This is a genomic window from Pedobacter nototheniae, assembly GCF_004335085.1.
Taxonomy (GTDB): Bacteria; Bacteroidota; Bacteroidia; order Sphingobacteriales; family Sphingobacteriaceae; genus Pedobacter; species Pedobacter nototheniae.
Genome location: NZ_RQRS01000019.1, coordinates 1 through 115,343, shown reverse-complemented (window position 1 = coordinate 115,343; position 115,343 = coordinate 1). Strand labels below are relative to the sequence as shown.

Genomic DNA, 115,343 nt, shown 5'->3' with positions numbered 1-115,343 from the left:
TATTTAAAGAGTAAATTCTTCCTGTTACAGTGTGCAGGATTATTTACAAAACAATATGTGCTTTTATTAATTATTGGTATGCTCGCCCAAAAGACGATTGCCCAGGAAGTATATGAAAATAATACAGGCGAATATAATAAAAACACAACGGTGTACAGTATGTATACCTTAGAGAAGATGGTTGCTCCTGATTATAAACACAAAGGTGATAATAGCTATAACCTTGATATGTCTAAAACGGTTGGAACTGCTCCAGATAGATTTGCTAGCCCGGAGCAGGCTTTGCTGTTTACATCTGATGCAGATTATGCAACAATACCATCAAAAGTTTTAAATGATGTTATAGATGCCAATAAAGGGATTTCTTTGTCCTTTTGGATGAGATCGGATGACTATAGCGTAGCGCGCCAGATTTTTAATATTAAGGATAATACCGGGACAGTTGTAGCCGCTCTTAGACTGACTAAGGATGGTTATTTCCAAATTCTGAGATATTCGACTTTTGCAAACAAAATGGTCATTTGGGCACAAGCAAGATACAAAATAAGTTTTAATGATATATTTCCAAGTGAAAATGAACATGGTTTTGGGTATATTTTTGTATCCATAACTTCTGATCAATATGCTACAAGGATCTTTTACAGCCGGCCTGGCGGGAAGCTTTATGCAAATTACTTTTGGTTTGGTTTAATGGACGTAATAAAAAAAGACAGTAAAATTACTTTTGGAAGGGAAGCTGTTGGAGGTAAGGCCATTAACAGGCTTGATGATATCATGATATACAAAGAAACGCTTTCTCCTGAAATGGTAAGTAATCATTTTTTATTGCAATCTCCTTTGTACCCAAGCCGTTCATACCTGGTAAAGAGTTATGAGGATAAATCTCTGACTGTGGATCGTACAGACTACAAAACAGGATATAATGATGGTTATATAAAAACTGTAGCCGAGGAGGAATGGAACAAACAGATATACGGCTTTAATCGATGGTTTATTCCCAGTACATCAATATCAGCAACTGGAAATATCGCAAGATTTTTTAATGCAAAGACTATGAAGAGAATCTCGCGATGGAACGCTAACACAGGGAATTTTTATTATCAGGCTTCTGCTGATGGTATGGGCGAAAGAGACCAGTTCTATAAGGGGCACATATTAGGTAACTTTGATAATTTACTCGATCCATCAATTGCCAGTTTTAATTTCCTTTCATATGAATATAGGGCAAAAGGGTATCAATTGGGGGTCAGTGATAATAACTTGTATCTCCAAAACGCAAATAAATTAGATGATAATTGGAAAATAACAGGATCATTTAATTCTGCCGTAAGAGAAAATTTCAGTAACGTTTCATCCAATCAACAAGTTAGTATAGCCAATTATGGATCTAAATTGTTTATGACTATATCTGTTAGTGGCGCCCAGAACTATTTTCTTGTGCTAGGCCCAGGTAGGGAATACTTTTATCTCCAAAAATCTCCGGCTCTTTTTGATGAAAAATCTGCTACTTACAATTTATCTGATTACACGATCTCAAATACGGCAGCCACGCCAGCTTACTTAGGTGCAAAAGATGGAATAGGTGATTTGGTTGACAATGGTTATGTTGTCTTATCAACAACAGTAAAATTTAATTGGCAGTTGGTTTATGTAAAAGACGATCCCAATGGAAAACCCTTATATTTAATACGGGCGAATAATGGTTATGGCGCCAGAATTCTTGTTCCCAATTATACTACGGAAGGAATTACCTATATCACCCAAAATATGATTTCAGAAACCGGTAATCTTCCTGATAAACCCGGTAATTTTCCTGATAATTATTTATGGTCAATTAATGTAGTATCTCCGGTTAACTGAAAGTAAAGACCTGAGTTGTGATTAAGATTTACGCTTTTTTAGAGTTAAAAGTTTAAAAACTACAGTTTTATCTTGAGGTATAGTACAATATTCTGATCTCTAAGATAGCTTAGTGAAACTAATGCTGGTGCCAGGGAAGACATCAGCATTAGTTTTAGATAAAGTTTTAATCATGGTTTCTCAAAACGATGATTCAATCAATATTTTTTTCTTAAAAAAGATATGGTCAATAAATTAATATAAAAATAACATCATTACAATTTAAGTTACTACTTAGGTATTGTATTAGCTAAAATCTTAATAGCTTGAAATACGTTGCTGGTGTTTTTAATTGTAGTATCGATTACCGAACGGATGATTGCGAACCGGGTTGCTCCTTGATGGGATCTAAATCTTCCTGATACTTTGGTTTTAATTTTAACATTTCTAACGGCTCTTTCTGATGCGTTATTATCTGGAGGTACCTTAAGGTGGTGCAGGAAAGTAAATATACTATTTCTATTTTTTAACAACCGTTTGAGGAAAGCCTGTTTGAATCTGGATCTTGGATAACAACAAATCAAACTGTCTAAATCGAGCCATTTCTTATAATAGTAGTAAACCAGTTGCCACCTGGGCAAAGTTTTGCCACTTATATCCTATTTAACCAGATAAAGGATAGTATTCCAAATACATCGTAAATTATGGTTTCGCTTATGGCCCTCTAACTGTAAGGTTTTTTTTATAAATTACCCCTGGTTATTACTTAAATCGGTTCGATAATCTTTCGTACTAACTGTGGTTGTTGTTATTCACAATTAGTAGGTATTGAGCCGATTGGCAACGCCTTTTTATAAACTTTTCAACACATAACATTTTATTTATCCATTTTTAATCAGGCCCTAAAGTTTAATTTCAAATTTTATTTAATGACCGAAGACGAACACGTAAATCCAGATTTTAATTTAATTAGAGGCTTTAAGGGAGGGCAAAAAGGAACTGTTCTTATTTTATACGACCGTTATTATTCTAAAGTATATAATTCCATTAAAACTTTCAATCTCTCACCAGATGAGATTGAAGACATCGTACAGGAAACTTTTATTCAAATTTGGTCACAGCGTGAACGCCTGGATGAAAACCAACAAATTATAGGTTTATTAAAAACAATTGCTAAAAGGCTTACATGGAAAAAAATCTATTTGAAGCAAAAACGCAATGAAGAGAATATCGACAATTGCCTTGAGCCTCTAAGTTCTTCAAAATCTGATGATGGTATCATACTTAAGCAAACTCAAGAAAATATTGAAAATGCAATCCTAAAATTACCAACATCGCAACAACGTATATTTAATCTCTATTATAAATTTGATTTTAGCGCCGCAGAAATTGCTAAGGATTTAAACATATCTCAACGAACAGTAGAAAATCAAATATATAAAGCACGGAAAAAATTACAGGCATTACTAATAGTCACCATGTTGCTAGTTACCACCATCAATTTTTTATAAGTGAATTTGATGTAAGTAAATTTTGTTAAAAATGCAATATAAATAAAAATGACACTTTGCTTTTATTGATATGAACGAATTGGAAAAATATAAAGATTTTGAGAGAGAATTTGAAGCTGCCTGGGAAAACAGTAGCTCAGAGCCACTAAATTTATTAAACAATGAAAAAATAAAGGCTAATATTTTATCAGGTATAAATAACGAAGACGGCACCATAAAATTTGCGAAAAGTGTAATTTTCAAAAGAAAAGTTATTGCTTACACTTCAATTGCGGCAACGATATTATTATGCTTTTTAGCAGGTTTATATTTCGCATCAGTACCCAAAATAGTCCCCACAAATGCCACTGTCAGCTATAATGAGTTTAAAACTGGTAATAAAAGCAAACAATTTACGCTTCCAGACCAAACAATTGTAGCGCTAAAACCAAACAGCACATTAAAATTCAGCAACAATTATTTGAAAAACCGGTTTGTATCACTTATCGGAAATGCCTTTTTTATGGTGACCAAAAATACTTTAAATCCTTTCGTTGTTGATACAAAAAATGCGCAGGTTAAGGTACTGGGAACTTCATTTAATGTAAACACGATAACGGATGATCCTAATGTACTTTTGAATGTTGAAGTGATAAGTGGGATTGTCAAAGTAACCAACAAAGACAATTTAAATGATGCCGTTATCTTAAAAAAATCTGATAGGGCTATTTTGTACAATCATACCTTAAAATTGGAAAAGGTATTGAAAAAAGTTGCCGAAGAACATCCTGAAAAGGAAAATGTCGTGTTCAAAGAAATCTCGTTTACAACTATAGTGCAGGAATTAAAAAGAATTTACCATGTAGATTTTCACATTGAAGGAGAAGCAAGCAACGTAAAATATTCTGGATATTTTAATCAATTAAACCTTAATCAAGCATTAATTAAATTAGGTAAAACCTATCATTTTCATTTCATAATTAAATCGAACCAAGTTTATATAACCTTTTACTAGTTTTATATTCCAACATAGATTAATTAATCAATAATTATTTAACAATTATTTAATTTTTAAACATGAGTATAACATCTTCATATATGCAATAGTATCATAAACAAATAATATTCATTATGAAGGGAAAAATACTAATTGCAACAGTTCTAATCCTATTTTCAATACAGGGGCTATATGCCCAAGGTGTTACAACAGGCAACATTACAGGTATTGTTAGTGATGGTAAAAATTCTCCCATACCTGGCGTTACCATTACAGCTATTCACACTTCATCTGGTAGTAGATACAGAGTTGGAACAGCTGCCGATGGCAGGTTTAATATTTTAAACGTTAAAGTTGGTGGGCCGTATCAAATAATTGCATCTTATTTAGGTTACTTACCCGATACCATTAACAATGTAGAGGTAACGCTAGGTGCAGATTTAAATGTAGCTATTACACTTTCTGAAGCTACGGCAAATTTGAAAGAAATAACCGTCAGATCTACTTTGGCAGGCAGGATAGTAAAATCGGGTGCCTCTTTGAGCATAGGCAAAGAGCAACTCGCAGCGCTACCATCAATTTCCAGAAGTTTAAGTGATTTTACGCGTTTGGTTCCCCAAGCAGGAAGTGCAGGTATGATTGGTAAGGGAGGTAAGAGCAATAACCTTTCTATTGATGGGGCCGCTTTTAATAATTCATTTGGCCTGGGGGGCGATGGCAATGCAATTCCTGGCGCTTTTACTGGTGCGCAACCCATCAGCTTAGATGCTATTGAGCAAATTTCTGTAGAACTATCTCCTTATGATGTAAAGCAGAGTGGTTTTACCGGAGCTGGAATTAATGTTGTAACTAAAAGCGGAGATAATGAGCTTAAAGGGTCTGTCTATACATTTTATAGAGATGAGAATTTAATAGGACAGAAAACACGGGATACCAAAATACCTCGCACAGATTTTAGCGAAACCACTTATGGCTTTAGGCTTGGTGGTCCGATTATAAAAAATAAGCTGTTTTTCTTTGTTAACTACGAAAATGTAAAAAATACTACGCCGGCCACAAGTATTATTCCGGCTAGAACTGGATTAAGTGGCGATAATATTGCTAACATTAAGGCTGATGATTTGGATGCTTTAAGTTCCTTTTTAAAAACCAATTATAATTATGAAGCCGGCCAGTACGAAAATTACAAAAACGAAGCAAAAAGCAATAAGTTTTTAATAAAATTGGATTGGAACATTAACGATAAACATAAAGCAAGTTTACGCTATAATCAACTTAACTCTGATGCAAGTTTGGGTGGTACAAATTCAAAAAACACAATTAATTTTGGCAATAGCCGTTACAAACGCAACAATAACATCTATTCTATAACAGGGGAACTAAATAGCAGACTAAGTGATAGGTCTAGTAACCGTATTTTTGCTTCATTTACTTCCTTGCCGGATTATAGGACATACTTAGGTACACCTTTTCCTTTTGTGAGTATTAACGATAATAACAATGTTTATAATTTTGGAACCGATAGAGCAACAAAAGATAATCGAGTGGCGCAACAAAACCTACAGGTACAAAACGATTATACCTTAATTTTATCTGGGCATAAAATTACTACAGGCCTAAGTGTGCAATACCTGAATGTAAGCAATAGTTTTACCTATACTCCGCTAGGGGCATTTGGTTTTAACAGTGTAAGCTCATTTTATAATTCTGCACCCGCAGGTACGGTAACTCCCATTGGTGCTAGTACGGGCTTAGGTTTGCCATCATCTTATAATTTAAGCTATACCCTGCAAGAAAATAGATCGGTAACATTTAGTAACCCGAAAATTTTGCAAGGTGGGTTCTACTTGCAGGATGAGATTTCGAAAATAAAAAATCTAAGTATAACTCCTGGTATTCGCGTGGATTTGGTCTCATTTTTAAACAAGTCGACTAATAATTCTGATGTAGAAACAATGTCGTTTCAAAATGCCATGGGTGGTGAAGAAAAATACAGAACGGCTAACAATCCAGGTACAAAAATTTTATTTTCACCCCGTATAGGTTTCAACTGGAACGTTTTGGGTAATAGACTATTACAGGTGAGAGGTGGTACCGGTATTTTTACAGGTCTAATCCCTTTTGTATATATTGAGAAAACTTATGGATTGAATGGTTTAAACGAAGGAAACATTAATGCTACCGCACCTGCGGATGTGGCACACTATCCATTTAGCCCAGACCCGAACCACTACATTCCTACTGATAAAAAAGCACCGGCCCAATATGAACTGGATTTGGTTTCGCCACAATTTAAAATGCCACAAACCTGGCGCAGTACTTTGGCTATTGATGTTGCCTTATCAAGCAAGACCATGTTTTCAATCGAAGCATTATATAGTAAAGATATTAATGCAGCCTATTACAGAAATGCAAACCTTAACTATAATACAGCAACAACTGATGCAAATGGTAGGCTAGTTTATGCACAGCCCCGTATAAATAATAGTATAACAGGTGCTTATGTTTTAAATAATACCCATTTAGGCAAACAGTTGTTTTTAACGGCATCTGTAACGCAGAAGTTTAATAACCATCTATCCGCTTCGTTAGCATACACACATGGTATTGCCAAAGATGCCTATAGTTTTAGATCTACCACACCATCGAGTGCTTTTAATGCTATTCCTATTGTTGGGAATGCCAATATTCCGGTGTTATCTTATAGCGATTTCGATTTAAGACATCGTTTTATTGGCAATCTGTCTTACCAAATAAATTATGCAAAAGATAAATTAACTACACGTATTGGTTTGTTTTTTGAAGGTGTGCAACAGGGACGCGGTTCTTATGTATATGGTGGCACTGGTAACGTAAATAACGATCAGGTTGCAGCTAACGATTTAATATTTATTCCAGCCAAACAATCAGACATTAATTTAATTGATAAAACCATTTCAGGAACTTTATTTACAGCTGATCAGCAGTGGCAAGCCTTAGATAATTACATTAACAATTCATCTTACTTAAAAAAATATAGAGGCCAATATGCACAAAGAAATGGCGTAATTAATCCATGGTATTTTAGATTGGATTTTAAACTTGCTCAAGATTTTTCAGCTCTAATAGGCAAAAAGAAGAATACAATTGAGCTAACGGTCGATATATTAAACTTTACCAATCTGTTGAACAAAAACTGGGGTTATGCTAAAAACTTTAACAATTCCCAATTAATTACGGCCGAAAGCAGAAACACTTTTTCTGTTAATCCCAATAATTTAGGGCAGGGAGAATTTTTATACGATACGAGTTTAGACTCCAGGTATCGTATTCAATTTGGCGTTCGATATAATTTTAATTAAACTCCAAGCAATCATTCACCAGTTAGTATCTATTATACCATTATGAAATATTTTTTTTATTCATCAATTATTGCTTTAATATATTGTTCTTTTGTTTATACACCTATCTATAAAATGAGATGCCTAAATATGCATGAAAGTTTACAAGATCAGTTAAGGTGGAAAAACGAGAAAAATAGCTTTTTTGTAATGGCACACCGCAATAGCCCGATTGCAGGTTTTGCAGAAAATGACATTGCTACATTACAGCAAACAAAGGCTATTTTACCCTGTGCTGTACAAGAAATAGATGTACGAATGACTAAAGATAGTGTTCTGGTTTTGTTGCACGATAGTACGCTGGACAGGACTACAACTGGTTCTGGAAATTTAAATTTGTTAAACTACAACGAGGTAAAAAAACTGTTTTTGAAAGATGATTATGGAAAAATTTTAAAAAATAGCATACCTACATTACTTGATTTTTTAAGGGTTGCGAAGAAAAATAGCGTTAATCTTTTTTTGGATATGAAACCAGGAACCGATTCAAACAAAATGATGGATGTTGTTCGGCAAACCAATATGCAAAGCAACGTTATTGTAATTTGCTACACTATTAAAAGTGCCCAAAAGCTACATAAAGAATATCCAACATTAATGCTTTCCCTAGGTTTTAACAGTTGGGAGGATATTTCAAAAATTGAAAAATCTGGCATTAATTTTAAAAACTTGGTAGCCTTAACCCCTCAAAAACTTCAGGAAAAGTCATTTTACAAGAAAATTCACGAAATGGGAATTATTACATCTTTTGGTACAAATGGTGGAATAGATACACTTAAAAATGAGCTTGCCATAATAAGATATAAGGACTTGATTGAGGCAGGCATAGATATGATTTGTACTGATAGTGCAAAAAAAGTGTTAAATATTTTAAATTGAGCAATTGAGTTTTCAATTTAATTTGTTGGTGAGATTAAAAGAAAACTTGCAACTCACATTGACATCGTTTTGCTACTGTCTAAATTTTCATCTTCTTGTGAACTGATCAGAATATGAACATGACAAAAACTATTTTATAATTGAGTTCCCAAAGTTCGAGGCAATTCAGGCTCTCAATCTAAGGTTATTAAAATATGTACTTAAACAGTGGTTAAACGAAACCAATTATTTAAAGTATTAAACTTAAATAATACCACAAATAAAATAATATTTAATGGATAATTTCCTTTGGGAGGAAAAATTATGCGCAAGGTTTTATGCTTAAATAGACGGAATTATAAATGATTATAAAACCAGGCGCAGCAGATAATTCTGCAATAATTTGAAAGTTTTAAGGCTTTACCTTAAAACTGGAGCGTAAAACTTAAAGATTAAATTTTAGCAACCTTAACGGCCGTTGGTCCTTTCTGACCCATTTCTACTTCGAAACTCACTTTATCGCCCTCTTTAATTTGCATGGTTAAACCATTAGCGTGTACAAAAATACTGTCTTGTGTTTCAGTGTTTTTAATAAAGCCATAACCTTTGCTATCATTAAAGAACGTAACTGTTCCTTTTTTAACAGGGTTTTCATCAATAATATCTTCTTGTCTTGAAATGCCAATCTGGATATCTTCAGTATTAATGATTTTCTTTTTCTTCGGATCTGGTGGTGTAGATGAAATGTTTCCGTTTTCATCAACATAAGCCATCATGTCTTCTAAGCTTAAGCCGTTTTTCTTGTTAGCCTGGCGCTCTTCTTTTTTTTCCTGTTTGTCGTTTTTCTTTTTTAATCTTTTCTTTTCGTTCTCTTTTTTACTGTACGTTGCCTGAGATTTAGCCATATTTTATTTAATTGTTTTGTGATCTGGGAATGAAATATCCCTGATTTGTACAAATATAACAATACTAAATTACAATCACGATTTTATTCCTGAACGTGTAAAGTGCTGTAAACTAAAGCTGATGCAATCTTAATTTTAAACAGAAAGCTAAAGTGTAGAGTATGACGGCTTAAGGCTGAAAACAGCTTATGTTGTAAAATTGATAATGAAAATTATCGGCCTTGCCAGTCTTCCTTTTTTATTTCATAAAGGAAATTCCATTTCGTTGGTTCGCCATAATAAGCAATTTCTTGTTCGGCAACTTTAACGGCACCTAATTTCTCTGTAGCCTTTTGCGAACGGAAGTTTTCTGCTCCAATGTGTAAAACAACTTTGTTTGCAAAATTAAAGGCATGATCTAGCATTAATTTTTTCATACCCTTGTTATGTTCCTTGCCCCAATAATCGCGGCCTATAAAAGTATAGCCAACCGCAACAGATTTATTTTCCTCATCGAGTTCGTAATATCTGGAACTCCCCACCACATTGCCTGATGCTTTTTCAATAACCAAAAATGCCCCTTGTGATTCCATAGCTCCTTTAAAGAAATTTTCAAAAACCTCTCTCTGATAGCGATTTTTATTAGGATGTTGTTCCCAAACTAAAGGATCAGAAGCGACAGCATAGAGTGCCTCAAAATCGGTTTCCTTTAGCGGAATCATTTTTAATAAGTCATTTTCTAGTGTGGGTTGTAGTTCGAAATTCATGCAGGTAAATTAAGTGAGTGAATTTTGAATGATAGAATTTTGAATGAGTGAATGTATATTTCATTCTGTCATTCAAAATTCTATCATTATTTTATTTATCCAACTAATCCTTCAATTTCTACCATTTCATTTGCTTCTTTTTGATAATCAACTTTATCAATTTCGAAACCGAATAAACTTAAGAAATCAGATTTGTAGCCTGGTAAATCGCCAATAGTTGGTAAAGTTTCTGTTGTAGCTTCTTCCCAAAGTTTGGCAACTTTAGCCTGTACATCTTCACGCATTTCCCAATCATCGATTCTAATTCTTCCTTTTTCATCTGTTGGTACAGGTTTTCCTGTGTATAAACGCTCGGCATATAAACGCTGAATTTGCTCAATAGTGCCCTCGTGTATACCTTCAGCTTTCATTACTTTGTATAATAACGAAATGTATAAAGGAATAACTGGAATTGCAGAACTTGCTTGCGTAACCAATGCTTTATTTACTGATACGTAAGCTTTTCCATTAATATCTTTTAAAGTATCACCAATTTTAAATGCTGTAGCCTCTAAATCATCTTTAGCACGGCCGATAGTTCCTTTACGGTAAACTGCCTCAGTTAAAGATGGGCCTATGTAAGAATATGCAACTGTTGTAGCGCCATCAGCCAATAAATTTTCTGCTTTTAAAGCATCAATCCACATTGCCCAATCTTCGCCACCCATAACAGCAATAGTATTGGTAATATCTTCTTCGTTTGCTGGCTCAATAGTAACGTTAGATACTATTCCGGTATGAAAATCTACTGTTTTATTGCTAAAAGGAGCGCCAATAGGCTTTAAAACTGAGCGGTGTAAAACTTCTGTATCAGGGTGTTTCCTAACTGGAGAAGCTAAGCTATAAATTACTAAATCAATCTGGCCTAAATCGGCTTTAATCAATTCTAAAGTTTTCTCTTTAATTTCTTTTGAGAAAGCATCACCATTAATGCTTTTCGCATATAAACCTGCAGCGTGTGCTTCTTTTTCAAAAGCAGCGCTGTTGTACCATCCTGGTGATGCAGTTTTGCCTTCAGAAGGCGCTTTTTCGAAGAAAACACCAATTGTTGCAGCATCAGAACCAAAAGCAGCGGCTATTCTTGATGCCAAACCGAAACCGGTTGATGCACCAATTACCAATACTTTTTTAGGGCCGTTAATTGCACCTTTAGATTTTACATAATCAATTTGGTTCTTTACGTTTTGTGCGCAACCATCTGGGTGCGAAGTTAAACAGATAAAGCCCCTCATTCTTGGTTCAATAATCATCTTATTCTTTGATTTTACGTTTGTAATTTTTAAAAATTTAAGGCAAATCCTACGAATTTATATTCCTTAAAATAGCCAAATCTTTAACGAAGATAAATTTTTAATTGTTTATGGCTAAATGAAATTTAAATAATGCTGCTTTTGCCGCCTTTAAATTTTCTCCATTTGTAAAGGTTTAACATATTTATTGGCTGCTTATTCAATTTATATTATTTTAGCGGCACACAGATTTACCGGAATTAATCTAATGATGAGAAAAGTACTTTTAAGTGCTCTAATGCTATTTTTAGCATGGAGCAAACTATCTGCGCAAACGCAATATCAAAACACTGGCTGGTTTTTCTTCCTTAATAATACCAGATTTAATAAACATTGGGGTTTGCAGTTTGATTTACAATTACGTTCTGCCGATGGTTGGGATTATATGCGTAATACGTTGGTAAGACCAGGGCTAACTTATTTTATTAACGAAAAGCATAATGTTACGTTAGGCTATTTGTGGCAAACTACACAGAATAGGGTAGATGGGCTTGAAAATTTTACCCTAAATGAGCACCGCATTTTTGAGCAATATATTTATACACATAAACTCAATTCAATATTTGCCAGCCATAGGGTTAGGGTAGAGCAACGTTTTATTGGTAGAACGGGTGAGGATGTTTTTGCACAACGTTTTCGTTATTTCTTCAGGTTAATACAGCCTTTGCAAAAAATAGAATCGGGTTTTAAAAAGGGTCCTTTTGTTGCTTTACAGAATGAGGTTTTCTTAAATATCCAAAATAAGAAGCAAATTAATAATAGCTTTTTCGATCAAAATAGAATGTATCTGGCGGCAGGTTATCGTTTCTCCAAAGCGGTTGATGTTGAAGCGGGCTATATGAATCAGGCATCGCATGGGGCAAATAATAATACAATAAATAACATTGTTCAGCTGGCGCTTTATACGAGGTTTTAATGTTTTAAAGTCATTTTTTATAAAGCAGAATATACCAATTGTTAAATAAGTTGTAAATGAGTTTGCTTTTTGCTCAATTTGCGGCGATGAAACGAATTTCTATTTTATTTATTGCACTTTTATTTGGCAGGCGGATGCAGGCCCAAGAGATAAAAACCTCTGCAACAGAGAATTCTCCAGCTTCAAAAAGCTTATTTAATCCTGAGCATAAAAGGAATTTTTCCCGAAAGGGCGATTTCTTTTTTCACTGGGGGTATAACCATTCCTGGTATGATAAAAGTGATATTAGATTTACCGGGCCAAACTACGATTTTACTTTAAAAGATGTTGTTGCGCATGATAGACAATCAAAATTAGATTGGAATTATTTAAACCCTGCATTAATTTCCGTGCCTCAATATAATATTCGTGTAGGTTATTTTATAAAAGATAATTATAGCGTATCAATTGGTTGGGATCATATGAAATATGTAATGGATATCCCGCAAACGGTGGCAATTACAGGCTATATCGGTCCAAATATCACTGTAGAAAATGTTCCAACCGGGGCTTTGGCTGGCACATACAACGGCGAAAAAATTAATGTAACGGATAAAATGCTTACTTATGAACATACCGATGGTTTCAATTATGCCAATATTGAAGTTGCTCGTTATGATGATATTTGGGTTGCGCCTTCAGGAAATACTTCTTTAACTTTAGAAACTGGTGTTGGCTTTGGAATGATTGTGCCACGCTCTGATGTACGTTTATTTCAATTGGGAAGAAACAATCACTGGAATGTTGCAGGTTATGGTGTTTCTGTTGAGGCAGGACTGAAATTTTATCCATGGAAACATGTTTATTTCCAAAATACCACTAAACTCGGTACTACTAATTTGAAAACAGTACACACAACAGGTTATGATGAGTATGATAAAGCAAGTCAGAAAATTAACTATATAGAAAACTTCTTCGCTATTGGCGTTCAGTTTTAAAATTATAATTCACCTGAAACGATATTATACACTCGTTTCAGGTGAATTCTTCCAAGTGCTGCCTTTCCTATAAATCCAACAAACGCCTGTGGTAGTTTATTTGTCCTAAATGATACGTTAAATGGGTAGTTAAATGAACGAGAAAAAATTCTGTAGTCATTTTATCTTCAAAAACCACAAGCGGATATTCAGCGTTTAGGTCGTTTTCTGTTAAAACTTCAAGGGTTTTATTTAAAACCAAAATGGTATCCTCAATTTTTTTCACCAGTTCTTGCTGAGGAATATTTTTCAAAGAAAATTCCAATTCTCGGTTGCGCACATACCCTGATTGGCCAAGCGTTGCACCGATATAAGTATTGAGATTTCCAATTAGATGCAAGCAAAGATTTCCAGCAGAATTTAAAATACCCTTGTCTATAACCCAAAGATTGGATTCTGTTTTATATGATTCTATTTCAAATTTGAGTTTGTTTAAATCTCTATTAAAAAGCCAAATTAATGTTTGTGTTAGCATAGCTGCAAATTAATAGTTTTAACATTAACGTTTATCTGGAATTGAAAAAATATGGACAAAAAAAAGCGCTTGCAAAAAGCAAGCGCCCATCATTTATGTGTTTAAATGAGATTATATTTTACGTATTCTTCCTGATCCAACTACCGTTTTATCAATTTCAGGATTGCCACTATAATTTACGCTACCCGAACCGCTTATAAGTACATTAAGCTTACGATCTGCATGAATATTAACTGAACCCGAACCGCTAATGCGTGTAGAGAAATCTTGAGTAGTTAAACTTTTGCCATTAAAAGCGCCAGAACCACTGATGGTTACACTCGCTTCTTCGGTTTTGCCAGAGATATTTAAATTACCAGAACCACTAATTACACTGGTTACCTTTCTGGCATTTGTATTTACATTTACTTTACCAGAACCGCTAATTGTTGTAGCTAAATCTGAAGTGTTAACCGTACCCTCAACTGAAATGCTTCCATCACCACTCATTGTTAAGCTGCTAATTTGTTTTGCCGTTACATAAGCAATAATTTTTTTGCCTTCATATTTTCTCGACCAACTTTTCCAGCTTGTTTCCGGGCGGATAATTAAAATAGAACCTTTTACTTCAGCTACCAAAGTAGAAATAGCATCAGCATCGCCTTCAAATTTTAAACTTTCTGTATTGCCTAATTTTACAATAACCGTAATTGGACCACCAGCAGCAATACCATTAAAGTTTTTTACCTCACGCTCATCGCCAGTAATTTTAGTGATATTACTTTTAACAGAAGCAGCCATTACAGTATTAAAACCTGCCGTAAATATTAATGCTGCACATAGAATAGAGAATATTTTTTTCATTGTTTTATAGGTTTAGCGCCCCAGGGAATTTCCTTTAGGCTGATTATTAATTTTAAATATAAGACGACTGAGCTAAGCAAAAGTTGCACCAACAATAAAATTTTTCTTGCGTGTATGTAAAGGCTTGTCGAACAGAACATTTTAGATGATTTGGAAATGAACACTTCGGTAAACATGGCAATTGAAGCCCCGCTTTACACTCTATCCCGACAGAAAAATGTCGGGATGCCGTTTCAATCAGGTTTAAATTCAACCTTTTGTGCCTGGGAGCCATGATTTTGATGCGAAATGATTTAAAATCCTAATTTATTTTTTATTCGGGATGCGTTGCACTAACATCCCGAATAGCTTAAATATTTTAGATCATTTGGAAATGAAACTTTGGTAAAAATGGTTTACATACAAAGTTTGTGCTTGGAGTAAAAAATAAAAAAGGTGGAAGAAATTTAAATTTCTTCCACCTTTTAACACTGTATTTCTTTGAGTTTTTTTATTCTACACTTTTGGATTTAATATAAAACTGAGGATCGGTTTTAAAGTTTGCTGCTGTAACATCCGCATCAATCTTTGTGGTTTTCCAATCGTTGGTTGGTTTAATTAAACTATAGGAACCATTTTTTAAGGTTACTCTTATTGGCATATCAAAACCAGTTACATCTGTTACCCAACGATAAGATAAAATACCTGCATTAACTTTATATTCAAGCGTTGGAATTTGAGTATGGCGTAAATACTGGTCGAAAACCTTATCCAATTTTAAACCACTTTGTTTAATAATATAATTCTCAATTTCTGCTGTAGTTACGGTTTTATGGTAAAAAGTTTTGTTCAAACCTCTAAGTAATTGTCTAAACTTTTCATCATTATTCATTAACTGACGGATGGTGTGTACCAAGTTTGCACCTTTTGGATACATATCTCCAGATCCTTCTTTATTTACACCATAAGGACCAATAATTGGAATATCGTTTGAGATAATTTTCTGTAGGCCAACTGCGTATTCATTACCAGCGTCCTTATTTTCGGTACACTCCGTAAATAAAACTTCAGAGTAGTTGGTAAAACCTTCATGAATCCACATATCCGCAATATCTTTCGAGGTAATATTGTTGCCAAACCACTCATGTCCGCTTTCATGGATAGTAATAAAATCCCATTTTAAACCGTGGCCTGTACCACTTAAATCGCGGCCTAAATAACCTTTTTTAAATTGATTTCCATAAGCAACGGCACTTTGATGTTCCATACCTAAATGCGGAGCTTGTACAAGTTTGTAGCCATCCTTATAAAATGGATATGGACCAAACCAGTATTCAAAGCATTTTAACATCGGCTTTACATCTGCATCCCAGTGTGGGCGGGCTTTAGCACTATCGGCTTTTAACGACCAATAATCGATGCTTAAGTTTCCATTTTCACCAGCGAAGGTATCTTGCCAGTGCGCATATTTACCAATGTAAAAAGTTACACTATAATTGTTAATCGGATTGCTTACAAACCAATTATATTGAGTGTATCCACCAGGTTTTTCGACAGTATTTCTTAATTTTCCGTTAGAAATTTCCTGCAAACCTTTGGGTACGCTAATGCTAATTAAAACACTATCCACCTCATCACTTTGGTGATCTTTATTAGGCCACCAGCAGCTGGCACCAAAACCCTGGCAGGCTACAGAAACCCATGGATTTCCATCCGAATCTTTCTTAAAAATAAAACCGCCATCCCAAGGTGGTCTTTTTGCAATAACCGGGTTGCCCGAATAAAAAACAGTAAACTTTTCTTTGCTACCTTTTTTTATAGTTTTATTAAAAGTAACAAATACAGCATTATACTCTCTTGTAAAAGGTAATTCTGTGCCTTGATAAACTACTTTCTCTACTTTAAGATTTGCAAAAAGATCAAATTGTAATTTAGTGAAATCCTGTGTAGCAGTAAAAGCAAACTCATTACTTCCACTAATAAACTTCTGATCGATATCTATTTTAACATCCAGGTGGTAATAATTAATATCGTAACAAGTACGAAGTGGAGTTAAAGTTCCACGCAAACTATCCGCACGAGAATTTGGCTGATCTTTGCCCAATAACTGCGCATTAGCGGAAGAAATGCCCAAGCTTAGGGCAATTAAAACTAAAAGCTTCTTCATTTTTATTTAATAATATCTACTTCTACAAAACTATCATTAAAAACGGTTTGTGTAGCCTTTATATAATCCGCTTCTGTTGCTTTATAAGGATTATCAACAAACTTTTGTGGGTTGCGTGCAAATAAAGGAAAGGCTGTACTTTGTACCTGAATCATAATTCTGTGCCCTTTTTTAAAGGTATGCAACACATCCTGCAAGCGGAAATTTACATCAGTTTTTTGATTAGCTATCAAAGCCTCTGGCTTCTCGAAACTGTTTCTAAAACGTGCAGGCATAATTTCTGAGCGTACCATTTGCCAGTAATTACTTAACGTAATGTTTTTGTTTGGCATGTATGGGTTATTTGGCTCATCTCCAGGATATACATCAATCAGCTTTACAAAAAAATCAGCGTCTGTTCCTGTTGTAGCAATTTTTAAGTGCGACATAATTTCACCTCCCAACGTAACATCTTCTGTTAAAACATCGGTTTGATAAACCAATACATCTGGTCTGCGACCAGCAAAACGCTGATCTTCACTCATGTAATTGTGCGGTGTAAAGCCTAAAGTTGTTGTAATATCTTCGGTATAAGGAACTGGTTTAGCAGGATCACTGATGTAATTAACTGAAGCAGTTGCGCCTGGAGCCACCATACTTAATTTTCCATCTGCAGAAAGATATAACTTTTGTTTAGTAGCTTTTTCTGTAGGCCATTTGGTAAACGTTTCCCATTGTTTTTTGCCCGTATCAAACATGTAGGCTTCTGGTAAGCCAGAATTTTTATCACCACTGCCTTTTAAAAAGTGGTTAAAAAACTTCGATTCGATATTTTTTTGATAAAAAGTAGCAATACTATCGCCAAAATACACATTGCTATGCATGGTATGGCCAGTTTCACGGCTCCATCTTCCATGTCCGAATGGGCCCATAACAATAGTATTATACGCATTTGGGTTTTTCTTTTCTATGGTTTTATAAATATTTAAAGGGCCCGATAAATCTTCCGCATCATACCAACCACCAACTAACATTACTGCTGGTTTAATGGTGCCGTAGTGTTTCAATAATCCACGCTTTTGCCAAAATTCATCGTAATTTGGATGGTTAACCGTTTCCTGCCAGTAAAAATTATCTTTATAATATTTATCAGCGTTGCTTAATGAACCAAGATCTAATGCAAATTGATAACCATCTTTAGTGTTTGGCTTAATCATTTGGTTATTGTACCATGCTTTTGAAGTGGTATCAGTTTTTTGAACACCAAATACAGGAAAAGTCATGAAGTAACTTTGAAGGAAAGAGCCATTGTGGTGAAAATCATCAAAGAAAAAGTCGGAAATTGGTGCTTGTGGCGATGAAGCTTTTAAAGCAGGATGATTACTTAAAATGCCTGCTGCGGTATAAAAACCAGGGTAAGAAATACCCCACTGACCAACCTTGCCATTGTTGTTGCTTACATTTTTAACCAACCAATCAATAGTGTCATAAGTATCAGAACCTTCATCCACATCCGTTTTAGATTTTTTATTGTCTATTACCGGTGTCATGTTTGTCCAGGTGCCCTCACTTTTCCAACGGCCACGTACATCCTGCATCACAACAATATAGCCCTCTTTCATCATTAAATCAGAAGGACCTAAACGCGAAGGGAATTTATTTTCCCCATATGGAGCAATGCTATAACAGGTGCGTTGCATAATCATAGGGTATTTTTTCTGCGCTGATGCATCTTTGGGTGTATAAATAGCTGTAAAAAGTTTTACGCCATCACGCATGGTGATGTAAACTTCTTTCTTAGTATAATTTTCTTTTGCATAATTGGCGTCACTTTGTGCAAATGCTGCCGATGAAGAGAAAATAATAACGGAAACAATTAGTTTGAGGTATTTCATTTGGTTTTATTTTAAAACAGATACGGTAATATAAGAACTGTTAAATGTATCGTGGTAAATTTTTTGAGTAGCTTTTTGGAAATCTCCCTTTTCTGCCTGATAAATATCCATAAATTTCTGAGGATTTCTATCTGCCAGTGGGAACCAAGAGTTCTGAATTTGAATCATAATTTTATGTCCTTTTTTAAAAGTATGAGCAACATCAGGCAAGGGATAATTTACCTTTGTTATTGCGCCAGGTACAAATGGCTCAGGCTTTTCGAAGCTATTGCGGTATTTTCCTCGCATAATTTCACCTCTTACCAACATTTGGTAACCACCCATAATAATGTTTTTTGGGTTAGGTGTAGGGTTTGGTGCATCCTCCGGATAAACATCTATTAATTTAACCAAGTAATCAGCATCTGTTCCGGTGGTAGATACAACCAAGTTGGCTAAAACTGGTCCAGTTAACGTAATATCCTCTGTTAAAGCATCTGTTTCAAAACTTTTAACATCCGGTCGGCGAGCAGCAAAACGTTGGTCGTCAATCATATATTCGCGGGTTCTTCTTGCTTGAATGCCATCTTGATAAGGTACCGGATTATTTGGATCGCTCACATATTCATCCCAGCTATCGGTTCTACCAACTTTTTCGAAACCAAGCTTACCATTAGGTTGCAGGTATAAATTTTTAGTCTCGGTTTCTTGTGGTGGCCAGGTTGTAAATTTTTTCCATTCATTACTTCCCGTTACAAAAATATTAGCTTCGGCGGCGTTAAAATTACCTTCACCTTTTAAATAATGCTTAAAGAAGGGTAGTTCAAAGTTTTCCTGATATTGTGTACCTGTTGGTTGTCCAAATTGAATATCGCCAAAACTGTTGCCAACACTTCTAACCCAACCACCATGAAACCATGGCCCGGCAACTAAAATATTATTTGCTCCAGGGTTTTGTTTCTCAATGGCTTTATAAGTTGCAAAAGTTCCATAAGCATCTTCGGCATCAAAAAAACCACCCACAACCATAACTGCAGGCTTAACATTGGTTAGGTGGGGTAAAATTAAACGTGATTTCCAAAACGTATCTAAGTTTGAATGTTTAAATAAATCATTCCAGAATTTAATGCTATCTGCAAAATATTTTTCTTTCAGGTTTTTAAGTGATCCAGCCTCTAAGTAAAAACGATAGTTATCCTGAATAGGGAATTGGAAACCTTTAGGGCCTTTATCTGGTGTAATTGGTTTTGGTCTCGGTACGCCAAAAGTACTCATAAAGCTAAAGGCATCCATCAAAAACAAAGTTCCACGGTGATGAAAGTCATCGCCCATAAACCAATCTGTAACGGGCGCCTGTGGCGAAACAGCTTTTAAAGCTGGGTGTGCATTAGGTAAGGACGTTGTAGAGTAAAAACCAGGATATGAAATACCATAAATACCTGCGTTGCCATTATTGTTCTTAATGTTTTTAACCAACCAATCAATTGTATCGTAAGTATCTGTACTTTCATCAATATCTTTTTTGCCCTTTTTGGTCGCCTGCGGGCGAATATCCTCAAAAGTACCCTCACTCATCCACTTTCCTCTAACATCTTGATAAACAAAAATAAATCCCTCGCGCATCATTGCCGGAAAATTACCTAAACTGGTTTTATACTTATCTTCTCCATAAGGCGACACTGTATATGGTGTTCTGTTAATTAGGAAAGGGTATTTCTTTGATTGATTTTTAGGAATATAAATAGATGTAAAAAGTTTTACACCATCACGCATTGCAATCTGGCGTTCTATTTTAGTATAATTCTCTCTTACATAGGCCGAATCTGTTTGCTGGGCAAGTAATTGATTGGAAAAGATTAAGAAAAATACAAGGCTGCAAAGTTTAGTAAAGTTCATTTAAAATAGTTTTGAGGAATAAAATTTAAAGATAGATATAAGGATTGATTGGATAAAAAACATCAGGTAAAAGGTTTGTTAGCAAATGGAATAGATTTTATTTGCCTAATTCGTCATTTCTGTATCAGAATTTAGTTAAATTTAAGTGTTGCGATAATCTTTTAAACAGTTTTATCGTCTTACTCATAAATCATTTAAACATATAGAAATGAAGAGTTTAATTAATAAAGGATTAGCTGTTGTTGCTGTAGCAGCAATGATTGCTACATTAAATATAGATTCTGCATCTGCACAACGTGCAAGCAGGAGCGGAGGTGGCGGTGGCGGAAGAACAAGTTCTGTTGGAGCATCAAGAGGTGGTTCTTTTTCAAGGCAGCCCTCAATGCAGGCTTCATCAGGTGGAAGAATTTCACGCGCCCCAGGTGTTAGCAGTTATCGCCCGGGTCGTCCTGGCTATGCCCCCGGCCGTCCAGGTTATCGCCCAGGATACAGACCAGGCTATGGCTATAGGCCACATTTTGGCTATAGACCATATTATAGCTATTATAATTATTACAGGCCATTTTTAGGTTTCCGTATTAATGTATTGCCATTTGGTTATTATCCTTTCTGGTTTGGGCCAAGTCAATATTATTATTCAGGTGGTTTATTTTATCAACAAAATAATGATAATTACGAAGTGGTTGTACCGCCAGTAGGTGCAGAAGTGCCAAGTTTACCATCAGATGCACAGCAAGTAACCATTAATGGGCAGAATTATTACGAATATAAAGGTGTTTACTACACCCAAAGTACCAATGCCGATGGCAAAGCAGTTTATGTGGTAGCAGGTAAGGATGGAGTTTTAAATACAGGCGATAATCCTGCTTCAAACTATCAAATTGGCGATATTATAGATCAATTGCCCGAAGGATGTAGAGAAGTAACCATTAAAAATGAGAAATATTTCGTTTCTCCAGATGATGTTTACTACGAAGAAGTGATAGATGGAAACAAAACAAGTTATCGCGTTATTGGTAAGTTGTTTTAATAGCCAGTAGTTTTTGCCGCCACAGAAGTTTAGCATACAGGTAGATTTATAATTTCTCTGTAGTGTTTAAAGTTCTGTGGCTTTTTTATGCCCTCTTTTATACAACATTATATACTTTTACAATCAATATATTTTGGCATAGAATGAAACTAATTACAATATCCGTACGCTCGTTTTTACTTCTAAGTTTTACTTTGCTATGCGCCTGCAGCAATCAGCGGTTAGTATCTAAAAAGCAAGAGAAAGAAACCACCATCTCCGCAATTAAGTTTTTAAGCGAGTATACGCTTCCTTATCACCTGGATTATAATAATACCATAGTTGGAGGTTTATCAGGAATAGATTATGATGCGCAGAATAACCAATATTTTATCATAAGTGATGATCCTTCGCAGTTTAGCCCAGCAAGAATTTATACCGCAAAAATTGACATTAAAGACAACAAAATAGATACCGTAAAATTTACTGGCGTTACGTTTATGTTGCAGGAAAACGGACAGCAGTTTCCAAAATTTGGAACCACAAAAAAGGTAAAGGCCGATGGCGAATCTGTACGTTATAATCCATTAACCAAGCAATTACTTTGGAGCAGTGAAGGCGAACGTTTGTTTAAAAATGGTGATACTATGATTGTGCAACCTACGCTAACTAATATTAATTTGAATGGAAGTTTTGTAGATACCATTCCTTTGCCCGCTGGCTTTCAGTTTACAAAAACTGAAAATGGTGTTAGAAAAAATGCCCTTTTTGAAGGAACAACCTATGCTGATAATTATAATACCATTTACACTAGTTTAGAAGAACCAAGATATGAAGATGGACCGAAAGCTAGTTTTGGGTACGATAAGGCACTAACCAGAATTTTGAAATTTGATGCAAAAACGAAAAAAAACACCGCTCAATATGCATACAACCTAGGCGAATTACCGGTTAAGCCTTCAGTTGATATGGATTGGAATATAAATGGAATATCAGAAATTTTGGCTGTAAACAATCATACTTTATTGGTTATGGAGCGTGCTTGGGCTAAAGGACATGATGACCATACTTTTATTAAAATTTTCTTAGTTGATTTAAATGATGCAGAGAATGAAATTAATAATCCTTCTTTTGTTAAAAACCCTCCTAAACCACTTAAAAAGAAACTACTGTTTGATTTTGATACCTTAAACAGGTATATTGATAATTTTGAAGGGGTAACATTTGGTCCGAAATTACCCAACGGGCACAATACCTTAATTTTTATTGTTGATGATAACTTTGCCAAGAATGAAAAGGGACAAATCTTTTTATTTGAAGTAATTCCTTAAAAGAAATTAATACAAACTGTGGTTGTCGTTTAGACAACTTTTTGTTATGTTTGTATAGCCTTCTATTTTTAAGTAAGAAATAATGTTTTTCTTTTATACACTTTCTCTTTTATTTACAATTAAAGTTTCTCCAAATGAGAATAGTTTATTTAAAGAAGCTGATGGACTTCAGCAAAAAACATGCAGACGCAACTAAGAGCCTATCAGTTTGGAAGATAATTGTTGGAAAAGTAATATGGAAAACCCCATTAGACATAGCAAAGAGTTTTCCTAATTCAAAAATTATAAATGGTCGGCGAGCTAGATTCAAAATAGTTGGCAATAAATATCGTATTATAATTGAAGTAGATTTTGAGGATGATATTGTTGAAATAAGGTTTGTTGGTACACATGCCGAATATGATAAAATTGATGCAATTAAAATATAAATAGTCTAAAATTAGAAAGTTATGAGTACAGCAACTCAATGGTTTTTATTAGAGAATGAGGAAGATTATAACCTTGCAACCTCTCGTTACGAAGAAATAAAATATGCATCAAAAAGCTCTGCTGAGTACAGAGAGAAAATGTTACTGGTACATCTTATTTCAGATTATGAAAACAAAGAGTGGGATTTGCCAACTGTAGATCCTATTGAAACAATAAAGATAAGAATGGAAGAGTTTGGCTTAAAACCAGCAGATTTAACCAAGAAATACGGTGACAAGGGCAACATTAGTAAGGTGCTAAATTACCAACGGTTTTTATCTTTAAGCATGATTAGGAAGTTTAGCACAGCTTTACACATCCCCGCAGATATGCTAATTCAAGAGTATTCTTTAAAAGGTTAACATCTATAACTATAAAACTGATTTACCTTATTATTCCATCATACAGGAATGTTTTAGGCTAAAAATTATTAAACACCTCCTTATGAAATTTAAAGCATTATTATTCGATTTAGACGGTACGCTTATCGATTCTGAATTTTTTCACTATGAATGTTGGAACGAAATTCTCGAAGAATATAATGTTTCCTTAACCTACCAGGATTGGCTTGCAACTTATGCTGGTGTTCCATTACCAGTAAATGCTAAAAACCTACTCGAAAAGTATAATATCAACGCCGTATTGGAAGATGTTGTAATTAGGAGGGAAAACCTAACGCTAGAAAGGTTAAAAACTAAAGATGTTAACCTGATGCCACATGTAACTGAATTTCTTGATTATTTTTACAATAAAGGATTAACAATGGCATTAGTCACTTCGAGTCCACGTAAAGATGTTGAAGCTGTATTTGAAAGAAATGGACTTGATAAATATTTTAGCTTAGTTATTACCCGAACTGAAGTTACAAAAAGCAAGCCCGATCCGGAAAGCTATAACATTTGCTGCCAAAAGCTAAATATACCTAAAGCGTATTGCTTGGTGTTTGAAGATACCATAAATGGCGTAAAATCGGCCGTTGCCGCAGAAATAACTTGTTTTGCTATTCAAAATAATATTAACGATCACGAAAAATTAAGTATTGCAGATAAGTTATTTCCTGATTTTTGTGAAGCTAAGAATTACATTCTTCAGCATGAATTAATTTAATGCACAGAGCGGAAAAAAATCAATCCCAAATAAAAATTAAGAATACACTTTCATTGTAAAATTGTTCCTTTTAGGGTGAGTCTTTAAACTTTTGACTTTCAGCTTTTCGCCTTTTTTCTCTACATTTGGGTCATCAAAAAAAATCCATAAATTATGCAATACGATGTCGTTGTTATCGGTTCAGGTCCTGGTGGTTATGTTGGAGCAATCCGTTGTGCCCAGTTAGGCTTAAAAACTGCCGTAGTAGAAAAATATAAAACTTTTGGAGGTACTTGCTTAAACGTAGGTTGTATTCCATCAAAAGCACTGTTAGATTCTTCTGAACATTTCCATAACGCAGCCCACACCTTTACCACTCATGGTATTAACCTTAAAGATTTAAAGGTTGATATGAAACAAATGATTGCCCGTAAAGATGATGTAGTAGCTCAAAACACTGCTGGTATTACATATTTATTCAAAAAAAATAAAATAGATTCTTTCGAAGGCGTTGGCTCTTTTGTTGATAAAAATACAATTCTAGTTACCAAAGCAGATGGTACTACAGAAACCTTATCGGCTAAAAATGTAATCATTGCTACAGGTTCTAAGCCAACAGCATTGCCATTTTTACCAATAGATAAAAAACGCATCATTACCTCTACTGAAGCTTTAAATATTAAAGAAGTGCCAAAAACCATGGTTGTTATTGGTGGCGGTGTTATCGGGTTAGAGTTAGGCTCTGTTTATGCACGTTTAGGTACAAAAGTTTCGGTTATCGAATTTTTACCTTCAATTATTGCTACAATGGATGCTGGCTTAGGTAAAGAACTTCAACGTGTGTTAAAGAAATCTTTAGGCATGGAGTTTTTTATGGGGCATAAAGTTACCGGAGCATCTGTAAAAGGAAAAACCGTTACCGTTACTGCAGATAATGCCAAAGGCGAAGCCGTTAGTTTTGATGCAGATTATTGCATCGTAGCCGTTGGTCGTACCGCTTACAGCGAAGGTTTAGGTTTAGATAAAATCGGAATTACCGTTGAAGAAAGAGGTAAAAAAATCCCTGTAAATGAGCATTTAGAAACTTCAGTTAAAGGTGTTTATGCAATTGGTGATGTTATTACCGGCGCTATGTTGGCACACAAGGCAGAAGATGAAGGAACTTATGTTGCAGAAACTATTGCAGGCCAAAAACCACATATTAACTACAATCTAATCCCTGGAGTTGTTTATACCTGGCCAGAGGTTGCTTCTGTTGGCCAAACAGAGGAGCAATTAAAAGAAAAGGGTAAAAAATATAAAGCAGGTTCTTTTCCTTTTAAAGCAAGCGGACGTGCAAAGGCGAGTATGGATACCGATGGTTTCATTAAAGTTTTAGCTGATGCAGAAACGGATGAAGTTTTAGGGGTACACATGATTGGACCTCGTGCTGCCGATATGATTGCAGAAGCTGTTATTGCTATGGAATTCCGTGCATCTGCAGAGGATATTGCACGCACCTGCCATGCGCACCCAACTTATACAGAAGCTTTAAAAGAAGCTGCTTTAGCTGCTACTGATAATAGAGCAATTCACATTTAATTAAGGCATTTCTAATTTAAGAAAATGCTAATAATAGGCACGAAGAGCATGAGGTAGTTAAAAACCTGATGATCTTTGTGCCTTTCTCGTTTAATTTTTAGCTTAATAAATTAGCATCAATCTATGAAATACTTTAATGTGCTTACCATAGCAGGTTCTGATAGCGGTGGCGGAGCTGGAATACAGGCTGATTTAAAAACGTTTTCTGCTTTAGGTTGCTACGGTACATCTGTTATTACTGCTGTAACAGCGCAAAATACGCTCGGTGTTAAATCAATTCACAGCATTCCTGTTCATGTTATTATCGATCAACTTCAAGCTGTTTTAACGGATATAAAACCAGTTGCCATTAAAATTGGAATGATTAACCGTGCCGAAGTGGTGGATGCAATTTATGAAGAGCTGATTAAATATGATAAAGTTCCAATAATTTTGGATCCGGTAATGGTAGCAACCAGCGGTCATAAATTAATTGAATCCAATACAATTACACACCTTAAAGAAAAATTATTTGCTGCAGCTACATTAATTACCCCCAATATTGATGAAGCAATTATCCTATCGGGACAAAAAATAAACAGCGTTGAACAAATGATTACCGCTGGTAAAAATATCGTTAATCAAGGTGTAAATGCAGTGCTTATAAAAGGCGGGCATCTTCCGGGGCTTATTATGTATGATGTATTGATTGAGAGAGATCATGAACCCGTAATTTTCGAAAGTCCTTTTATACCTTCCAAAAATTTACATGGTACAGGTTGCACACTTTCTTCAGCTATTGCTGCCGAGATGGCGAAGTACAATAATCTTTCTGTTGCAATAAAAAAGGCTAAGAAATACCTCAGTAATGCAATTTTAGCTGGCAGTGCAGTAAAAACAGGAACAGGTAATGGCCCGTTGAATCATTTTTTTGATCCTTTAAAACTAATAATACATTAAAACAGTACGGTTTTATAACTGATAACTGTAAATTTTTATGTTGCTTTTAAAGATAAATGTTAAAAATTGTGACTATTAGCAATAGATTTAAGACCTTTGTGTCTACTTATATTTATTTATTATTACAGCTAAATTTTGGAAGAAACACACGCAAAACAGGATACCATCCAATCACCACAAGTAAAAAATGTACCTGTAGCGCAAAGTACCCCAAATAGAATTCGCCTTGCTGTATCTTTATTTTATTTCGGACAGGGAATTGCCTTTGCTTCATGGGCAAGCCGCATTCCAGATATTAAACACAGCTTAAATTTATCAGATGGTGCTTTAGGTAGTATTTTACTTGCCTTGCCACTTGGCCAATTAGTTACCATGCCAATTTCAGGTAGTTTAGTTACAAAATTTGGAAGCAAAAGAATTTTAACAATTACCGCACCTTTATATGTTTTAGCTTTAAGTAATTTAGGTTTGGCAACAGCTCCATGGCATTTGGCTGCATTTTTATTTATATTCGGCGTAGTAGGTAATATGTGTAATATAGCCGTTAATACACAGGGTGCCGAAGCTGAAAAATTATTTGGAAGGCCTATTATGACTTCCTTTCATGGTGCATGGAGCATTGCTGGTTTTTCTGGTGCCTTACTAGGTTTATTAATGGTTAACCTACACATTATTCCATATTATCATTTTTGGGTTATTGCAGTTTTAATATGGGTAAATGTTTTCTTAAATTATAAGCATCTCGTACCCGGAAAAGGTGCAACAAGCGAAAGAAAACCTAAGTTATTTGTAATGCCTCAAGGAGATTTGCTGCAATTGGGTATTATTGGCTTTTGCAGTATGGCAACAGAAGGGGCAATGTTTGATTGGAGCGGTGTGTATTTTAAAGAAATTGTTAAAGCCCCAACTTCCCTCGTTATATTAGGTTATGCATCCTTTATGATTATGATGGCTACCGGCCGCTTTGTTGGCGATAAGATTATTGCTAAAATGGGTCGTAAAAAAACCATTCAAATCAGTGGCTTAATTATTTCTACAGGCATGTTTATTTCTGTTCTTTTTCCTTTTGTTGTTACCGCTACCTTAGGTTTTATGTTAGTAGGTATTGGGGTTTCCAGTATTGTACCCACAGTTTACAGTGTTGCAGGTAAAAATGGAAAAATTGCACCGGGCATGGCAATCGCTGTTGTATCAAGTGTTAGCTATTTTGGCTTTTTAATGGGCCCACCTCTAATTGGGTATATTTCACAGCTATCAAGCCTCCAATATTCTTATGCTGTAATTGGCTGCTTTGGTTTGCTGGTTAGTTTTATCGTAACAAAAATTAAAGCAATAGAATAATTTCTACTCTTTCTGTATTAAATTGTGCTCCTTTAAAATAGCTACTGATAACTCTATTAGTCTAAAGTTTTCATCTAAGTGCCCGTGCTGTACCTCCACATTTATATATGGAATATTATTTTGCATAGCATAAACAGATAGAGAGCCATCGTTACTAGCAAATTTAGATTGGAGAATTACATTAACATTTGCTTTTTTAAAGCTGCTAAATAATCTCGGCTCAGTTACATAAATTAAGTCATCTCCATCCATTTCGAAATTGATAAATACAGAATCTGCCGTACTAGATAAATCATATCCCGGCAGGTAAGATGAAATGCCAAAACCACCATCGCCATTGTTGTGCAACGTTAAAATATAACCTGTTGATTTTGGATCGTAAAAATCTATAATCTGTTTCCCTGCTTTAAGTAAGGCTTCTTCAACCTCAGTTGTACTGTATTGGCTTTTTTTAAGGCGGGTATGTACACCTGTTTTGGTATATATCGCGTTAGGATCAATCCGGTATGGATCATCCATATAAGTAAAATTATAATCTCTTACACTGCCATATTGACTATCAATGATTTCACCTCCATACCACTTTATATAATCAAAACCAGCTTTTACACCAGTATCTTCATCATCATGTACAACTAAAAATTTTACACCATTAGCATTATAACTATATTTTACCAATTGCACATCTAAATCATATAATTTAATAACAGATGTATCGGTAGTCATAGCATCAAAAATAGGCGGGTGTTGTGCTTTAACCAACATTGCTACATGAACCAGAATAATACTAAGGATAACTTTAAACATATCTGTAATATACAATGATGGGGATAAGTTTGTTTGGTAATGGAGGTTTTAGCAAAGCGATAAATGAATTGGAAACACTGTAGTTTCTTAAAGAGGTTGCAATTGGCATTCTTAGTTTCAGGATTCCAATTATTTGCAAACATAACATTGAACCTAATTTGAATATTGTTGAGATTAGCTAATTGCAGAATGTCAATCAATTTGATTCATATAATGTAAAGCTTGATTTCAAAATCTAGCTTTACCATTATGTCTTTGCTTATTCACGGGTTCTGAGAACCCTTTTTATCGTTTGTTCGGGATGCCCTGCGGAACATCTCGAACAGCTGATTATTGCAAAACCATTGTTAGCAGATAGCCTTCTCTGTTTGTCCAGCTGTTCGAGATGTTAGCTTTTTCAGCGCATCTCGTACTATTGATAAAGCTGGATTTTCAATCTAGAAACCCTTTTATGCCTAAAGCATATTCACTATTCTTTAGTTCGGGATGCCCTGCTGAACATCTCGAACAGCTGGAATTCAACCTGTATTAACATCAACTGTTGGAATATTTGAAAAATATAATCTACTCAGTTCTTTTAAAAACTCTTCAAAGTAAACCCAATGTACTTTTAAAACACAAATTTTAAAATTATAAGCAACAAAAAATGCAACCAAACTATAATCTCTAAAGCTGCGCAATAAATAAAAACGACTAGGCATTTGTTTAGCAGCAACAAAAAAGCCAACTATAAAATTATTGGGTAGGGTATAGCTCCGGGTGCCAATTTTAAACTTCAATTGCAGTTCTATATATTCACCTCTTTGTTTTAAAATAAAACAAAGCACAGGTACATCGGACGCAAAATAGCAAGGTATTAAAAGCTGCTTTTGCGGTTTGCCCTTTACATTACGCATACCATGTGTGCAATAATAAAAACTAAAAAGTTGCCTGCTTAGCAAGGGCAAGGCCTGTTGATATAAAACAAATAAATTACGCTGTTTTAAAACATTTGCACGGTTAATGGCATCAATATTTAAGCTATTGGCTGTAAAAGCATGTTGCTGTATTAAGGCCAGGGTTTGCATTTGTTTACAAATATCCATCAGCAAACTTTGTGTTTGGCTTAAAACAAAGGCAGGTGCTGTGCTACCTGTACCAACAAAGCCATTAAAATATTTAATAGCAGTTTTGTTTTGCGTTAATTTAGCCCAATAAGGTATTAAAAAAGGATAATGTTGCGTGTGCCAACGCTTTAAATCTGTATAGGCAAGGCAAAAGCCAACTGTGTAAGGTTGTGTAACATTAGGTTTTTCATCAATAAACCATAAAGGCGATAGGGTAGCAGGTTCGGCAAGGTTAAGCTTTGGTAAAACGGTACTTGGTTTTAAAAAGCTATAACCAGCCTTTTGGCTTATGCACAAACCTTGTTTAGCTTTAGTTATTTTTAAATAATCGCTTTTGCCGTTCTCCTTAAAAAAATTAGGCCAGTAATAAATTTCAAAACTATATTGTTCGGCAACGCCAATTAAATCTCTTAAAGCAAAATAAGTGTATCGGCTTAAATAAATATCAGTAGTATTTACACTGCAACTTACCAATAGGGCGGTAGGTGTAACATTTAAATAAACCTTTTCTACAGGCTCCTTATTTAATTGTACGGCTAACTCCAAAATACCATGTGTAAAATTTAGCCCTTGCAGGTTTACCAAAGTGTAGGGGTTGCTGATTTTGCGGTAGGCCGATAAACCATTTAAAGTATTTAAGCTAAGGGTAAAACTATTAGCCGTAAATGGTAAGCTAAACCACTTGTTTAATGCCAAAGGCTTTGTAAATTGGTTGCGCATAAGGTTAGGTATTTATGTGCTTTAAATTTGTAACTATAAAGCTGGGTACTCAACCACAGGTAAATGTTTTTAACAACCTTTGTATTGTTTTTTACACTACAAATAATTTAGATATATTTGGAATATGGAAACCGCACATAAAACCAACAAACCACATTTAGGTCGCAAAATTACTCGCATACGCGAATTAAGAGGCATGAAACAAGATGCCCTTGCAACCGAATTAGGCATTAGCCAGCAAGCGGTAAGTAAGTTGGAACAAAGCGAAACCATTGAAGATGAAGTTTTAGAAAAGATTGCTAAGGTTTTGGGGGTTACAGCAGAAGGAATTAAAAACTTTACTGAAGAAGCGGTTTTTAATATCATATCAAATACCTACCACAATTCTAGCAGTGATAATTCAACTTTAATTGCAAGTTCATTAAACTACCAACCAACCTTTAATACTATTGAAAAAATAGTAGAGCTATACGAACGTTTGTTGCAAAGCGAACGAGAGAAAGTAGAGATTTTGAAGAATAAATAATTTAACAATTATTCATTAGTACTCTATAGACTAATTGCTAAAATTAAATGGCAATCGGGTTCGAATTCCTTCCAAGGTATGCATTCGAAGTAATATTCTACAGTACATCATCACTCCCGTATGAAATCTATATTTTAAACTAACTTATTCCTAAAATTATCTCAGAATATTTATTTATCATGCAAATTATGTCTCTTAAAGAAAAACTTCTAACTGAAATAGCTTTAGCCATAAATTATCATTAATAAATTCAGCAAAAGAGCATTCGCTATAGTCAAATTTATAATCAGCAGGTTTTTAGCTGAACAAATATTCGTACAGACGATTCTCAATTGCTATTTTTCTCGGATCATTGCTTTTGCTAATTCCATTTCCACATCTTGTTTATTTAAGTATTCTTGAATAGTAGGCCGAATTTCATAATCCGGACTTAAACCATGACCAAATGGGATAGAATTGTTTTGTGTTTCGAGCACAAACTTACATAGTGGAATTCTACCAGGTAATGCTGTATTCGGTAGGGTGAATTTTAAAAAGCTTCCGCTGGTATTGCCATAGTATCCCCCTCCTGTTTCTTCTCCTATAAAAACTGCGTTTGAATGGTTTTTCGCAAGTGAAGCAAATTCAGAACCTCCAGAAAAAGTCAACCCGCTTATCAAAATGTAAACATTCCCATAGAAATGAATGGAACTTGGTGGAAGGCCATCATAATATCCTTTTTTGTTCAGATACCTTCCATCAACTGCCTTATAAAATTCTTCCGATAATTCCTTTTTAAGGATGTCTGCTTCGTCTTTGTAATCGGTGTACTTTAGAAAAGAATAACTAAATGATGGAATTTCAACATACTTATACTTCTGATAACTTTTAGTGCTGAAATAGGAAAGCAAAATATCTTCCATTCCCTGCGAACCACCTTCGTTTTTTCTAATATCGATGATTAGATTTTTTATGTGTTTGCTGTTAATTGTAGTAAAGATCTCATCTAAATACTTTTGAAAGCCCTTTTTACCACCCTTATAGTTTCTCGATCCAAGATCGTTTACCGTTAATTTGGCAAGATTTTTTAAAGTATCAAGTGAAAATTCTGATGGTTTTGAAAATTTATAATCTGTATTTTCCTTAATAAATTTTTGATAAAATATTGCATATTCTTTTGATGTTAAAGCTGGAATATTGTAAGTAATGTTATCTGCTGTTGCAGACACAAATTCGATCTTAAAAGATTTTGTTTTTTCAAAAAATCGCCGGTAGTATTTAGCAAATGAATTTTCTATCCAATGCTCTTTACTGGTGATATTATAACCATCAGCCGGCTCAATACTTTCGAATTTAGACAATATAGTACCTGCATCAAGCCCATTAATTTTTGAAATCATTAACCCTTTCGTTTTAAGATCTTCATGATCATTTAGTACATATATTTTTCTGTTGATGATTTTAACAAGAAAGGGGAAATAACCGCCACTTTGTTTAAAATAATCATTGATTCCATCGGAAGTGGAAATATAACAATGACCTTCCTTTGTAAAAGCGGTGATTGGGGCAACAATTTTATAGAAATCCAAAGCAGTCATTTGGTCGCGAAGTTTAGCATTTTGGACATTGCAAAGGCTGTCAAATTGTGTATAACTGTTATACCACAACCCAACATGCGTTTCCAGATACGCATTTTTTAAGAAATCAAAATCTTGCTGGAGTTCCTTAATGCTATACTTTTTTAAATTTTCAGAAAGGGTAGAGGTGCAAATCGTATAGTCTCCTTTATCAGAGTTTTCTGCTTCTTCAAGTGGTTTCACCGCAATAATATATTTTCCTGACACATTAGGTGAAAACACTATTTTTTCTATGCCTTTTTGACCTGTAGGGCTATCTTTTTGTTCTAAAATTTTATTCTTTTCATCCTTTAAATAAACTACTACATCTATTCCGAGCTGCTCTACCGAAATATTATAATATACATCTTTAGTTAACCGAACTTCGAATTCGGCTTGTTGCTTACGCTCAATAGAATGCCTTTCAGATTTAGAATTAACTTTAATCTTGGTTATATTTTGTGCTATGCAGATGTTACTTGTTAGTATACTTAGGATGATGATTAATCTATACATTTCAATTTTTTGATTTAACAAATCTATCTTGTTTTCATTAAAGTCTATTGTATAATATTGCAACAGTCGGTATCAGGCATTTTTGTAAGCTGTTGGTGTTACGCCAGTATATTTTTTGAAGTCTCTGCAAAAATGTGCCGTGTCATAGAAGCCGGATGATATAGCAATTTCTAGTAAATCGCTACCATTTTCTGAGATTAGTTTTTTAGCATTTTCAATCCGTTTATTGATGATAAAGCTATTGGGCGTAAGTCCTGTTTCTTGTTTAAATAACCTTAGAAATTTATATTTGTCTAACCCAAAACCTTTAGCTGTTTTTTCCAGTGAAAATTTTAAAAATGTTTCTTCTTCCAAAAACGTATGAAATAACTGAGTTTTACAATTTTTAAATTTGAGTTCGGTAGAATATTCCTCAACTAAAACAGTAAGGCACCGAAGTAAATACTTTTCGAAATCTATAAGTGGGTTATTTACATTCTGAGAAAGGTAATAGAAGGAATTAAAAAGGGCTTGATTATAAATAACTTTGTCATTGAAGAAAACATCCTTGCCGTGATTAATTTCCTTTAGAACATCGGGTGAAATGTAAAAAGTATTAAAGGTGTTTCCTGTTTGTTTATCGCAAGGTGTGGCATGCACCTCATCCGGATTTGTGATGCAAATCGTTCCAATTGGTGCATTTAAAAGTTTAGATCGCAATTTGGCACTAAAGGACTGGTGGAGTATTAAAGCAATATTGAAGGTATTGTGTGTATGATTTGGGAAATCAAGGGTATGGTTTTTAGCATATAATAGTTCTATACCATCAAGAAAGGATAATCTTTTATAATCACTAATATCTTTTTTCGATCTCATCTGTTGTGTATTTTGCTAAATGATAAAATGTTAATTCTCACTCTGGTCACTAATTCAGTTTTAGTGTTAAATTAAAAGTCTAGCTGTTCGAGATGTTAGCTTTTTCAGCGCATCTCGTACTATTGCTAAAGCTGGATTTTCAAATCAAGAAACCCATTTATGCCTTTGCTTATTCACGGGTTCTGAGAACCCTTTTTATCGTTTGTTCGAGATGCCCTGCGGAACATCTCGAACAGCTAATCGAAGCAATACCGTTGAACTTTGCAGTTTCGCTCCACTATTGCAAAACCCATGTTACCTGATGGCATATTTTTCAATTTGTTCTTTTAAGTTATTTTTTACATTTTCTTCCCATTCGTCTTTCAAGATACTCAGTTTTAATGCGTCTATAATTTTTCCGTCAGCATCTTTACTAAATTGTCTTAATATCCCTTCAACTTTACATCCAATACTTTTCATAGCGTTTATACTTCTTTCGTTTTTGCTGTTTGCTCCGAAACCTACTCTTATCATTTGTAGTTTGTCAAAGACAAACTCTAAAAGAAGATATTTACAGTTTTTGTTTAGTCCAGTTCCTTGAAATTTTTTTCCATACCAAGTAAACCCTATGTCAATACGTTTAAATTCGTTAGAGATTTCGTAAAGTCGTGTCATTCCTACATATTCATTATTTCTTTTGTCAAAAACAATAAAAGGATAATGATTTTTCTCTTTAAATAATTTTACTGCTGTGTCAAAGTAGGTGTCAAAATTTTCTTTACCGTTTCCTCCATTAATATTGAACTTCCAAAGTTCAGGTTCATTAATTGCAAAGTTTATTAGTTTTTCTTTGTCTGAAACTTCCAAAGGTCTTAATAAAACATAGTTATTTTCTAAAATATATTTTTCTGTAAAGTCAAAATTCATAATTTTCAATATTAAGCGGTATAGGAATGCTTGCAGGTAACTCCTAAATATACGCAACGACCAATTCACAACATCTTTAATCGTAGTTCATTGGAGCATTTTATCCAAGTTAATAGTTGCGTATTTTGAGTATCCTTTATTCGTATTTAAATTTTTGTAAGCGTTTAAACGCGAATAAATTGAGCTAGAGCATGATGCTAATTTATTTCGGCAAGATATTAATTTTCTTGGAAACTGCATATCCAAAATTTATTCAAGTCCAGCCTAAATTTTAACACTAACAACTGTTGGGATATTTGAAAAATATAATCCACTCATTTTTGCCTTTGCTTATTCACGGGTTCTGAGAACCCTTTTATCGTTTGTTCGAGAATTGTAAATATCGATGGTGTTTGGTCCTTTTGCCGAATTCCTTTTGATTTGATTTTCTGAAAAAAGGTCTTAAAGTGTTTTGAATGCTGTTGGAAACATTTTTGCTCGAAACAATAAAAAATTTCCGCAAAAAATGTTTCTGGATTTGGAAACAATTTTTCTGGAAACAATAAAATGTTTCCAACTTTTTTGTTTCCAAAATGTGTTAAGTTGGATTAAAATTTCAGTGCATGAAAAAACCAGCTGTTCGAGATGTTAGCTTTTTCAGCGCATCTCGTACTATTGATAAAGCTGGATTTTCAAATCCAGAAACCCTTTTATGCCTAAAGCATATTCACTATTCTTTAGTTCGGGATGCCCTGCGGAACATCTCGAACAGCTGATGTTTTTTTAATAAAAACTATCTTGCCAAGTATTCTCGCTTCTGTGGTTAGTATTCTTGCTCCTGCATCAATATTATTGTGTTATAGGCAACAAGATTTGGAGGCAATTTTGGCATTCTCTTGCTTGTAAATTAAACAAAAAAAGACCGCCCTTGGGTTGGGCGGTCTTTAAACTGATTGTTAACTTTTATATATTAATGTTCTAAATCGTATTCCAAAACATCTTTATGATCATAAGGCTCCACTAATAACTCATCAATAGTTTTACCTTTTTTGTTAAACCCAAATTTCTCTAACATAATATCGAAAATCAGGTAAACAACCGGTACTACAATTAATGTTAAGAATAGCGAACTGGTTAAACCACCAACGATAACCCAAGCCAAACCGTTTTTCCATTCTGCACCCGCACCACTTGCTAATGCAATTGGAAGCATACCGAAAATCATCGCAATGGTTGTCATCAAAATTGGACGTAAACGGGCATGGTTGGCTAAAATTAAAGCTTCAACCGTCGATTTTCCTTCAGATTTCATGTGGTTGGTAAAATCGACAAGGATAATCGCATTCTTCGCCACTAAACCCATTAACATAATAAAACCTAAAATGGTAAAAATACCGATAGAGTTGTTTGTTAAAGCCAACGCCAGGAATGCACCAATTAATGCAAGCGGTAGCGAGAACATTACCACAAATGGATACACAAAACTATCATATAAGGCTACCATAATTAAGTAAACCAAAATAATCGAAGCCAATAAAGCAATACCTAAAGTACCAAAACCTTCAGCCTGGTTTTCCTGGTCACCCGCCCATGTATAGCTTACACCAGTGGGCGCCTTTAACTTTCCATTTTTCTGAAGCTCAATTAATTTAGCCTGAAAATCTGCTACAATTGTACCCGTTGGTCTACCGATAGATTGAGCCTGTACAGATACTGAAGTTGATTTGTTTAAACGCTCTAACTGACTTGGGCCTGAGCCTTCAGTAATGTTAGCAAATTGCGATAACTTAACCTGAGCACCTTTATCATTTACAAAAATTAGGTTACGTACATCATCAATATCTTTTCTGTTAAAATCTTGATATTGGATGTTAATATCATATTCGTACTCACCTTTTCTATATTTACCATCCGTGTTACCAGCAAAAGCAGTTTGCATGGTAGAACCTACCGTTGATAAAGTTAAGCCGACAGCCGACATTTTATCACGGTCTACCTGCACGTTAATTTCTGGTGTACCTTTTTCTACTGATAATTTAATCTCTGTAGCACCCGGAATACTTGCAAGTACATTTTTAGCACCTTCAGCATACTTTAAAGCACTATCTAAATCAGATCCCATTACCACTAATGATATTGGTGCATTTTCTGCAATACCCAAAATACTAATTGGCACTGTTTTAACCTTTGCTCCAACTAATTCTTTTGCTAAGGCACGACTCATTTTTGTGGCGAAAATATCGGATGATACACCTTCGCGTTTTTCACGATCAACAAGTTTAACGTTAATCTCAGATTTGTACGCTGTTGCTTGCGTACCTCCAAAATCACCACTTGCCTGTCCAACCGTAGTAATTAACTGTGTAATTTCTGGTTGTTTATGTAAAAATGCTTCAGCTCTTTGCGTAAAGAAGTTTGTTTGCTCTAAAGGCGCATCTTTTGGTAATTCAATTTGAACTAAGAACTCACCTTTATCTGATTTAGGGAAAAACTCAGAACCAATAAAACCAGCCCCAGCCAACCACATCGCGGCAACAAATAATACAACTACAGCAAGAATGGTACGTCTTTTATGGTTTAAAGACCATGTTAAGATGTTTGTAATCCAGTGGGTGAATTTTTTAAGTTGCTTTTCAAACCATAAAATGAAACGGCCGAATATATTTTTACCTTCAATGTGCTCTAGTTTACCAAAACGAGAGAATAATAAAGGAACAATAGTAAATGAAGCAACCAACGAAAGCAATGTTGCAATAATTACAACCACGCAAAACTGACGAAGGATGTTTGATACCAAGCCAGAACTGATGGCGATAGGGAAAAACACCACCACAATTACTAATGTAATGGATACTACCGTAAAACCAATTTCACGAGTTGCATCAGATGCAGCCCTTACTTTATTTTTACCCATTTCCATGTGACGTTGGATATTTTCTAATACCACAATCGCATCATCCACCAAAATACCTACCACGAGGGATAAACCAAGTAAAGACATTAAGTTTAAGGTAAACCCAAATAAGTTGATACCAATAAAGGTTGCAATTAATGAAGCCGGGATTGATACCATTACAATTAATGCATTACGTAAACTGTGTAAAAAGAATAGCATTACAAAAGCTACCAAAACAACAGCAAGCATTAAATCGTGGATTACAGCATCAGCAGATTCTAGAGTGAAAATTGAACTATCGTTCACAATTTTCATATCCAGTTTGTTGGTTTTATATTCCTCTTTAAGTTTATCAATAATAGCGTGTACACCTTTACTTACCTCTACAGCATTGGCATCACTTTGTTTAATAATTTGAATAGCAATTGACTCTTTACGATCAACACGTGCTAATTTTTCTGTTTCTTTTTTAGCATCCTGAACATCGGCAACATCACCCAAACGAATTTGAGCACCATCTTTAGATGTTGTTAAAACTAAGTTTCTTAACTCATCAATACTTCTGTATTTACCAGATAAACGAATTAATACATCTTGGTTTTGAGTTTTAACACTTCCAGTAGGGAAATCAAGGTTTGAGCTTAAAATCATTTGCTGCACTTGAGGTACAGAAAGATTATAACCTTGTAATTTATCAGCATCCAATGCAACCTGAATTTCACGCTCAGAACCACCAATAAGGTTTACTTGCGCAATACCACTTACCCTAGAAATAACCGGAGCAATACGCTTATCAATTAAATCGTAAAAGGTAATATCATCCATATTGGCTGATGCCGTCATGGTGATAACTGGTAAATCATCTAAAGAGAACTTACTTAATGATGGTGTTTTTACATCCTCAGGTAAAGTAGAAAGAATAGCATTTACCTTACGCTGCGCATCATTTAAAGCAATATCAATATTTGCTTTATCAGTTAATGTAATAGTTACCGTTGATAAACTCTCGAATGATACCGAGTTTATCTTTTTAATGTTTTCCATTGAGGATACCGCATCCTCAATTTTCTTGGTTACTGTATTTTCCACCTCATTTGGAGAAGCTCCAGGATAGATGGTTGAAATAGATACAACGTTGTTTGAGAATTTTGGCAATAACTCATAACCCAACGAAAAGTAACTTAGTAAGCCCAGCAAGGTTAGTGCAGTAAAAACTACAATTACCAGCGATGGCCTTTTTATAGATATATCTGTTATCTTCATTTTCTTTTAATATAGCTCACGTTATGCACGTGCCGCGAATTTATATTTGCAAAATTTGCCCTACTTAACGATGCTCACAGGAGAACCTTCGTTTAAGTTAATCTGTCCGCTGGTAATCACAGATTCGCCTTCAGCTAATCCATCAAGAATCTCAACGTTATCGCCTAAAATACGACCAGCAACAACCTTACGTAATTTTGCCGTACTTTTTTCTTTATCCAACACAAACACTTGGTTGCTACTTACACTGCCCACAAATGAAGTACGTGGAATAAGAATGCTTGGTGCCTGTTTAGGGAAATTGAAGATTGCAGTACCGTACATACCAGCTTTTAAGGTGTTTTTAGCGTTGTTTGTAACCTCAATTTCAATTGGGAAATTTAATGTCGCATCAGCCTTAGCAGCAATGAAAGTAATTTGTCCGCTAAATTTATCTGTAGGGAATACCGAAGATTTAATGTCGATTTTATCACCCATTTTCAAATTAGCTACCTGAGATTCGTTTACGTTAACTTTCAATTTTAATTTTGAAACATCAACTATCTCAAATAATTGTGTACCCTGCGCATTTACAAAAGCACCTACCTCAATATATTTTTTATTTACAATACCATTAATTGGCGATTTAATAACCGCATTGCTTAATGTTTTTTGAGCAGCTTGTAAACGCAATTTTGCATTTCTGGTTGCTAATTTAGCCTGATCTAACTGTTGTTGAGTTACCCCGCCAGTTTGATAAGAACTTTGGTATCTAGCCTCATCCTTTAAAGCATTTTGATAAGTTGCCTCAGCAGTTTCTCTATCAGTATTAATAATTTCAGCATCAATACGAGCTAAAGCTTGCCCTTTAGAAACACGATCACCTTCTTTAACATAAATAGCAGAAATACGACCTGCATTTTCATTTAAAAGGTTTAATTCTTGTTTTGGAATGAAGTTTCCGTTTGCAGCAAAATCAAGATCTACAGTTTTCTTTTCAACTGTTGCAACCCTAACGGCTATTGCACCACTACCTTTAGCAATGAATGCAGTTTTTTCTTCATTCTTCTTTTTATTGTTGCTTAATACGTAAGCTATTGCACCAAGCGCAATAACAATTACAACGATTATGGTAATTACTCTTTTCATTTCTATTTTACTAGCGATTTAATATTTCCGTTTGATTTTATTAATTGTATTTCGGCAATTTTATAATTTAATAATGCCTGGGTATAGCTGTTTTGTGCTTCAGTAAGTGAATTTTCCGTTTCCAGTAAATCTGTTAATGTAGCCAAGCCATTGTTGTAATTGTTTTGTGTACTTCTGTAAATCTCATCAGCAAGCTGTGCGTTTTTACGTTGCGAAGTAATGGTGTTCATGTTATTGCGCAATTGAATTTTTGCATTTTCATAAGCCATATTTAAAGAGTTTGTAGATTCTAATCTATCTTCCTTAGCTTTTTTAATGTCTACATCAGCTTGGCGTATTTTTGAACGAGTTAAAAAGCCATTAAAAATGGGCACTTTTAACGTTAAACCTACCGCAGATGATCCGAAACCAATTGCTGTACTATTCGTATTTAAAAAGTCGAAACCATTACTTTGACTAGAGTAGGTGTAATTTCCAGTTAAAGCTAAACTCGGGTAATACTCAGATACGTAAGATTTTCTTTGAAGTAATAATAGTTTGTCCTGATTATCCAAAAGCTTTACCTCAGTTCTATTCGATAAATCAATCGATTCACTAAACTCAGGCAATTGAGTTACCTCAGTTAATTCGGTAAAAGGTAAAGTAATTGGTGTACTTACAGGCATACCCATCGAAAACTTAAGCTGATTTTCCAGCTGGGTAATGTTATTTACAATCTGCTCATGTTGTGTTGTTAAATTAGTCATATTAACCGTAATACGATCAACATCGATCTTTCTAGCCAAACCATTCTTGTACTGATTGGTTACAATTTTCTCCACAACCTTAACATTTTTAATGTTAGTGTCAATTACATTTAATTGTTGTCTGCTTACCAGTACTTGATAATAGTTGTTGGCAACCAACTCAATAATTTGTTCCTCAGTTAACTGAGCCGTAAGGTTATAATATTCTTCGCTTGATTTAGCCGCTTTTAAGCCAGCAAACACCTGCTGATTGAATATTTGTTGAGAAAGCTGAACGCCTGCAGATGAATTCCATTTCTGACCGAACTTTAACGTTTGCAATTGTCCACCAAAATCAACCACCTGTTGACCAATAATTGGATTATAAGTTAAGCCAGCATTACCAGTAATTTGAGGTAAAGCCTGTGCTCTTACTTCTTCAACTTTATACCTTCCTTTTTCTATATCCAATTTGGATTTACGAAACTTGGTGTTGTTTTGAAGAGCATAATTAAGCGCATCTTTAAGTGTAACCTGCTGTTGCGCCGAAACTAATGATGGTAAAGCAATGCCCGCAATAAGGATAAGCATTAAATTTACCGTTTTTATTCTAAGCATAATATATTGATTTTTGTTTTTGGGTTCTTATCTATACTTAACTCTGTATTGGGTTAAGGTTTTCTTTTTATAAAATTATCTTTATTAGCATTTAAGACCTTTAGTAAAGATGTAAGAAAGATCTTTTTGCTTTTTAGTCATCTTCGATAAAGCTTTTTTATCAGGGAAAAGATCCCTGCCGGTTTCCATAATGCACATATTGGTTAAGCCCATTAAACTTTCTAAATAAAGCTCGGCAATATGGTTCATATCTTCGTGTTCAATTTCCTTTTTAGCCTGCGCCTGTCTGAAAATTTCAGCAAAAAAATCTTTTTCAGATTTTTTTAGCGTTGTTAGCTTGGTTTTAATCACATCATCATTTAATAAATCAGGAATACCTTCGGCAATTCTCATCATATAATATTTCTGAAAAAAAGTATTTCTCACATCTATCGTATTGTAAAGAATATCTATCAGTGCCTGATCCGGATTATGTTTCTTCTTTAAAAGCTCAAAGAAATCATTAAAAACACGTTCAATAACACCAACAATTAAGCTTTTCTTATCTGGAAAATAATAATAAAGTGATGGCTTCGAAACGGAAAGATCTTCAGCAATATCATTCATCGTGGTTTTGTTAATTCCAAAATGTGTGAAACGTTTAATAGCACCATCAATAATTAGTTCTCTTTTTTTATCAGCAACAATCATTTTACTTTTCTACTTTCTGACTTTTTTAATGTTTTGGTCAAAAATAGTGCTAAAAACTCATTTGTTAATCAATCGACTCAATTTCTGTCATAACCTTACAATTTTATGACAATATTTGTCTTTCTCGCTGGTTTATATATCTTTACGAATCCCGTTTTTGTATATTATGGCAGTGCTTTTAAATATTTTTATCCTTTTATTGACCATTATTTTCATGGAAAGCTTTTCTTGGTTTATCCATAAATATTTATTTCATGGTCCATTATGGTTCATTCATAAAAGCCATCATGAGCATAAAAAAGGTTTTTTAGAATGGAATGATCTGTTTGCATTGTTGTTTGCTGCGGCATCACTTTATCTCATGTTTATTGATAGAAATAATTTTGGCTATAAATTTTTTATAGGTGCAGGTATTTCAACCTATGGAATAATCTATTTTATAATACACGATTGGTTTATACACCGCAGATTAAAAACTTGTAAAAGCAATAATAAATATCTTTTAGCAGTGCGAAAAGCACATAAAATACATCATAAAAATAGAGGCAAACTCAATGGAAAGGCTTTCGGGTTATTATTCTTTAATAAAAAGCAAATACATTAAGCCTGTGGTGTTGTAGTGGTACATGTCTATTGTGGCGTTAGGTTAGTTATCGTAAAAATATTACATACTTTTTATTTTTTTTCTGATAAAATTAGTAGAATTAAATTTTTTTAATGACATTGGATTTAAAGATTAATGTCTCATGAAATTATTTGGATCAACAAAATCAAATCTAGATTCAGTTCTATTCTCTCTAATCAAAACTTTAAAAGTTAAAGTAACCGAAAAAACGATTGAAACTTGTTTGTCAGATCATCCCGAAACACCGAGTTTATTGGCTTTAAGCGATTGCTTGACAAGTTGGAATATTGAAAATCAGGCTTTTCGTATCGCAAGAGAAGATTATGATGTAGACGATTTACTCTTTCCTTTTATTGCACACTTACCTGAAAAGGGCGGACGTTTTATTTTAATTAAAAATATTAATGCTGGTGTTGTTCAATTTTCCGACGAAGAAAATAAGAGAGCTACCATGCCTGAAGAGGAATTTTTAAAGCGCTGGGATGGTATTGCGCTACACGCAGAATTAACCGCAGAGAGTGGAGAAAAAAATTATAGCGAAAATAAATTTAAATATTTTCTACAAAGTTTAGTTTTGCCATTAGGTGTTGTATTGCTGCTCAGTATAATTGGTTTAGTGTTTTATAATTCATCAATATCTTGGTCTAATGCTTTGTTACTGTTAGCCAAACTTGCAGGTTTAACCATAAGTGTACTGTTGCTGGTTCAAAGTATAAACTCCAACAATCCTTTTATTCAAAATTTGTGTAGTCTGGGCGGGAAGAATAATTGTAATGCCATTTTAAAATCTGATGCAGCTAAAGTTACTTCGTGGTTAAGCTGGAGCGAAGTTGGATTTTTCTATTTCGCAGGTTCTTTTCTGTTGTTGTTATTAAACCCTTCAAGCATCGCCATTTTGGCAAGGTTTAATGTATTGGCACTTCCATACACCATTTATTCAATTTCCTATCAATTTAGAAGTAAAAACTGGTGTGTATTATGCTGCGCTGTTCAAGCTTTACTTTGGATAGAGTTTTTAATAAACATAATCTCTGGGCATTTTACTTTCGGCTTAGGAATTTCACTTTTTAGTATTGGGGTTTTAACTATATGTTTCCTTTTACCAATTGTAATATGGGCATTTTTTAAACCATTCTTCTTAGATGCCGCTCAACTAAAACCAATTCAAAATCAGCTCAAAACCTTTAAATATAATAGTGATTTATTTAAACAGGCATTAACAAATCAGCCTCGTTATGCGGTAAGTGATGAACTTTTACCAGTATTAATGGGTAATGCTGATGCCGAAACAGTAATTACTATGGTTAGTAATCCATTTTGTGGCCCTTGTAGTAAAGCCCACAAAACTATAGAAGAGTGGTTGCAAACGAGAGATGATATTCAGTTAAAAGTTATTTTTAGTACAGCAGATCATGACCATGATTCAGGAACTAAAATGGCAAGACATATTACTGCTTTAAGTTTATTGAAGGATCAAAGTATTACCGAAAAAGCTTTAAATGCTTGGTATGATCAAACCAATAAGAAGTACGAAAACTGGGCAGAACAATTTCCTGTTAGCGTAAATGATGAAGTAGCAAGCGTAACAGAAAAACATAGAGCGTGGTGCAAAATGGCTGAAATTACTTTTACACCAACTATTTTAATTAACGGTTATAAATTACCTGAACCATACAGATTGGAAGATATTAAGTATTTGATCGCCTAATAGCTAGGTTGTTGATGAAAGGTTTTCGAAGAAATTATAATTTATTTCAATAGCTGTTTTCAGTCATTTTAAGCTACCTACTAATTTTTGGATCTCAATTTAGGTTATATTCGGTTTATAAGATGAGCCAATATTTACTATGGTATTATTTGTAAGTAGTAAACTATGTTTATTATATTTCTTTATATGTTTTATAGAGATAATAAACGATTTGCTAATCCTTTGGAAATGATTATAATCTTTTAATTGATTTTCCATAGCCAATAATGTCCCATATTGTAAGTAAGTTTCTTCTTTAGTATAAATTTTAATGTAATTTGAAGCCCCTTGTATAACAACAATTTCATCTATAAGTATTTTTATATTTTCTTTTCTTAAACCAGATTTTATCCAAATAAAAGGCCTTGGGATTGGAGTTTTATAGATTAGAAAATCCACTATTTTATTAAATTTATTAATGCAAAAGGGTTTTAGTAGAAAATGAACGGCTCCAACGTCATACCCGTCAATAGCATATTTTAAATGTGCACTAACCAGTACCAAATGCTTAACCTTATGGCTTACTTCTTTTACAAGTTTTAGCCCATCTACATAAGGCATTTCTATATCAGTAAATAAAAAATCTACTGGTTGTTCCATCTCGCTTATTTCTTTTAATGCCAATAGTGGGTTCGTATAAGCCTTTGTTAAAGTTAAAGAAGGAGTTAAGGCGATGTATTCTGTTAATTGATTTATAGAATATTGTTCGTCGTCTACGATAATGCAAGTATGTGTCATCTTTAATTATATAGCAATTAGTGAGTGTTGCTACTGGGATGACGATAGCGTTAATATTTTAAATTTAATACATTTTATCGGGACTAAAAATATAGTTTAAGCCTTTTTGCATAATATTTTGGTGCTTTCACATAATAGTCAACAATGAATCAAATTTTATATTCAAATTCAGTTTAAACTTCAAACTAAATATGAAATTATATAGAAGTTGAAACATTGGATTAGCTGTAATTAAAAGTATTAAAAAAATTTTTGTGCAAAAAAGAGTAGCTGGTTGCAAACATGTTGCTCTACAATGAAATGTTGACATTCATCAGCATCGCTTAAGTTGTATTGCGTGAAATAGCAACGAAAATTTTAAACGAAATTAAATCTGAAAAAAATGAAAAATGTAAATGTACTCAGCAAGGCTGAAATGAAAATTATTAAAGGTGGCGATTATATTAGATGTTATAATATCTGTATGTCGGGCTATCATGGACACGGCCACGAGTTAACCCAAAAAGTTACCGCTTGTGACGGTTTATGTAGTTGATAATATCAAAATGCAATTGATAGCTATGCTATTAATTGCATTTTTTAAACGATAAAAATGAAATTAAGATTAACCCTAATATTGCTGTTCACCACTTTAACCTCAGTTTTTGCACAGCAAAAAGATTATAAAATAACTGTAAAATTAAAAGACAAGAGTACATTTAAGTACGTTTTTTTATATGACTATAATAATTATCCCGCAGAGAGAAAAGCTGTTACTGATACCATTTTGTTTTTGGGTAATTATTCATTGTTGACTGAAAATGGCGGTTTACAATCAGGATTGGTAGTTTTAAGTAATAATGAATCAATTAGTGAAAATGACTTGATTTACAATCAGAAAAATATGATTTGTCAAAATTTTTTATTTGAACCAAAGGTTGAGGTTTTTTATACAGGAAATGGTTTTTCAATTCGAGGAGACACTCTTAATATCATTAACAATATTTTTGTTCAAAATGAAAACCTTTATAAAAAGAAATTAGATAGCTTATATGGCGAAATTGATAAAAAATATCTTATTGCCGCAACAAACAAAACTGAAAAAGCTGCAGCCAAAAGAAAAAATTATATTCTAAAATCAATGAGCAGTTTAGATATAATTAAGGAAAATAAAAATTCGGAGGTCGCATTGGATAATTTTTTTGTATTTGCAATGGTGCCAATAATACCAACAACTGAAACTAGGACGATATTCAGTTTGTTTTCAGATAGGATACGCAAAAGTAAATATGGTAGGCTAACCGATAGCTTAATAACCGTACAAGAAAACATGTTCAAGAATGAATTAAAAATTGGAACAAAAATGCCTGTTTTTGAACTTAAAAATGCAAAAGACAAGATAGTCAAAGGTAATGATACCTTTGGTAAATATACTCTGATTGATTTCTGGGCCAGTTGGTGTGCACCCTGCAGGGCAGAAAATCCTAATTTGAAGCTGGCCTATCAAAAATATCATAAAAAGGGTTTTAATATTATTTCTATTTCGATTGATGCAGAGAAAGATAAAGCTAAATGGCTGGCCGCAATAGCACAAGATAAAACCCAGGAATTTATCAACCTGTATAATCCTGGTGGTTCATCAGGAATTGCAAAGGAATTAGGTATAAATGCTATCCCAGCAAATTATCTGATAGATGGAAAAGGAATCGTTGTTGGGGTTAACTTAAGGGGTTCTGATTTGCAAAAAAAACTGAATAAATTATTTGTTAAATAGCTTTATATTATAAATTCTCCTTGATACATATTATTAAGTTAATAATCATACATTGGAGTCTCATCGTTATTTTGAGCATCTTTTTCGAATTTAAATATACCCACGTGAGAAGACTCTTCTTTTTAGCATTTATTATATTAAATCCCCACATTATGTTTGCTCAAAGCACTAAAATAATTGTGTTAGATAGAGCAGATAAACAGCCAATTAATGGATTGTCTATACTTACCGAAATAGGAAGCTTAATTGGAAATACAAATGAAAAGGCGAGTTTCTTTTTGATCAGCCTTCCTTAGCAAAACTAGAAGTAAAAAAGATAATGTTATATAGCGTGGATTACCAACCAGTAGAATTATCCTTTGCCACATTGCCTAATATTGTTTATTTAGAAAAAATTAAAGTTAACCAACTAGATGGTGTTGAAATAAAAGGGAAGCGTACTAATAAATATTATATGCTAAGTGCTTATGTACGGAGTTGGAAACTCGAAAATGATAAGCTTGTAAGGTATGGCGATGCAATTATTGATTATGAAATTCCATTTGAACACCTCAAAAACCCTTTTCGTGCACAAAAAAATAAATACATAAGGGCCTCCAGGAATTTTAGAATAGACAGTATAAAAGCAAAATCTAAAATAGTTAGTATTTCCTCTTACGATGGATTTTTTAATAATGACTTACCTAACGGTGATCGAATCTCCAGTAGTTGGAGTTGGTATACTACAAAAAAAGCTAAAGATAGCTTATATAATGTTTATGATGAGGGCAAAAATGTTGGATATGCTATTTATAGTAAAGAAAATCTACCAAAAGAAATAAATCTTACCAATAGCTTTGAGGGTGATGAAGCAATAAAAATAGCATTATGGTGGAAAATATCTGGTAAATCCAAAAATATAGAAAAGTGGACAACGACAGGAAGCATTAGACACCCAACGTATTTACTTTCCAATGAAAAGAGATTGAAAAAGGGCAGCGTAATAGGGCAGATCAATGCCGAAGAAACAGTTACAGAGATATTTATTGATGACAAAATAAATTACACTTGGATTAAGCCAATAAAATACAAGAGCCATATTGACATTGACGGGAGTTTTTATAGTGTAGACTATTGGACCGAGGAAATAAAGAAACACCCTTTGCCTAGCTTTATTTTAGAACAGTTAAATAGCGTGAATGAATTAAAGAACACATATTGATTTGACAAACAACCGAAATGTAACTATTTATATAAATTCATGTAACAAATTTGATTTTTCGAACTAAATATAAGCCAATAAAAATCAAATTATTATTATATTCACCACAGGTTAGTTAAATTAATTATACATATCCGGATCAGAGTAAACGCATATAAATATTTAAAATTTGATTTCATTCCCTTTTTATAAACAACCCGATCAAATGGATTGTGGGCCTACCTGTTTACGTATGATTGCCCGGCATTATGGCAAAAACTTCAGCTTACAACGTTTACGAGAAATTTCTGGTATAAACCGGGAAGGTGTTTCCTTATTAGGAATAAGTGAAGCAGCAGAAAAAATTGGCTTTCGTACTACGGGGATAAAGCTGTCGCTAAGCCAAATTAAAGAAGTAGAGTTTCCGATGATTTTACATTGGGATCAGAACCACTTCGTTGTGCTCTATAAAATTAAGGGAAATAAATTTTTTGTTGCCGATCCTGCCAAAGGACTTATAGAATATACAGAAACCGAGTTTTCAAAGCACTGGTTGAGCACTACATCTGGTGGCGAAAGTGAAGGTGTTTTACTAACGCTATCACCTAGTCCTGATTTTTATACACAGGATGGAGACAAGAACGATGGGTTGGATTTTAGTTATCTATTAAAATATTTATATCGCTACAAGCAATTAGTTATTCAGCTTTTTGTAGGTTTAGGCGTAGGTAGTTTGTTGCAGCTTATTTTGCCATTTCTAACACAATCTGTTGTTGATATTGGTATTAACACACGTAACCTTAACTTTATTTACATCATTCTTATTGCCCAAACCATGCTGTTTATCGGGCGAATGAGCGTCGACTTTATCCGTTCATGGATTTTACTTCACATTAGTACCCGAATTAATATTTCCATATTAACTGATTTTCTAATTAAGTTAATGAAGTTGCCAATGGGTTATTTTGATACCAAAATGACTGGTGATATTTTGCAGAGAATGAACGATCAGAAAAGGATTGAAAGCTTTTTAACAGGCTCTACTTTAAGTGTGATCTTTTCTATGTTCAACCTGGTGATTTTTGCAGTTGTACTTGCTTATTACAATATCAATATCTTCATCATTTTTGTGGTAAGCAGTATTTTATACAGTTTATGGGTAGTGTTTTTCCTTAAAAGAAGACGTGAACTTGATTTCAAACGTTTTGATATTTCCGCAAAAAACCAAAGTTCGGTTGTGCAGCTAATTAGCGGTATGCAAGAAATAAAGCTAAATAACTGTGAGCAACAAAAACGGTGGGAGTGGGAACGTATTCAGGCAGGACTTTTTAGGTTCAATGTAAAAAGCCTGGCGCTTGGGCAGTATCAACAAGCTGGAACATTCTTTATTAATGAAGGAAAAAATATTCTAATTACTTTTTTAGTTGCCAAATCCGTTATTGATGGTCAGTTAACGTTGGGTGCAATGATGGCAGTGCAATACATTATTGGACAGTTAAATAGCCCTATTGAACAAATGCTTGGATTTGTTCAACAGTTGCAAGATGCAAAAATTTCACTGGAACGCTTAAACGAAATCAGGGAAATGGACGATGAAGAACCTTTAGATAAAACCTTTATTAGAGAGTTGCCGGAGGATAAAAGTATTAATATTGAAAATTTATCTTTTACTTATCCAGGTGCTGGTAATGAGCCTGTGTTATCCAAAATAGATTTAAGTATTCCTGCGGGCAAAACTACAGCTATTGTAGGCATGAGTGGAAGTGGAAAAACAACAATTCTTAAACTTTTACTCCGTTTTTATGAACCACAAAAAGGAGATATAAAAATTGGTAATTCTTATTTAAATCAAGTTAGCTTTCGTTATTGGCGAGGATTATGTGGCGTGGTAATGCAGGATGGTTTTATATTTTCTGATAGTATTGCCAAAAATATTGCAGTAGGTGATGAATATCCAAATATGGCTAAGTTAAAACATGCAATTAATGTAGCCAATATAAATGACTTCGTAGAAAGTCTGCCGCTGGGTTTAAATACCAAAATAGGTTCTGAAGGAAATGGAATTAGTCAGGGGCAAAAGCAACGAATTTTAATTGCACGTGCGGTGTATAAAGATCCCGAATATATTTTCTTTGATGAAGCTACAAATGCGCTCGATGCCAACAACGAAAAAGTAATTATGGAAAACCTGGAAAGCTTTTTTAAAGGACGAACGGTTGTTGTAGTTGCGCATAGATTAAGTACGGTTAAAAATGCTGATAATATTATTGTGCTTGATAAAGGTGCAATTATAGAGCAAGGAACCCATGCAGAACTTACACAAAGTAAAGGCGAATATTACCAATTGGTGAAAAACCAGCTGGAGTTGGGTTCGTAAAAAGATGATAATTGATTTTTTATAATCAAAAAAATGAAAAATAAATGCCTCAAGAAATTATATATCAGGAAGTAAACAGCGAAGAAGTGCAGGATATTATTACTGCAGTTCCATCATGGATTTTACGGTGGGGAATAACTTTGATTTTTGCCATTTTGGGCGGTATTATTTTGCTGTCGGCATTAATTGAATACCCTGATGTTGTTAAAACCAATTTAAAGGTAAACAGTTTAAATTCTCCTAAACAGGTTTTAGCAAAGCAAGGCGGAAAACTAACGGCTTTACTGGTAGAGGATGGCCAGATGGTACAAGAAAATCAGGTTCTGGCATTTTTTGAAAGTACGGCAAATCCCAACGATGTTTTGAAGTTGAGTAAAGAACTAAAAAAGTTTCAAAATAACCTTTTAACAAACAGTTTAGCTTCGGTTAATTTACCTACAGGTTTAAATTTGGGAGAGCTTCAAGGCAGTTATCAAAGTTTTTACCAGCAATATTTGCAATATCAATCTACTCAAAAAAATGGTTATTATCTAAATAAAATGGCCTATTTGGAGCGAGATTTAAAAGATATTACAACACTTAAAGCACAATTAGTTAAACAGCAAAAGGTACAGCAACAAGAATATGCCAATAATGAGAAGGAATATAAAGCATATAGGCAGCTTTATGATAAAAAAGTTATATCCAGCAGTGAGTTCACTCAGCAAGAGAATAAATATTTAGCATCAAAGTACCCGTTGCAACAAACAGAAACTTCCATGCTTAATAACGCCAGCAGCTACACAGGCAAGGAAAAAGAATTACTTGATTTAAAACATACCATTGCAGAAGAACAAGCTAAATTTTTACAATCACTCAATCAATGTGTTACCGAAAGTGATGCCTGGATATTGCAGCACATTTTAAAAGCACCTGTGGCTGGTAAATTGAGCTTTGCCGGTATTGTACAACAAAATCAAAATGTTGCAGCCAATCAAGAAATTTTTATTGTGAACCCTGGCAATGCAAATTACTTTGGCGAGGTACAAATTCCGCAGTACAATATGGGTAAAATCCGCAAGGGAGAACGTACGCTGGTTAAATTAAAAAGCTATCCGTTTGAACAGTATGGAATGATTAGAGGGCGCTTAACCTATATTTCTGATGCGGCTTATAAAGATAGCGTGTTTATTGCCAAGGTAAGCTTTGAGCAATTTGAAAATAAAGACCCAAATCGAAAAATTGTACTTAAAAATGGAATGCTGGCTGATGCAGAAATTATTACAGAAGAAAGTTCTTTACTGCAGCGTTTCTTTAGGAATATTACCAAAATGATGCATAGCCAATAATATATTTATACAATTAAAAATACCGCTAAAGCAGGCTTGCGTGAAAGCCCGCAAAAACTTCAAAACAAATCAAATCCCTAAAAAAATGAAAAAGACAAATTTGCTCAGCAAAGCTGAAATGAAAAATGTATTAGGTGGAAAAAAACAGATGATGTGTGGTGTTTGCGATGGTAACTTAGTGCCCTTTGATTGTATGGGCAATATGGGTACAACAGATGCCAATGGCATTTTTGTAGGAGGACAATGGTCGCCAACAAATGGAGGTTGCTCTGGCCCAGTTATGTATACTTGTGCTGGTGAGGTGGTTATGCAGCCATGTGCTTAATTTTTTAACAACATTAAATTAAAGCGATGAGAATAACAAAGCCATTAACTAAAAGAACCATGTTTGTTTTTAAAAAAATAAAGCATGATGGACTTAAAATGCCAACTGTTCCAGTTAAAACCATAACTGTTATTACCATAAGGCCAACAACGCTTTAGTATTAAAGGTTAATCACAATGCGGTATTTGCTGCATTGTGATTAAATTTATTCCTGATTTATAATCATTCAATAAGTCAGACACTATTTTCTTACTTTTGGGCAGAAAATTACAATCAATTATGCTGCAGATTCAGGAAAATATTTCACTTAAACCATACAATTCTTTCGGTATAGATGTTAAAGCAAGTTTTTTTGCTGAAATATTTAATGAAGATGATTTGAGTAAGCTTTTTGAATCTGAGGTTGTGAAAGCAAATCAGATTTTAATTATTGGCGGTGGAAGCAATATGCTTTTCACTAAAAACTTTGAGGGCTTAATTATAAAAATGAGCATCAAAGGAATTTCAAATGAAATTACTGGTGAAACGGTTAAAGTTACCGCTGGCGCAGGTGAAGTTTGGAATGATTTGGTAAATTATTGTGTGCAACATGGTTTTGCCGGAGTAGAAAATCTGAGTTTAATTCCTGGTACGGTTGGTGCATCGCCCATTCAAAATATTGGAGCTTATGGTGTAGAGTTAAAAGATGTGTTTGAAAGCTGTAAAGCCTTTGAAATAGAAACAGGGATTTTTAAGATATTTAATTTTAATCAATGCCATTTTGGTTACCGCGAAAGTGTTTTTAAAGGAGAACTAAAAGGAAAATACATCATTACATCGGTTACTTTTAATCTAAGTACGCAACCCAATATTAATACATCCTACGGCGCAATTGAGGCTGAGCTTAGCAATAGAAACATTCAAAATCCTAATATTGCAGATGTTTCTTCTGTGGTATCGCATATTCGTGTAAGCAAACTGCCAGATCCTTCAACTATTGGTAATGCCGGCAGTTTCTTTAAAAATCCGGTTATAGAAAAATATGAATTTGCTGATGTTGTAGCAAATCACCCCGATGTGGTACATTATCCTACAGCAGATGGAAAAGTTAAATTGGCAGCTGGATGGTTAATAGAGCAGTGCGGATGGAAGGGCAAAATTGTTGGCCAAACAGGTACCTGGAAAAATCAGGCGCTGGTTTTAGTAAATCATGGCAACGCTACAGGTAAAGAAGTGTATCAATTATCCGAACAGATTATAGACAGTGTAAAGTCTACTTTTGGAGTCACTTTAGAACGTGAAGTAAATATTCTGTGACGAAAAGTAGCTTCAAGGAGTTATTTAGGTTTTGGCACACCATAAATATTTTTTGGTATTAAGTTTGTTTAGTTTTTAGCGAAATATTGGACAATTCATTTGTTTATTAAATCTTACCTAAAGCTAAAACATCATGACAAAATTTGAATTCAATCATCTAGTTAACCATCACTCGGTATCTCTTAGATCTTATGCTTTGAACTTTACAAAAGATGCAGAAGACGCAAATGACCTTGTGCAGGATACTATGCTCAAAGCTATTACGTACTATAACAAGTTTAAAGAAGGAACGAATTTAAAAGGATGGTTGTTTACAATAATGAAAAATACTTTCATTAATAATTATCGCCGCTTGGTTAAAACAAATACTTTAATTACGCAAAGCGAAGATATATCATCAGCAAATCTTTCTTTTAGTGCAACAAAGAATGATGCTGAAAGTAAATTTGTATTAGGCGATATTAACAAAGCATTATCTCAGTTACCTGAAGAATATTACGTGCCATTTATCCGTTATTTTGAAGGGTATAAATACCATGAAATTGCAGATATGTTGCAGATTCCAATTGGAACGGTAAAAACTCGTATTCACGTAGCAAGAGGAATTCTTAAAAAATATTTGAAAACATATTCAAAAGAAATTCAAATCGCCGAATTGGTTTCATAAACCTTAAAATAATTAGAAAAGCCCGAATTTATTCGGGCTTTTTATTTTTAGTTTAATTCGTAATAAATTTGAAATCGAATGATCTTAAAAAGCAAAAGGCCTGGAAATTTCCTGGCCTTTTTTGCTTATCATATATTTGGTTAGTTGATTCTTATTTTGTATTTCAACATCCTTCTCTCTAATTCCGAAACACTTGCTGATTTAAATTTTATTGTCTTTTTTAAAGGGCAAGTACAGTATTTTTGTTTTGTGGTTATAAAGATAAGCGAAATTTTAAATTTGTCAAGTCTTTTTTAGTTTTTTTATTATTTCTTTTGCCACCACTTGTCCTGATATGATTGCAGGAGGTACTCCAGGACCTGGAACGGTTAATTGTCCGGTATATAAAAGATTTGTTACCTTGCTTTTCATGCTCGGTTTTAAGAATGCTGTTTGCTTTAAAGTGTTTGCCAAGCCATAAGCATTACCCTTAAAGGCATGATAATCCTCAACAAAATCATTCATGGCATAACTCCGTTTAAACAGAACATTATCTTTAATGTCGTTTCCAGTTAAATTTTTAAAGCGATTTAACAACAATTCGAAATATTTTTCTCTTTCTTCCTCACTATCCGTTAAACCAGGTGCCAATGGAATCAGAAAAAATAAATTTTCACAACCATCAGGCGCTACCGTAGTATCCGTTATAGAAGGGCAGCAAGCATAAAATAAGGGTTTTGATGGCCATTGTGGATTAGCATAAATTTCTTCAGCATGTTGATCAAAATTTTCGTCAAAGAATAAATTGTGGTGTAAAATATTCTTTAGCTTTTTATTTAAGCCTATATAAAATAACAGGCACGATGGCGCCATTGTTCGTTTATCCCAATAATTAGCATCGTAGTTTCTATATTTTTGCTCCAATAATTTTTGGTCTATATGATGATAATCAGCATTGCCAACCACAAAATCTGTTTTGAAACTTCCTTTAGCAGTCTGAATTTCTTCAGCCTTTCCGCTTTTTACATCTATTTTAGTTACTTCCGTATTGAATATAAACTTTACACCATGTTCTTCGGCTATTTGTTGCATGGCATCAACAATTTTCCGCATTCCACCAATTGGGTACCAAGTGCCTAAAACTAAATCAGCATAATTCATTAAGCTATACAGAGCAGGTGTATTTTGTGGGGTAGCACCTAAAAATAATACAGGAAATTCTAAGAGCTTCCTCAGTTTATCATTTTTAAAAAGTTTATGCACATGTTTCCTCATATTGCCCAACAGTTGCAATTTTATGCCACTTATTGCTAAACGGGGATCGAAATATTCCATCACACTATGAGATGGCTTAAATACGTATTCATTCATGCCAACATCGTATTTGTATTTCGCTTGTGCTAAAAACGAATCAAGATTTTTGCTGCTTCCTGGTTCCAACGATTCAAAAAGCTGATAAAGAGCCTCTAATGTTGCGGGTACATCAAGAGTGTCTTCTTTCCCAAAATAAATCCGATAGGAAGGACTTAATCTTTCAAGTTTATAAAAATCAGATGTGGTTTTACGAAACAGATTGTAATAATTTTCAAAAACATCGGGCATCCAGTACCAACTTGGTCCCATATCGAAGGTAAATCCATCTTTTTCCCAGCTACGTGCACGACCACCAGCCATATTATGTTTTTCAATTACGGTAACATCACAGCCATTTTTTGCTAACAAAGCAGCGGCAGCTAGTCCGGCGAAACCCGCACCAATTACAGTAACATGAGGTTTTTTATTCATTGCTATAAATAAAGTAAATAAACCCGAATTTGTTTGTATAATGTTGATAACAGATAATTAAAAGAAACCTCTTTGTAATAACTATAATGCATGTAAAATGCTTTGTTTTACTATTTTTGCCAGATACATGATTAATTTGAGAGCCATAATTTTATTGTTTTGTGTGTTGGCAACGAGCTTTTGCAAGGCGCAATTGAGCAATAAAGAAATAACCGAGCTAAAAACCAATATGGTTAAGGCGGTAGAAAATTCTAAACTAACGGATTCTCTTTTTAAAAAACTGGATCAACTGCCCAACAAAACGGCTTTAATAACCGCCTATACCGGAACATTGGAAGCATTAAAGGCCAAGCACTCGTGGAATCCCTATAACAAAATTAAATATGTTAGCAGATCATTAAAAACAATGAAGAAAGCAATTAACATGGATAAAGAAAACATGGAGATTCGCTTTATGCGTTTTTCAATTGAGCATTTCACACCTTCTTTTTTAGGATTTAGTAAAGATTTGGATGTGGATAGAAAGGAAATTGTAAAGCACTATCAAAATCATAACTTTGGAAATACAGATGAGGACCTGATTAAAAACGTTGCTAAATTTATGATTGATAGTAAGCGTTGTACGGCTCAAGAAATTAAAATACTCCAAAAAAACTTATAAATGAACTATACCTATTTACTCATTAACATTGCTGTAATATTTTTTCCATTGGTTTTGTCGTTTGATAAAAAAGTTCATTTTTTTAGCAAGTGGAAATTTGTATTTCCTGCAATTTTTTTAACAGGAATTATTTTTCTGGTTTGGGATCTTTTATTCGTGAAACTTAACGTATGGTCATTTAACCCAAAATATTTAGTAGGAATAGATTTATTAGGCTTACCACTTGAAGAAATTTTATTTTTTTTAACAGTTCCCTATGCATGCATTTTTATTTACGAATGCTTAAATGCTTATTTTCCTGCAAATAATTTACAAAAATATAGCTTAGCCTTAAGTAATTTATTTTTAGGATTGTGTGTAGCCATTTTATTTTTTGGTTACCACAAATGGTATACATTAATAAATTTTGGGTTTTTGTTTATTGTTTTGATCTATGTAGAGTACTTTAATAAACAATTTAGGTTTATGTATCGCTTTTATCGTGCTTATGTTGTTTCATTAATCCCATTTTACATCGTTAATGGCTTTTTAACCTCCATTCCAGTTGTAATTTACAATAACAAAGAAATTTTAGGCATGCGGGTGGGAACTATTCCTTTTGAAGATCATTTTTACCTGATGGCACTATTGCTGATGAATGTGTATTTATATGAGTTTTTTAAAAGTAAAGCAGCCAAATAATGGATTTGCCAATATATACCAAACAGCAGCTTGCGCTACGTAATGGACAGGATAAGCCTCAAATTTGGGTAGCCTACAAAGGATTTATTTATGAAGTAACCGAAAGCCGTTTATGGCGTAATGGCAAACATTATGAACATTGGGCAGGACAGGATTTAACGGATGAAATGCCCGATGCACCACATACAGAAACAGTTTTCGAGAAATTTACAATAATCGGCGTTTTAAAATAAAGTTTAAAGTTTGGTAAGTGTAGTATGTTTTAAATCTTTAAAATCTGACGGTCTTTTGCCAACCATCTTTGAAAAAGTATTGCTGAAAGAAGAAATACTGTTATAGCCCACAGAATACGCAATCTCACTAATGGTTAAATCGCTTTCCAATAATTTTTCCATTGCCTTGGTCATTCTTACCAGTTTTAAATATTGGAAGAAAGAAATATTTAATGCCGATTGAAAAATTCGGGATAAAGTTCTTTCACTAAAACCATTGGCAGCAGCTACGCTTTCCAAGCTAAGAGAATCATCGCCAGCGTTTAAATTAATGTAGGCTAAAGATGGTCTTAACCGTTCATTAGCGGTTGTTGGTACAGCAATTGGTAACGGGTTTTGACTTACTACTGGTAAAATATTCTTCAAAGTATTTAAAAAATCATATTCCTGTGTTCCAGGAAAGATATTTCCATTCCATCTTTCAGAAAATAAGAACATTTCCAGTAGTAAATTATTTACAGGATAAATGCCTATTTGCTTGTAAAAAGGGTTGCTTTCGTCAGTTTTTGTGTCAAAATAAATATTACGGGTTATGGCTGCATGGTAGCGATGTTGTAAATGATGCTCAACCCCAGCAGGGATCCAAACATAATGCCTTGCCGGAAGAAAATACGACTTTTCGTCTGTGTGTAAAAATATTACACCACCCTCTACGTAAGTTAGTTGTCCTTTTAAATGTGTGTGATCTTGAAAGCGATCTTCAAACCTGCTGTGCCAAACATACATTGTTTCTGGTTTTTCGTCCAATGCAAATAAAAGCTCTTCGTTGCTAAGTTTCATATTTTGGCTGGTTTGAATAAATATAAGGCTGTTTAGATAAAACAAAGAAACAATTCTTGAGCGAAATTTGCATCATTAATTAACGAATATGAATTTTACAAGGTATAAAAGAGTGTTTTGGATGTGCATATCCCTTCTTTTATCATCCATTTTTAGTTATGCACAAAGTGAAGTCAAGGAAATAACAACGCTCAACATTAATCAGGTTTGGCAACTTGCAGATAGCAATAGCAAAAAAATAAAGATGCAACAGCTTGATGTGCAAACCGCAGAAGCAAAGGTAAAAGTAGCTAAAGCAGAACGTTTGCCCGAAGTAGAAGCAGATGCAGTTTTAGCGCATATTTTTGAAATGCCTATTTATGAAAACGGACTTTTCCATACTCCATCGCAATATCCAGTAGAGCCGAAGTATTATAAAATTAGTGCCGATGCTTATTTAAATCTGTACAATGGAGGGAAAACAAATCGTGAAATAGAAGCTTCTAAAACAGAATTACAGATTTCGAAAGAAAAACAAGGCGCTCAAACTCAAGAAATACACTACACTGCAGCAGTTTATTTTTATGATGTATACAGAAATCAATCCTATAAAAAATTATTGGAGCAGGATATTAAAGAGCGGGAAAAACAGTTGCTTGAAATTGGGCATATGTTTAAAAATGGAGCGGTTTTAAAAAGTGATGTTTTGCGTGCCGAACTTCGCTTATCCAAGCAAAAAATGCTATTAACAGAAATTGAAAATAGCATCAGTATAGCAACCCAAAAATTAAATCTTTTAATCGGGAAGGAGGAGCAAACGGTTATTAATCCAGTTATTTCTGATGGTGATGAAAAAGACTTTTTAAAAGGAATGGCAGAATATATGGACCGAGCAAATTCAAATTCTTTTCAGGTCAAAATCTCTGAGAAAGAACAGCAATTAGCAGAATTGAGGTTGAAACAAGTTAAATCAAATATTTTGCCTTCATTGGGTTTATTTGGAGAATACGCCTTTGCTTATCCCCAAATTCAGTTTTACCCTTATTCGCTTTCGCTATACAGTAATGGAATGGCTGGTTTAAAGTTAAAAATTCCGATTTCATCGTTCTACAACAATAAAAATAAGGTGAGAGCGGCAACTTTACAACTTAAAAAACAACAGGTGGAAGATGAGGATGTGAAAGAACGCATTAAGCAAGAAGTGCAAGAATATTACTTGCGGTATACAGAATCTTTAAAAAGGATAGATGTGGCGCAAGAGAATATTAAACAAGCTTCAGAAAGCTATCGTATAGTGCAAAATACCTATTTCAACCATTTATCGCTTTTAACTGATCTTTTGGATGCCGAAACGCAATTATTGCAGTCTCGTTTCGAATTGACAACCGCTCGTGTTAATGCAAAAATTCAATATTATCAATTACAAAAAGTCGTAGGAACGTTATAAAAATGATTACTAAAACACAAAATAAAACCGATAAAATTATTACCAGAATTACCACGGCTATTGCTTGTTTAGTATTGGCTATTTTACTTTTTTGGGGCGGGAAAACCGCGATTCATTATATGCGATATAACGATACTAATGATGCCCAGATTGATGAATATATTAACCCAATTACGGCAAGAGCAAGTGGTTACGTAAAAGAAGTTAGATATGAGGAAAATCAGGAGGTTAAAAAAGGTGATACTCTTTTGATAATTGACGACAGCGATTACGCAGTACAGCAAAATGAGGCTTCCGCATCTTTATTAAATGCAAAAGCACAGGTTGCAGTATTAAAAAGCAACGTTCAAACAGCAGCCACAACGGCGGCGGTAAGTAAATCGAAAATTGATGCAGCTAAAGCTCGTTTGTGGAAGCAACAGGAAGAATACAACCGTTATAAAAAACTGTACGATGTAGAATCTGCAACCCGCCAGCAATTGGAAGCAGTAGAAAGTGCACTGGAAATTGCCAAGGCAGACTTAGCTGCGACTAAGGAAGAATATGCAGCTGCAACTTCTAAAACAAATGATATTAGATTGCAATCCGAAGTGCTTTCTTCTGAAATTAAAAGGAGAGAAGCTGTAGTGGATAGAAGTAGTTTAAACTCTTCATACACGGTAATTGTTGCGCCATATAACGGCAAAATGGGGAGGAGAACAATCCAAATAGGTCAAATGATTCAATCAGGCCAAACTATTGCATATATCGTAGATCGTGATGCAGGCAAGTGGGTTATTGCAAACTTTAAAGAAACTCAGGTTGGAAAAATGTATGTGGGCGAGCCTGTCGAAGTTCAGGTTGATGCTTTTCCAGATCAAACCTTTTCTGGCAAAATCGAATCGCTTGCTGGTGCTACAGGTTCTCGGTTTTCGCTACTTCCACCTGATAATGCTACAGGTAACTTTGTTAAAATTGCCCAGCGCATCCCAGTACGTATTCTTTTGGATGGTGAAGCTAAAAAAATGACTAACCTAAACGCAGGAATGAGCGCAGTAGTAAAGGTTAAAAAAACAGATCATGAATAACCCTGTTTTAATATTTAAAAGCTGGGCGCCTGAATGGCTTATCCGCTTCGGGATTCTTTTTTTGCTTTTAGCCTCGGTACTATTGTTTGCGCTTTCTACGGCTGATGGAACCGCTGCGGCTGGTTATTATGGTATGGAGCCTGCCGATGTTCAATTTTCTTTATTGCTTTTTTATGCTGCCGTTGCCAGCTTTACTGCGCTGGAAAGGCGATTTTATGAACGCATTCAGACAAAAGAATACTTGCTGATTTGTATTGTTTTAGAAATTCTAATTGCTTACGCCTGTTATAATACTCGCGAAATTTGGTTGGTATTTACCTTTAGATTTATGCAAGGAATTGTAAATTGTGGAATTACCAGTATATGCTTAAATCTGCTTTTTAGTCGCCTAAAGTCTGAACATTCAAGAGAGGTAGGTTACACTATTTTTTACGGGATGATTTTATGTGTTTCTCCAATTACAGGGTTATTTGCCGCTCCTTTAGTAGAAAACTACGAGTATAATATTTTGTATAAAGCCATTATATTTTTCTTTTTGCCAAGTGCCGCATTGCTCTATATTATGCTAAATAGGGTTAATGTTTTAAAGCATAAGCCGTTATATCAGTTAGATTGGGCTAGTTTTTTACTTTTCGCAAGCATGCTTATTTTAATTGCTTATGTGCTGGTTTACGGTCAGCAAAAAGATTGGCTTGATGATTCTGGAATCATCTTTTGTATCCTTGCAATTTTAGGTTTGTTTTTGGTTTCTATTTTCAGGCAATTGAGTTTAAAAAGACCAACGGTTGATCTTGCTGTTTTTAAATCGCGAAATTTTAGCATTGGCATTGTCTTTCTTATTATCCTTTATATAATTAGAGGGGCTTTTTCTTTAACAAATACTTATTTTATATCTGTTTTAGGAATGGATTCTTTACATGCTAACGAACTAATGGTATTTAACATCGCTGGTGTAGGTGTTGGTTCTTATATTTCTATAAGATTTTTAACCAGGCAAAAAGGATTAAGAATGTTGTGGATTGCTGGTTTTTCTCTATTACTGATTTTTTTCGGTTTAATGTGCTTTTTATTCGCAAGCGAAGCTGATGCAGAAACATTTATACTACCACTATTTTTGCAAGGATTGGGAGCAGGCATGGTTATGTCGCCAGTTGTAATGTTCATTATTTCATCTGTACCATCCAATTTAAGTCAATCTGCAGCTTCCGTTGGTGTATTTGTAAGGTTTAGTACCTTTAGTTTGAGCCTTGCCTTTATTAATTTTTTTCAACTGTTTTTTAAGGGCACCCACATCAATAGTATGGAGAAAGGGTTAACATTGATAAATCCTGCCATGCAAGATCGTTTAATAGCTTATCAAGCGGCATTGTCTGGAAGAGGAATGTTAAAAGATGAAGCAGTAAAAGCCGCTACAGGCTTGTTGAGTAAAGCGGTTCAAAAGCAATCCTTTTTAAGTTTCTGTGTAAACTATTATGAAATGATTACCGTTTTATGTTTAATTACGATTGTAATTATTGGTTTGCAGCCCGTAATTAGTAAAACTATTATTAATGTTAAAGGCAAGCACCCAGCCCCAGCAGGGTTTTAATAGTAGAGGGTCTGTTGCAGACCCTCTAAACTTATTTATGCTTCTATTGTGAAAGAACTTAAATTCACAAATTCATTAATTCTTGCAGCCACTTCCTGATCAGTTAAGTTTAGCAATCTTTCATTTCCAAATTTTTCAACACAAAATGAAGCCAATGCAGAGCCATAAATAATTGCATTTTTCATGTTGTTGAAGTTAATGGTGCCAACTTTAGCTAAATAACCAATAAAACCACCAGCAAATGTATCACCAGCGCCTGTTGGATCAAAAACCTCAGCTAATGGAAGTGCAGGAGCAGAGAATATTTGATCCTCATGGAACAATAAAGCGCCATGCTCACCTTTTTTGATAATTAAGTATTTAGGGCCCATTGCTAAAATTTTCTTAGCAGCCTTAACTAAAGAATATTCACCCGATAACTGACGAGCCTCAGCATCGTTGATGGCTAAAACATCAACCATTTTAATGGTTTGTAATAAATCATCCATCATAATGTCCATCCAAAAGTTCATGGTATCCATTACAATTAACTTAGGGCGATTTTTTAGACGGTTTATTACTGTTTGTTGAACAACAGGTGTTAAGTTGCCTAACATTAAGTATTCGCAATCTTGGTAGCTCTCCGGAATAATTGGATCAAAATTTTCCAATACATTTAATTCAGTAATTAAAGTATCGCGGCTATTCATGTCGTTATGGTATTTGCCCGACCAAAAGAAAGATTTTTCTCCTGCTTTAATCTGTAGACCTTCGGTATCAATCCCGTGTTCAGTAAAGGTATCAATTGCCTCTTTTGGGAAATCATCGCCAACAACGCCAACGATTTTTGTGTTTTTATAGAAGTAAGAAGCTGCTAAACTTGCGTAAGTTGCAGCGCCACCTACAATTTTATCTGTTTTCCCGAAGGGAGTTTCAATAGCATCAAAAGCTACACTACCTATGATTATCAGGCTCATATAAATTATTTTAAATTATTTTAAATTTTTTTCTCTGCAAATATTGCATAAATAATTTAAAAGCCCTAATATTGCATTCCCAAAACGAACAAGGGTATGTGTACTGAAAAGCACATTTAAACTTGATTTTTGGAAAACCAGCACTCCTTCTTAGCTCAGCTGGTTAGAGCATCTGACTGTTAATCAGAGGGTCGCTGGTTCGAGCCCAGCAGAGGGAGCCAAAACCCGCAACGAAAGTTGTGGGTTTTTTGCATTTAGGAGATTAAGGATTTATTCTTAGTTTAATTGAATGAAATTCTTCAAAAGGCTTAGGTAAGCTCTATTATTTTCTTAAAAGAGATATTTTAATTGCGATTAATATAATTCCATAAAGATAATATTTACGTCTAATAACAATCGAATCATAGCATATAAAATATGTAATAAAGGGTAAGTAGATTATGAAATATTCGATAATTTTCTAGTCATCATTACCAGTCATTAAACTATTTTCATCAGCTAAAGTCATAATAAAACACACGGCATAAAGCTTGATTTAATTTTTAATTTAAAAAATTTAGGTTATGAAAAAGATTATATATGCGCTGCTCTTTATGGTTATGGTTTTTAGTTTTAGTGCCTGCGTGGTCAGTGCACGTGCCCCAAGGGCTTACTGGGTTAGAGGACATTATAATGTTGATCCTTATGGTTATCGCCACTGGGTACCTGGTCATTACCGTTAAAATAAAATTGTTGTTTTTCGCCGCCATAAATAAAATTTGTGGTGGCGATTTTTATTTTAAAACACCTATTACATAAAGAATCTAATTCTTGGTTTAAATTACAGGAATAAATAATACATTAGCAGCAATAACACTCATCATATATGCAGGAAGAAATTCTTTTACAAATAAGCCTTAAAATTAGAGAACGACGTAAAGAACTTGGTATTACCGTGCAGGAGCTTGCAGATAAGGCTGAGGTAAGTAAAGGACTTATTTCTCAAATCGAAAACAGCCGTACCATCCCATCATTAATGGTTTTGATGGATATTATTAAAAGTTTAGAAATAGATCTCAATAGCTTTTTTAAAGATATTAATTTTCATAAAAAAGATGCACCAGTACTAGTTAAAAGGAAAGATCAATATCAAAAATTTGAAAAAGAACAAGCAGTTGGTTTTAACTATTCGCGTATTTTAACAAAAAGTATTAAATTTTCTACCGCTGATTTTGTTTTGCTTGAACTTGAGGTAAATGCACACAGGCCAATGGTTAAAACAGAAGCTTTCGAGTTTAAATACATGATAGAAGGTAAGGTAGAATATCAGTTTTCTAAAAAGAAAATTGTACTTGAAAAGGGTGATTCTATGCTTTTTGATGGCCGACTTTCTCACACACCGGTAAATGTTGGAAATACCAAAGCTTTAATGCTTGTGGTTTATTTCTTCGAGTAACATTTTGTAAACAATGTTTATTTATACTTAACAAATATTTACCTTCATATTCATATATGGCTTTTACTTTTAGCCATAAAATGAAACTATGAAAAAATATTTAAGAATTACATTTGTACTGCTCTGCCTTTCGGTATTTGCACAGGCTCAGGTTAAAAGGGCTAAACACATTATCTTAATCGGTTGTGATGGTTTTGGTGGGTACGCCCTAAAAGATGCCAACATGCCTGCCCTAAAAGGTCTAATGGCAAAAGGGTCATGGACGGATAAAGCCCGCTCGGTATTGCCGTCATCTAGTGCTGTAAATTGGGCATCTATGTTAATGGGGGCAGGGCCAACGGAGCACGGTTACACCGAATGGAATAGTAAAGTGCCCGAAATTCCTTCAGTAACTAAAACTGCTTATGGCTTGTTTCCTGGTATTTTTAGTGTTATAAGAGATCAAAAAAAGCAAGCTAAAACAGCCATAATTTATAGTTGGAGTGGTATTGGCTATTTGTTTGAAAAAGATGCAGTAAATATTATTGTCAATGGTAAAGAAAAGGATGATTTCTGTGCAGATACTGCCGCAACAATTATTAAAGTTGAAAAACCATTCTTTACTTTCATACATTTTGATGAACCTGATGGCACGGGGCATGGTATAGGACATCGTACACCTGCATATTACAAACAACTTGAATCCGTAGATAAACGCATTGGCAAAATTGTTAAAGCCGTTGAAGATGCTGGTATAGCAGATGAAACAATTATTTTGGTAACAGCAGATCATGGTGGAACAGGTAAGGGGCATGGCGGTAAAACCCTGGATGAAGTGCAAATTCCTTGGGTTATTGCTGGACCAGGAGTTCGCAAAAACCATGAAATCAAAAGTGCAATAATTACTTATGATACAGCCGCAACTTTAGCTTGGATAATGGGATTGGAGCAGCCTCAAAGCTGGAGAGGTAAGCCTGTAGGTGAGGTGTTTGCGAAATAATTAAATCCGTTTTTCTATTAGCTTAACAATTTGATAACTTAAACATTGTTTATTATTTATAAACAATGTTTACTATTGTGGCTTAATAAATGGCTACATCCTTTAATTTATTGATGTAGATTTAAAGGTATAGTCATTGTTTTAATATAGTAGAGCTAATATTTATATAAATCTATGCAGCTTTAAGAGCTTAGCTTAGATTACAAAACACGAAAAATGAGTAATAAACATTTCGATCTTATTGTAGTTGGTGGTGGTATACTTGGTACATTTCACGCTTACCATGCGTTAATCGCTGGTAAATCAGTTTTGCAATTAGAAAAAGATAATTTCCCGGTAGGTGCTACAGTTCGTAATTTTGGGCAAGTGGTGCCTTCTGGTATGGAAGCCGAATGGTTTGAATATGGGGTAGCCGGATTGGAAATTTATAAAAATATTCAGCAGGAATTTGATATCTCGGTCAGAAATAATGGTAGTGTTTATATTGCTTCTGATGAAGGAGAACAAACGCTGATTCATGAGTTAAAGGCGCATTACGATTTAATAGGCTATCCAACAGAATTATTAAGTAAGGAAGCTATTTTAGCAAAATATCCAGCCATTAAATCATCCTATGCTAAGGAAGCACTTTTCTTTCCGCAAGAAATTAGTGTAGAACCAGGATTAATGATTAGAAACCTGCACAGCTACATGCAAGGGAAGTTTAGCCAATACACACTTAAATATAATAGTCCAGTTACCGCTTGTGATGCAAAAGGCGATGGTGTTATAGTCGGTTTAAAAAATAATACAGAAACTTATACAGGTTCAAAAGCAATTATTTGCAATGGATACGAGTTTAAATTACTATATCCAGAATTATTTAGTGAAAGTGGAATTGTTGTAAGTAAACTGCAAATGATGCGCAGTATACCCATGCCCAACGTTAAACTTGATGGCAACATATTAACTGGATTAACCATTAGAAGGTATGAAAGCTTCGAGCATTATTGTCCGTCTTTCAAAACAATTTCTATGCCTGATTCCTTTGATGAACTTAAAAAGTGGGGCATCCATATGTTATTTAAAAAAGCTGCAGATAACAGCATTATTATTGGCGATTCTCACGTATATGCTGACGTAAATCACTTCGATGATCTTGGTTTTGATTTAAGTAGCCACATTAATGAGTTGATGTTTAAAGAAGCAGAACGAATTGTTGATTTCGATGTTAGAAAACTTCAAAGTACTTGGGCAGGATTTTATCCTCAGCATCCAACTAAGCATATTGTAGAGTATGATTTAGAGAATAAAATACATATTCGTACGGCAATTGGAGGTAAGGGAATGACGGCAAGTGCAGGTTATGCGGCCGAAAGCATCAATAAAATATTTAGTTAAGCAGATTTATTGAAGAAAAACCATAAGAATTTGTTTTAGGTTTTAACTGGTAATTATCTTTAAATCAGGAGGATATTTTCATTCAAAAAACAAGATGAAAATTTATGCGTATTTTAATTAAAATGATTTTCATTTAAATTTTGTAGAAATAATTTAAATCCCTAATATTGCACTCCCAAAACAAGTAAGGGTATATGTACTGAAAGGTACTTTAAACTTAGTTTTTTTTGGAAAGACCAGCACTCCTTCTTAGCTCAGCTGGTTAGAGCATCTGACTGTTAATCAGAGGGTCGCTGGTTCGAGCCCAGCAGAGGGAGCCAAAGCCCGTAACGAAAGTTGCGGGCTTTTTTGTTTTATGGCTGCTTTATGTTTAATTCGCCAAATGTTCCGCTCTTTGCAACTAATAATATCAATCTTAAAATTTACTGTCTACACTCCATTTGTGCTCTGGTAATGTGGCTAGTAATAAGCTAGAAAAGCTGACTACAAAAACAGAATAATTAAAAGGCGCTCTATAATCTGCAAAAAATAGCATACTCAATGCAAAAATTAAAGTAAGGATAAAGCTACCGTAAGCAGCCCATTTAGTTTTTAAGCCAATTATGAGCATAATTCCAAAAATAACTTCACCAATAGTGGCAACAGCTCCAGAAAAAGAAGCTAGCTGTCTATTTAAATAGGGCATTAAAGAATTTGTATAATTTATAAAATTGGTCCAATTTCCCCAGCTTACAACATAACCACCTGGAGAACCAAGCACGCCTAGTCTGTCTAATACGGGGAAAATAAAACCAATACCGAGCGCTAACCTTAATAAAAACTGCGCTTTTGAAGTTGAGTTATTCATTATTAGTGTTTTAAATGTTTACAATATTACTTTAAATAAAGGTTGAAAAAATTAATCTAGTTTAAGAAACGAGTTTAATCCGCTTTATTAACTTTAATGAGAATCAAACGCAGGTGCTGTTAAAGCTTTAAATGGAAAATTAATGAGTAGAAGATGAACTAAAAACACTAAGTTTATCCAATTTTAAACCAACTAATCAAATTAAATACATCGAGTTCTATTGTTAAAGCCGTAGCCTCAATTTATTCGCAAAACATCCTTAATATGAACAACAGAATTTTTAGTATCGTAATTATTTTATTTGCTTTTTCTTTGGCAGGCAAAGCACAACAAACTAAAGCTGTGCAAAATAATAGTGCAGTTAAAGGTGCTCAAAAAACCTTATATCAAGAGGTATTTGAAGCAGATAGCTTACTTTTTAACGCTTTTAATAACTGTGACACCACAACCTATAAAAAGTTTTTTAAAGAAGATCTTGAATTTTATCATGATTTAGGCGGATTAACAGTCGGGATCGAAAATGAATTGAAATCTGTTAAAGAAATGTGTGCAAGAGGCAACCACATTAGGAGAGAATTAGTTAAAAGTAGTTTAGAGGTTTATCCCTTAAAAAATTATGGCGCTGTAGAAATTGGTGTTCATAATTTTTATCATACTAATAAAGGTGAAACTGAAAAACCAAGTGGTACATACAAATTTGTTCAGGTTTGGGAGAAAAAAGATGGTCAGTGGAAAATCTCCAGAATCATTAGTTACGGACACGACCATATGAATAATAATTAAACTTTTAAGGCATAATATTAAAACCCGGATGATAAGAAATTAGCATCCGGCTTTTTATTTTTAGGGCTTTATTTACAAAGTAAGCCATGTGTTGATTTAAATTTGTCTTCTGGCTAAATCAACAAAAATTTATGAAGCCCTATTGATTTCTATTAGTAGTTATTTGCCATTGTCACAATCAACTTTAAAACAGTTAAATAACGATAGTAAACCATTCAGAAGGCTACTTTTTCATCTTTTGCCAATAATTATTTAGAAAAAGAAAAGAAGTATGATTTTTGCTTTACAGTAATTAATCAGATTAAGGCTTATGATACGGAAGATTTTTTACACCACATTTCTGCTATTACTAAATTTACTTTGCTTTGGGCAAAAGTTAAATGGACTATCAGATTTTGATTATGCATATCAGAAAGAATTAAGAGCAGAAAACGAAGCGCTTACTGCCAGAATAAAAACTTTCCCAGCCGATGTACAGGATTTTAACAAGAAAGTAGCTCTTGCGGTAAGAAACAATAACCTTAGTGAGGCTTTGAGCTTAACAATGGCAATTGATTCTATGTATCCTAATTTGGCAGATGTTAAAAATTTTAAAGGCAAATTACTGATTAAAAAAGGTGATGCAGATGCCGCAGTTAATGCTTTTAATGAAGCCATTAAGCTAAATCCAAGTAATAAATGGTTTTATATAAATGCTGCAACAGCCATGGCCGAGCAAGGCAAAAATAAGGAAGGCTTAAATATGATAGGCAAACTTATTGCCAAAATTCCAAACTGGAGCATTGCGTACAATGTAAAAGCAGCAATACTCCATAGTGCAGGGCGAAACCAAGAGGCATTGCTTGCCTATACAAAAGGAATTAGTGCCCTGCCGAAAAGTGCGCAAATTCTAACCAATCGTGGTGATTTGTTCCTTTTTCTTAAGCAAAAAGAATTGGCTTTAAAAGATTATCATAATGCTTTAAAGATACAGCCAGATTATCAATTGGCTAAAAGTAAGCTAGATGCATTAGAATAAATATTAATTTTCAATATTATTTGGAATTATTCTAAATAATAGGATATTTGTCTACATCTCAATAAGATTAAGAAATAGCCTATGTGTAACACAACCATTCTTGTTCAAAAAGGAAATATTTCCATTACAGAGTGCCGCAATTGTAAGGTGCTTAATATTTGGCGTGCAGGTGTACTGATGAATTTTTCATTTAGCCAGTTTGATGCATTTAATTATGCTACACAAAAGCTCAACTTTGATGATTATTTAGAAACTGCACCCAATGGAAATGAGATTGTAATTCTTTCTACTCCTTTTCCTGATATTAGTTTAGTGTTTACCAGAGATGAATGGGAGATCTTTTTTGTTGCAATTCAGGAAGCCGTTTATATGCAGCAAATTTATAGCCTGGTGCATGGCTAAATCAGAAAAAAGGAATAATTAGGTTTAAAAGCATAATGAATAGCTTCTTGTTAAGCTTTCTTATCGCTTTGTTTAATACCTTTGCCTAAATAATCTGTACAAGATTTAGGCTATTCTTTTTATTCTTAATGAAACCATACTTACAAGTCTTCGATTTTTCGAAAAAGATAAACTATAAAACCGAAATTTTAGCGGGCTTAACTGTTGCTATGACAATGATTCCTGAATCGTTATCGTTTGCAATTTTAGCAGGCTTCCCACCTTTAACAGGTTTATATGCCGCTTTTATTATGGGCTTGGTTACCGCAATTTTAGGTGGCAGGCCAGGGATGGTTTCTGGTGGTGCTGGCGCTACTGTAATTGTACTTATTGCATTAATGAAAACGCAAGGCATTGAATATGTTTTTGCTGCGGTTGCTTTAGCTGGCGTTTTTCAAATTTTAGTGGGTTTGTTTAAGCTTGGCAAATTTATCAGGTTGGTACCCCAACCCGTTATGTTTGGCTTTGTTAATGGCTTGGCGGTAATTATTTTTATGTCTCAGCTTGAGCAGTTTAAAACAGTTGTTAATGGGCAGGTTACATGGATAAGTGGTTCGCCGTTATGGATTATGTTGGGCCTGGTTGCACTAACCATTTCAATTGTTTTAGTTTGGCCTAAAATTACAAAGGCCGTACCGGCTTCCTTAGTTGCTATTATTATTGTTTTCATTGTTGTTTTAACCTTTGGAATTGATACCAAACTCGTTAAAGATATTGCTTCAGTAAGTGGTGGTTTTCCAGCTTTTCATATTCCTAATATTCAATTTAACCTGGAAACACTTAAAATTATTTTCCCTTATGCATTAATTATGGCTGGTGTAGGTTTAACTGAGGGATTATTAACGTTAAACCTTGTTGATGAAATTACACAAACAAAAGGAAATGGAAACCGTGAGAGTATTGCACAGGGTACAGCAAATATTTTAAATGGATTTTTTACGGGGATGGGTGGCTGCCCTATGATTGCACAAACGCTGGTAAATTTATCAGCAGGAGCAAGGGCACGACTATCTGGCATTATTGCCTCGTTAACTATTCTTATTATTATATTAGTAGGCGCTCCAGTAATTGATCGTGTACCTATGGCGGCGTTGGTTGGCGTAATGGCTATGGTGGCGATTGGTACTTTTGAGTGGATGAGCTTTAAGGTAATCAACAAAATGCCTAAGCAAGATATTTTTGTAGGCATTTTAGTGGCGGTAATTACCGTGTGGCTTCATAACCTTGCATTGGCTGTACTAATTGGTGTAATTCTTTCTGCATTGGTTTTTGCCTGGGAAAGTGCAAAAAGAATCAGAGCAAAAAAATATATTGATGAACAAGGCATAAAACACTATGAAATTTTTGGCCCTTTGTTTTTCGGTTCCGTTGCTGCATTTAATGAGAAATTTGATTTGGCAACAGATCCAAACATAGTTATTGTAGATTTTAAAGAAAGTAGAATCTTCGATATGTCTGGTATTGATGCATTGAGTAAACTCACTGATCGCTATGCCAAAGCAAATAAAAAACTTCATTTAAAACATTTAAGTGCAGATTGTAAACTTCTCCTTAAAAATGCTGATGATGTAATTGAAGTTAATATTATCGAAGATCCTACCTATCGGATTTAATCGGAAATAATTTTAAATGGTTTTATTAATCTCATACTGACCATATATTTTTCTGATTTTTTCCTTTTGTAGATCGAAATAAATTTAAAATTCAAATTCAAGCTGATTGTTTTCAGTTTTATCCTCTGGCATTTCCTCGTAAAAACGAGATAGTGTTATGCCCAGCAAACGTACTTCTGTTCGTCCAATTTCAGCTTCATCTAATAATTTAATTGCTTCAGCATAAATCTGTGCCTGCCCATTAAATGGAATGCTAAAAGATCTGCTTCGGGTGATGATTTTAAAATCGGCGAATTTTATCTTCAATGTTAGTGTTTTGCCCTTGAGCTGATGTTTTTCTAAACGCTTGCTTACTATATCACTTATTTGAAGTAAAAGCCCGTGCATAATAGAAAGTTCATTGGTATCAGTAGAAAAAGTATCTTCTGCACCAACAGATTTAGTTTCACGGTTTGGTCTAACCGGTCTATCATCAATGCCACGAACCACTTTGTAATAAAACTTGCCCGATTTGCCAAACTGTGCGATTAGTTGTTGTTCAGTTAATTTTTTTAAATCTGCACCAGTATTAATTTGCATGGCTTTCATTTTTGCAGCCGTAACCTTACCCACGCCAAAAAATTTCTCTACAGGTAGTTTCTCCATAAACCCTTTCACTTTGGATGGCCCAATAAAGGTTAGTCCGTCGGGTTTATTCATGTCGGAGGCAATTTTTGCTACAAACTTATTAATGGATATACCAGCAGAAGCGGTTAAATTAAGCTCATTTTTAATGGCATCTTTAATGGATTTAGCAATATCAATTGCAGATCCAATATTCAGTTTGTCATTTGTAACATCCAAATAAGCTTCATCCAAAGATAGTGGTTCGATTAAATCGGTATAGCGACTAAATATTTCCCTAATAGCTTTTGAAGCAGTTGTATAGGCATCAAACCTTGGGTATACAAAAATGGCTGTTGGGCATAACTGATAAGCTTTACTGGCAGACATTGCCGATCTGATTCCAAACTTTCTCGCTTCATAACTTGCTGTAGAAACTACGCCACGGCTATCTGGTTTGCCTCCAACTACTAATGGTTTACCTCGGTATTCAGGAAAATCACGCTGCTCTACCGATGCATAAAAGGCATCCATATCAATATGGATTATTTTTCTTAAAGAGGTAGGGGTTTCTTCAGACATTTATTAACAAAACCAAAATACATACCCAACCTTAAAAGTAGATGTGGATATTTAAACAAAGGTGCTCTATAAATTTCGTGATTTTATAAGGATTATTGAAATGGATTTTTTTTCTTTACAAAATATGGAAAGAAAAATCAGGTTTTACAAAAACGCAAAAGGAGAGTGGTATGCAGATATACCCGAATGGGGCGGCGATATTGCCGATTTGCAAATGGTTGAGGGTGCTGATGAATTATTAGATTGGGTGGCGGCGGCAGCAACTGAATGCAATTTGCTCATGGCAGATAACCATATTAAAGATGCAGAAATTTTAAATTTAGTTTATGCACGCGAAGCTAACCTAGGGGGCGGCGGCGATTATATTTTAGAAAGCTTTAAAGGCGAATGGAAAAACCATAAACTCTGGCTTTGCCATGTTACTGAATTTGTATTTAAGCAACTACCAGAAACCATTTACTTTAAAGAGGCAATATAATTGTAAGTGTTAATTCAAAAGCAGAGTTACTTTATTTAAAAGAGAGTCCATTTCAAAAGGCTTTTCCATAAAATCGTTGGCACCGGCATCAAGAGCAGATTGTTTAATATCACGACTGGCAGAAATCATTAAAATTGGAATTTCTTTGTATTCAGGATCATTTTTAAGGGCTTTGCAAATGTCTCGTCCATCGTGACCAGACATCCAAATATCGAGCATGATAAGATCTGGTTTTCCTTTAACTGCATCAATAACCTTTCCGCCATCATAGGTAAATTCCACTTCATAACCCATAACTTCCAATATCATCGTTACCGCATCTACAATTCCCTCGTCATCATCAGCGATGAGTATTTTTTTATTTCCCATTGATTTATTGTACTATATATTCCGCTTTGCGGGTTGCAAAACCAAATATGATAAATTATTGTATAACTATTGAAGCTATTTCATGTTTTTATCAAAAAAAGCATCATTACTTAATTCTATACAAAACCAATTGTTTACAGCAATATTTAAAAAAGAAATCAATCTAAAATAAAATGTAATGGTTTTTCAATAATGATCTGTTTTGTATACTATAATGATAATAAAGGTTAACGCGAAATTGTTTTATAATTTTACAATTAAAAATGGGTTCATATTATTTAGCACAATTTAAGTTTATATTTACACCATTATTTACATGTTAATTAGGTTTTAATAGCCCAAATGGATAGCATTAATATTAAGAAATTAGCTCAGGCCTTAAAATTATCTACGTCTACAATTTCCAGAGCTTTTAGAGATAATAGCGATATAAGTGTTGCTACAAAAGAAAGAATTCTGGCAAAGGCTAAAGAATTAAACTATCAACCAAACCATTATGCTAGTAATTTAAGAGAGCAGAAAAGCAAAACCATTGCTGTAATTGTACCAGAACTTGCCAACAATTATTTCTCGCAAGCCATACACGGTATAGAAAGAATTGCCAGAGAAAATGGATACCATATTTTAATTTATGTAACCGATGATGAGTATATTAAAGAGGTAAACTTTATTCGCCATTTGCACAATGGTAGGGCTGATGGTATTATAATGTCTGTTTCTGGTGAGGGTAACGATCATAATTACCTTAATAAGTTTGGGGCAAAACGCTTGCCACTTGTGTTTTTTGATCGGATTTATGAAGATATTGAAACATCTAGAGTAATTACGAACGATTACAACAGTAGTTTTTTGGCCACTGAACATTTAATAGAGCAAGGATGCAAACGAATTGCTTATTTGGTGGTAAATAAAAGTTTATCTATTGGTAAAACTCGTATGCAAGGTTATATTGATGCTTTGGAGAAACATAATATCCAATATGAAGAAAGCCTGATTGTGGATTGCAGCAACAGCTACGAAGAAAATAGCATTATTATTAAGCATGCTCTAACACAATTAAAACCCGATGGCGTTTTTACATCTGTAGAGCGTTTAGCCTTTGCTACCTACTATGCATGCTATGATTTAAATATTTCTATTCCAAATGATTTAAAGGTCATCAGTTTTTCTAGTTTGGAGATAGCGCCTTTGCTCAACCCATCTTTAACAACCATAACACAACCAGCGACAGAAATAGGCGAGCAGGCGGCAAATTTACTCTTCAAAATGCTGGCCAATAATGGCGATAAAAATCAACCTGAAGAGGTAATTTTAGAGTCGAAAATTATTAGCAGAAACTCCACTTCAACCGCCCATAAATTGCGTTAAAAATCGTCACTTTTTTTAACTTAAATTTTTCAAATTTTTTCGGTGCTTAGTGTAAAATAAGCAGAATTTCGATCAATTTTCGGGAACGTTCCCGAAAAACGTTGGTGTTTTGCTTTAATATTATCGGGAACGTTCCCGAAAAACGAGTAAAAAATAGCTTAGTGTAAAAAATACACTTAAATTTAAAATTTAACTTTAATAAGTTATTGACTATTAGGTTATTAAAAATAAATATTGATTGTTTTGGAGGAATGTACTTTTATAAAAAAAGCTCATTCTTATGAAAATCAAAGCATCGTTTTTTGGTCGGAAATATATTTTTTAAATAAATTTTGAAATCTCATTATGTGCTGTAAATTAGGGCTATGTGTAAATCACTATAATATTTAACCAAATTTTTATCATTAAACGAGCTTCGAATATGAAAGTATTTTACCTGTTAAAACAGGGGCTTTTGGTGCTGTTAGTTTTTGCAGCATTAATCGTAAAAGCACAAACCGGATCTGTTTCTGGTAAGGTGCTTGATGAAACCGGACTACCCTTACCTGGTGCATCCATTTTAGTTAAAGGAACAACCAGAAGTACATCAACGGATGTAAACGGTATTTTTAAGTTAAACGGATTATCGAGCGGTTCCGTAACCTTATCAGTAAGTTTTATCGGTTACCAAACTTTAGAGAAAGCCGTAACTGTTGGCGCTAATTCAATTACAAACTTTCAGTTAGTGCCCGATGCCCAAAAACTAAACGAAGTTGTAGTAATTGGATATGGTACAGCAGAAAAGAAAAACCTAACAGGATCTATCACTACAGTTAGTGCAAAAGATTTTCAAAAAGGTACAATTACAACTCCTGAGCAACTAATACAAGGTAAAGTAGCAGGTGTTAACATTATTTCTGGTGGCGGTTCTCCTGGTGGCGGTAGTACAATCCGCATCCGTGGTGGTGCTTCTTTAAATGCAAGTAACGATCCTTTAATTGTTGTGGATGGAGTTCCATTTAGTGGAAACAGCATTGGTAATGCACCAAGCCCGCTTTCCTTAATCAATCCTAACGATATTGAAACCTTTACGGTATTAAAAGATGCGAATGCAACAGCTATTTATGGTTCGAGAGCATCAAACGGTGTAATTTTAATTACAACTAAAAAAGGCGGTTCGGGTGCACCTCAAATTAATTTCAGTACGAATAACTCTATTGGAACTGTGGCGAAAAAAGTTAATGTGCTTTCTGCGGATCAGGTTCGTGCTTTTGTTAACGCAAATGGTAACGCTACTCAAAAAGCCCTTTTAGGTACAGCAAATACTGATTGGCAAGATGAAATTTATCAAAATGCCTTTTCTACCGATAATAACTTAAGTATTTCTGGTTCATTTAAAGGTGTGCCTTATCGTGTTTCGGCAGGTTATTTGGATCAGGATGGAGTTGTAATTACCAGTAAACTAAAAAGAGCGACTGGTGCTTTCTCCATTTCCCCTAAATTATTCCAGGATCACTTGAAAATCGAATTAAACTTGAAAGGATCTTTAACCGATTCTCAATATCCAAATGATAACGCGATTCAAAATGCAATTCAGTTCGATCCAACTCAACCTGTAAATGCAACAAATAAATTCGGAAATTATTTCGAATGGATTACTTCAGCAGGTGTTCCAAATCCAAACGCTCCGCGTAACCCTGTTGCATTAATCAGACAGCAAGATAATCACGGTAATGCGGCCAGAAGTTTTGGTAATGTGAAATTGGATTATTCTTTCCACTTCTTACCAGAATTACACGCAGTGGTTAATGTTGGTTATGATTACTCAAAAGGATACGGACGTACAATTGTTCCAATTTATGCAGCACAAAGTTATTCTACTGAGGGTTCATTTTCAAGAAGGTTGAACACAGAGATGAATAAGTTCTCTGAAGCTTATTTAACCTATGCAAAAACAATTGGTAAAAGTAAATTTGATGTAACTGGTGGTTACGGATATTATGATGATGCGGTTACCAACTACAATTTTGCTACGTATAGAGCTACTGGTGTGTTACAAACTACACCTGTTTTCCCTTTCGCTATTGATGAAAATAAATTGCTTTCGTACTATGGTAGATTCAATTATACTTTAGCTGATAAATATATCTTATCAGGAACGATGAGAGCTGATGCTTCATCAAAGTTTGCTGAAAATAATCGTTGGGGTTATTTCCCATCAGTTGGTTTTACCTGGAGAGTAATTGGCGAAGATTTCTTAAAGGATAGTAAAGTATTATCTGATTTGAAATTGAGATTAACATATGGTGAAACTGGCAATAAAGATGGTATTGGCAACTATGATTACCTATCTAAATATTATGCTAATACAAATCAAGGTCAATATCAAATAGGGGATACCTTTTATAATTATTACAGCCCAGCAGGTTACGATCCTGATTTAAGATGGGAATCTACAACAACTTATAATGCTGGTTTAGATTATGGTTTTATGGGTGGTAGATTATATGGTAGTATTGACGTTTATTACAAAAAAACCAAAGATTTATTAAGTAAAGTTACTATTCCAGTTGGTACAAACTTTAGCAATGAGCTAACAACCAATGTGGGTAACATGGAAGTTAGAGGTGCAGAGTTTAGTATAAACTATGTAGCGATTAAAAATGAGAATACAACCTGGGATATTGGTTTTAATGCAGCTTATAACAAAAGAAAGGTTACTAACTTAACGTTAAATCCAAACTCTGGTTTCAAAATTGATGCAGGCGATATTACTGGTGGTACAGGTATCCACTTAAAATACAACGCAGTTAACGAGTTGCCTGGTGCGTTTTATGTGTATAAACAAGTTTACAATGCTGATGGAAAACCATTAGAAGGCGTTTATCAAGATTTAAATGGTGATGGCGCTGTAAATGCTGCCGATCAATATTTTTACAAATCTCCTGATCCGGTAGTAACATTAGGTTTTAACACATCTTTCACTTATAAAAAATGGACAGCAAGTACCGTTTTAAGAGCTAATATTGGCAACTATATTTACGATAATATTTCTTCAAACCTTGGTATTAGAAACAATGTTTTAAGTACCCAGGGAATTTTGAATAACTCGGCAACTGATTTATACAACACCAATTTTTCTGGATCATCAGGCGTTCAATATTTAAGTGATTATTACATTAAAAATGCATCGTTCCTGAAAATGGATAACGTTGGCCTATCATACAATGTGGGTAAACTATCTAAAAACGGTACAGCATCAATGCGTATCTCCGCAAACTGCCAAAATGTATTCGTTTTATCTAAGTATAAAGGAATAGATCCAGAGTCGGTAAGTGGTATAGATTATAACTTATACCCTCGTCCTAGAACTTATACTTTAGGTTTAAATGTTGGATTTTAATTAAGTAATAGCAATGATTATCGAAACTGTGCAAGCAAATAAACAGGTAATCAGAACCTATAAAATAAGATATAAGAAAATGAAAAATTCATTTAAAACGATATTGGCATCAGGTATGCTACTGCTGTCATTAAATTCATGCAAAAAAGAGGCATTTAATTTAACACCAACAAATGATGTAACAGCAACTTCTGTTTACGCTACACCTGCGGGTTACAAAAATAGCTTAGTAAAGTTATATGCAACTTTTGGATTAACAAGTCCTCAAGGTGCTGATGGAAGCGATGTTGGGGGATTAAACTCTGGCTTCGCAGATTTTTTAAGGTTATTTTGGATGACTCAAGAATTAACCACTGATGAAGCCATTTGTGCATGGGGTGATGTTGGAGTTCCAGAATTAGATTATGGTACACCAACGCCAGACAATCAATTTTTACGTGGTTTATATTCAAGAAGCATTCTTCAAATTACTTTTTGTAATGAATTTCTTCGCGAAAGTACAGCAGAAAAATTAGCTAGTCGTAACATTACAGGTGCAGATGCAACTGCAATAACGCGTTACCGTGCTGAAGCCCGTTTTTTACGTGCTTATCAATATTGGGTGTTGTTAGATGCTTTTGGCAATCCTCCATTCGTTACAGAAGACGATGCCATTGGTAAAGTAAATCCTAAACAAATTCAAAGAGCTGCCCTTTTCAATTATGTTGAATCAGAGTTGAAAGCTATTGAAGGAGATTTAGCTGACCCTAGAACAAACGAGTACGGTCGTGCTGATAAAGGTGCAGATTGGGCGTTGCTAGCCAGATTATATTTAAATGCACAAGTGTACACGGGTACTGCAAAATATACTGAAGCCATTACCTATTCAAGTAAAGTAATTGCAGCAAGTTATTCGTTAAAAGCTAATTACATGGATTTGTTTAGATCAGATAATGATGTGAATAACACTGAAAATATTTTAACCATTAACTATGACGGTATAAATGGAACCAACAACGGTGGTACAACTTATTTAATTAATGCAGCCATTAATGCAGATATGAACCCTACATCTTATGGTGTACCAGGTGGCGGATGGGGTGGTAACAGAACCCGTCAAAATTTACCAGCTTTATTCCCAGATCCTAACGGAACACTTGATAAACGTGGAGCTTTCTTCGGAACAAAAAGTGCTGTGGATGCTGTGGGCGAATTTACTGATGGACTTCGTGTAACTAAATTTAAAAATATTACTTCAGCTGGTTTGCCAGGCAGAACATTAAATGGAACATTTAGTTCGCTAGATTTTGCTTTATTCCGTTTGGCAGAACAATATCTAATTTATGGAGAGGCTATTGCCCGTGGCGGTTCTGGCGGTGATGCAGCAAAAGCCTTAACTTATGTAAATGCATTGCGCCAAAGAGCTTATGGCAACGCATCAGGTAATGTAAGCGCTGCAGCCCTAACAACTGATTTTTATTTAGATGAGCGTGGACGCGAATTGTATTGGGAAGGACACCGCCGTACGGATTTAATCCGCTATGGAAAATTCACAGGATCAACATATTTATGGGCATTTAAAGGCGGTGTACAAGCTGGAGCTAGCTTACCTGCTTTCCGTAATCTTTACCCTCTTCCATTAGCAGATTTAATTGCCAATCCGAATTTGGTTCAAAATACAGGTTATTAATCTTAACGTTTTATAAAGATGAAATCAATATTTTTAAAATCCCTAGCAATATGCTTTATAGCACTTTCGCTATGGTCATGTAAAAAAGACGAAACCCAAACGGTTTCTACCATTACACCAGCAGGAACACTTACGGCATCAACAACTAACTTAAGTTTGGTTCAAGCTAACGGAGCGTTACCTGCATTAACACTAAGTTATCCTTTAGCAACTTCTTCTGGTTATGTTGTGCCCGTTACAAGTACAATACAGTTTGGGTTGAAAGGGACTAATTTCTCGCCAGTTAGAGAGTTTGTGGTAACCAGCAAAACTTATGCACCAACTATTACAGATGTTAATAATATCATTCTTGCATTAGGTGGCGTAGTGGATAAACCTGCACAATTAGAAGTTCGTTTAAAATCAGGCGCAGCCGTTAACGATGTAACCTATTCAAATGTAATCACATTATCTGCTACTCCATACTTAGCTTCAGCTTGGATTTATGCTCCTGGTGCATATCAAGGATGGAATCCAGCTACAGCCGATAGTTTAATTTCGCTATCAAGTAATGGTGTTTATACTGGTATGATTGCTTTTACAGCTGGAAACCTAGAATTTAAAATTACGCCTGCAAAAAAATGGGATGTAGCTTATGGCGATGATGGTGCAGGTAAAATCAGTTCTTCCGCAGGTAATAACTTAAAATCTCCTGATGCACTTGTAAAACAGGTTACGGTTGATTTAAATAAAAATACCATTACATATACTACGCCTAGCGAATGGTCTATCATTGGTGATGCAACACCAGGTGGCTGGGGAACGGATACCGATATGAAAGGCGTAAACGACGGTAAATACACAGTTTACAGTATTACGACCAATCTTGGCCTTGGCGAATTTAAATTCCGTTTTGCTCATGCCTGGGATGTTAACCTGGGTGGTGGCAACAATTTAGAATTAAACGGAAGTAATATTAAAATTACTACTGCTGGAAGTTATACCATTAAGCTAGCTTTAATAAAGGCTGGCGATAAAGTAACAGGCGGTACTTATACCATCGTCAAAAATTAATCATTAATTAATACATGCCCTGCAAGGAAATATTCTTTGCGGGGTTTTTACCATCCTTTTAGTTTTTAGCATGATCAGATCTTATACTTCTTCTATTTTACCTTCCGTAAGCCTAAAAAAAATACTCACCTTATTGGTTGTAGTATTAACAAGCTCAAGCCTTTTTGCTCAAAAGTTAGAACGCATCGAACCCATGTTCTGGTTTACCCAAATGCACAATCCAAAATTGCAATTGTTGGTACATGGAGATAACATTGCAACAATGAATGTTGCACTAACTTACCCTGGCGTTAAATTGGTTAAGGTTAATAAAGTAGAAAATCCGAATTATTTGTTTTTGGATTTAGAAGTTTCATCATCAGCTAAGGCAGGAAAATTTCCTATCAATTTTTCTTTAAACGGAAAAAAACAAACTTATACTTACGAGTTAAAAAATCGTGATGAAAGTAAGGGGCGTATTCAAGGCGTTACCAACAAAGATTTTATTTACCTGTTAATGCCAGATCGTTTTGCCAACGGCGATAAAAATAACGACATTGTTAAAGGCTTAACAGAAACAGCCTTAAATCGCGATAGTATGTACTACCGTCATGGGGGCGATATTCAAGGGGTTATTAACCACCTTGATTATTTAAAAGATTTAGGTGTTACCACAGTTTGGATGACACCGGAAATAGAAAATGATATGCCACATGCATCATATCACGGGTATGCCGTAACCGATCATTATAAAATTGATCCTCGTTATGGCACTAATGAGCTTTACAAACAATATGTAGAAGCTTGCCACGCAAAAGGCTTAAAAGTTATTAAAGATGTAGTGCATAACCACATTGGCACAGGACATTGGTTTTATAAAGATTTGCCAATGAAGAATTGGCTAAATCAATGGCCAAAATATACACAAACCAGCTACCGCGATCAACCGGTAATGGATCCACACGCATCTGCTGCCGATAAAAAACAAATGTTGGATGGTTGGTTTGTTCCATCAATGCCCGATTTAAATCAAACAAATCCATACGTTCAAAATTATTTAACTCAAAACCACATCTGGTGGATTGAGTATGCAGGTATAGATGGTTTACGCTTAGATACTTATCCCTATAATGATGCCGCTTACATGGCAGATTGGGCAATGAAAATTCATGCAGAATTTCCAAATTTATCCGTTTTTGGCGAAACATTGGTTTCATCAGTTGCTAGTCAGGCCTTTTTTACTGGTGGCAATACAGTAAACAGAGGCTTAGATACACACTTGCAAGGTATTACGGATGCTGTTTTAAAAGATGCTATTTACGAAGGATTGAACGGTAAAACCGGCTGGACAGATGGTATTAACCGCTTATACGCCACTTTAGCACAGGATTTTCTTTATAAAAACCCAAATACAAATTGCATCTTTTTAGATAATCATGACATGAGTCGTTTTTACTCAATGGTAAACGAAGATTTTGAAAAGTATAAAGAAGGAATGGCTATCTTGTTAACCATGCGTGGCATTCCACAAATGTATTATGGAACAGAAATTTTAATGAAAAACTTTTCTAATCCTGATGGTTTAATCCGTTCCGATTTTCCGGGTGGATGGGATGGCGATAAGCAGAATAAGTTTATTGCCAATGGCAGAACAAATAAAGAGAATGAAGCGTTTACATTTGTGAAAACTCTAGCCAATTTCCGAAAAAATAGTACTGCTTTGCAAACAGGTAAGTTAATGCAATACGTTCCACAAGATGATTTGTACGTGTATTTCCGCTACAACGATGATGCAAAAGGAACGGTTATGGTTATTGTAAATCCTTCAGAAAAAGAGAAGAATTTAGTAACTGAAAGATTTTCAGAAAGAATTAAAGGCCTTACCACTGCAAAAAATGTAATTACAGGAGGCACTACAAACTTAAAAGAAATTAAAGTTCCTGCTAAAACAACCTTAGTGCTAGAATTAAATTAAACATTACCCACCAATTTAAATTGGTTGATTACTATATGAAAATACAAGAAAACACACTTCCGGCAACTTCAACAATTAAAGCTTGTCTTTTTGATTTAGACGGTGTATTGGTAGATACTGCAGTTTATCATTATAAAGCTTGGAAACGTTTGGCAAATGCAATGGGTTTCGATTTTACGGAAACGCAAAATGAACAATTAAAGGGAGTAAGCAGGGTAGAAAGTCTTAATAAAATATTAGCTTGGGGCAATGTAACTAAAACAGATGCTGAGAAAGAAGAACTAGCGACCTTAAAAAACACTTGGTACGTAGATATGATTACCAAAATGACCCCTGCCGAAGTTTTACCAGGTACGGTTAATTTTTTAACGGAGATTAAGATTGCGGGTTATAAAACTGCGCTAGGATCAGCAAGTAAAAACTCAGGCATTATTTTAGAAAAAACCAATCTGGCTCATTTCTTCGATGAAATTGTAGATGGAAATATGGTAAGCAAATCAAAACCAGATCCCGAAGTTTTTTTAAAAGGAGCAGAGCTTTTGGGCTTCAAGCCTGAAGAATGTGTGGTTTTTGAAGATGCCGTTGCAGGGGTAGAAGCCGCCAAAAATGGTGGAATGAAAGCAATTGGCATTGGCGAGAAAAGTGTACTTACCGAGGCTGATGTTGTGGTAAGCGGATTGGATAAATTAACAGTTAAAGATTTAGAGAAATTATAAAGAAAGTAAGGTTATGGTAAAAGGCACTCGCCTAACATACCTATAACCACTACTTGATACTATATTATGAAGAATTACATTAAAGCAGACGAGTGGAATATTGTTGAAGAGGGCTTTGATCCTCATTTAAATAAAATATCTGAAAGTATTTTTAGTTTAGGAAACGGCCGTATGGGGCAACGTGCAAACTTTGAAGAAACTTATTCGGGCGAAACCTTACCAGGTAATTATGTTGCTGGCGTTTATTATCCCGATAAAACCCGAGTTGGCTGGTGGAAAAACGGATACCCTGAATACTTTGCAAAAGTTTTAAATGCAGCCAATTGGATAGGTATTGAAGTTAAAATTGATGATGAAATCTTAGATTTAGCAACCGCCGAAGTAAGCAATTTTAAGCGTGTACTTAATATGCATGCAGGCTACCTTGAACGTAGTTTTACAGCTAAACTAAAAAGTGGGAAAACAGTTAAGGTAAAATCTACCCGTTTTTGTAGCATTGCTGATGATGAAGTAGGCGCCATTAGATACAATATAACCGCTGTAGATTTTGATGGAAAATTAACTTTAACACCTTTTATTGATGGTGATGTTAAAAACCAAGACAGCAACTACGATGAGAAATTTTGGGAAGCCGTAGCCGATGAAATTTCTGGAAATGAAGCATATTTAACTTTACGCACCAAAAAAACAGCTTTCGAAGTTTGTACTGGAAGCAGCATCCAGCTGTTTAAAAACGCAGAAGAAATTAGTTTTAAGGCAGAAGAAATCCGTAAGGAGAAATATGTTGGTCAAACTTTTTCTATTGATGTAAAAGCAGGTGAAGAAATTACTTTATATAAAATTGCCGCCAACTTATCGTCAGAAAACCATCCAAAAGCTTCACTTTTAGATCACTGTAAATCGGTTATTAAAAACGCAACCACAAAAGGTTTCGATACTTTATTAAAAGAACAAACCGAAGCATGGGAAACTAAATGGCAAGAAAGTGATATTATTATTGAAGGTGATGTTGCAGCACAACAAGCAATTCGCTTCAATATTTTTCAGTTATTTCAAACTTATACAGGTAAAGATGACCGCTTAAATATTGGTCCGAAGGGTTTTACCGGTGAAAAATATGGAGGCTCTACCTACTGGGATACAGAAGCATATTGCGTACCTTTTTATTTAGCAACAGCACCACAAGAAGTAAGCAAAAACTTATTAATTTATCGCCATAAACAATTAGGAAAAGCCATAGAAAATGCCGAAAAACTTGGTTTTAATAAAGGTGCGGCATTGTACCCAATGGTAACCATGAATGGCGAAGAATGCCATAATGAATGGGAAATTACCTTCGAAGAAATTCACCGTAATGGCGCCATAGCCTTTGCTATTTTTAATTACATCCGCTATACAGGCGATCAAAGTTATCTATTTGATTATGGCCTAGAAGTTTTAATTGGTATAGCCCGTTTTTGGAAACAACGCGTAAACTGGAGCAGCGATAAGCAACAATATGTTATGCTCGGTGTAACTGGGCCTAACGAGTACGAAAACAATGTGAATAACAACTGGTACACCAGCACATTGGCTACCTGGTGTTTAAAGTATGCAAAAGAAAGTGCTGATATAGTTAAAAGCCAGCAGCCAGAAAAATACAATCAACTTGTTAAAGCCTTAAACTTTGATGAAGCCGAATTTACCGATTGGGCAGATATTATTGAGAAAATGTACTACCCTGTTGATGAAGAAAAAGGAATTTTCTTACAACAAGATGGCTACCTGGATAAAGAACAAATTTTAGTTAAAGATTTACCTGCCACAGAAAGACCGATTAATCAAAAATGGAGTTGGGATCGTATTTTGCGTTCATGCTTTATTAAGCAAGCTGATGTTTTACAGGGACTTTATTTCTTTGAAGAAGATTATGATTTAGAAACCTTAAAGCGCAACTTTGATTTTTATGAGCCACGCACCGTTCACGAAAGTTCATTATCGCCTTGCGTACACAGTATTTTAGCCGCCAAATTAAATGATGAAGCCAGAGCTTATGAATTTTATCTTCGTACGGCACGTTTGGATCTTGATGATTATAATAACGATACCGAAGATGGTTTACACATTACCTCAATGGCTGGTACATGGATGAGTGTAATTGAAGGTTTTGCAGGTATGAGAGTGCGCAATGATAAATTACAATTTAATCCTTTCTTACCAGAAAAATGGAAGTCATTCTCGTTTACTATTGGATTTAGAGGTACAACTTTAAAAGTTCAAATTACAGAAAACGGAATTAGCATTAAAAATAGCGGAAACGTAGATCTTGAAATCGGTATTAGAAACCAGCAATACAAATTAGCCGGAAACACCGAAATTGAAGTAAACAACGCTGAATTAGTATGATAAAAGTAAAAGGTTTTGCGGAAGAAGATAGAAGCTCAGATTTTTTAATAAATCGTTATTGTGCTGAACGAAGCAATTTTAAGGCATTGGTTTGGTTTTTGTCCGCACTCTTTCTATTCGCTTCATTATCTTCTTTCGCACAAAAAAATAACACAACAATGAACGATAAGCAAATCGTGATTTATCAATTGCTGCCAAGATTATTTGGAAATAAAAAAACAACCAACATTCCATACGGCACAATTGAGCAAAATGGTAGCGGTAAGTTTAACGATATAACCGATAAAGCACTTGATGGGATTAAGCAATTACATGTAAATTACGTTTGGTATACAGGCGCACTGGCGCATGCAAGCTTAACCGATTATTCGGCCTTTGGAATTAAGCCTGATGATGCAGATGTAGTAAAAGGTCGTGCAGGTTCGCCATACGCCATTAGAGATTATTATGATGTTGACCCAGATTTAGCTGTCGATGTTAAAAAACGGATGCAGGAGTTTGAATCTTTGTTGAAAAGAACACACGCAAAAGATTTAAAAGTTATTATAGATTTTATTCCCAATCATGTAGCCAGAAGTTACCACTCATACGCCAAGCCTGCTAACGCGGTAGATTTTGGCGCAATGGATGATGTTACAAAAGCATTTAGCACTAATAACGATTTTTATTATATCCCAGAACAGCCTTTTGTTGTTCCAGTTGAAGCACCTAAACAAACACCTATTTCTGCTTTGCAAGATGGTAAGTTTGATGAAAACCCTGCGAAAGCTACAGGGAATAATGTTTTTGCAGCACAACCAAAATATGATGACTGGTATGAAACCATTAAGTTAAATTATGGAGTTGATTATCAATCAGGAGAACAACAACATTTTGATCCAATACCACCTGTTTGGCTTAAAATGAAGGATATTTTAAGCTTTTGGGCAAATAAAGGTGTAGATGGTTTTAGATGTGATATGGCAGAAATGGTTCCAATTGCTTTTTGGAATTGGGTTATTCCACAGGTTAAAGCCATTAATCCAAAAATTATCTTTATTGGCGAAGCTTATAATCCGCAGGTTTACAAACAATACCTTAATGAAGGGAAATTTGATTACCTGTATGATAAAGTTGGACTTTACGACGGATTGAAGAAATTAATCAGGAACGAACCAACCGCAGATGTAAAGGATATTAAGCACGTTTGGCAAGTAGAAAGCGCTGGTTTTGGCGATCATATGTTGCGCTTTTTAGAAAACCACGACGAAGAACGTATCGCATCAGCAGGTTTTGCAGGCAAGGCCGAATTGGCTTTACCTGCAATGGTAGTTTCGGCAACTTTGGGTAAAGGTCCTGTTATGCTTTATTTTGGACAAGAAGTTGGCGAACCCGGAAAAGGAGCGGAGGGTTTTGGCGGTGATGATAACCGTACCACTATATTTGATTATTGGGGGGTACCCGCACACCAACAGTGGATGAATGGAGGTAAATTTGACGGTAAAAAACTTAATAGCGATCAGCAAAAGTTAAGAGATTACTATCAGCAATTGCTTAAAGTAACCACCACAAGCGACGCGGTATTAAATGGTGATATTTTTGAAGTGCCACAAACCGGAAACATGAACAATCGTATGTATGCATTTATCCGATATTCTGGTAAGCAACGTTTATTAGTTGTGGCTAACTTTGATCGTAACCAAACAATGGAAGCCAACATCGAAATTCCAGATGAAATTTTAAAAGTAAAATCATCATCCAGAGTAACTGATTTGTTAACGGATATTAAATTAAATATTCCTGCAGGAACAAGCATTCCCGTAAAATTAACACCCGTTACCGCACAAGTAATAGAATTTTAAAAACCTTTGCTTAAAAAAATTAAACCAATATAATGAGTTTGAAAACAATATTTGAGAATCCGAAACTAACGCTAGTACAAATCATCAATATGAGTGTCGGTTTCTTCGGAATACAATTTGGATGGGATTTGCAACGTGCCAATATGGGGCGTATTTATGAAAATCTCGGTGCCAACCCTGATCAGGTTCCTTTATTGTTTTTAGCTGCACCTTTAACCGGGCTGCTGGTGCAACCAATTATTGGTTATTTAAGTGATAGAACGTGGCACCCAAAATGGGGTAGAAGAAGACCATATTTTTTAGTAGGTGCCATTGTAAGTAGTATTGCCTTAATTTTTATGCCACACAGTAGTGTATTGTGGATGGCTGCAGGATTATTGTGGATTTTAGATGTTTTTGGAAACATTGCAATGGAGCCTTTCAGGGCATTTGTTACCGATAAATTGCCAGATAGCCAAGTAAACCGTGGCTTTATTATGCAAAGCATGATGATAGGTTTAGGTGGTAGTGTTGCCTCCGCTTTACCGTGGATTATGAACAATGTTTTTCATTTAACAAATACAGCAGAGCAAGGTAGCATTCCTGAAAACGTTAAATTCTCCTTTTATATTGGAGCATTCTTCTTTTTAGCCGCAGTATTATGGACGGTTTTTACTACAAAAGAATATCCGCCACAAGATGTTGATTTTAAAGAAAAAGTTTTAGAAAGTAATAAGGGATTTGGAGGCGGTGCCCGAGAAATTTTTAATGCACTAATGAATATGCCTAAAAGAATGCAGATTGTTTCTTTAGTGCAGTTTTTTACCTGGCCAGGCTTATTTTTAATGTGGTTTTATTACACCACAGCTGTTGCCGTAAATGTGTTTGGCGGTAAAGATGCAAGCGACCCTATTTATGCGCATGGAGCCGATTTTGGCAGTTTAACATTAGCATACTATAGCGTAATTACATTTCTTTTTGCCTTGATATTACCTAAAATTGCCGATGCCCTAGGTCGTAAAACTACCCATGCACTTTGCTTAATTTGTGGCGCAATAGGTTTAATTAGCGTAGCGTGGGTGCACGATAAAAATATGCTTTACCTGTGTATGACGGGGGTAGGAATTGCCTGGGCAAGTATTCTTTCTATGCCTTACGCTATGTTAAGTGGCTCGCTACCCAAAGATAAAATCGGTATCTATATGGGTATTTTCAATTTCTTTATCGTATTGCCAGAAATTATTGCCTCATTAGGCTTTGGCTGGTTAATGCGTAATGTTTTAAATAATGATAGACTTTTAGCCGTACAACTTGGTGGTGGTTTAATGATTCTTGCCGCATTAATCTGCTATGTTTTTATTCGCGAGCCTAAAAAAACTGATCCAACGCTTACCGCAAAACTCGAAGTAGAGGAAGATAGAGCAGTTTAATAGCATACATTTTTGCCCGCCTAAAAAGCGGGCAATTTCTTTATAATTTATTTAATGATTTTTTCAATTGTCAACCTGTAAAATTGGCAATATTGGAATGTTATTGCCTTTACCTAACCAAATTTATACCATGAAAAAAATTATTTATTTCTTTCTGTTTCTTATCATTTTAAATAGTGCCTGCAAAAAGGTAAGTAATGATGGCCCAGTGGTTACGCCACCAACAGAGTTGCCAGCAGGCGCAAAAGATGGTGTTGCATTTATAAATAATGGAACATCTGCAATTGTAACCTTATACGCACCAGGTAAAACTTCTGTTTCTTTAATCGGTGAGTTTAATAACTGGTCATCCTCCGCATCTGTTATGAAAAAAACAAGCGATGGAAATTACTGGTGGGTGCAAATTGATAATCTAAATCCATCAACAGAATATGCTTATCAGTTTCTGGTAAATGGAAGTTTAAAAGTGGCTGATCCTTATTGCGAAAAAATTTTAGATGAAGACAATGATAAATATATTTCCGCTGCAACTTACCCGAATTTAAAAACCTATCCATCAGGTAAAACCACGGGTATAGTAAGTATTATGCAAGCCAACCAGCCAGTTTATACGTGGAAAAATACCAGCTTTATCCGTCCGGATAAAAATAACCTGGTAATTTATGAACTGTTAATAAGAGATTTTACTAACGATCATAATTACGCATCTACCCTAGCTAAATTAGATTATTTAAGCAACTTAGGTATCAATGCCATAGAGCTTATGCCCATTAATGAGTTTGAAGGAAATTTAAGCTGGGGCTATAATCCATCGTTTTATTTTGCACCCGACAAATATTATGGAACTAAAACAGCGCTTCAAAATTTTATTGATGAATGCCATGGAAAAGGTATCGCTGTAATTATGGATATGGTTTTAAATCATTCCTTCGGTCAATCGCCAATGGTACAGTTATATTTTGATGGTACAAAACCAACATCAGATAGCCCTTGGTTCAATGTAGATGCCAAGCACCCTTATAATGTAGGCTACGATTTTAATCACGAAAGTGCAGCCACAAAGTATTTTGCCAAAAATGTGATCAAATTCTGGATGCAACAATATAAAATTGATGGCTTTAGGTTCGACCTTTCTAAAGGTTTTACTCAAAAAACTTCTACTGATGATGCCTCATTTGCCGCCTACGATGCAAGTAGAATTGCAATTTGGAAAGATTACAATAATTATATTAAAAGCATAGATCCCAATAACTTTTATGTGATTTTAGAGCACTTCGCTGATGCAACCGAAGAAAAAGTTTTAGCAGATGATGGTATGATGCTTTGGAATAATATGAATTATAACATGAACGAAGCCACAATGGGCTGGCTTGGTAAGTCTGATTTTTCTTGGGGTTTTTATGCCAACCATGGTTTCAGTAAGTCAGAAAACCTGGTTGGTTATATAGAAAGCCATGATGAAGAACGCCTGACATTTAAAAACATCAATTATGGTAATGCATCAGGTAATTACATGATTAAAGACAATTTGCAAACATCATTAAAGAGAGAAGAAATGGCTGCGGCATTTATGTTAAGTATCCCCGGCCCAAAAATGATTTGGCAATTTGGGGAGCTTGGTTACGATATTAGCATAAATTTTAATGGCAGAACAGGTGAAAAACCAATTAAATGGGATTACTTAAGTGATGTAAATAGAAAGGCATTGTATGATGTGTATACCAAATTAATTAAACTAAAAAAGAACAATAGTATTTTTAACTCAACAACATCAACCTATAATTTAGCAGGTGGCATAAAATATATTAAGCTTACAGATGCCGCAAACACTGTTTTTGTAGTCGGTAATTTTGATGTAGTTGCACAACCCACCAATATAGATTTTGGAGCATCGGGCAATTGGATTGATGCTTTCGGGAGTAGTATTAACTTAACAACAAATACATATACTTCCACATTAGCTCCGGGCGAGTATCATATTTTTAGTAAAACAGCATTGAAGTAGGAAAATAATTTTGCCCTGCTAATTGCGAAATGATGATTATGCAATTGGCAGGGCAATTATTTTAGCCAAAACCCGGTCTTCATCAAGCCAAATGCATCTGTCCGTTCATTTCCAAATATTTATATTAAGTTTTTGGAAAGCAAAGCCTGTAGTTCTGATGGAAATCGGTTCCTGCTTTCCGCTATATCCCGATAGAAAAAAATCGGAATGCCGCTGTAATCAGGTTTAATTTGATCGTAATGCGTACCGAAATAGAATTTCGAAACACTTCATTTTTTTCTTCTAAATCGTCATTGCAAACGGATTAAGAATTGTGCTTTAAAGTAATCTCTCTTTTCAGGTTTCCCCACTGTATCTAAACCCGATCTGAGTGGATGCCAAAATATTTCATTTGGGCAGAAATGGGAGCGGGACTTCATTAAGCCAAATGCATCTGTCCGTTCATTTCCAAATATTTATTTTATTTTTTTGGAAAGCAAAGTCTGTAGTTCTGATGAAAATTGGTTCCTGCTTTCCGCTATATCCCGATAGAAAAAAATCGGAATGCCGCTGTAATCAGGTTTAATTTGATCGTTAATGCGTACCGAAATAGAAGTTTACTACATTTCTTTCAATAAAGATTTTAAATGATTTAAATACTTGCCAAAGTATAAATTAAAAGTATATCTGCTTAAAATATAATGTATACCAATTACACCAGCATAAATCAGCAACCTTAAGGGTAAAATTATTGACTTTAGTGCTTTCAGGTCCACTACCAAATCCATTCTATTATTACGTAAAATAACTTCTATTAGTATTATAAGTGCTACAAATATAACCCTAGTTAGGATAAGGTAAATGTTGTTACTCTTTACCAATCGGCTCACTTTTCTTTGTAAATCGCCTTTTACTGTACCATTGGTTTCCTCTAACTCGCGGATCATTTTAAGGTTAAAGTAATAGTAAATTGTTGTTAAAGGTAGCACAATAAAAGCCATCCAAATTAATAATTGAGTTTTCATTTCGGGTACTGAAGTCGTCATAACCACTAAAAAGCCAAAAATTATTGGCAGTACCAGAGTTTGCTTTTTGGCTATCTTTTTTAAGGCAGTTAAAGGAGTTTGCATTTCTTTTTTTGTTGTTGTAATTATGTCAAACTCATTGCGGTTTAAATCTACTGAAACACTATTCCAGCTATTTTTTAAGCTATCTAATTCCATATTATTTGTTGTTGGTAAGGGTTCTTAATTTGTCTTTAATTCTATTCATTTTTACCCGAAGGGTGGCATTGCTAATTCCTAAAATTTCTTCCATTTCATCGTATGATTTATCTTCTAGGTAAAGCATCACGATAGATTTTTCAACATCGTTTAAAGCTTGAATTGCAGTGTATAATTGTTGCTGCTGCTCTTCCTTTATTCCATCAGTAACGTTATCAGGTATTTCAATCTTTTGAACTTCCACATCAGTAGTTTGAATTGAACGCTTTTGCTTTCTGAAATTGGTTAATGCAGTATTAATTGCAATTCGATAGAGCCAGGTGCTAAATTTAGACTCGCCTCTAAACTTCGGATACGATCTCCACAGCTGGATAATAATATCTTGATAAAGGTCTTGTATATCGTCGTGACTGTTTACATACATTCTGCAAATCTTATAAATCAGCAGTTTGTATGTTTTAACATTGGCTTCAAACTCTATTTCTAATGCTGTCTTTTTCAAAATTTAAGGATTTGCATGATAAGTCGACCGTTTTAAAAAAAAGTTACACAGCAAATGTAGTTTAATGATTTTTTTAAACCAGAATAGTTAAGTATGTGCTTTTTAATTTCATTTACTCATAATATTTTGATTGATTTTAGTTAATATTGTCTTAATCTCTAATCAAAAAATGAACAACAAATTAGCGCATCACCTATTATGGGAACGACTACGTACCGGCGACAAAGATGCCTTTTTTGATCTCTACAAAGAACTTTACTATCCACTTGTTAATTTCGGTATAAGAGTTTGCGCCGATTCGGATATTTCGAGTGAAGCAACCGATTTAGTTTTTACCACCATTTGGGAAAAACATGAAACTCTAAACCGCGTTGATAACGTTGAAGCCTATTTAAGAACATTTTTAAAGCGCAAATTACTGCGTATTTTAGAGCGTAAGCGCAAGCTTAACGATGCCTTATTTAATGCAGGTGCAGAGGGCGATTGGATGGAAATGAGTTATGAAGAATTTATTGTAAAGGTACAAAGCGATGAGCTGGTTAGGTTTCAACTTAAAAGTGCCCTCGATAAACTAACATTTCGACAAAAACAATTAATTCATCTCAAGTTTTTTGATGGATTGAGCTATGAGCAAATTGCTGAGCAAACCAATCAAACTATTAAAACTGCTTATAATACCATTTACGATGCGCTTAAAGTTTTAAGGAAAGAACTTAAAGCTTAAAGCGATCCTTTTAAATTCTGTGTTATTTCGTGATTCTTTGGCAAAATTTAACCAAGAAACCCTTCTTTATTCCTCTTTTTTCATGTACGTTAAAAAAAAGTTAAAATTTCTTTAGGAAAAAGTAAACCTTTTGGGCACTGATATATAAAAGCCAAATAATAATGATCGATCGAAGTCAATTCAATGCAGAAGACTTTCTTGTTGATAATACTTTTCAGTTATACTGTTCGGGCACAGACCAACTTTGTGTAGATTACTGGGAAAAATATCTTAAAACCCATCCCGAACAGGAAAGTGTAATTATGGAAGCCAAAAGATTATTTATAATCTTAAGTGGAAATAAACGAGCCTTAAATAACCAGTTAGATACCTTTAAAAAAGAATTTAATGCAGATAAGCCCTTAAAAGTTTATAAAAACTACCTATGGTTAAAAGTGGCTGCCGCTATTGTTTTAATTGCTGGAGCTGTTTTTTTATATCGCAATTATGGTTTTGAAAAAGTAAATCCTACAGAGTTAAAAGCGCAAGTATTTTGCACCAAAAGTGGCGAGCGTAAAAAAGTTTCCCTGCCCGATGGTTCTATTGTATTACTAAATGCTAAAAGTTCTTTATCAATTGATGCAGATTTTAATGATAAAGTTAGGGAAGTAAAATTAACGGGAGAGGCATTTTTTGATGTAGTACACAATAAGGATAAACCATTTAAGGTACATACGGATGATTTTAACATTAATGTTTTAGGTACATCTTTTAATGTTAAAGCCTACCCAGATGAAAATACATCAGAAGCAACTTTAATTAGAGGCTTAATTACAATGGAAGCCGTAAATGGTAATGGAGGCATGATTACCCTAAAACCAAGCCAGAAAGTTACCTTTTATAAAATTGCACCATTAAAGGAAAATCATAAACTGTTAAAGCCAACTGCAAGCCGCCCAGAAATTACCATCAATCATTATACCTTAATTAAGGATAGTTCTATTGTTGAAACAGCATGGACAAAAGGAAAAATTGAAATCTACGATCAAAACTTTGCCGAGATAAAAGGTGCATTAGAAAAATGGTTTGGCGTTAACATTCAGTTTAAAGATAAACAAATAGAAAAATACCGCTTTACGGCAACATTTAGTCACGAAACTTTAGAAGATGCCTTGAAAGCTTTACAAAATGTAGAATATTTTAAATATGAGATAAAAGGAAATGAAGTAACCATATCAAAGTAAGAAAAAAAAGGACGGTGTTGACGCACCGCCCTTTAAAATTCTTTTTTGATTTAATTAATGACAGCTCATGCGCAAACAGATCGCTGTCAAATAACTACGCAACCAAAAAAACAAAAATATGATTTATTATTACTTACTGCAAGAGCGGTCCGGATTCAGGACGTTCTTAAAATTTATCATGCTAATGAAACTAGCCTGTATTGTGGTTCTCATTACTTGCCTTAATGTTTCTGCATCGGTTTTTTCTCAGGAAAAAATTTCTCTTGATGTAAAGAAAACAAAACTGGCAAAGGTTTTACAAATTATAGAGCAGCAAAGCAGTTATCATTTTGTTTACAGCTCTTCTTATGTTCCTGTTAATAAGGATGTGAGTATAACCGTAACAAATACGCTGGTTACTGATGTTTTAGCAGCAATTTTAAACAAAACTAACCTAAAATATTCCATATCAGATGGAGGCTTAATTGTAATAAGCAGAGCCAAAGAAGTACCCATAACCGGGGTAATTAAAGATGCACAGGGCGGTACATTGCCTGGAGCAACCATCCGCGTAAAAGGAACGGGTATTGGTACATCATCCGATATAAATGGAAAATTTACGCTAAATGCACCAGAAAATGCTATTCTAGTCGTTTCTTACGCAGGCTTTCAAACTCGTGAAGTACCAATTGGCACCCAAACCAATGTACAAATAGTTTTAATAGAAGATACCAAGCAACTTACTGATGTAGTGGTAACAGCATTGGGCATTAAGAAAGAAAGAAGAGCTTTGGGTTACTCGGTAACACAAGTTAGTGGCGAAACCTTAACCCAGGCTCGTGAAAATAATGTAGCCAATTCATTAGTTGGTAAAGTTGCAGGTTTAGATGTAAGCTCTACATCTGGTGGGGTAGGTGCAGCAACAAGCATTACAATTCGTGGTGTTTCCAGTTTAAGTCAAACCAATCAACCATTATATGTAATTAATGGTGTGCCAATGGAAAATAAACCTGTTGGTTTAAATAACCCAAACGCTAATGGTAATTCTGGTAATCAATATGATAATGCACCAGATTTGGGCGACGCTATTGGAAATTTAAATCCTGATGATATCGAGAGCATTTCTGTATTAAAAGGTGCTGCCGCATCTGCATTGTATGGTTATAGAGCCAAAGCTGGGGTAATTTTAATTACTACAAAAAGCGGTAAAGGTAATAGTATAGAATTTAATACCAACTACGTTGCTGAGCAGGTAATGGATAGAACTAATTGGCAATATGTGTATGGGCAGGGTGCAAATGGCATAAAACCAACTGATGCAGCTGCGGCAGCACAGGTTGGCGGATCAAGCTGGGGCGCAAAACTAGATGGCTCTAACGTAGTTCAGTTTGATGGAGTTTCCAGACCATATACAGCACAAAAAGATAATATCGAAAATTTTTACCGTACAGGAGGCACTTGGTCTAATACCTTAGCCTTAAATAAAAGCTTTGATGGTGGAACTATCCGCTTATCGGCAAATGATGTTCACAACACATCCGTTGTACCAAACTCAGGCTTAAACAGGCAATCTTTTAACCTCACTGGTACTTTTAACCCAATTAAGCGCTTAACAATTGACGCTAGAATGAATTACATTTTGGAGCAGGCTAAAAACAGACCAATGGTTTCTGATGGGGCGGGTAACGCAAACTATAACGTTGCCTTTTTACCAACCAGTGTAAATGTAAACGATCTAAAACCGTGGAAAGATGCCAACGGCAACGAAATTCAATACAACAAAGGAAATGCTTACGCCACCAACCCATGGTTTGCTGCAAATGAATTTGTAAATAACACCAAACGCGATCGTTTAATTAGCTCATTTAATGCAAAGTATACCTTCGATAACGGTTTATTTTTGCAAGGTCGTGCCGGAAGAGATGCTTATACAGATTCGTATACAAATGTTGTCCCATCGGGTACAGCCTACTATGCTCCAGGTAAAATAGCAGAACAAGCCACCAAATTTGCCGATTTAAATGTTGACGGTTTGGTAGGGAAGTCTTTTAAAGTGAACGATGAATTTTCTGTTACTCCAAACATTGGGGCAAGTTATAGAAGAACCAATGTGCGCCAAATTACCAATAGCGGAACTGATTTTGCCATCTTTGGTGTATACAATATTCTAAATGCAAAAAACAAATCTGTAGCATATGTAGAAACCGTTAGCGAAACTCAATCCGTTTACGGAACACTTGATTTAGCTTATAAAGATATTTTTTACTTAAACGGAAGTTTGCGTACCGATTGGTTTTCTACACTAGCTACACCTGGAAAGGATAACAAACTTTATATTACTTACCCATCAGTAAGTGGATCATTTGTGTTTTCAGAATTATGGAAGCCTTCTTTCCTAAGCTTTGGTAAATTAAGAGCTGGTTATGCTGTTGTAGGGCAGGCAACTGATCCTTATCAAACCATATTAGCCTATGCTTTTAGAAGTGAAAGTTTAAATGGTGCTCCTCTTGGAACAATTACCAATGTTAATATTCCAAATACTTCATTAAGACCTTCAAAAGCTACAGAATTAGAAATAGGTACAGAAATGCGCTTATTTGGCGATCGCTTAAGTTTCGATTTTACTTGGTACAGGAAATTATCTAAAGATGAAATTTCTTTTGTAACTACATCTAGTTCTACAGGTTACAGCGGAGCCGTTTTAAATGCCGGACAAATTAAAAACCAAGGTTTGGAGTTATTATTATCAGGTCAGGTTATAAAAAGTAAGGATTTTACATGGACATCTTCTTTAAATGGATCATATAATGATAACAAAGTACTATCACTGGCCGATGGAGTTAATGCACAACTTTTAGCAACTTCCAGATCAGGCGTAGGTTTCTTGCAAAATATTCGTGGTAAAGCCGCAGCTCAAGTTATGGCTTATGATTACAAATATGATGGTGCTGGAAACATTTTAAGAGATGGCACAGGCCAACCCCTTAACGAATTAAAAGCTTACGGATCAGCTTACAACAAATGGTTTGCGGGGTGGAACAACGAATTTAATTACAAAGGAGCAACTCTATCGTTCTTAATTGATGGTAAATGGGGCGGAAAAGTATTTTCTGCTACAGATTATTATGGTTATGTGTTTGGTTTACACCAAAATACGTTGCCTAATCGTGAAGCACTTGATGCACCATCATCTGGTACAAATGCGGCAACTTATTATTTGAATGATGCCAATTATGCATCGAGCAAATTTGTACAAGACGCCAGTTTTATAAAATTCAGGCAAATGACACTGGGTTATAACTTCCCAGCGAAAATGTTTAATAACAAGATCCAAGGATTAAACGTAAGCCTTGTTGGTCGTAATTTATTTATCCTGATGAAAAAGACGGATAATATTGATCCTGAATCTAGCTACAACGCTACTTTTCCAGGATTGGAGTTAGGTGGAGTACCACCGGTTAGAACATTTGGTGTAAACCTTAGTGTTAAGTTTTAATTTTAAACAGACAAAACAATGAAAACGAACATATTAAAGAAATATAGCCTGTTACTATCCGGTATTTTATTTATTTCGGCTTGTACCAAAGATTTTAAAGATATTAATACCAATCCATCTGCCTATGGCACTTCTACTTTTGACCCAAATTACTTGTTAACCTCATCACAATTGGCTTATACAGGTAGTATCGATTTTGCTTATGACACATGGCGAGGAAATTTAATCTACTCATCAACCATGATGCAGGGTTTATCCACTGTAATAAGCTATTGGGCAGGTGATAAATATTTGCTAAACCCAGGTTATACCGCAGCCTATTGGGGAACTTCTACCGTGGGCGCATATATAGAGCAGGTTAAACCTATAGCTGATGCTGTAGAATCAACCAAGGGCGTGGCAAAATATAATAACGTTCGCCAAGTATCTCGTTTATGGAAAGCACTGGTTTTTGAGCGTCTCACTGATTTATATGGTGATGTGCCTTACTCTGAGGCTGGTACAGGCTATTATACAGGTAATTTAACACCTAAATATGATCAGCAACAAGCCATTTACACCGATTTATTGAAAGAAGTTGATGAAGCAACTACCGCTTTAGATGTTAATGGTGATAAAGTAACAGGAGACGTAATTTATAAAGGTGATATTAACAAATGGAAACGTTTTGGCAATACATTAATGTTGCGTATAGCCATGCGTTTAACAAAAGCAGATGAAAATACAGCTAAAGCGTATGCTACAAAAGTTGTTGGCAAAACCATGTTAAATAATGATGATAATGCGTTTGTTAAACATGATGTAGCAGGATCAAGAGTTACGCAAAATAGAAACAGCCAGGTTTTGCAAGGTGATGGTGGACAAGAAAATTACTACGTAAAATGGTCTAAAACTTTTATCGATGCTTTAAAAGCAACCAACGATCCACGTTTAGGTAAAGTAGCTGTTACCAACCTTTATCTTGATGAAAATAGCAAGGTGCAAAACTCGAATTACAGTTCAAATCCTTCAGATCAAAAAGGTATGCCAAACGGTAAAGATTTAAGTGGAATTGCTGGTAAAGATGTACGTCAGGATCCATCTTATACTTCATTTCCTGCTTATTCTTCTCCAAACCCAGGAATGATTAAAAAAGATGGCGTAACCTTTATATTAACCTATTCGGAAAGCGAATTGTTGTTGGCAGAAGCTGCTCAAAGATGGGGTGTTGGCGGTTCGGCAACTACACATTATGCCAGTGGAGTATCATCCGCTATTACTTTTTTAGCACAGTACGACGCAAATATGGCAATTAATCAATCCGTTGCTGATGCATATGTGGCATCAAACCCATATAATGCAGCAATAGGTTTGCAAATGATTAATACCCAATATTGGATACACACCAATACTATGCTTGATTTTTATGAAACATGGTCTAACTGGCGCAGATCTGGTTTCCCTGCATTAACACCTGTTGTATATTCGGGCAATGCAACAAATGGTACCATTCCTCGCCGTTTCCCTTATCCTTTGGAAGAAGCTGCTAAAAATGGAGCCAATTATTCAGTAGCCTCAGCAGCTGTACCGGGTGGCGATAATCTGACCGGCAGAGTTTGGTGGGATAAATAAAGATTTTACCCTCACATCCCGAGATAACGGTAGGCGCTGTAAAGTGTCTGCCGTTTTTTATTCGTAACAATTTCAAATCAATCTCAACATAAAGGCTGCTTTTTTTGATCTTTATAAATCAAACCAAACTTTATGAAACTAAAATTTATACTCACTATTATTCTATGTTCCAGTTTATTAGTTAAAGCGCAGCAGCGATCAGAAAAAACAGATGCTAAGCAAGCTCCAGTTCCTCTAGCTACTCCAAAAGAAGAATCAAAGCCAACCGCAAACGAGCGTGCAATTAAAGTAGAAAGCACAGTAATTACCAGCCATAGTGTAACTATTGAAGGAAAAGCGGTGCCTTATAAAGCTACTACAGGAACTTTACCCGTTTGGGATGAAGATGGGAAACCAATTGCAGGTTTATTTTATACTTATTATGAAAGAAGTGATGTTCAGAATAGAGAAAAACGTCCCTTAGTTATTTCATTTAATGGAGGCCCAGGTTCTGCATCGGTATGGATGCACATTGCTTATACAGGTCCTGTTGTTTTAAATATTGATGATGAAGGTTATCCGATGCAGCCATATGGTTATAAAGAAAATCCTTATTCTATTTTAGATGTAGCCGATATTGTATATGTAGATCCTGTAAACACAGGCTATTCTAGAGCCACCAGTAAAGATGTGCCCACAAACAAGTTTTTTGGGGTAAAGGCAGATATCAAGTATCTGGCAGAGTGGATTAATACTTTCGTAACACGTAATAACCGTTGGGCATCACCCAAATTTTTAATTGGCGAAAGTTATGGAACAACAAGAGTTTCGGGCTTGGCTTTGGAACTGCAAAACAACCAGTGGATGTACTTAAATGGGGTGGTTTTGGTTTCACCAACAGAATTGGGAATAGAAAGAAGCGGACCTGTTGATGCTGCTTTACGTTTGCCTTATTTTGCCGCTACTGCATGGTACCATAAAGCTTTATCTGCAGATTTACAAAACAAAGATTTAACAGCGATGTTGCCCGAAGTTGAAACTTTTACTATTAATGAATTAATTCCTGCAATTGCGCAGGGGAGTACACTAAGCGAGGATAAAAAGAAATCTATAGCCGCAAAAATGGCTCGTTATTCTGGTCTTTCTGAAAAGGTTATTCTTGAATATAATTTGGATGTGCCGACAAATTTCTTTTGGAAAGAACTACTGCGCGATAAGGGTTTTACCGTTGGTCGTTTGGATTCGAGGTATAGAGGCTTAGATAAAATGGCTGCGGGTGATGGACCAGATTATAATGCAGAACTTACATCGTGGTTACACTCTTTTACGCCGGCAATTAATATGTACATCAGAAATGAACTGAACTATAAAACTGATTTAAAATACAATATGTTCGGCTCTGTTTATCCTTGGGATAACACTGGAAATAGAACCGGAGATAATTTGAGACAGGCAATGGCGCAAAATCCATACTTGCATTTGCTGGTTCAATCTGGTTATTATGATGGTGCTTGCGATTATTTTAACGCAAAATACAGCATGTGGCAATTGGATGCGGCCGGCAAGTTAAAAGATAGAATGAGTTGGGAAGGGTACAGGAGTGGGCACATGATGTATTTGAGAAAGGAAGATCTTAAAACGGCAAATAGCCATATTAGAGATTTTATTAAAAAAGCACTTCCGAAAGCTGGCGAACCCGCTAAGTTTTAAAAAAAATAAAAAGGTCTGGCGTAAGCGTCAGACCTTTTTTTGTTTTGGAGCGCAGGTTTTTTGCTTTTTAGAAAGCTACACCTACTTTCCGCTAAATTTCCGATGAAAAATCGGAAGATACCGCTTCAATCAGGGCTAAGATAAAGCAGCCTGCAATAAAAACTCCCGTTAGTTGTATAAACCCACCTTATTTAAACCCGATAGTACGAATGCCATATTTATGGCAGCAGGAATAGCGGGGCAGAAACCAGCCAAATAACAACTGTAATTGCTTTCCAAAAAAACATTTAAGTTTGCGCTTTATTTTCTTCTAAAAATTTGAATAAAAAAACTGTTAGCTCAAACTAAAAATAATTACTTATTTTTGTGACCCAATTATGCAGCAAATAAAAACATCATTCGATTTTGAAAAGCCTATTGCCGATTTAGTTCAGCAAATAGAAAAGGTTAAGCAAGTTGCCGAAAAGACTAAGGTAGATATGTCTGCCACTTTAGAGGAACTTGATGGTAAATTAGATGAAACCACTAAAAATCTATATAATAACCTAACGGGTTGGAATAAGGTTCAAATGAGCCGCCATCCTGATAGGCCACAAACACTTGATTACATCAATATGATTTGTGATGACTTTATTGAATTACATGGTGATAGAACCGTTAAGGATGATAAAGCAATTATAGGTGGTTTTGCTACAATTAATGGTCAAACTGTAATGGTTATTGGCCACCAGAAAGGTAAAAACACAAAAGAGCGCCAGTATCGTAATTTTGGTATGGCTAACCCTGAGGGTTACCGCAAAGCTTTACGTTTAATGCGTTTAGCCGAGAAATTTAACAAACCTGTAGTTTCTTTTATTGATACAATGGGAGCTTACCCAGGTTTGGAAGCTGAAGAACGCGGACAAGGGGAGGCAATTGCCAGAAACTTGTTGGAAATGTCTGTACTAAGAGTTCCAATTATTTGTATTATTATTGGCGAAGGTGCTTCTGGTGGTGCTTTGGGTATAGGTATTGGCGATAAAGTTTATATGCTTGAGCATACGTGGTACTCCGTAATTTCTCCTGAATCTTGTTCTTCTATCTTGTGGAGAAGCTGGGATTTTAAAGAAAAAGCAGCTGAATGCTTAAAATTAACTTCTGATGATATGTTCGGAAATAAGTTGATTGATGGCATTATCAGAGAGCCACTTGGTGGTGCACACCAAGACCCTGAATTAATGGGGCAAACGTTGAAAAATCAGATTATTGATGATTTAAAATCATTAGGTAAAATAAAAACAGACAAACTTATTGAACAACGAATTGATAAATTCTGTGCAATGGGTGTTGTAAATGAATAATAAATAATCATTTAAAATAAAAAATCCTCTAAGTTAATTCCTAGAGGATTTTTTGTTTTATGGATTTCTCTTCACGAGATCGTGCATTTTAATAATGAATGTTTTGGCTGTTTTTGGCTGTTCGATATTGGCTGTTCGATATGTTCCGCAGGGCATGTCGAACTTAAAATAACAAGGATTTAAAATCCTTAAAGACTTACCCTCATGTTTTATAAAACTTATCATTCTATCACGATAAGCAGGCTAATCCAAAGCGTTAACCCATAAAAAAAGCTTTGCAAATTAATGCAAAGCTTTTTAAACTGTTTTAATTATTTTATTGCTGTGGTTGTTGTGGGTAGTAAACCGATAACCTGCTTTCTAAACCAGCAAATATTTTCTCCAGCTGTGTACTCACTTTGGTTTGTCCGGCAGCTTTACTTGTTCTAATCATTCTATCAAGATAATACAATCCTGTTTGAACATTTTGAGAACCTGTAAGCGTACCTTTCGATTGTGAAATATCAGCCAGGTAAGTTAATTCTTTATTGATATAATCACCTGATTTGGTCATAATATCATTCGCTTTTGCAATTTCACCAAGTTTATAAAGATTTTCTGCAAGGTAGAACTTAACTACTACCGTACGAATTCCATAAAACTTATCAGGCATTACCTCATAATATTTATCAATTACCTTTTTAGCTTCAGCAGTTTTACCTTCTTTAATCAGGCTTCCACTTAAGCTGGTGAAAAGGTTAGTAAAAATGAAAGTATCGTCTGATGACTGTGGATCTAAATAAGTAGCAGTTTTCATATTGCCCCATTTAAATTTAGTCATTACATTATTATAAAGAACAGGTGTATTTAATTGCTCTTCCCTTTCTTCTTTATTAGAAGTTGTATCTGTTTTTAAAGGCAATAGGCGCATGGCTAAACCTTCGCTGTATAAATACTTATCTAAGCCGTTATATTGCTCAGATGGAACTGTAGAAGCAAAGTAAATTGGTCTTTTCCAGTTATTGTGTGCAAGGATATCAAACATGGCTAATGTACCTTTGGTTACATAACCTTTATTAAATTTCCAATCCATTTCTGATGCAATTTTTCCTGCATCAGCTGCAGAAACTGTTCCTGTGCTAATTACTTGCTGTGGATCTATCGTGATTTTTAGATTTTTAGTTGGCAAGAAATTAGATTTAGTACCATCCTGCATGGCTACTTTATCATCGGCACTATCTGACAATAATAAATCAACAATGTTTTTTAACTCAACATTACCTGCAATTTTATAATCATCAAAAGGCATTACATCTCTTTCGCCTTGTACATATTGTTTAGGCGTCATGGTGATAGGCAATGGCTCAGATTCGTTTTGTTTTTGTCTCAACCCATTAATGTACCAATCTGTATCGAATAAACTTAAGTTAACAATACGCACATCTGGGCGTACATTTTCTACTTCCTGAATGTACCAAAGTGGGTAAGTATCGTTATCACCATAAGTAAATAAAATGGCATTTGGAGCGCAAGATTGTAGGTAATCCAAAGCAATATCGTGTGCAACTAATTTGGTAGAACGATCGTGGTCATCCCAGCCTTGTTCTGCCATAATGGTTGGGGCTGCTAATAAACCAATAACTGTAGCACCGATGGCACCGTTGGTAGGTGTTAACTTTTTAAATAACCATTCTTTTAAAGCCAATACCCCAAGACCAATCCATATTGCGAAGGCATAGAACGATCCCACATATGCATAATCCCTTTCACGAGGTTCTAATGGTTTTTGATTTAAATATAAAACAATGGCAATACCAGTAAAGAAAAATAATAAAGCAACAACACCAGCATCTTTCTGATTGCGTTTAAAGTGCCAAATAGCACCCAATAAACCTAAAATTAATGGTAGGAAGAAAAAGCGATTATAAGCATTGTTATCAATAGTTGATGGAGGTAAATGACTTTGATCGCCTAAACGCATGGCATCAATCGGTTTAATGCCGCTTAACCATTCGCCTTCAAAACCACTACCTTGTCCTTGCTCATCATTCTGGCGACCGGCAAAATTCCACATAAAGTAGCGCATGTACATATACCCAATTTGATAGCTGAATAAGAAACCGGCATTATCTACTACATTTGGTTTTTTGCTATCATCAAGATTCATCCATTCTTTGTAAAAAGCAGCATGCCTTGGGTCATCGCTGTACATACGAGGCAATAAAGTATTATTATCGTACTTGTATTCGCTTTTCGTACCAGCCGATTCATATTTTGTATCGCCTTTTCTCCAGATGGTTTTCCCCTCTGTAACGCCATTTCTTTCCGAATTATAATTTGGACCATAACCCAGCGGTCTATCGCCATACTGCTCTCTGTTTAAGTAGCTTAAGAAAGAGAATGCATCTTTTGGAGCACTGTTATTTAAGTTAGGATCAGCTTTGGCTCTAATTACAATCATCGCAAAAGAACCATAACCGAAAATGATTAGAACTGTAGAGATTAAAGCTAAGTTTAATAATTTCTTTTGGTGTTTAATAGAGTAACGAATACCCCAAACAAATAAACCAATTAATAAAACAGCAAAGAATAGTACACCTGTACCGAAACCTAATCCTAATGTGTTAACGAAGAAAAGATCAAAATAGGCACCAAATGATACTAAATATTGAATAATACCATATTGTACAACTGCTAATATTAGGATACCAACAATAAGGGTTTTAAAAATACCTGCACTAGTTGCTTTACCAGTTCTTTTGAAATAATAAACAAAAGCCATAGCCGGTATGGTTAATAAGTTTAGTAAGTGAACACCGATTGATAAACCCATTACGTAGGCAATAAATAATAACCAACGATCGCCTTTTGGCTCATCTGCATGTGCTTCCCATTTTAAAATACCCCAGAAAACAATTGCAGTAAATAAAGATGATTGAGCATAAACTTCAGATTCTACAGCAGAGAACCAGAAACTATCAGAAAATGTATAAGCTAAGGCACCCACTGCGCCAGCCCCCATAATGCTGATTAATTTTGCGGTTGTTAATTCTTCGCCAGCTTTAATTAATGTTTTTTTAGCCAATGCTGTGATGGTCCAGAATAAAAACAAGATGGTTGCAGCACTTGAAATAGCAGAACCAATATTCATCCAATAAGCTATTTTGGTTGTTTCGCCAAAAGCAAAAATAGAGAAGAAGCGTTGGATCATTAAAAATAATGGAGCACCCGGTTGGTGTACAACTTGCATTTTAAATGCTGATGCGATAAACTCGCCGCAATCCCAAAAACTGGCAGAGGGCTCTAAGGTTAAAACATAAGTTATTGTCGCAATTAAAAAGCAGATCCAGCCTACTATATTATTAACTTTTGAATAATTCATTGGTTTTTGATAATGATAATTAAAATTGTTTTTGGCATAAAAATGCTGCCGAAATTAACTATTAAAGTCGATAAAATCAGTAAATTCTTTGATTGATTTAACAATTTTTAACGCAGTATACCCAAATAGGCTGGATAATATTGATTTTGCTCAATTACAAAAACGCTTTAATAACAAAACCCATAAGAACGTTTTAAAGCGTGCTTATGGGTTTGAATTTATATCTTGTTTTTTATCCGCCTATAAATGGCGAAAAGCGAGATAAGATTGCTGTATATTGTTTTTCTAGTTTATCGCTTAGGTCTTGTTGTTTAAACGCTCCAGTTAGCTTAACCATTTGCCCTAAATAAGCCATGTAAAACTGAACTTTCCGCTCAGAATCCAACTGATTTTTACTGAGTGAAACATCGGCGATGTGCCCTAATTCTTTGTCTACAAAATCTGCAGTTTTATTAATCATTGCATTGGCACGTTGTATATCATTTAAACGATATAAGTTTTCTGAAAAATAAAAAGTGCCTTGTACTTGCAGCATACTATGAAATTTGGAAGGAATAACTGAATAATAACGATTAACAACCCTTTTGCTTTCTTCAATTTTACCTTCGTTAATCAATCCATTTAATAAACTGTTAAACATGTTGGTAAACATAGGTATGTCATCGGCAGATTGTCTATCCAAGTGGTTTGCGTTTTTTATGTTTCCCCATTTAAAAACATTCATTACATTGTTATATAGCGGCTTAACATTAATTTGCTCGTAAATTTGCTTGTCGCTGGTATCTGGTTTTAATGGAAGCAATCTTAAGCTCAGCCCTTCAGAATATAAATATTTTTTTAAACCAACATATTGGTCATCAGGCATGGCACCGGTAAAATAAATCGGTCTTTTCCAGTCGTTATGAGTCAAAATATCAAAAAGTGCCAAAGTACCTTTTGTCACGTAATCAGAATCGTAGGTCCATTCCATTTTATCTGCAATTTTACCTGCTTCTTCTTTTGGTACAGTTCCCGTATCTAACACATCTTTAGCATTAATGGTAATTTTTAGGTTTTTAGTTGGCATTACATTGCTCTTGGAGCCATCTCTTAAAGTTATTTTATCATTGTCATTATCAGATAGAAGTACGCCCATTATTTCCTTAAGCTCAATATGCTGCGCAATTTTAAAATCCTGATAGTACATCACATCCCTTGTTCCTGCAACATATTGTTCAGGTTTCATTGAAATTGGTAGCGGTGCAGATTCATTTTGCTTCCGTTTCATGCCATCTATGTACCAATCGGCAGTAAATAAACTCAGGTTTACAATTCTTACATCTGGACGGATTTTTTCAACTTCCTGAGCATACCAGAGCGGAAAAGTATCATTATCACCATAAGTGAATAAAATTGCATTTGGAGCGCAAGATTTTAAATAGTTTGCCGAAATATCTTTTGCAAGATGGCTATCAGACCGGTTGTGGTCGTCCCACCCTTGGCTTGCCATAATAATTGGAGCTGCAAATAATGCTATAACAGAGGCAAAAATTCCTGCTTTGGCTGGCGTAAACTTTTTGAAAACCCATTCTTTTAATCCCAATACGCCTAGTCCAATCCAAATGGCAAAGGCATAAAATGATCCCACATATGCGTAATCACGTTCACGCGGTTCAACTGGTACCGAATTTAAATATACTACAATGGCTACACCTGTAAACACAAATAAAAGCCCAATAATGCCCGCATCTTTTTGATTGCGTTTAAAATGCCAAACAGCTCCAATAAGTCCAATAATTAATGGAAGGAAGAAAAATCTGTTATAGGCTTTATTATCAACAATAGAAGGAGGGAGGTTTTGCTGATCGCCCAAACGAATGGCATCAATCGGTTTTATTCCACTTAGCCAAGCACCGCCGTTTCCGCCATGTTGCCCATCCTGATTGTCCTGGCGACCAACAAAATTCCACATGAAATAACGCATATACATTTGGCCAACCTGAAAAGAGAGCATATATTTTATATTATCAATCATACTCGGCTTATGTGCATCATCAAAACCCATCCAACTTTTATAAAATTTAACATGTTCCGCCTTATCGCTGTACATTCTGGGAATTAACGTTTTCTGATCAAAAACATAATCTGATTTTGTGCCAGCAGATTCATATTTCGTATCGCCCTTTCTATAGAGTTTGCCCGTTTCTTTAACGTCTATTTTATCCGAATTATAGTTTTCTCCATAAAGTAAAGGACGATCGCCATACTGGGCACGGTTTACATAACTCAAAAATGAAAAGGCATTTTCAGGATCCGTATTGTTTAAATTTGGTTTTCCGTGCGCTCTTATTATAAGTGCCGCGAAAGAACTGTATCCAAAAATTAATAAAACAGTAAACATTAAAGCCAGGTTTAAGGCACGTTTATGTTTTAAAATAGAATACCGTATGCCATAAACTAAGCCGCCAATAAGAAGTAAGGCGAAAAATAAAATTCCTGTGCCGAAGCCAAGACCTAAGGTGTTTACAAAAAATAAATCAAAGCTTGCCGCAAATGAAACCATATATTGGATAATGCCGAATTGCACAAAAGCCAAAGCCAAAATTGAGATGAAAAGCGTTTTTAAAACCCCTTGCCAGGTTGGAGCATTTGCTTTTTTGAAATAATAAACAAAAATTACCGCAGGGATAGTAAGCAAGTTTAATAAGTGTACGCCGATGGAAAGTCCAATCATGTATGCCACAAAAAGCAACCAACGATCAGAGCCTTTTTCATCCGCCTGAGATTCCCACTTTAAAATACCCCAAAATACAACAGCAGTACAAAGTGAAGACATCGCATAAACTTCAGCCTCAACTGCCGAAAACCAAAAACTATCTGAAAATGCATATGCCAGAGCGCCAACTAAACCCGAACCAATAATGCTAATGATTTGAGAAGTATTAATTTGCTCATTTGATTTAATGATGGTTTTTTTTGCCAGCGCTGTAATAGACCAAAACAAAAATAAAATGGTTGCTGCACTAGCCAAAGCAGAAGCAATATTCATAAAGTAGGCCACTTTTGTATTATCGCCCATGGCAAAAGCCGAAAATATGCGCTGAATCATAGATACTAGAGGAGCACCCGGTTGGTGTACAACTTCCATCCTGAAAGCGGTAGCAATAAATTCTCCGCAGTCCCAAAAGCTAACCGATTGGTCTAAAGTGAAGATGTAAGTTAATGCCGCAATTAAAAAACAGAGCCAGCCTGTAATGGTGTTAATTTTTGAGTAGTTCATTCGTTAAAGTTTAGTTATTGATATTAAATGATTTATGGGTTTGTGACTTAAAAAGTCACATAAAAAATTAAAATGTTGCATGGATTATGATGTTTTTTTTATCTTTGCATCGCAGTAGGAAACAGCAAGAAAAAAAAATAAAATTTTTTTAAAATCACTCTTGCATAATTAAAATAAGCTTCCTACATTTGCATTCCCAATCGAGAGGTAACTCTAGATTTACTTTTTGTCCGATAGTATAAGGGTAGTACGACAGTTTTTGGTACTGTTTGTCTTGGTTCGAATCCAGGTCGGACAACAATTTTAACATCGGATCGTGTTTACAAAGCATGATCCGATTTTTTTTAACCGTAAACTACACGGATCATGCCATTGCAGTTTAACCCGGTAAAGCTTTTTTCCGGAACAGGTTCCAGAGGATTATCACTTAAAATTGCCGAAAGTTACGGCAAGCCGCTCGGTAGTGTAACCATTCATAAGTTCAGTGATGGCGAATTTCAACCTTCTTTTGATGAATCCATTCGAGGTAGCGATGTTTTTCTAATTCAATCTACTTATCAGCCAAGCGATAATTTGATGGAATTGCTTTTAATGGTTGATGCGGCTAAAAGAGCCTCAGCGCATTATATTACAGCAGTTGTTCCTTATTATGGTTTAGCCCGTCAGGATAGAAAAGATAAACCTCGTGTAGCAATCGGTGCAAAATTAGTGGCTAATTTATTGAAAAGTGCAGGTATACACCGCATCATGACAATGGATTTGCATGCGGCACAGATACAAGGTTTCTTTGATATTCCGGTGGATCACTTAGATGGATCGGTTATTTTTGTTCCTTATATTAAAAGCTTAAACTTACCAAACTTAACAATTGCATCGCCGGATATGGGCGGTTCATACAGGGCTCGAACCTTTGCTAAGTTTTTTAATGCCGAAGTTATTATCTGCGATAAACGCCGTAAACGTGCCAATGAAATCGAATCTATGTCGATTATTGGAGATGTAACCGGACAAGACGTAGTATTAATTGATGATATTTGCGATACCGCGGGAACATTATCAAAAGCTGCGGCTTTGATTATGGAAAACGGAGCAGCAAGTGTTAGAGCAGTTTGTACACACGCTGTATTATCTGGCAAAGCAGTAGAAACGGTAGAAAATTCTGTTTTAACAGAATTAATAGTAACGGATACTATTCCATTGAAAACGGAAAGTCCGAAAATTAAAGTGCTAAGTACAGCAAGTTTATTTGCAAGAGCAATTGCTAATGTAAATGAACACGGATCAATTAGTGATCTTTTTAGAGTTTAAATTAAGGTAGAAGATGAAAGGTAGGGGCTTAAGGCTTTTATACCAGCAATTAACTACTTAATACTAATAAATAAATATAAATAAAATGAAAACAATCGCAATTAGCGGTTCTCCAAGAGAGAACGTAGGGAAACGCGATGCCAAAGAGCTTCGTTACGAAGGTAAAGTTCCTGCGGTATTGTATGGTGGTAAAGAACAACAACATTTAGCTGTTGTTATCGCAGATTTAAGAGATGTTATTTACACTCCGGATGTGAACTTCGTAGAAGTAAACGTTAATGGTGTTAAAACTAAAGCTATCGTTAAAGATACTCAGTTTCACCCACTAACAGACGTTTTAATGCACATCGATTTTCTTCAGTTATTTGATGACAAAGAAATCGTAATGGAAATCCCTGTAAAATTAACAGGAACTTCTCCAGGTGTTAAAATGGGGGGTAAATTAATCCAAAAATTACGTAAGTTACGTGTTAAAGCTTTACCAGCTGACATGCCACAAAACGTAGAAGTAAGTTTAGAAAAATTAGAAGTAGGTAGTTTATTTCGTGTTCGTGACTTAAAAGGAACTAAATACGCAATTACTAACACTCCTGAAGATACAATTGTATCTGTTGCAATGTCTAGAGCATTGAAACAAGCAGAAACTGAAGCTGCAAAAGGTAAAAAATAATCAGAAACTTTTTTCTTGATTACAAGATTAAGCGGTGCAAATAATTTGTACCGCTTTTTTTATTTTCAATATTCCACTTTGCAGAATTCACTTGCATGTATTCCACTTATCCAATTAGAGGATAAAAACTTTAGTCCTTCAGCTTTCTCACTTTAAACTTTGGTCTTTCCGCTTTAAGCTTTTACCTTTGCGGCTATGAAATATCTTATCGTTGGCTTAGGGAATATTGGTCCAGATTATGCGCACACAAGGCACAATATTGGTTTTGATATTGCCGATGAGCTGGTTAAAGACTTGGGAGGCAGTTTTGATAATATTAGATTGGCTTATTACTCTGAAGTAAGCTTTAAGGGCAAAAAACTGCACGTAATAAAGCCTACTACCTTTATGAATTTAAGTGGTAAAGCCGTTAACTATTGGATGAAAGAATTAAAAATTGCTCCCGAAAATGTTTTAGTTATCGTAGATGATCTCGCCTTACCTTTAGGGAAACTTCGTTTAAAATTACAGGGAAGTAGTGCAGGCCATAATGGGCTTAAAAGTATTGAAGAAGTTTGCGGTGGACAAAATTATGCTCGCTTAAGGTTTGGTATTGGTAGTGATTATCCAAAGGGCAGACAGGTAGATTTTGTTTTAGGTTTATTTGATAAAGATGAGCAGCTAGAGCTTCCTGCTTTAATAGATAAAAGTGTTGAATTGATTAAAAGTTTTGTAACCGTTGGGCCTGCCCATACTATGACAGCTTTTAATAAATAGTCAAGGTTTACAGGTATTAACAGTAAAATAAAGACCTAGTAAGCCAGTTCATTATCATCCGCAGAAACGGAACGATATGAAGCAATAATTAATTGTAGGTTTTTAGAAGAATCAATTCAGTTTAAACAAAAAAAGATCATCTTTCGATGATCTTTTTCCAATTTATAATTTTTAATATTTATTTAACTTGTTCTTGTGCTCTTGCAATATAAGCATCAACTAATTGTGCCTCCTGACTTTCAGGGTACTGTGTTTTAATTTTAGTATAAGCATCAACAGCGCCTTTAAAATCTTTTAAGTTTTCGCTAACCAAACCTTGTTTCTTTAAAAACATTGGAGAAGTAAATTTACTCGCTTTATCTGCTGCTTTTTTGTAGTAAGTAAGCGCTTGTTTATAGTCTTTCAATTCGCTATAAGCATCACCTAATAAACCTAAAGCTAATGGATCAGCAACTGGGCTACCTGTAGCGCTATATTTGCTTAAAGATTCGATAGCTTGTTTGTATTCGCCTTTACGTAAATAAATGCCGCCTAGATATAAGTTTGCAAGGTTTGCAGATTTAGTATTGTCATACTCTTCAGCAATTTTTTCTAATCCTGGGTAGCCACCTTCGCCTTTTAAAGCTTTGGTAGATAAAGAATCAACACCTACATACTGTTCTGCTCTAAACATTTTGCTTGCAGCTTCTTCAGCACGGTTTTTTAAGTATACATTTTGATACCAAAAATAAACACCGATTAATAAAACTACAGCTCCTGCTATAAATAGTAAGCTTTTATTGTTTTCCTGTAAAAAAGAACCTTTTCTAATAGGTTGAGTTGTCTGATTATCTGTTGTAGACATGTTTGTTTAAAAAATTGAGATTGCAAAAATACATTTTTCAGTCAAAGTATCAACCTTTATTTTGAAGTATTTAATTAAAAATCACGGATATCCGTCAAATAAGTTCTAAAAATTTTTAATATTTTAAGAAAGCATAACAATAAGCCGCTTTTCTTCTCATACAGAGGCAATTTGCCCGAAAAATGATTGTAATAAATTTAGTGTGGAAATTATTAATTTATTTATCGCAATAATCTAATTAGTGCATTAAACCAATCTTTATTAGCGGTAAATAAACCATTATAATTAATTACCATATAAATAGTTAGTACATCAGCCATTCCTGGAGAGGCTTTAAGCCTGATGGGTTGCCAAAATGCGCCGAAGTTTTTAACAGAAGAGGCAGGAAACAGTTCATCAAAGCCAATAAATACCTCTTCAATATCTCTTAATGGTAAAACCAAATCTTCATCTCCACTTATAGAAAGGCTATGATCGGTTAATAAAATAGCACCTTCGTGGTGGTGTAGCGGGGGTAAGAAAGAAAAAAGCCCGGCAATTTTTTTTATCCAGCTGGTTTTAGTATCAAGTTCATGATCGTAAGACCATAAAACATTTCCTTCCAGTAATTTTTGAGCAACCATCTATTTATAAATCTTTATATAAAACTACAGTTTTTCTTTGCACCTACAAGCTTATTTTAAGTATTTAACCGTACTCTGATTATTTAGAGGCTAAAAAACGGTAAATTGCGGGATATTTATGTGGTTAAAAAATATTACGCTTCTAAATTTTAAAAACTATGCGGATGCAGATCTCCAATTTTCGGAAACTGTAAACGTATTTACTGGCAATAATGGCTCGGGCAAAACCAATATGCTCGATGCAATTCATTATTTGTGCTTATGTAAAAGCTATTTTAATCCGATAGATGGCCAGCAAATAAAAACTGCTGAAGATTTTTTTATGATTCAGGGCGATTTTGACCGAAGTGATAAAAATGAAAAGATTAGTTGTGGTGTAAAACGAAATCAAAAAAAGCAGTTTAAGCGGAACAAAAAAGAATATGATAAACTGGCAGATCAT

General features: G+C 34.7%; 94 protein-coding genes and 2 tRNA genes (1 of these 96 running past the window's edge). 65 read left to right on the top strand and 31 right to left on the bottom strand.

What is annotated here, in order from left to right; all coding sequences use genetic code 11:
* Positions 1-1,860 carry the 3' portion of a hypothetical protein gene (locus tag EHC72_RS16520; protein WP_131538814.1) on the top strand. 12 nt of this gene lie to the left of the window's left edge, so the window shows 1,860 of its 1,872 coding nt (coding positions 13-1,872); its start codon lies off the left edge, out of view; it ends in the stop codon at positions 1,858-1,860.
* 269 nt (positions 1,861-2,129) lie between these two features.
* On the opposite strand, the gene EHC72_RS23310 is transcribed toward EHC72_RS16520, so the two are convergent.
* On the bottom strand, positions 2,130-2,423 hold the full coding sequence (locus tag EHC72_RS23310; RefSeq protein WP_394346888.1) for an IS66 family transposase: 294 nt from the start codon (positions 2,421-2,423) through the stop codon (positions 2,130-2,132).
* A gap of 345 nt (positions 2,424-2,768) precedes the next feature.
* Between EHC72_RS23310 and EHC72_RS16510 the strand changes: the two genes are divergently transcribed.
* From EHC72_RS16510 to EHC72_RS16495, 4 genes are all read left to right on the top strand, one after another.
* Positions 2,769-3,350 carry an RNA polymerase sigma factor gene (locus EHC72_RS16510; RefSeq protein ID WP_131538813.1) on the top strand — a complete coding sequence of 194 codons (582 nt, stop codon included), beginning with the start codon at positions 2,769-2,771 and terminating at the stop codon, positions 3,348-3,350.
* 70 nt (positions 3,351-3,420) lie between these two features.
* Positions 3,421-4,344, top strand: a complete 924-nt coding sequence (locus EHC72_RS16505) for a FecR family protein (protein ID WP_131538812.1) — start codon at positions 3,421-3,423, stop codon at positions 4,342-4,344.
* 116 nt (positions 4,345-4,460) lie between these two features.
* Positions 4,461-7,667: a TonB-dependent receptor gene (locus EHC72_RS16500; protein WP_131538811.1), complete on the top strand. Its 3,207-nt coding sequence runs from the start codon at positions 4,461-4,463 to the stop codon at positions 7,665-7,667.
* A gap of 129 nt (positions 7,668-7,796) precedes the next feature.
* Positions 7,797-8,585, top strand: coding sequence for a glycerophosphodiester phosphodiesterase family protein (locus tag EHC72_RS16495; protein ID WP_165585850.1), 789 nt, complete (start codon positions 7,797-7,799; stop codon positions 8,583-8,585).
* 431 nt (positions 8,586-9,016) lie between these two features.
* On the opposite strand, the gene EHC72_RS16490 is transcribed toward EHC72_RS16495, so the two are convergent.
* The 3 genes from EHC72_RS16490 to fabV form a co-directional block, all read right to left on the bottom strand.
* Positions 9,017-9,469 carry a cold-shock protein gene (locus EHC72_RS16490; protein WP_131538809.1) on the bottom strand — a complete coding sequence of 151 codons (453 nt, stop codon included), beginning with the start codon at positions 9,467-9,469 and terminating at the stop codon, positions 9,017-9,019.
* 212 nt (positions 9,470-9,681) lie between these two features.
* Positions 9,682-10,215, bottom strand: a complete 534-nt coding sequence (locus EHC72_RS16485; protein WP_131538808.1) for a GNAT family N-acetyltransferase — start codon at positions 10,213-10,215, stop codon at positions 9,682-9,684.
* Positions 10,216-10,310: 95 nt separating this feature from the next.
* Complete coding sequence (fabV, locus tag EHC72_RS16480; RefSeq protein ID WP_131538807.1) at positions 10,311-11,504, bottom strand: enoyl-ACP reductase FabV; 1,194 nt, start codon at positions 11,502-11,504, stop codon at positions 10,311-10,313.
* 247 nt (positions 11,505-11,751) lie between these two features.
* On the opposite strand from fabV, the gene EHC72_RS16475 reads away from it, so the two are divergent.
* Entirely contained in the window at positions 11,752-12,459 is a 708-nt protein-coding gene (locus EHC72_RS16475; protein ID WP_246029447.1) for a DUF2490 domain-containing protein, read from the top strand.
* 56 nt (positions 12,460-12,515) lie between these two features.
* The gene (locus EHC72_RS16470; RefSeq protein WP_246029446.1) at positions 12,516-13,436 is read left to right on the top strand and encodes a hypothetical protein; all 921 of its coding nucleotides are present in this window, start codon (positions 12,516-12,518) and stop codon (positions 13,434-13,436) included.
* A gap of 67 nt (positions 13,437-13,503) precedes the next feature.
* Here the strand turns inward: EHC72_RS16470 and EHC72_RS16465 are convergent, their stop codons facing one another.
* From EHC72_RS16465 to EHC72_RS16445, 5 genes are all read right to left on the bottom strand, one after another.
* Complete coding sequence (locus EHC72_RS16465; RefSeq protein ID WP_131538806.1) at positions 13,504-13,950, bottom strand: DUF1572 family protein; 447 nt, start codon at positions 13,948-13,950, stop codon at positions 13,504-13,506.
* A 111-nt stretch (positions 13,951-14,061) separates the two neighbouring features.
* A complete protein-coding gene (locus tag EHC72_RS16460) occupies positions 14,062-14,793 on the bottom strand; it encodes a head GIN domain-containing protein (protein ID WP_131538805.1) in 732 nt (243 codons plus the stop codon).
* A gap of 490 nt (positions 14,794-15,283) precedes the next feature.
* On the bottom strand, positions 15,284-16,939 hold the full coding sequence (locus EHC72_RS16455; RefSeq protein WP_131538804.1) for a M1 family metallopeptidase: 1,656 nt from the start codon (positions 16,937-16,939) through the stop codon (positions 15,284-15,286).
* A 2-nt stretch (positions 16,940-16,941) separates the two neighbouring features.
* Positions 16,942-18,813 (bottom strand): CocE/NonD family hydrolase, encoded by a 1,872-nt coding sequence (locus EHC72_RS16450; RefSeq protein WP_131538803.1) that lies wholly within the window; start codon positions 18,811-18,813, stop codon positions 16,942-16,944.
* A gap of 6 nt (positions 18,814-18,819) precedes the next feature.
* A complete protein-coding gene (locus EHC72_RS16445; protein ID WP_131538802.1) occupies positions 18,820-20,688 on the bottom strand; it encodes a CocE/NonD family hydrolase in 1,869 nt (622 codons plus the stop codon).
* A gap of 208 nt (positions 20,689-20,896) precedes the next feature.
* Here EHC72_RS16445 and EHC72_RS16440 point away from each other — a divergent pair, with 208 nt between their 5' ends.
* The 8 genes from EHC72_RS16440 (at position 20,897) to EHC72_RS16405 (ending at position 28,443) form a co-directional block, all read left to right on the top strand.
* A complete protein-coding gene (locus tag EHC72_RS16440) occupies positions 20,897-21,718 on the top strand; it encodes a DUF6515 family protein (RefSeq protein ID WP_131538801.1) in 822 nt (273 codons plus the stop codon).
* A 143-nt stretch (positions 21,719-21,861) separates the two neighbouring features.
* The gene (locus EHC72_RS16435) at positions 21,862-23,028 is read left to right on the top strand and encodes an esterase-like activity of phytase family protein (protein WP_131538800.1); all 1,167 of its coding nucleotides are present in this window, start codon (positions 21,862-21,864) and stop codon (positions 23,026-23,028) included.
* 134 nt (positions 23,029-23,162) lie between these two features.
* The gene (locus EHC72_RS16430) at positions 23,163-23,456 is read left to right on the top strand and encodes a type II toxin-antitoxin system HigB family toxin (RefSeq protein ID WP_131538799.1); all 294 of its coding nucleotides are present in this window, start codon (positions 23,163-23,165) and stop codon (positions 23,454-23,456) included.
* 21 nt (positions 23,457-23,477) lie between these two features.
* Entirely contained in the window at positions 23,478-23,858 is a 381-nt protein-coding gene (locus EHC72_RS16425; protein WP_131538798.1) for a helix-turn-helix domain-containing protein, read from the top strand.
* A gap of 82 nt (positions 23,859-23,940) precedes the next feature.
* Positions 23,941-24,603: an HAD family hydrolase gene (locus EHC72_RS16420; RefSeq protein ID WP_131538797.1), complete on the top strand. Its 663-nt coding sequence runs from the start codon at positions 23,941-23,943 to the stop codon at positions 24,601-24,603.
* Positions 24,604-24,756: 153 nt separating this feature from the next.
* On the top strand, positions 24,757-26,163 hold the full coding sequence (lpdA, locus tag EHC72_RS16415) for a dihydrolipoyl dehydrogenase (RefSeq protein WP_131538796.1): 1,407 nt from the start codon (positions 24,757-24,759) through the stop codon (positions 26,161-26,163).
* 123 nt (positions 26,164-26,286) lie between these two features.
* On the top strand, positions 26,287-27,102 hold the full coding sequence (gene thiD / locus EHC72_RS16410; RefSeq protein WP_131538795.1) for a bifunctional hydroxymethylpyrimidine kinase/phosphomethylpyrimidine kinase: 816 nt from the start codon (positions 26,287-26,289) through the stop codon (positions 27,100-27,102).
* A gap of 135 nt (positions 27,103-27,237) precedes the next feature.
* Complete coding sequence (locus tag EHC72_RS16405; protein ID WP_131538794.1) at positions 27,238-28,443, top strand: MFS transporter; 1,206 nt, start codon at positions 27,238-27,240, stop codon at positions 28,441-28,443.
* A 3-nt stretch (positions 28,444-28,446) separates the two neighbouring features.
* On the opposite strand, the gene EHC72_RS16400 is transcribed toward EHC72_RS16405, so the two are convergent.
* Together EHC72_RS16400 and EHC72_RS16395 are read right to left on the bottom strand one after the other, a co-directional pair.
* Positions 28,447-29,250 carry a hypothetical protein gene (locus EHC72_RS16400; RefSeq protein ID WP_131538793.1) on the bottom strand — a complete coding sequence of 268 codons (804 nt, stop codon included), beginning with the start codon at positions 29,248-29,250 and terminating at the stop codon, positions 28,447-28,449.
* Positions 29,251-29,768: 518 nt separating this feature from the next.
* On the bottom strand, positions 29,769-31,076 hold the full coding sequence (locus tag EHC72_RS16395; RefSeq protein ID WP_131538792.1) for a hypothetical protein: 1,308 nt from the start codon (positions 31,074-31,076) through the stop codon (positions 29,769-29,771).
* Between the two features lie 124 nt (positions 31,077-31,200).
* Between EHC72_RS16395 and EHC72_RS16390 the strand changes: the two genes are divergently transcribed.
* Complete coding sequence (locus EHC72_RS16390) at positions 31,201-31,602, top strand: helix-turn-helix domain-containing protein (RefSeq protein ID WP_131538791.1); 402 nt, start codon at positions 31,201-31,203, stop codon at positions 31,600-31,602.
* A 335-nt stretch (positions 31,603-31,937) separates the two neighbouring features.
* Here EHC72_RS16390 and EHC72_RS16385 read toward each other — a convergent pair whose 3' ends face one another.
* The 7 genes from EHC72_RS16385 to EHC72_RS16355 all read right to left on the bottom strand — a co-directional run bounded on the left by EHC72_RS16385 (position 31,938) and on the right by EHC72_RS16355 (position 42,773).
* The gene (locus tag EHC72_RS16385) at positions 31,938-33,713 is read right to left on the bottom strand and encodes a S41 family peptidase (RefSeq protein WP_131538790.1); all 1,776 of its coding nucleotides are present in this window, start codon (positions 33,711-33,713) and stop codon (positions 31,938-31,940) included.
* Between the two features lie 72 nt (positions 33,714-33,785).
* A complete protein-coding gene (locus tag EHC72_RS16380) occupies positions 33,786-34,568 on the bottom strand; it encodes an AraC family transcriptional regulator (RefSeq protein ID WP_131538789.1) in 783 nt (260 codons plus the stop codon).
* 294 nt (positions 34,569-34,862) lie between these two features.
* Positions 34,863-35,474 (bottom strand): GNAT family N-acetyltransferase, encoded by a 612-nt coding sequence (locus EHC72_RS16375; RefSeq protein WP_131538788.1) that lies wholly within the window; start codon positions 35,472-35,474, stop codon positions 34,863-34,865.
* Positions 35,475-36,423: 949 nt separating this feature from the next.
* Complete coding sequence (locus tag EHC72_RS16370; protein WP_131538787.1) at positions 36,424-39,612, bottom strand: efflux RND transporter permease subunit; 3,189 nt, start codon at positions 39,610-39,612, stop codon at positions 36,424-36,426.
* 60 nt (positions 39,613-39,672) lie between these two features.
* Positions 39,673-40,740, bottom strand: a complete 1,068-nt coding sequence (locus tag EHC72_RS16365; protein WP_131538786.1) for an efflux RND transporter periplasmic adaptor subunit — start codon at positions 40,738-40,740, stop codon at positions 39,673-39,675.
* A gap of 2 nt (positions 40,741-40,742) precedes the next feature.
* Positions 40,743-42,083, bottom strand: coding sequence for a TolC family protein (locus EHC72_RS16360; RefSeq protein ID WP_131538785.1), 1,341 nt, complete (start codon positions 42,081-42,083; stop codon positions 40,743-40,745).
* An 84-nt stretch (positions 42,084-42,167) separates the two neighbouring features.
* Entirely contained in the window at positions 42,168-42,773 is a 606-nt protein-coding gene (locus EHC72_RS16355) for a TetR/AcrR family transcriptional regulator (protein ID WP_131538784.1), read from the bottom strand.
* A gap of 166 nt (positions 42,774-42,939) precedes the next feature.
* Here EHC72_RS16355 and EHC72_RS16350 point away from each other — a divergent pair, with 166 nt between their 5' ends.
* Positions 42,940-43,377 carry a sterol desaturase family protein gene (locus EHC72_RS16350; RefSeq protein ID WP_165585849.1) on the top strand — a complete coding sequence of 146 codons (438 nt, stop codon included), beginning with the start codon at positions 42,940-42,942 and terminating at the stop codon, positions 43,375-43,377.
* A 142-nt stretch (positions 43,378-43,519) separates the two neighbouring features.
* Positions 43,520-45,106: a cysteine peptidase family C39 domain-containing protein gene (locus EHC72_RS16345; RefSeq protein WP_131538782.1), complete on the top strand. Its 1,587-nt coding sequence runs from the start codon at positions 43,520-43,522 to the stop codon at positions 45,104-45,106.
* Between the two features lie 99 nt (positions 45,107-45,205).
* On the opposite strand, the gene EHC72_RS16340 is transcribed toward EHC72_RS16345, so the two are convergent.
* Positions 45,206-45,883 carry a LytR/AlgR family response regulator transcription factor gene (locus EHC72_RS16340; RefSeq protein WP_131538781.1) on the bottom strand — a complete coding sequence of 226 codons (678 nt, stop codon included), beginning with the start codon at positions 45,881-45,883 and terminating at the stop codon, positions 45,206-45,208.
* Between the two features lie 373 nt (positions 45,884-46,256).
* Here EHC72_RS16340 and EHC72_RS23305 point away from each other — a divergent pair, with 373 nt between their 5' ends.
* From EHC72_RS23305 to EHC72_RS16295, 10 genes are all read left to right on the top strand, one after another.
* Positions 46,257-46,418, top strand: a complete 162-nt coding sequence (locus tag EHC72_RS23305; protein WP_394346887.1) for a hypothetical protein — start codon at positions 46,257-46,259, stop codon at positions 46,416-46,418.
* A 57-nt stretch (positions 46,419-46,475) separates the two neighbouring features.
* The gene (locus tag EHC72_RS16330; RefSeq protein WP_131538779.1) at positions 46,476-47,636 is read left to right on the top strand and encodes a TlpA family protein disulfide reductase; all 1,161 of its coding nucleotides are present in this window, start codon (positions 46,476-46,478) and stop codon (positions 47,634-47,636) included.
* Positions 47,637-47,740: 104 nt separating this feature from the next.
* Complete coding sequence (locus EHC72_RS16325; protein ID WP_131538778.1) at positions 47,741-47,932, top strand: hypothetical protein; 192 nt, start codon at positions 47,741-47,743, stop codon at positions 47,930-47,932.
* 23 nt (positions 47,933-47,955) lie between these two features.
* Positions 47,956-48,837 (top strand): hypothetical protein, encoded by an 882-nt coding sequence (locus EHC72_RS16320; protein ID WP_131538777.1) that lies wholly within the window; start codon positions 47,956-47,958, stop codon positions 48,835-48,837.
* Positions 48,838-49,006: 169 nt separating this feature from the next.
* Positions 49,007-51,193 (top strand): peptidase domain-containing ABC transporter, encoded by a 2,187-nt coding sequence (locus tag EHC72_RS16315; protein ID WP_131538776.1) that lies wholly within the window; start codon positions 49,007-49,009, stop codon positions 51,191-51,193.
* A 44-nt stretch (positions 51,194-51,237) separates the two neighbouring features.
* A complete protein-coding gene (locus EHC72_RS16310; protein ID WP_131538775.1) occupies positions 51,238-52,521 on the top strand; it encodes an HlyD family secretion protein in 1,284 nt (427 codons plus the stop codon).
* Positions 52,522-52,606: 85 nt separating this feature from the next.
* Positions 52,607-52,846: a hypothetical protein gene (locus EHC72_RS16305; RefSeq protein WP_131538774.1), complete on the top strand. Its 240-nt coding sequence runs from the start codon at positions 52,607-52,609 to the stop codon at positions 52,844-52,846.
* A 26-nt stretch (positions 52,847-52,872) separates the two neighbouring features.
* Positions 52,873-53,004, top strand: coding sequence for a hypothetical protein (locus EHC72_RS23220; RefSeq protein WP_255535851.1), 132 nt, complete (start codon positions 52,873-52,875; stop codon positions 53,002-53,004).
* Between the two features lie 121 nt (positions 53,005-53,125).
* Positions 53,126-54,142 (top strand): UDP-N-acetylmuramate dehydrogenase, encoded by a 1,017-nt coding sequence (murB, locus tag EHC72_RS16300; RefSeq protein WP_131538773.1) that lies wholly within the window; start codon positions 53,126-53,128, stop codon positions 54,140-54,142.
* Positions 54,143-54,275: 133 nt separating this feature from the next.
* Positions 54,276-54,809, top strand: coding sequence for an RNA polymerase sigma factor (locus EHC72_RS16295; RefSeq protein WP_131538772.1), 534 nt, complete (start codon positions 54,276-54,278; stop codon positions 54,807-54,809).
* A gap of 282 nt (positions 54,810-55,091) precedes the next feature.
* Here EHC72_RS16295 and EHC72_RS16290 read toward each other — a convergent pair whose 3' ends face one another.
* Positions 55,092-56,573, bottom strand: a complete 1,482-nt coding sequence (locus EHC72_RS16290) for a phytoene desaturase family protein (RefSeq protein WP_131538771.1) — start codon at positions 56,571-56,573, stop codon at positions 55,092-55,094.
* 127 nt (positions 56,574-56,700) lie between these two features.
* On the opposite strand from EHC72_RS16290, the gene EHC72_RS16285 reads away from it, so the two are divergent.
* Genes EHC72_RS16285 through EHC72_RS16275 form a run of 3 tightly spaced genes read left to right on the top strand, consistent with a single transcriptional unit; the run spans position 56,701 to position 58,148 of the window.
* Positions 56,701-57,234: a hypothetical protein gene (locus tag EHC72_RS16285; RefSeq protein ID WP_131538770.1), complete on the top strand. Its 534-nt coding sequence runs from the start codon at positions 56,701-56,703 to the stop codon at positions 57,232-57,234.
* A complete protein-coding gene (locus EHC72_RS16280) occupies positions 57,235-57,915 on the top strand; it encodes a lycopene cyclase domain-containing protein (RefSeq protein ID WP_131538769.1) in 681 nt (226 codons plus the stop codon).
* On the top strand, positions 57,915-58,148 hold the full coding sequence (locus EHC72_RS16275; RefSeq protein ID WP_131538768.1) for a cytochrome b5 domain-containing protein: 234 nt from the start codon (positions 57,915-57,917) through the stop codon (positions 58,146-58,148). The genes EHC72_RS16280 and EHC72_RS16275 overlap by 1 nt, the downstream gene beginning before the upstream one ends.
* Before the next feature lie 3 nt (positions 58,149-58,151).
* Here EHC72_RS16275 and EHC72_RS16270 read toward each other — a convergent pair whose 3' ends face one another.
* Complete coding sequence (locus tag EHC72_RS16270; protein ID WP_131538767.1) at positions 58,152-58,967, bottom strand: helix-turn-helix domain-containing protein; 816 nt, start codon at positions 58,965-58,967, stop codon at positions 58,152-58,154.
* 88 nt (positions 58,968-59,055) lie between these two features.
* Here EHC72_RS16270 and EHC72_RS16265 point away from each other — a divergent pair, with 88 nt between their 5' ends.
* The 3 genes from EHC72_RS16265 to EHC72_RS16255 are packed head-to-tail and all read left to right on the top strand — an operon-like array spanning position 59,056 to position 63,048.
* The gene (locus tag EHC72_RS16265) at positions 59,056-60,393 is read left to right on the top strand and encodes a TolC family protein (protein ID WP_131538766.1); all 1,338 of its coding nucleotides are present in this window, start codon (positions 59,056-59,058) and stop codon (positions 60,391-60,393) included.
* A 2-nt stretch (positions 60,394-60,395) separates the two neighbouring features.
* A complete protein-coding gene (locus EHC72_RS16260; protein WP_131538765.1) occupies positions 60,396-61,460 on the top strand; it encodes an HlyD family secretion protein in 1,065 nt (354 codons plus the stop codon).
* Positions 61,453-63,048, top strand: a complete 1,596-nt coding sequence (locus tag EHC72_RS16255) for an MFS transporter (protein ID WP_131538764.1) — start codon at positions 61,453-61,455, stop codon at positions 63,046-63,048. Before EHC72_RS16260 ends, EHC72_RS16255 begins: the two co-directional genes overlap by 8 nt.
* 35 nt (positions 63,049-63,083) lie before the next feature.
* On the opposite strand, the gene EHC72_RS16250 is transcribed toward EHC72_RS16255, so the two are convergent.
* Entirely contained in the window at positions 63,084-64,004 is a 921-nt protein-coding gene (locus tag EHC72_RS16250; protein WP_131538763.1) for a PfkB family carbohydrate kinase, read from the bottom strand.
* A 144-nt stretch (positions 64,005-64,148) separates the two neighbouring features.
* On the opposite strand from EHC72_RS16250, the gene EHC72_RS16245 reads away from it, so the two are divergent.
* The 6 genes from EHC72_RS16245 to EHC72_RS16225 all read left to right on the top strand — a co-directional run bounded on the left by EHC72_RS16245 (position 64,149) and on the right by EHC72_RS16225 (position 68,118).
* Positions 64,149-64,225, top strand: a tRNA-Asn gene (locus tag EHC72_RS16245).
* A gap of 342 nt (positions 64,226-64,567) precedes the next feature.
* Positions 64,568-64,726, top strand: a complete 159-nt coding sequence (locus EHC72_RS22710; protein WP_165585848.1) for a hypothetical protein — start codon at positions 64,568-64,570, stop codon at positions 64,724-64,726.
* A 143-nt stretch (positions 64,727-64,869) separates the two neighbouring features.
* Entirely contained in the window at positions 64,870-65,439 is a 570-nt protein-coding gene (locus tag EHC72_RS16240; RefSeq protein WP_131538762.1) for a helix-turn-helix domain-containing protein, read from the top strand.
* 88 nt (positions 65,440-65,527) lie between these two features.
* On the top strand, positions 65,528-66,418 hold the full coding sequence (locus EHC72_RS16235; protein ID WP_131538761.1) for an alkaline phosphatase: 891 nt from the start codon (positions 65,528-65,530) through the stop codon (positions 66,416-66,418).
* A gap of 216 nt (positions 66,419-66,634) precedes the next feature.
* Entirely contained in the window at positions 66,635-67,798 is a 1,164-nt protein-coding gene (locus EHC72_RS16230; RefSeq protein WP_131538760.1) for a TIGR03364 family FAD-dependent oxidoreductase, read from the top strand.
* 243 nt (positions 67,799-68,041) lie between these two features.
* Positions 68,042-68,118, top strand: a tRNA-Asn gene (locus EHC72_RS16225).
* Positions 68,119-68,213: 95 nt separating this feature from the next.
* On the opposite strand, the gene EHC72_RS16220 is transcribed toward EHC72_RS16225, so the two are convergent.
* Positions 68,214-68,645 carry a DoxX family protein gene (locus EHC72_RS16220; protein ID WP_131538759.1) on the bottom strand — a complete coding sequence of 144 codons (432 nt, stop codon included), beginning with the start codon at positions 68,643-68,645 and terminating at the stop codon, positions 68,214-68,216.
* A gap of 264 nt (positions 68,646-68,909) precedes the next feature.
* Here EHC72_RS16220 and EHC72_RS16215 point away from each other — a divergent pair, with 264 nt between their 5' ends.
* From EHC72_RS16215 to EHC72_RS16200, 4 genes are all read left to right on the top strand, one after another.
* A complete protein-coding gene (locus EHC72_RS16215; protein ID WP_131538758.1) occupies positions 68,910-69,428 on the top strand; it encodes a nuclear transport factor 2 family protein in 519 nt (172 codons plus the stop codon).
* A gap of 310 nt (positions 69,429-69,738) precedes the next feature.
* Complete coding sequence (locus tag EHC72_RS16210; RefSeq protein WP_131538757.1) at positions 69,739-70,446, top strand: tetratricopeptide repeat protein; 708 nt, start codon at positions 69,739-69,741, stop codon at positions 70,444-70,446.
* Positions 70,447-70,527: 81 nt separating this feature from the next.
* The gene (locus tag EHC72_RS16205) at positions 70,528-70,848 is read left to right on the top strand and encodes a hypothetical protein (protein ID WP_131538756.1); all 321 of its coding nucleotides are present in this window, start codon (positions 70,528-70,530) and stop codon (positions 70,846-70,848) included.
* A 128-nt stretch (positions 70,849-70,976) separates the two neighbouring features.
* The gene (locus EHC72_RS16200; RefSeq protein WP_131538755.1) at positions 70,977-72,500 is read left to right on the top strand and encodes a SulP family inorganic anion transporter; all 1,524 of its coding nucleotides are present in this window, start codon (positions 70,977-70,979) and stop codon (positions 72,498-72,500) included.
* Positions 72,501-72,584: 84 nt separating this feature from the next.
* Here the strand turns inward: EHC72_RS16200 and dinB are convergent, their stop codons facing one another.
* Positions 72,585-73,685: a DNA polymerase IV gene (dinB, locus tag EHC72_RS16195; protein ID WP_131538754.1), complete on the bottom strand. Its 1,101-nt coding sequence runs from the start codon at positions 73,683-73,685 to the stop codon at positions 72,585-72,587.
* 124 nt (positions 73,686-73,809) lie between these two features.
* Here dinB and EHC72_RS16190 point away from each other — a divergent pair, with 124 nt between their 5' ends.
* A complete protein-coding gene (locus tag EHC72_RS16190; protein WP_131538753.1) occupies positions 73,810-74,163 on the top strand; it encodes a DUF6717 family protein in 354 nt (117 codons plus the stop codon).
* Positions 74,164-74,172: 9 nt separating this feature from the next.
* On the opposite strand, the gene EHC72_RS16185 is transcribed toward EHC72_RS16190, so the two are convergent.
* Entirely contained in the window at positions 74,173-74,532 is a 360-nt protein-coding gene (locus EHC72_RS16185) for a response regulator (RefSeq protein ID WP_131538752.1), read from the bottom strand.
* Between the two features lie 342 nt (positions 74,533-74,874).
* Between EHC72_RS16185 and EHC72_RS16180 the strand changes: the two genes are divergently transcribed.
* From EHC72_RS16180 to EHC72_RS16135, 10 genes are all read left to right on the top strand, one after another.
* Positions 74,875-75,900 carry a LacI family DNA-binding transcriptional regulator gene (locus EHC72_RS16180; RefSeq protein WP_131538751.1) on the top strand — a complete coding sequence of 342 codons (1,026 nt, stop codon included), beginning with the start codon at positions 74,875-74,877 and terminating at the stop codon, positions 75,898-75,900.
* Positions 75,901-76,321: 421 nt separating this feature from the next.
* Positions 76,322-79,282 (top strand): SusC/RagA family TonB-linked outer membrane protein, encoded by a 2,961-nt coding sequence (locus tag EHC72_RS16175; RefSeq protein WP_131538750.1) that lies wholly within the window; start codon positions 76,322-76,324, stop codon positions 79,280-79,282.
* 79 nt (positions 79,283-79,361) lie between these two features.
* The gene (locus tag EHC72_RS16170) at positions 79,362-80,951 is read left to right on the top strand and encodes a RagB/SusD family nutrient uptake outer membrane protein (RefSeq protein WP_131538817.1); all 1,590 of its coding nucleotides are present in this window, start codon (positions 79,362-79,364) and stop codon (positions 80,949-80,951) included.
* 18 nt (positions 80,952-80,969) lie between these two features.
* Positions 80,970-82,004: a pullulanase X25 domain-containing protein gene (locus EHC72_RS16165; RefSeq protein WP_131538749.1), complete on the top strand. Its 1,035-nt coding sequence runs from the start codon at positions 80,970-80,972 to the stop codon at positions 82,002-82,004.
* A gap of 70 nt (positions 82,005-82,074) precedes the next feature.
* Entirely contained in the window at positions 82,075-83,958 is a 1,884-nt protein-coding gene (locus tag EHC72_RS16160; protein WP_131538748.1) for a glycoside hydrolase family 13 protein, read from the top strand.
* 35 nt (positions 83,959-83,993) lie between these two features.
* The gene (gene pgmB, locus EHC72_RS16155; RefSeq protein ID WP_131538747.1) at positions 83,994-84,674 is read left to right on the top strand and encodes a beta-phosphoglucomutase; all 681 of its coding nucleotides are present in this window, start codon (positions 83,994-83,996) and stop codon (positions 84,672-84,674) included.
* 66 nt (positions 84,675-84,740) lie between these two features.
* Positions 84,741-87,059: a glycoside hydrolase family 65 protein gene (locus tag EHC72_RS16150; protein ID WP_131538746.1), complete on the top strand. Its 2,319-nt coding sequence runs from the start codon at positions 84,741-84,743 to the stop codon at positions 87,057-87,059.
* The gene (locus tag EHC72_RS16145) at positions 87,056-88,900 is read left to right on the top strand and encodes an alpha-amylase family protein (protein ID WP_131538745.1); all 1,845 of its coding nucleotides are present in this window, start codon (positions 87,056-87,058) and stop codon (positions 88,898-88,900) included. Before EHC72_RS16150 ends, EHC72_RS16145 begins: the two co-directional genes overlap by 4 nt.
* Before the next feature lie 32 nt (positions 88,901-88,932).
* Positions 88,933-90,309 (top strand): MFS transporter, encoded by a 1,377-nt coding sequence (locus EHC72_RS16140; protein WP_131538744.1) that lies wholly within the window; start codon positions 88,933-88,935, stop codon positions 90,307-90,309.
* 130 nt (positions 90,310-90,439) lie between these two features.
* Positions 90,440-92,314 carry an alpha-amylase family glycosyl hydrolase gene (locus tag EHC72_RS16135; protein WP_131538743.1) on the top strand — a complete coding sequence of 625 codons (1,875 nt, stop codon included), beginning with the start codon at positions 90,440-90,442 and terminating at the stop codon, positions 92,312-92,314.
* Between the two features lie 599 nt (positions 92,315-92,913).
* Here EHC72_RS16135 and EHC72_RS16130 read toward each other — a convergent pair.
* Both EHC72_RS16130 and EHC72_RS16125 read right to left on the bottom strand, forming a co-directional pair.
* Positions 92,914-93,516 carry a hypothetical protein gene (locus EHC72_RS16130; RefSeq protein ID WP_131538742.1) on the bottom strand — a complete coding sequence of 201 codons (603 nt, stop codon included), beginning with the start codon at positions 93,514-93,516 and terminating at the stop codon, positions 92,914-92,916.
* A 1-nt stretch (position 93,517) separates the two neighbouring features.
* Entirely contained in the window at positions 93,518-94,018 is a 501-nt protein-coding gene (locus EHC72_RS16125; protein WP_170311735.1) for an RNA polymerase sigma factor, read from the bottom strand.
* A gap of 169 nt (positions 94,019-94,187) precedes the next feature.
* Here EHC72_RS16125 and EHC72_RS16120 point away from each other — a divergent pair, with 169 nt between their 5' ends.
* From EHC72_RS16120 to EHC72_RS16095, 6 genes are all read left to right on the top strand, one after another.
* Positions 94,188-94,742 (top strand): RNA polymerase sigma factor, encoded by a 555-nt coding sequence (locus EHC72_RS16120; protein WP_131538741.1) that lies wholly within the window; start codon positions 94,188-94,190, stop codon positions 94,740-94,742.
* A 161-nt stretch (positions 94,743-94,903) separates the two neighbouring features.
* Positions 94,904-95,965: a FecR family protein gene (locus tag EHC72_RS16115; protein WP_131538740.1), complete on the top strand. Its 1,062-nt coding sequence runs from the start codon at positions 94,904-94,906 to the stop codon at positions 95,963-95,965.
* A 184-nt stretch (positions 95,966-96,149) separates the two neighbouring features.
* Positions 96,150-99,440: a SusC/RagA family TonB-linked outer membrane protein gene (locus tag EHC72_RS16110; protein ID WP_246029444.1), complete on the top strand. Its 3,291-nt coding sequence runs from the start codon at positions 96,150-96,152 to the stop codon at positions 99,438-99,440.
* Between the two features lie 18 nt (positions 99,441-99,458).
* Complete coding sequence (locus tag EHC72_RS16105) at positions 99,459-101,051, top strand: SusD/RagB family nutrient-binding outer membrane lipoprotein (RefSeq protein ID WP_131538738.1); 1,593 nt, start codon at positions 99,459-99,461, stop codon at positions 101,049-101,051.
* A 132-nt stretch (positions 101,052-101,183) separates the two neighbouring features.
* Positions 101,184-102,740 (top strand): S10 family peptidase, encoded by a 1,557-nt coding sequence (locus EHC72_RS16100; protein WP_131538737.1) that lies wholly within the window; start codon positions 101,184-101,186, stop codon positions 102,738-102,740.
* A gap of 377 nt (positions 102,741-103,117) precedes the next feature.
* Entirely contained in the window at positions 103,118-104,080 is a 963-nt protein-coding gene (locus EHC72_RS16095; protein ID WP_131538736.1) for an acetyl-CoA carboxylase carboxyltransferase subunit alpha, read from the top strand.
* Positions 104,081-104,396: 316 nt separating this feature from the next.
* On the opposite strand, the gene EHC72_RS16090 is transcribed toward EHC72_RS16095, so the two are convergent.
* Both EHC72_RS16090 and EHC72_RS16085 read right to left on the bottom strand, forming a co-directional pair.
* Complete coding sequence (locus EHC72_RS16090; RefSeq protein ID WP_131538735.1) at positions 104,397-107,441, bottom strand: DUF2723 domain-containing protein; 3,045 nt, start codon at positions 107,439-107,441, stop codon at positions 104,397-104,399.
* Between the two features lie 232 nt (positions 107,442-107,673).
* Positions 107,674-110,700 carry a protein O-mannosyl-transferase family gene (locus tag EHC72_RS16085; RefSeq protein ID WP_131538734.1) on the bottom strand — a complete coding sequence of 1,009 codons (3,027 nt, stop codon included), beginning with the start codon at positions 110,698-110,700 and terminating at the stop codon, positions 107,674-107,676.
* Between the two features lie 366 nt (positions 110,701-111,066).
* Here EHC72_RS16085 and EHC72_RS16075 point away from each other — a divergent pair, with 366 nt between their 5' ends.
* From EHC72_RS16075 to pth, 3 genes are all read left to right on the top strand, one after another.
* Positions 111,067-112,008, top strand: coding sequence for a ribose-phosphate pyrophosphokinase (locus EHC72_RS16075; RefSeq protein WP_131538733.1), 942 nt, complete (start codon positions 111,067-111,069; stop codon positions 112,006-112,008).
* A gap of 85 nt (positions 112,009-112,093) precedes the next feature.
* On the top strand, positions 112,094-112,678 hold the full coding sequence (locus EHC72_RS16070) for a 50S ribosomal protein L25/general stress protein Ctc (protein ID WP_131538732.1): 585 nt from the start codon (positions 112,094-112,096) through the stop codon (positions 112,676-112,678).
* Positions 112,679-112,873: 195 nt separating this feature from the next.
* Positions 112,874-113,434, top strand: coding sequence for an aminoacyl-tRNA hydrolase (gene pth / locus EHC72_RS16065; protein ID WP_131538731.1), 561 nt, complete (start codon positions 112,874-112,876; stop codon positions 113,432-113,434).
* A 178-nt stretch (positions 113,435-113,612) separates the two neighbouring features.
* On the opposite strand, the gene EHC72_RS16060 is transcribed toward pth, so the two are convergent.
* Together EHC72_RS16060 and EHC72_RS16055 are read right to left on the bottom strand one after the other, a co-directional pair.
* Positions 113,613-114,278, bottom strand: coding sequence for a tetratricopeptide repeat protein (locus tag EHC72_RS16060; RefSeq protein WP_131538730.1), 666 nt, complete (start codon positions 114,276-114,278; stop codon positions 113,613-113,615).
* Between the two features lie 221 nt (positions 114,279-114,499).
* Entirely contained in the window at positions 114,500-114,901 is a 402-nt protein-coding gene (locus EHC72_RS16055) for a hypothetical protein (protein WP_131538729.1), read from the bottom strand.
* 118 nt (positions 114,902-115,019) lie between these two features.
* On the opposite strand from EHC72_RS16055, the gene EHC72_RS16050 reads away from it, so the two are divergent.
* Positions 115,020-115,343, top strand: a 324-nt coding sequence (locus EHC72_RS16050; RefSeq protein WP_165585847.1) for an AAA family ATPase, incomplete at its 3' end; no start/stop codon positions are given.

Excerpts from the sequence above, each read along its gene's own strand:
- EHC72_RS16510 (WP_131538813.1), top strand. The coding sequence starts at position 2,769 with ATGACCGAAGACGAACACGTAAATCCAGATTTTAATTTAATTAGAGGC.
- EHC72_RS16505 (WP_131538812.1), top strand. The coding sequence starts at position 3,421 with ATGAACGAATTGGAAAAATATAAAGATTTTGAGAGAGAATTTGAAGCT.
- EHC72_RS16500 (WP_131538811.1), top strand. The coding sequence starts at position 4,461 with ATGAAGGGAAAAATACTAATTGCAACAGTTCTAATCCTATTTTCAATA.
- EHC72_RS16495 (WP_165585850.1), top strand. The coding sequence starts at position 7,797 with ATGCATGAAAGTTTACAAGATCAGTTAAGGTGGAAAAACGAGAAAAAT.
- EHC72_RS16490 (WP_131538809.1), bottom strand. The coding sequence starts at position 9,469 with ATGGCTAAATCTCAGGCAACGTACAGTAAAAAAGAGAACGAAAAGAAA.
- EHC72_RS16485 (WP_131538808.1), bottom strand. The coding sequence starts at position 10,215 with ATGAATTTCGAACTACAACCCACACTAGAAAATGACTTATTAAAAATG.
- fabV (WP_131538807.1), bottom strand. The coding sequence starts at position 11,504 with ATGATTATTGAACCAAGAATGAGGGGCTTTATCTGTTTAACTTCGCAC.
- EHC72_RS16475 (WP_246029447.1), top strand. The coding sequence starts at position 11,752 with ATGATGAGAAAAGTACTTTTAAGTGCTCTAATGCTATTTTTAGCATGG.
- EHC72_RS16470 (WP_246029446.1), top strand. The coding sequence starts at position 12,516 with ATGAGTTTGCTTTTTGCTCAATTTGCGGCGATGAAACGAATTTCTATT.
- EHC72_RS16465 (WP_131538806.1), bottom strand. The coding sequence starts at position 13,950 with ATGCTAACACAAACATTAATTTGGCTTTTTAATAGAGATTTAAACAAA.
- EHC72_RS16460 (WP_131538805.1), bottom strand. The coding sequence starts at position 14,793 with ATGAAAAAAATATTCTCTATTCTATGTGCAGCATTAATATTTACGGCA.
- EHC72_RS16455 (WP_131538804.1), bottom strand. The coding sequence starts at position 16,939 with ATGAAGAAGCTTTTAGTTTTAATTGCCCTAAGCTTGGGCATTTCTTCC.
- EHC72_RS16450 (WP_131538803.1), bottom strand. The coding sequence starts at position 18,813 with ATGAAATACCTCAAACTAATTGTTTCCGTTATTATTTTCTCTTCATCG.
- EHC72_RS16445 (WP_131538802.1), bottom strand. The coding sequence starts at position 20,688 with ATGAACTTTACTAAACTTTGCAGCCTTGTATTTTTCTTAATCTTTTCC.
- EHC72_RS16440 (WP_131538801.1), top strand. The coding sequence starts at position 20,897 with ATGAAGAGTTTAATTAATAAAGGATTAGCTGTTGTTGCTGTAGCAGCA.
- EHC72_RS16435 (WP_131538800.1), top strand. The coding sequence starts at position 21,862 with ATGAAACTAATTACAATATCCGTACGCTCGTTTTTACTTCTAAGTTTT.
- EHC72_RS16430 (WP_131538799.1), top strand. The coding sequence starts at position 23,163 with ATGAGAATAGTTTATTTAAAGAAGCTGATGGACTTCAGCAAAAAACAT.
- EHC72_RS16425 (WP_131538798.1), top strand. The coding sequence starts at position 23,478 with ATGAGTACAGCAACTCAATGGTTTTTATTAGAGAATGAGGAAGATTAT.
- EHC72_RS16420 (WP_131538797.1), top strand. The coding sequence starts at position 23,941 with ATGAAATTTAAAGCATTATTATTCGATTTAGACGGTACGCTTATCGAT.
- lpdA (WP_131538796.1), top strand. The coding sequence starts at position 24,757 with ATGCAATACGATGTCGTTGTTATCGGTTCAGGTCCTGGTGGTTATGTT.
- thiD (WP_131538795.1), top strand. The coding sequence starts at position 26,287 with ATGAAATACTTTAATGTGCTTACCATAGCAGGTTCTGATAGCGGTGGC.
- EHC72_RS16400 (WP_131538793.1), bottom strand. The coding sequence starts at position 29,250 with ATGTTTAAAGTTATCCTTAGTATTATTCTGGTTCATGTAGCAATGTTG.
- EHC72_RS16395 (WP_131538792.1), bottom strand. The coding sequence starts at position 31,076 with ATGCGCAACCAATTTACAAAGCCTTTGGCATTAAACAAGTGGTTTAGC.
- EHC72_RS16390 (WP_131538791.1), top strand. The coding sequence starts at position 31,201 with ATGGAAACCGCACATAAAACCAACAAACCACATTTAGGTCGCAAAATT.
- EHC72_RS16385 (WP_131538790.1), bottom strand. The coding sequence starts at position 33,713 with ATGTATAGATTAATCATCATCCTAAGTATACTAACAAGTAACATCTGC.
- EHC72_RS16380 (WP_131538789.1), bottom strand. The coding sequence starts at position 34,568 with ATGAGATCGAAAAAAGATATTAGTGATTATAAAAGATTATCCTTTCTT.
- EHC72_RS16375 (WP_131538788.1), bottom strand. The coding sequence starts at position 35,474 with ATGAATTTTGACTTTACAGAAAAATATATTTTAGAAAATAACTATGTT.
- EHC72_RS16370 (WP_131538787.1), bottom strand. The coding sequence starts at position 39,612 with ATGAAGATAACAGATATATCTATAAAAAGGCCATCGCTGGTAATTGTA.
- EHC72_RS16365 (WP_131538786.1), bottom strand. The coding sequence starts at position 40,740 with ATGAAAAGAGTAATTACCATAATCGTTGTAATTGTTATTGCGCTTGGT.
- EHC72_RS16360 (WP_131538785.1), bottom strand. The coding sequence starts at position 42,083 with ATGCTTAGAATAAAAACGGTAAATTTAATGCTTATCCTTATTGCGGGC.
- EHC72_RS16355 (WP_131538784.1), bottom strand. The coding sequence starts at position 42,773 with ATGATTGTTGCTGATAAAAAAAGAGAACTAATTATTGATGGTGCTATT.
- EHC72_RS16350 (WP_165585849.1), top strand. The coding sequence starts at position 42,940 with ATGGCAGTGCTTTTAAATATTTTTATCCTTTTATTGACCATTATTTTC.
- EHC72_RS16345 (WP_131538782.1), top strand. The coding sequence starts at position 43,520 with ATGAAATTATTTGGATCAACAAAATCAAATCTAGATTCAGTTCTATTC.
- EHC72_RS16340 (WP_131538781.1), bottom strand. The coding sequence starts at position 45,883 with ATGACACATACTTGCATTATCGTAGACGACGAACAATATTCTATAAAT.
- EHC72_RS16330 (WP_131538779.1), top strand. The coding sequence starts at position 46,476 with ATGAAATTAAGATTAACCCTAATATTGCTGTTCACCACTTTAACCTCA.
- EHC72_RS16320 (WP_131538777.1), top strand. The coding sequence starts at position 47,956 with ATGTTATATAGCGTGGATTACCAACCAGTAGAATTATCCTTTGCCACA.
- EHC72_RS16310 (WP_131538775.1), top strand. The coding sequence starts at position 51,238 with ATGCCTCAAGAAATTATATATCAGGAAGTAAACAGCGAAGAAGTGCAG.
- EHC72_RS16305 (WP_131538774.1), top strand. The coding sequence starts at position 52,607 with ATGAAAAAGACAAATTTGCTCAGCAAAGCTGAAATGAAAAATGTATTA.
- EHC72_RS23220 (WP_255535851.1), top strand. The coding sequence starts at position 52,873 with ATGAGAATAACAAAGCCATTAACTAAAAGAACCATGTTTGTTTTTAAA.
- murB (WP_131538773.1), top strand. The coding sequence starts at position 53,126 with ATGCTGCAGATTCAGGAAAATATTTCACTTAAACCATACAATTCTTTC.
- EHC72_RS16295 (WP_131538772.1), top strand. The coding sequence starts at position 54,276 with ATGACAAAATTTGAATTCAATCATCTAGTTAACCATCACTCGGTATCT.
- EHC72_RS16290 (WP_131538771.1), bottom strand. The coding sequence starts at position 56,573 with ATGAATAAAAAACCTCATGTTACTGTAATTGGTGCGGGTTTCGCCGGA.
- EHC72_RS16285 (WP_131538770.1), top strand. The coding sequence starts at position 56,701 with ATGATTAATTTGAGAGCCATAATTTTATTGTTTTGTGTGTTGGCAACG.
- EHC72_RS16280 (WP_131538769.1), top strand. The coding sequence starts at position 57,235 with ATGAACTATACCTATTTACTCATTAACATTGCTGTAATATTTTTTCCA.
- EHC72_RS16275 (WP_131538768.1), top strand. The coding sequence starts at position 57,915 with ATGGATTTGCCAATATATACCAAACAGCAGCTTGCGCTACGTAATGGA.
- EHC72_RS16270 (WP_131538767.1), bottom strand. The coding sequence starts at position 58,967 with ATGAAACTTAGCAACGAAGAGCTTTTATTTGCATTGGACGAAAAACCA.
- EHC72_RS16265 (WP_131538766.1), top strand. The coding sequence starts at position 59,056 with ATGAATTTTACAAGGTATAAAAGAGTGTTTTGGATGTGCATATCCCTT.
- EHC72_RS16260 (WP_131538765.1), top strand. The coding sequence starts at position 60,396 with ATGATTACTAAAACACAAAATAAAACCGATAAAATTATTACCAGAATT.
- EHC72_RS16255 (WP_131538764.1), top strand. The coding sequence starts at position 61,453 with ATGAATAACCCTGTTTTAATATTTAAAAGCTGGGCGCCTGAATGGCTT.
- EHC72_RS16250 (WP_131538763.1), bottom strand. The coding sequence starts at position 64,004 with ATGAGCCTGATAATCATAGGTAGTGTAGCTTTTGATGCTATTGAAACT.
- EHC72_RS22710 (WP_165585848.1), top strand. The coding sequence starts at position 64,568 with ATGAAAAAGATTATATATGCGCTGCTCTTTATGGTTATGGTTTTTAGT.
- EHC72_RS16240 (WP_131538762.1), top strand. The coding sequence starts at position 64,870 with ATGCAGGAAGAAATTCTTTTACAAATAAGCCTTAAAATTAGAGAACGA.
- EHC72_RS16235 (WP_131538761.1), top strand. The coding sequence starts at position 65,528 with ATGAAAAAATATTTAAGAATTACATTTGTACTGCTCTGCCTTTCGGTA.
- EHC72_RS16230 (WP_131538760.1), top strand. The coding sequence starts at position 66,635 with ATGAGTAATAAACATTTCGATCTTATTGTAGTTGGTGGTGGTATACTT.
- EHC72_RS16220 (WP_131538759.1), bottom strand. The coding sequence starts at position 68,645 with ATGAATAACTCAACTTCAAAAGCGCAGTTTTTATTAAGGTTAGCGCTC.
- EHC72_RS16215 (WP_131538758.1), top strand. The coding sequence starts at position 68,910 with ATGAACAACAGAATTTTTAGTATCGTAATTATTTTATTTGCTTTTTCT.
- EHC72_RS16210 (WP_131538757.1), top strand. The coding sequence starts at position 69,739 with ATGATACGGAAGATTTTTTACACCACATTTCTGCTATTACTAAATTTA.
- EHC72_RS16205 (WP_131538756.1), top strand. The coding sequence starts at position 70,528 with ATGTGTAACACAACCATTCTTGTTCAAAAAGGAAATATTTCCATTACA.
- EHC72_RS16200 (WP_131538755.1), top strand. The coding sequence starts at position 70,977 with ATGAAACCATACTTACAAGTCTTCGATTTTTCGAAAAAGATAAACTAT.
- dinB (WP_131538754.1), bottom strand. The coding sequence starts at position 73,685 with ATGTCTGAAGAAACCCCTACCTCTTTAAGAAAAATAATCCATATTGAT.
- EHC72_RS16190 (WP_131538753.1), top strand. The coding sequence starts at position 73,810 with ATGGAAAGAAAAATCAGGTTTTACAAAAACGCAAAAGGAGAGTGGTAT.
- EHC72_RS16185 (WP_131538752.1), bottom strand. The coding sequence starts at position 74,532 with ATGGGAAATAAAAAAATACTCATCGCTGATGATGACGAGGGAATTGTA.
- EHC72_RS16180 (WP_131538751.1), top strand. The coding sequence starts at position 74,875 with ATGGATAGCATTAATATTAAGAAATTAGCTCAGGCCTTAAAATTATCT.
- EHC72_RS16175 (WP_131538750.1), top strand. The coding sequence starts at position 76,322 with ATGAAAGTATTTTACCTGTTAAAACAGGGGCTTTTGGTGCTGTTAGTT.
- EHC72_RS16170 (WP_131538817.1), top strand. The coding sequence starts at position 79,362 with ATGAAAAATTCATTTAAAACGATATTGGCATCAGGTATGCTACTGCTG.
- EHC72_RS16165 (WP_131538749.1), top strand. The coding sequence starts at position 80,970 with ATGAAATCAATATTTTTAAAATCCCTAGCAATATGCTTTATAGCACTT.
- EHC72_RS16160 (WP_131538748.1), top strand. The coding sequence starts at position 82,075 with ATGATCAGATCTTATACTTCTTCTATTTTACCTTCCGTAAGCCTAAAA.
- pgmB (WP_131538747.1), top strand. The coding sequence starts at position 83,994 with ATGAAAATACAAGAAAACACACTTCCGGCAACTTCAACAATTAAAGCT.
- EHC72_RS16150 (WP_131538746.1), top strand. The coding sequence starts at position 84,741 with ATGAAGAATTACATTAAAGCAGACGAGTGGAATATTGTTGAAGAGGGC.
- EHC72_RS16145 (WP_131538745.1), top strand. The coding sequence starts at position 87,056 with ATGATAAAAGTAAAAGGTTTTGCGGAAGAAGATAGAAGCTCAGATTTT.
- EHC72_RS16140 (WP_131538744.1), top strand. The coding sequence starts at position 88,933 with ATGAGTTTGAAAACAATATTTGAGAATCCGAAACTAACGCTAGTACAA.
- EHC72_RS16135 (WP_131538743.1), top strand. The coding sequence starts at position 90,440 with ATGAAAAAAATTATTTATTTCTTTCTGTTTCTTATCATTTTAAATAGT.
- EHC72_RS16130 (WP_131538742.1), bottom strand. The coding sequence starts at position 93,516 with ATGGAATTAGATAGCTTAAAAAATAGCTGGAATAGTGTTTCAGTAGAT.
- EHC72_RS16120 (WP_131538741.1), top strand. The coding sequence starts at position 94,188 with ATGAACAACAAATTAGCGCATCACCTATTATGGGAACGACTACGTACC.
- EHC72_RS16115 (WP_131538740.1), top strand. The coding sequence starts at position 94,904 with ATGATCGATCGAAGTCAATTCAATGCAGAAGACTTTCTTGTTGATAAT.
- EHC72_RS16110 (WP_246029444.1), top strand. The coding sequence starts at position 96,150 with ATGAAACTAGCCTGTATTGTGGTTCTCATTACTTGCCTTAATGTTTCT.
- EHC72_RS16105 (WP_131538738.1), top strand. The coding sequence starts at position 99,459 with ATGAAAACGAACATATTAAAGAAATATAGCCTGTTACTATCCGGTATT.
- EHC72_RS16100 (WP_131538737.1), top strand. The coding sequence starts at position 101,184 with ATGAAACTAAAATTTATACTCACTATTATTCTATGTTCCAGTTTATTA.
- EHC72_RS16095 (WP_131538736.1), top strand. The coding sequence starts at position 103,118 with ATGCAGCAAATAAAAACATCATTCGATTTTGAAAAGCCTATTGCCGAT.
- EHC72_RS16090 (WP_131538735.1), bottom strand. The coding sequence starts at position 107,441 with ATGAATTATTCAAAAGTTAATAATATAGTAGGCTGGATCTGCTTTTTA.
- EHC72_RS16085 (WP_131538734.1), bottom strand. The coding sequence starts at position 110,700 with ATGAACTACTCAAAAATTAACACCATTACAGGCTGGCTCTGTTTTTTA.
- EHC72_RS16075 (WP_131538733.1), top strand. The coding sequence starts at position 111,067 with ATGCCATTGCAGTTTAACCCGGTAAAGCTTTTTTCCGGAACAGGTTCC.
- EHC72_RS16070 (WP_131538732.1), top strand. The coding sequence starts at position 112,094 with ATGAAAACAATCGCAATTAGCGGTTCTCCAAGAGAGAACGTAGGGAAA.
- pth (WP_131538731.1), top strand. The coding sequence starts at position 112,874 with ATGAAATATCTTATCGTTGGCTTAGGGAATATTGGTCCAGATTATGCG.
- EHC72_RS16060 (WP_131538730.1), bottom strand. The coding sequence starts at position 114,278 with ATGTCTACAACAGATAATCAGACAACTCAACCTATTAGAAAAGGTTCT.
- EHC72_RS16055 (WP_131538729.1), bottom strand. The coding sequence starts at position 114,901 with ATGGTTGCTCAAAAATTACTGGAAGGAAATGTTTTATGGTCTTACGAT.